This window comes from Paraburkholderia sp. BR10872 (assembly GCF_040965835.1).
GTDB lineage: Bacteria > Pseudomonadota > Gammaproteobacteria > Burkholderiales > Burkholderiaceae > Paraburkholderia > Paraburkholderia nodosa_A.
Window position 1 is genome coordinate 1 of sequence record NZ_JBFRCN010000025.1, and the last position, 112,104, is coordinate 112,104.

103 protein-coding genes and 2 tRNA genes are annotated in these 112,104 nt (G+C 65.0%); 64 read left to right on the forward strand and 41 right to left on the reverse strand.

Annotated features, from left to right (window positions below):
• Positions 1 to 616 precede the first annotated feature (616 nt).
• The 4 genes from AB4Y43_RS20055 to AB4Y43_RS20070 all read right to left on the reverse strand — a co-directional run bounded on the left by AB4Y43_RS20055 (position 617) and on the right by AB4Y43_RS20070 (position 4,348).
• The gene (locus AB4Y43_RS20055; RefSeq protein WP_368728598.1) at positions 617 to 2,431 is read right to left on the reverse strand and encodes a trypsin-like peptidase domain-containing protein; all 1,815 of its coding nucleotides are present in this window, start codon (positions 2,429 to 2,431) and stop codon (positions 617 to 619) included.
• Between the two features lie 316 nt (positions 2,432 to 2,747).
• Positions 2,748 to 3,080: a DUF4148 domain-containing protein gene (locus AB4Y43_RS20060; RefSeq protein ID WP_342947452.1), complete on the reverse strand. Its 333-nt coding sequence runs from the start codon at positions 3,078 to 3,080 to the stop codon at positions 2,748 to 2,750.
• 129 nt (positions 3,081 to 3,209) lie between these two features.
• Positions 3,210 to 3,779 (reverse strand): chromate transporter, encoded by a 570-nt coding sequence (locus tag AB4Y43_RS20065; protein ID WP_342947453.1) that lies wholly within the window; start codon positions 3,777 to 3,779, stop codon positions 3,210 to 3,212.
• Positions 3,776 to 4,348: a chromate transporter gene (locus AB4Y43_RS20070; RefSeq protein WP_368617277.1), complete on the reverse strand. Its 573-nt coding sequence runs from the start codon at positions 4,346 to 4,348 to the stop codon at positions 3,776 to 3,778. Before AB4Y43_RS20070 ends, AB4Y43_RS20065 begins: the two co-directional genes overlap by 4 nt.
• A 244-nt stretch (positions 4,349 to 4,592) precedes the next feature.
• Here AB4Y43_RS20070 and AB4Y43_RS20075 point away from each other — a divergent pair, with 244 nt between their 5' ends.
• Positions 4,593 to 5,696 carry a PHB depolymerase family esterase gene (locus AB4Y43_RS20075; protein ID WP_368728599.1) on the forward strand — a complete coding sequence of 368 codons (1,104 nt, stop codon included), beginning with the start codon at positions 4,593 to 4,595 and terminating at the stop codon, positions 5,694 to 5,696.
• A gap of 7 nt (positions 5,697 to 5,703) precedes the next feature.
• On the opposite strand, the gene AB4Y43_RS20080 is transcribed toward AB4Y43_RS20075, so the two are convergent.
• Both AB4Y43_RS20080 and AB4Y43_RS20085 read right to left on the reverse strand, forming a co-directional pair.
• Complete coding sequence (locus AB4Y43_RS20080; protein WP_368728600.1) at positions 5,704 to 7,107, reverse strand: DHA2 family efflux MFS transporter permease subunit; 1,404 nt, start codon at positions 7,105 to 7,107, stop codon at positions 5,704 to 5,706.
• On the reverse strand, positions 7,104 to 7,532 hold the full coding sequence (locus tag AB4Y43_RS20085) for a MarR family winged helix-turn-helix transcriptional regulator (protein WP_368728601.1): 429 nt from the start codon (positions 7,530 to 7,532) through the stop codon (positions 7,104 to 7,106). The genes AB4Y43_RS20080 and AB4Y43_RS20085 overlap by 4 nt, the downstream gene beginning before the upstream one ends.
• A 188-nt stretch (positions 7,533 to 7,720) precedes the next feature.
• Between AB4Y43_RS20085 and AB4Y43_RS20090 the strand changes: the two genes are divergently transcribed.
• The 4 genes from AB4Y43_RS20090 (at position 7,721) to AB4Y43_RS20105 (ending at position 13,117) form a co-directional block, all read left to right on the forward strand.
• On the forward strand, positions 7,721 to 8,974 hold the full coding sequence (locus tag AB4Y43_RS20090; RefSeq protein WP_368728602.1) for a DUF1479 domain-containing protein: 1,254 nt from the start codon (positions 7,721 to 7,723) through the stop codon (positions 8,972 to 8,974).
• A gap of 102 nt (positions 8,975 to 9,076) precedes the next feature.
• A complete protein-coding gene (locus AB4Y43_RS20095; RefSeq protein WP_069269082.1) occupies positions 9,077 to 10,120 on the forward strand; it encodes a transporter in 1,044 nt (347 codons plus the stop codon).
• Between the two features lie 275 nt (positions 10,121 to 10,395).
• A complete protein-coding gene (locus AB4Y43_RS20100; RefSeq protein WP_368683533.1) occupies positions 10,396 to 12,006 on the forward strand; it encodes an EAL domain-containing protein in 1,611 nt (536 codons plus the stop codon).
• Positions 12,007 to 12,145: 139 nt separating this feature from the next.
• The gene (locus tag AB4Y43_RS20105; RefSeq protein ID WP_342947459.1) at positions 12,146 to 13,117 is read left to right on the forward strand and encodes a sulfonate ABC transporter substrate-binding protein; all 972 of its coding nucleotides are present in this window, start codon (positions 12,146 to 12,148) and stop codon (positions 13,115 to 13,117) included.
• A gap of 43 nt (positions 13,118 to 13,160) precedes the next feature.
• Here the strand turns inward: AB4Y43_RS20105 and AB4Y43_RS20110 are convergent, their stop codons facing one another.
• The 5 genes from AB4Y43_RS20110 to AB4Y43_RS20130 all read right to left on the reverse strand — a co-directional run bounded on the left by AB4Y43_RS20110 (position 13,161) and on the right by AB4Y43_RS20130 (position 19,543).
• The gene (locus AB4Y43_RS20110) at positions 13,161 to 14,105 is read right to left on the reverse strand and encodes an ABC transporter substrate-binding protein (RefSeq protein WP_069269054.1); all 945 of its coding nucleotides are present in this window, start codon (positions 14,103 to 14,105) and stop codon (positions 13,161 to 13,163) included.
• Between the two features lie 104 nt (positions 14,106 to 14,209).
• A complete protein-coding gene (locus tag AB4Y43_RS20115) occupies positions 14,210 to 15,253 on the reverse strand; it encodes a ribose ABC transporter permease (protein WP_368728603.1) in 1,044 nt (347 codons plus the stop codon).
• Positions 15,254 to 15,294: 41 nt separating this feature from the next.
• Positions 15,295 to 16,848, reverse strand: a complete 1,554-nt coding sequence (locus AB4Y43_RS20120) for a sugar ABC transporter ATP-binding protein (protein ID WP_368728604.1) — start codon at positions 16,846 to 16,848, stop codon at positions 15,295 to 15,297.
• Positions 16,835 to 18,094: an ROK family protein gene (locus AB4Y43_RS20125; protein ID WP_368728605.1), complete on the reverse strand. Its 1,260-nt coding sequence runs from the start codon at positions 18,092 to 18,094 to the stop codon at positions 16,835 to 16,837. Before AB4Y43_RS20125 ends, AB4Y43_RS20120 begins: the two co-directional genes overlap by 14 nt.
• Before the next feature lie 321 nt (positions 18,095 to 18,415).
• Positions 18,416 to 19,543 carry an MBL fold metallo-hydrolase gene (locus AB4Y43_RS20130; RefSeq protein WP_368617283.1) on the reverse strand — a complete coding sequence of 376 codons (1,128 nt, stop codon included), beginning with the start codon at positions 19,541 to 19,543 and terminating at the stop codon, positions 18,416 to 18,418.
• Positions 19,544 to 19,631: 88 nt separating this feature from the next.
• On the opposite strand from AB4Y43_RS20130, the gene AB4Y43_RS20135 reads away from it, so the two are divergent.
• The 6 genes from AB4Y43_RS20135 to AB4Y43_RS20160 all read left to right on the forward strand — a co-directional run bounded on the left by AB4Y43_RS20135 (position 19,632) and on the right by AB4Y43_RS20160 (position 24,208).
• On the forward strand, positions 19,632 to 20,249 hold the full coding sequence (locus AB4Y43_RS20135; RefSeq protein ID WP_368728606.1) for a TetR/AcrR family transcriptional regulator: 618 nt from the start codon (positions 19,632 to 19,634) through the stop codon (positions 20,247 to 20,249).
• A gap of 94 nt (positions 20,250 to 20,343) precedes the next feature.
• On the forward strand, positions 20,344 to 20,697 hold the full coding sequence (locus AB4Y43_RS20140; protein ID WP_368728607.1) for a YciI family protein: 354 nt from the start codon (positions 20,344 to 20,346) through the stop codon (positions 20,695 to 20,697).
• Between the two features lie 150 nt (positions 20,698 to 20,847).
• On the forward strand, positions 20,848 to 21,270 hold the full coding sequence (locus AB4Y43_RS20145) for a YciI family protein (RefSeq protein ID WP_069269061.1): 423 nt from the start codon (positions 20,848 to 20,850) through the stop codon (positions 21,268 to 21,270).
• A gap of 31 nt (positions 21,271 to 21,301) precedes the next feature.
• Positions 21,302 to 21,724, forward strand: coding sequence for a VOC family protein (locus AB4Y43_RS20150; protein WP_342947465.1), 423 nt, complete (start codon positions 21,302 to 21,304; stop codon positions 21,722 to 21,724).
• Complete coding sequence (locus AB4Y43_RS20155; protein WP_368728608.1) at positions 21,721 to 23,025, forward strand: RNA polymerase sigma factor; 1,305 nt, start codon at positions 21,721 to 21,723, stop codon at positions 23,023 to 23,025. Before AB4Y43_RS20150 ends, AB4Y43_RS20155 begins: the two co-directional genes overlap by 4 nt.
• A 112-nt stretch (positions 23,026 to 23,137) precedes the next feature.
• Complete coding sequence (locus AB4Y43_RS20160; protein WP_368728609.1) at positions 23,138 to 24,208, forward strand: hypothetical protein; 1,071 nt, start codon at positions 23,138 to 23,140, stop codon at positions 24,206 to 24,208.
• Positions 24,209 to 24,223: 15 nt separating this feature from the next.
• Here the strand turns inward: AB4Y43_RS20160 and solA are convergent, their stop codons facing one another.
• Both solA and AB4Y43_RS20170 read right to left on the reverse strand, forming a co-directional pair.
• Positions 24,224 to 25,381: an N-methyl-L-tryptophan oxidase gene (solA, locus tag AB4Y43_RS20165; RefSeq protein ID WP_368728610.1), complete on the reverse strand. Its 1,158-nt coding sequence runs from the start codon at positions 25,379 to 25,381 to the stop codon at positions 24,224 to 24,226.
• A 133-nt stretch (positions 25,382 to 25,514) separates the two neighbouring features.
• A complete protein-coding gene (locus AB4Y43_RS20170) occupies positions 25,515 to 26,540 on the reverse strand; it encodes a LacI family DNA-binding transcriptional regulator (protein WP_342947467.1) in 1,026 nt (341 codons plus the stop codon).
• 206 nt (positions 26,541 to 26,746) lie between these two features.
• Between AB4Y43_RS20170 and AB4Y43_RS20175 the strand changes: the two genes are divergently transcribed.
• From AB4Y43_RS20175 to AB4Y43_RS20195, 5 genes are all read left to right on the forward strand, one after another.
• Positions 26,747 to 27,883: an ABC transporter ATP-binding protein gene (locus AB4Y43_RS20175; protein WP_368617288.1), complete on the forward strand. Its 1,137-nt coding sequence runs from the start codon at positions 26,747 to 26,749 to the stop codon at positions 27,881 to 27,883.
• A 112-nt stretch (positions 27,884 to 27,995) separates the two neighbouring features.
• A complete protein-coding gene (locus AB4Y43_RS20180) occupies positions 27,996 to 29,261 on the forward strand; it encodes an ABC transporter substrate-binding protein (RefSeq protein ID WP_368728611.1) in 1,266 nt (421 codons plus the stop codon).
• A gap of 67 nt (positions 29,262 to 29,328) precedes the next feature.
• Positions 29,329 to 30,234 carry a carbohydrate ABC transporter permease gene (locus tag AB4Y43_RS20185; protein ID WP_368728612.1) on the forward strand — a complete coding sequence of 302 codons (906 nt, stop codon included), beginning with the start codon at positions 29,329 to 29,331 and terminating at the stop codon, positions 30,232 to 30,234.
• A 43-nt stretch (positions 30,235 to 30,277) separates the two neighbouring features.
• Positions 30,278 to 31,129 (forward strand): carbohydrate ABC transporter permease, encoded by an 852-nt coding sequence (locus AB4Y43_RS20190; protein WP_069269070.1) that lies wholly within the window; start codon positions 30,278 to 30,280, stop codon positions 31,127 to 31,129.
• Positions 31,130 to 31,206: 77 nt separating this feature from the next.
• Positions 31,207 to 33,174: a beta-galactosidase gene (locus AB4Y43_RS20195; protein ID WP_368728613.1), complete on the forward strand. Its 1,968-nt coding sequence runs from the start codon at positions 31,207 to 31,209 to the stop codon at positions 33,172 to 33,174.
• A 71-nt stretch (positions 33,175 to 33,245) separates the two neighbouring features.
• Here the strand turns inward: AB4Y43_RS20195 and AB4Y43_RS20200 are convergent, their stop codons facing one another.
• From AB4Y43_RS20200 to AB4Y43_RS20245, 10 genes are all read right to left on the reverse strand, one after another.
• A complete protein-coding gene (locus AB4Y43_RS20200) occupies positions 33,246 to 34,319 on the reverse strand; it encodes a porin (RefSeq protein ID WP_368728647.1) in 1,074 nt (357 codons plus the stop codon).
• A gap of 190 nt (positions 34,320 to 34,509) precedes the next feature.
• Positions 34,510 to 34,647: a hypothetical protein gene (locus AB4Y43_RS20205; RefSeq protein WP_176733017.1), complete on the reverse strand. Its 138-nt coding sequence runs from the start codon at positions 34,645 to 34,647 to the stop codon at positions 34,510 to 34,512.
• A gap of 166 nt (positions 34,648 to 34,813) precedes the next feature.
• Entirely contained in the window at positions 34,814 to 36,373 is a 1,560-nt protein-coding gene (locus AB4Y43_RS20210) for an SH3 domain-containing protein (protein WP_368728614.1), read from the reverse strand.
• A gap of 84 nt (positions 36,374 to 36,457) precedes the next feature.
• Positions 36,458 to 37,504 (reverse strand): ABC transporter substrate-binding protein, encoded by a 1,047-nt coding sequence (locus tag AB4Y43_RS20215; protein ID WP_342947471.1) that lies wholly within the window; start codon positions 37,502 to 37,504, stop codon positions 36,458 to 36,460.
• 12 nt (positions 37,505 to 37,516) lie between these two features.
• Positions 37,517 to 38,653 (reverse strand): NAD(P)/FAD-dependent oxidoreductase, encoded by a 1,137-nt coding sequence (locus AB4Y43_RS20220; RefSeq protein WP_368606598.1) that lies wholly within the window; start codon positions 38,651 to 38,653, stop codon positions 37,517 to 37,519.
• On the reverse strand, positions 38,646 to 40,082 hold the full coding sequence (locus AB4Y43_RS20225; RefSeq protein WP_368606597.1) for an FAD-dependent oxidoreductase: 1,437 nt from the start codon (positions 40,080 to 40,082) through the stop codon (positions 38,646 to 38,648). The genes AB4Y43_RS20220 and AB4Y43_RS20225 overlap by 8 nt, the downstream gene beginning before the upstream one ends.
• The gene (locus AB4Y43_RS20230) at positions 40,079 to 40,417 is read right to left on the reverse strand and encodes a (2Fe-2S)-binding protein (RefSeq protein WP_342947474.1); all 339 of its coding nucleotides are present in this window, start codon (positions 40,415 to 40,417) and stop codon (positions 40,079 to 40,081) included. Before AB4Y43_RS20230 ends, AB4Y43_RS20225 begins: the two co-directional genes overlap by 4 nt.
• Positions 40,418 to 40,464: 47 nt before the next feature.
• Positions 40,465 to 41,259 carry an ABC transporter permease gene (locus AB4Y43_RS20235; RefSeq protein WP_368606596.1) on the reverse strand — a complete coding sequence of 265 codons (795 nt, stop codon included), beginning with the start codon at positions 41,257 to 41,259 and terminating at the stop codon, positions 40,465 to 40,467.
• A gap of 19 nt (positions 41,260 to 41,278) precedes the next feature.
• On the reverse strand, positions 41,279 to 42,184 hold the full coding sequence (locus AB4Y43_RS20240; RefSeq protein ID WP_368606595.1) for an ABC transporter permease: 906 nt from the start codon (positions 42,182 to 42,184) through the stop codon (positions 41,279 to 41,281).
• Entirely contained in the window at positions 42,177 to 43,268 is a 1,092-nt protein-coding gene (locus AB4Y43_RS20245; RefSeq protein WP_368610428.1) for an ABC transporter ATP-binding protein, read from the reverse strand. The genes AB4Y43_RS20240 and AB4Y43_RS20245 overlap by 8 nt, the downstream gene beginning before the upstream one ends.
• 321 nt (positions 43,269 to 43,589) lie before the next feature.
• Here AB4Y43_RS20245 and AB4Y43_RS20250 point away from each other — a divergent pair, with 321 nt between their 5' ends.
• Together AB4Y43_RS20250 and AB4Y43_RS20255 are read left to right on the forward strand one after the other, a co-directional pair.
• Positions 43,590 to 44,453 (forward strand): IclR family transcriptional regulator, encoded by an 864-nt coding sequence (locus AB4Y43_RS20250; protein WP_069269080.1) that lies wholly within the window; start codon positions 43,590 to 43,592, stop codon positions 44,451 to 44,453.
• Between the two features lie 512 nt (positions 44,454 to 44,965).
• Positions 44,966 to 45,967, forward strand: a complete 1,002-nt coding sequence (locus tag AB4Y43_RS20255) for a GNAT family N-acetyltransferase (RefSeq protein ID WP_083245690.1) — start codon at positions 44,966 to 44,968, stop codon at positions 45,965 to 45,967.
• 36 nt (positions 45,968 to 46,003) lie between these two features.
• Here AB4Y43_RS20255 and AB4Y43_RS20260 read toward each other — a convergent pair whose 3' ends face one another.
• On the reverse strand, positions 46,004 to 47,194 hold the full coding sequence (locus AB4Y43_RS20260) for a glycosyltransferase family 4 protein (protein ID WP_069269081.1): 1,191 nt from the start codon (positions 47,192 to 47,194) through the stop codon (positions 46,004 to 46,006).
• A gap of 689 nt (positions 47,195 to 47,883) precedes the next feature.
• Between AB4Y43_RS20260 and hpnJ the strand changes: the two genes are divergently transcribed.
• From hpnJ to AB4Y43_RS20280, 4 genes are all read left to right on the forward strand, one after another.
• The gene (hpnJ, locus tag AB4Y43_RS20265; RefSeq protein ID WP_342945568.1) at positions 47,884 to 49,305 is read left to right on the forward strand and encodes a hopanoid biosynthesis associated radical SAM protein HpnJ; all 1,422 of its coding nucleotides are present in this window, start codon (positions 47,884 to 47,886) and stop codon (positions 49,303 to 49,305) included.
• 89 nt (positions 49,306 to 49,394) lie between these two features.
• Positions 49,395 to 50,570, forward strand: a complete 1,176-nt coding sequence (gene hpnI / locus AB4Y43_RS20270; RefSeq protein ID WP_368728648.1) for a bacteriohopanetetrol glucosamine biosynthesis glycosyltransferase HpnI — start codon at positions 49,395 to 49,397, stop codon at positions 50,568 to 50,570.
• 59 nt (positions 50,571 to 50,629) lie between these two features.
• Positions 50,630 to 51,640 (forward strand): lysylphosphatidylglycerol synthase domain-containing protein, encoded by a 1,011-nt coding sequence (locus AB4Y43_RS20275; RefSeq protein ID WP_069268857.1) that lies wholly within the window; start codon positions 50,630 to 50,632, stop codon positions 51,638 to 51,640.
• Positions 51,641 to 51,717: 77 nt separating this feature from the next.
• Entirely contained in the window at positions 51,718 to 52,605 is an 888-nt protein-coding gene (locus AB4Y43_RS20280) for a YopT-type cysteine protease domain-containing protein (RefSeq protein WP_368617297.1), read from the forward strand.
• A 30-nt stretch (positions 52,606 to 52,635) separates the two neighbouring features.
• On the opposite strand, the gene AB4Y43_RS20285 is transcribed toward AB4Y43_RS20280, so the two are convergent.
• Entirely contained in the window at positions 52,636 to 53,322 is a 687-nt protein-coding gene (locus tag AB4Y43_RS20285) for a hypothetical protein (RefSeq protein ID WP_069268859.1), read from the reverse strand.
• A 184-nt stretch (positions 53,323 to 53,506) separates the two neighbouring features.
• Between AB4Y43_RS20285 and AB4Y43_RS20290 the strand changes: the two genes are divergently transcribed.
• From AB4Y43_RS20290 to tagF, 15 genes are all read left to right on the forward strand, one after another.
• Complete coding sequence (locus AB4Y43_RS20290; protein WP_368728615.1) at positions 53,507 to 54,010, forward strand: DUF3455 domain-containing protein; 504 nt, start codon at positions 53,507 to 53,509, stop codon at positions 54,008 to 54,010.
• An 81-nt stretch (positions 54,011 to 54,091) separates the two neighbouring features.
• A complete protein-coding gene (gene tssA, locus AB4Y43_RS20295) occupies positions 54,092 to 55,135 on the forward strand; it encodes a type VI secretion system protein TssA (RefSeq protein ID WP_368728616.1) in 1,044 nt (347 codons plus the stop codon).
• Between the two features lie 43 nt (positions 55,136 to 55,178).
• Complete coding sequence (tssB, locus tag AB4Y43_RS20300; RefSeq protein WP_069268862.1) at positions 55,179 to 55,694, forward strand: type VI secretion system contractile sheath small subunit; 516 nt, start codon at positions 55,179 to 55,181, stop codon at positions 55,692 to 55,694.
• Positions 55,695 to 55,704: 10 nt separating this feature from the next.
• Positions 55,705 to 57,219 (forward strand): type VI secretion system contractile sheath large subunit, encoded by a 1,515-nt coding sequence (gene tssC, locus AB4Y43_RS20305; RefSeq protein WP_368728617.1) that lies wholly within the window; start codon positions 55,705 to 55,707, stop codon positions 57,217 to 57,219.
• 50 nt (positions 57,220 to 57,269) lie between these two features.
• Positions 57,270 to 57,761, forward strand: coding sequence for an Hcp family type VI secretion system effector (locus AB4Y43_RS20310; RefSeq protein WP_368606370.1), 492 nt, complete (start codon positions 57,270 to 57,272; stop codon positions 57,759 to 57,761).
• A gap of 7 nt (positions 57,762 to 57,768) precedes the next feature.
• Positions 57,769 to 58,278: a type VI secretion system baseplate subunit TssE gene (gene tssE / locus AB4Y43_RS20315; RefSeq protein WP_368728618.1), complete on the forward strand. Its 510-nt coding sequence runs from the start codon at positions 57,769 to 57,771 to the stop codon at positions 58,276 to 58,278.
• Positions 58,275 to 60,125, forward strand: coding sequence for a type VI secretion system baseplate subunit TssF (tssF, locus tag AB4Y43_RS20320; RefSeq protein WP_368728619.1), 1,851 nt, complete (start codon positions 58,275 to 58,277; stop codon positions 60,123 to 60,125). Before tssE ends, tssF begins: the two co-directional genes overlap by 4 nt.
• Entirely contained in the window at positions 60,110 to 61,126 is a 1,017-nt protein-coding gene (gene tssG / locus AB4Y43_RS20325) for a type VI secretion system baseplate subunit TssG (RefSeq protein WP_368728620.1), read from the forward strand. The genes tssF and tssG overlap by 16 nt, the downstream gene beginning before the upstream one ends.
• A gap of 4 nt (positions 61,127 to 61,130) precedes the next feature.
• Positions 61,131 to 63,734 (forward strand): type VI secretion system ATPase TssH, encoded by a 2,604-nt coding sequence (gene tssH / locus AB4Y43_RS20330; RefSeq protein WP_368728621.1) that lies wholly within the window; start codon positions 61,131 to 61,133, stop codon positions 63,732 to 63,734.
• On the forward strand, positions 63,721 to 65,706 hold the full coding sequence (locus tag AB4Y43_RS20335) for a type VI secretion system Vgr family protein (protein WP_368728622.1): 1,986 nt from the start codon (positions 63,721 to 63,723) through the stop codon (positions 65,704 to 65,706). The genes tssH and AB4Y43_RS20335 overlap by 14 nt, the downstream gene beginning before the upstream one ends.
• Positions 65,703 to 67,064: a type VI secretion system-associated FHA domain protein TagH gene (gene tagH, locus AB4Y43_RS20340; protein ID WP_368728623.1), complete on the forward strand. Its 1,362-nt coding sequence runs from the start codon at positions 65,703 to 65,705 to the stop codon at positions 67,062 to 67,064. The genes AB4Y43_RS20335 and tagH overlap by 4 nt, the downstream gene beginning before the upstream one ends.
• An 8-nt stretch (positions 67,065 to 67,072) precedes the next feature.
• On the forward strand, positions 67,073 to 68,407 hold the full coding sequence (tssK, locus tag AB4Y43_RS20345) for a type VI secretion system baseplate subunit TssK (protein WP_368728624.1): 1,335 nt from the start codon (positions 67,073 to 67,075) through the stop codon (positions 68,405 to 68,407).
• Positions 68,408 to 68,432: 25 nt separating this feature from the next.
• The gene (gene tssL / locus AB4Y43_RS20350; RefSeq protein WP_342947490.1) at positions 68,433 to 69,785 is read left to right on the forward strand and encodes a type VI secretion system protein TssL, long form; all 1,353 of its coding nucleotides are present in this window, start codon (positions 68,433 to 68,435) and stop codon (positions 69,783 to 69,785) included.
• Complete coding sequence (gene tssM, locus AB4Y43_RS20355) at positions 69,782 to 73,303, forward strand: type VI secretion system membrane subunit TssM (RefSeq protein ID WP_368728625.1); 3,522 nt, start codon at positions 69,782 to 69,784, stop codon at positions 73,301 to 73,303. The genes tssL and tssM overlap by 4 nt, the downstream gene beginning before the upstream one ends.
• Positions 73,300 to 73,860 carry a type VI secretion system-associated protein TagF gene (tagF, locus tag AB4Y43_RS20360; protein WP_368728626.1) on the forward strand — a complete coding sequence of 187 codons (561 nt, stop codon included), beginning with the start codon at positions 73,300 to 73,302 and terminating at the stop codon, positions 73,858 to 73,860. Before tssM ends, tagF begins: the two co-directional genes overlap by 4 nt.
• On the opposite strand, the gene AB4Y43_RS20365 is transcribed toward tagF, so the two are convergent.
• From AB4Y43_RS20365 to AB4Y43_RS20390, 6 genes are all read right to left on the reverse strand, one after another.
• Positions 73,857 to 75,194 carry a serine/threonine-protein kinase gene (locus AB4Y43_RS20365; RefSeq protein ID WP_368728627.1) on the reverse strand — a complete coding sequence of 446 codons (1,338 nt, stop codon included), beginning with the start codon at positions 75,192 to 75,194 and terminating at the stop codon, positions 73,857 to 73,859. The genes tagF and AB4Y43_RS20365 overlap by 4 nt on opposite strands.
• A 3-nt stretch (positions 75,195 to 75,197) precedes the next feature.
• Entirely contained in the window at positions 75,198 to 76,091 is an 894-nt protein-coding gene (locus tag AB4Y43_RS20370) for a DUF3365 domain-containing protein (RefSeq protein ID WP_368728628.1), read from the reverse strand.
• A 19-nt stretch (positions 76,092 to 76,110) separates the two neighbouring features.
• Positions 76,111 to 76,953 carry a hypothetical protein gene (locus tag AB4Y43_RS20375; protein WP_368728629.1) on the reverse strand — a complete coding sequence of 281 codons (843 nt, stop codon included), beginning with the start codon at positions 76,951 to 76,953 and terminating at the stop codon, positions 76,111 to 76,113.
• 72 nt (positions 76,954 to 77,025) lie between these two features.
• Positions 77,026 to 77,958, reverse strand: a complete 933-nt coding sequence (locus AB4Y43_RS20380; RefSeq protein ID WP_368728630.1) for an anti-sigma factor — start codon at positions 77,956 to 77,958, stop codon at positions 77,026 to 77,028.
• A complete protein-coding gene (locus tag AB4Y43_RS20385) occupies positions 77,955 to 78,500 on the reverse strand; it encodes an RNA polymerase sigma factor (RefSeq protein ID WP_069268879.1) in 546 nt (181 codons plus the stop codon). The genes AB4Y43_RS20380 and AB4Y43_RS20385 overlap by 4 nt, the downstream gene beginning before the upstream one ends.
• 193 nt (positions 78,501 to 78,693) lie before the next feature.
• Positions 78,694 to 79,767, reverse strand: coding sequence for a catalase family peroxidase (locus AB4Y43_RS20390; protein ID WP_368728631.1), 1,074 nt, complete (start codon positions 79,765 to 79,767; stop codon positions 78,694 to 78,696).
• 113 nt (positions 79,768 to 79,880) lie between these two features.
• Between AB4Y43_RS20390 and AB4Y43_RS20395 the strand changes: the two genes are divergently transcribed.
• Entirely contained in the window at positions 79,881 to 80,120 is a 240-nt protein-coding gene (locus AB4Y43_RS20395; protein ID WP_083245653.1) for an ATP-binding protein, read from the forward strand.
• 27 nt (positions 80,121 to 80,147) lie between these two features.
• On the opposite strand, the gene AB4Y43_RS20400 is transcribed toward AB4Y43_RS20395, so the two are convergent.
• Both AB4Y43_RS20400 and AB4Y43_RS20405 read right to left on the reverse strand, forming a co-directional pair.
• Positions 80,148 to 80,223 (reverse strand) — tRNA-Gly (locus AB4Y43_RS20400).
• 5 nt (positions 80,224 to 80,228) lie between these two features.
• Positions 80,229 to 80,304 (reverse strand) — tRNA-Asn (locus AB4Y43_RS20405).
• A 185-nt stretch (positions 80,305 to 80,489) separates the two neighbouring features.
• Here AB4Y43_RS20405 and AB4Y43_RS20410 point away from each other — a divergent pair.
• A complete protein-coding gene (locus AB4Y43_RS20410) occupies positions 80,490 to 81,179 on the forward strand; it encodes a pyridoxamine 5'-phosphate oxidase family protein (protein WP_368728632.1) in 690 nt (229 codons plus the stop codon).
• Positions 81,180 to 81,195: 16 nt separating this feature from the next.
• On the opposite strand, the gene AB4Y43_RS20415 is transcribed toward AB4Y43_RS20410, so the two are convergent.
• Positions 81,196 to 82,407, reverse strand: a complete 1,212-nt coding sequence (locus AB4Y43_RS20415) for a GNAT family N-acetyltransferase (RefSeq protein WP_368728633.1) — start codon at positions 82,405 to 82,407, stop codon at positions 81,196 to 81,198.
• A 375-nt stretch (positions 82,408 to 82,782) separates the two neighbouring features.
• Positions 82,783 to 83,442, reverse strand: a complete 660-nt coding sequence (locus AB4Y43_RS20420) for a hypothetical protein (RefSeq protein WP_368728634.1) — start codon at positions 83,440 to 83,442, stop codon at positions 82,783 to 82,785.
• 267 nt (positions 83,443 to 83,709) lie between these two features.
• On the opposite strand from AB4Y43_RS20420, the gene AB4Y43_RS20425 reads away from it, so the two are divergent.
• From AB4Y43_RS20425 to AB4Y43_RS20450, 6 genes are all read left to right on the forward strand, one after another.
• Positions 83,710 to 84,543 (forward strand): ABC transporter substrate-binding protein, encoded by an 834-nt coding sequence (locus AB4Y43_RS20425; RefSeq protein WP_342947502.1) that lies wholly within the window; start codon positions 83,710 to 83,712, stop codon positions 84,541 to 84,543.
• 16 nt (positions 84,544 to 84,559) lie between these two features.
• Positions 84,560 to 85,291 carry an amino acid ABC transporter permease gene (locus tag AB4Y43_RS20430; protein ID WP_368728635.1) on the forward strand — a complete coding sequence of 244 codons (732 nt, stop codon included), beginning with the start codon at positions 84,560 to 84,562 and terminating at the stop codon, positions 85,289 to 85,291.
• Positions 85,288 to 85,971 carry an amino acid ABC transporter permease gene (locus AB4Y43_RS20435; protein ID WP_368728636.1) on the forward strand — a complete coding sequence of 228 codons (684 nt, stop codon included), beginning with the start codon at positions 85,288 to 85,290 and terminating at the stop codon, positions 85,969 to 85,971. The genes AB4Y43_RS20430 and AB4Y43_RS20435 overlap by 4 nt, the downstream gene beginning before the upstream one ends.
• A 136-nt stretch (positions 85,972 to 86,107) precedes the next feature.
• Positions 86,108 to 87,403: an NAD(P)/FAD-dependent oxidoreductase gene (locus AB4Y43_RS20440; RefSeq protein ID WP_368728637.1), complete on the forward strand. Its 1,296-nt coding sequence runs from the start codon at positions 86,108 to 86,110 to the stop codon at positions 87,401 to 87,403.
• A gap of 13 nt (positions 87,404 to 87,416) precedes the next feature.
• Complete coding sequence (locus tag AB4Y43_RS20445) at positions 87,417 to 87,974, forward strand: helix-turn-helix domain-containing protein (protein WP_368728638.1); 558 nt, start codon at positions 87,417 to 87,419, stop codon at positions 87,972 to 87,974.
• Positions 87,975 to 88,578: 604 nt separating this feature from the next.
• On the forward strand, positions 88,579 to 88,857 hold the full coding sequence (locus AB4Y43_RS20450; protein ID WP_028207645.1) for an HU family DNA-binding protein: 279 nt from the start codon (positions 88,579 to 88,581) through the stop codon (positions 88,855 to 88,857).
• 229 nt (positions 88,858 to 89,086) lie between these two features.
• Here the strand turns inward: AB4Y43_RS20450 and AB4Y43_RS20455 are convergent, their stop codons facing one another.
• A complete protein-coding gene (locus AB4Y43_RS20455; protein ID WP_069268889.1) occupies positions 89,087 to 90,589 on the reverse strand; it encodes a GGDEF domain-containing protein in 1,503 nt (500 codons plus the stop codon).
• A gap of 150 nt (positions 90,590 to 90,739) precedes the next feature.
• The gene (locus AB4Y43_RS20460; RefSeq protein ID WP_368728639.1) at positions 90,740 to 91,117 is read right to left on the reverse strand and encodes a DUF427 domain-containing protein; all 378 of its coding nucleotides are present in this window, start codon (positions 91,115 to 91,117) and stop codon (positions 90,740 to 90,742) included.
• Between the two features lie 218 nt (positions 91,118 to 91,335).
• Between AB4Y43_RS20460 and ssuD the strand changes: the two genes are divergently transcribed.
• The 3 genes from ssuD (at position 91,336) to AB4Y43_RS20475 (ending at position 94,172) form a co-directional block, all read left to right on the forward strand.
• Positions 91,336 to 92,481 carry an FMNH2-dependent alkanesulfonate monooxygenase gene (gene ssuD, locus AB4Y43_RS20465; RefSeq protein ID WP_368728640.1) on the forward strand — a complete coding sequence of 382 codons (1,146 nt, stop codon included), beginning with the start codon at positions 91,336 to 91,338 and terminating at the stop codon, positions 92,479 to 92,481.
• Between the two features lie 117 nt (positions 92,482 to 92,598).
• A complete protein-coding gene (locus AB4Y43_RS20470; protein ID WP_368606392.1) occupies positions 92,599 to 92,844 on the forward strand; it encodes a helix-turn-helix domain-containing protein in 246 nt (81 codons plus the stop codon).
• Positions 92,845 to 92,846: 2 nt separating this feature from the next.
• Positions 92,847 to 94,172 carry a type II toxin-antitoxin system HipA family toxin gene (locus tag AB4Y43_RS20475; RefSeq protein ID WP_368728641.1) on the forward strand — a complete coding sequence of 442 codons (1,326 nt, stop codon included), beginning with the start codon at positions 92,847 to 92,849 and terminating at the stop codon, positions 94,170 to 94,172.
• Positions 94,173 to 94,229: 57 nt separating this feature from the next.
• Here AB4Y43_RS20475 and AB4Y43_RS20480 read toward each other — a convergent pair whose 3' ends face one another.
• Entirely contained in the window at positions 94,230 to 95,150 is a 921-nt protein-coding gene (locus tag AB4Y43_RS20480) for a LysR family transcriptional regulator (RefSeq protein ID WP_069268894.1), read from the reverse strand.
• Positions 95,151 to 95,346: 196 nt separating this feature from the next.
• Between AB4Y43_RS20480 and AB4Y43_RS20485 the strand changes: the two genes are divergently transcribed.
• From AB4Y43_RS20485 to AB4Y43_RS20540, 12 genes are all read left to right on the forward strand, one after another.
• Positions 95,347 to 96,483, forward strand: a complete 1,137-nt coding sequence (locus AB4Y43_RS20485) for a muconate/chloromuconate family cycloisomerase (RefSeq protein WP_368728642.1) — start codon at positions 95,347 to 95,349, stop codon at positions 96,481 to 96,483.
• Between the two features lie 28 nt (positions 96,484 to 96,511).
• Entirely contained in the window at positions 96,512 to 96,802 is a 291-nt protein-coding gene (gene catC, locus AB4Y43_RS20490; protein WP_069268896.1) for a muconolactone Delta-isomerase, read from the forward strand.
• 44 nt (positions 96,803 to 96,846) lie between these two features.
• A complete protein-coding gene (gene catA, locus AB4Y43_RS20495; RefSeq protein WP_069268897.1) occupies positions 96,847 to 97,782 on the forward strand; it encodes a catechol 1,2-dioxygenase in 936 nt (311 codons plus the stop codon).
• 115 nt (positions 97,783 to 97,897) lie between these two features.
• On the forward strand, positions 97,898 to 99,268 hold the full coding sequence (locus AB4Y43_RS20500) for a Rieske 2Fe-2S domain-containing protein (RefSeq protein WP_368728643.1): 1,371 nt from the start codon (positions 97,898 to 97,900) through the stop codon (positions 99,266 to 99,268).
• Positions 99,265 to 99,753 carry a benzoate 1,2-dioxygenase small subunit gene (gene benB, locus AB4Y43_RS20505; protein WP_069268899.1) on the forward strand — a complete coding sequence of 163 codons (489 nt, stop codon included), beginning with the start codon at positions 99,265 to 99,267 and terminating at the stop codon, positions 99,751 to 99,753. The genes AB4Y43_RS20500 and benB overlap by 4 nt, the downstream gene beginning before the upstream one ends.
• A gap of 52 nt (positions 99,754 to 99,805) precedes the next feature.
• Entirely contained in the window at positions 99,806 to 100,828 is a 1,023-nt protein-coding gene (benC, locus tag AB4Y43_RS20510; RefSeq protein ID WP_342947512.1) for a benzoate 1,2-dioxygenase electron transfer component BenC, read from the forward strand.
• On the forward strand, positions 100,825 to 101,601 hold the full coding sequence (gene benD / locus AB4Y43_RS20515; protein ID WP_342947513.1) for a benzoate diol dehydrogenase BenD: 777 nt from the start codon (positions 100,825 to 100,827) through the stop codon (positions 101,599 to 101,601). Before benC ends, benD begins: the two co-directional genes overlap by 4 nt.
• A gap of 84 nt (positions 101,602 to 101,685) precedes the next feature.
• Positions 101,686 to 102,420: an ABC transporter substrate-binding protein gene (locus tag AB4Y43_RS20520; protein ID WP_342947514.1), complete on the forward strand. Its 735-nt coding sequence runs from the start codon at positions 101,686 to 101,688 to the stop codon at positions 102,418 to 102,420.
• Positions 102,421 to 102,905: 485 nt separating this feature from the next.
• Positions 102,906 to 104,066, forward strand: coding sequence for a porin (locus AB4Y43_RS20525; RefSeq protein ID WP_069268903.1), 1,161 nt, complete (start codon positions 102,906 to 102,908; stop codon positions 104,064 to 104,066).
• A 208-nt stretch (positions 104,067 to 104,274) separates the two neighbouring features.
• On the forward strand, positions 104,275 to 104,703 hold the full coding sequence (locus tag AB4Y43_RS20530; protein WP_342947515.1) for a MarR family transcriptional regulator: 429 nt from the start codon (positions 104,275 to 104,277) through the stop codon (positions 104,701 to 104,703).
• Between the two features lie 56 nt (positions 104,704 to 104,759).
• On the forward strand, positions 104,760 to 104,888 hold the full coding sequence (locus AB4Y43_RS20535; protein WP_368728644.1) for a hypothetical protein: 129 nt from the start codon (positions 104,760 to 104,762) through the stop codon (positions 104,886 to 104,888).
• 32 nt (positions 104,889 to 104,920) lie between these two features.
• Positions 104,921 to 105,607 carry a trimeric intracellular cation channel family protein gene (locus tag AB4Y43_RS20540; protein ID WP_368685757.1) on the forward strand — a complete coding sequence of 229 codons (687 nt, stop codon included), beginning with the start codon at positions 104,921 to 104,923 and terminating at the stop codon, positions 105,605 to 105,607.
• An 11-nt stretch (positions 105,608 to 105,618) separates the two neighbouring features.
• On the opposite strand, the gene AB4Y43_RS20545 is transcribed toward AB4Y43_RS20540, so the two are convergent.
• On the reverse strand, positions 105,619 to 105,783 hold the full coding sequence (locus tag AB4Y43_RS20545; protein ID WP_368728645.1) for a hypothetical protein: 165 nt from the start codon (positions 105,781 to 105,783) through the stop codon (positions 105,619 to 105,621).
• Between the two features lie 164 nt (positions 105,784 to 105,947).
• Between AB4Y43_RS20545 and AB4Y43_RS20550 the strand changes: the two genes are divergently transcribed.
• From AB4Y43_RS20550 to AB4Y43_RS20565, 4 genes are all read left to right on the forward strand, one after another.
• Positions 105,948 to 107,051, forward strand: a complete 1,104-nt coding sequence (locus AB4Y43_RS20550) for a porin (protein ID WP_342947517.1) — start codon at positions 105,948 to 105,950, stop codon at positions 107,049 to 107,051.
• Between the two features lie 54 nt (positions 107,052 to 107,105).
• Positions 107,106 to 109,637 (forward strand): glucose/quinate/shikimate family membrane-bound PQQ-dependent dehydrogenase, encoded by a 2,532-nt coding sequence (locus AB4Y43_RS20555; protein ID WP_342947518.1) that lies wholly within the window; start codon positions 107,106 to 107,108, stop codon positions 109,635 to 109,637.
• 139 nt (positions 109,638 to 109,776) lie between these two features.
• Positions 109,777 to 110,814, forward strand: coding sequence for a porin (locus tag AB4Y43_RS20560; protein ID WP_342947519.1), 1,038 nt, complete (start codon positions 109,777 to 109,779; stop codon positions 110,812 to 110,814).
• Positions 110,815 to 110,836: 22 nt separating this feature from the next.
• Positions 110,837 to 110,977, forward strand: a complete 141-nt coding sequence (locus AB4Y43_RS20565; protein ID WP_368606403.1) for a hypothetical protein — start codon at positions 110,837 to 110,839, stop codon at positions 110,975 to 110,977.
• A gap of 432 nt (positions 110,978 to 111,409) precedes the next feature.
• Here the strand turns inward: AB4Y43_RS20565 and AB4Y43_RS20570 are convergent, their stop codons facing one another.
• Together AB4Y43_RS20570 and AB4Y43_RS20575 are read right to left on the reverse strand one after the other, a co-directional pair.
• A complete protein-coding gene (locus AB4Y43_RS20570; RefSeq protein ID WP_368728646.1) occupies positions 111,410 to 111,850 on the reverse strand; it encodes a hypothetical protein in 441 nt (146 codons plus the stop codon).
• A 155-nt stretch (positions 111,851 to 112,005) separates the two neighbouring features.
• Positions 112,006 to 112,104: IS3 family transposase (locus tag AB4Y43_RS20575; RefSeq protein WP_226200766.1), on the reverse strand; the 99-nt coding region annotated here is incomplete at its 5' end.

Here is a 112,104-nt window from a genome sequence, read left to right on the forward strand (position 1 = left end):
TTTCCTGCATCATCATTTCGGAACCATCAACCTGGACCATCCCGAATGAGCGGATCATGTGTTACCCATGTCCCCGCACACCTGTTACCCATGTTTCCGGTCCATACACCGCCGCAAAGAAAGTAGGCAAAGAAAGCCGCTCAAACCGCTAGCGCCTGCCACGGTTCACATCGCGCCGCTAACGGTGAATGGCTCCGGAGCGTCTGTCACTCCGCACCTTCAAAGTTGGTGACAAGGCAGTCATCCTTCCGGCGGCGCTCCGCGCGCCGAAGGGCATAACCTGAAACCATTGGTGCGCGTGCATCCTCGCCGAGGCTGACAGCGCCCCTGGTTTCCCATGCAGCCCCAACCGCTGCGCGCGTAGCGCGCAGCGGGATGAATGACTGCCTTGTCACTCACTTTGGTGGTGCGAGGTGACAGACGCTCCGGAGCCATTCACCGTTAGCGGCGCGATGTGAACTGTGGCAGGCATTAGCGGTTTGAGCCGCTTTCTTTTGCCTACTTTTCTTTGCGGCTGCAAAGAAAAGTAGGTGCCGCCCCGCACAGGGGCAACGCATGCACACCGACGCGAAAACAGGTAATCGCACAAGCGGCCAGGAACCGAGCGCAGCGCCAATCACCTGACCTTCACAGCCACAAAGCTCCTCGCATTATTCCGCTGAATCAACAGCGACATGCTCTTCGTCGCCTTCGCCTCGAGCGCGACAGCTTGCTCCTGCGATTCGACCAGCGTGTCATCGAGCGACAGCACGACATCTCCAGCCCGCACACCCGCGCTCGCAGCCGGCCCAGTGGAGGCTTCCACCATCAAACCAAGCGGCAACCCGGTCGAGCGCTTTTCCTCGGCGCTCAGCGCATGCGCGATCAGACCGAGTCGGTCGGCGGCATGGCGCGGAGCCGGTGTTGCGGTGGCGGCCTGCGCGTTCGGGTCCGCCATCACCGTTTTGACGGCTTTCACGTCAGACGGTGGGGCCTTGCTCACCGGATCGGCTACTGCGGGTGCGACCGGCGCGTCGGTCTTCTCCACCGCCTGTGCGGCATCGGTTGCTTGAGCTGCTGTCGCACCCGCAGTCCCAGCGGCCGCTCCTGTCGCCGCCGCATCCGCATCCGCCGCCTTCGCCTCGAACGCCGTGTTCGAGAAGCCGGCCACCGCGGGCTGGCGGTTGCGGATCACCTTCAGCGACGCCGGCGTGGCCGGCGGCACGGCAGCCAGCGCGGCGGCGAGCGTCGCGGCCCGGTCGACGGGTTTGGTGCCGACCTGCACGATCACGTCGCCGGTCCGGATGCCCGCTTTGCCGATGGGCGAGCCGGGATCGACGGCGTCGACGAGCGCGCCGCCCGCGTGCGGCAAGCCGAGCGCCGCCGCAAGCCCGGGACTCACGTCCTCGACCTGCATGCCGAAGGTGCGGATCGTGCCGCCGTTGCCCGCGTTTGCCGCGGTCGCCGCATTGGCGCTGGCGGCGGGCGCCGCCTTGCGCGCCTGCAACTGGGCGCGGAACTGGTTGGCGGCGTCGATTGGAATCGCAAAGGTCAGGCCCTGGTAGCGGCCGCCATCCGCGTAAATCTGCACGCCGATGCCGATCACCTCGCCCGCGCGATTGAAGATCGGGCCGCCGGAGTTGTCGGGGTTGACCGCCACATCGGTCTGCAGGAACGGGAACGCCTTGCCGTCGGGCAGCGTGCGCGAGGTCGCGCTGAGGATGCCCGTCGTCACGGTGTTCTGATAGCTGTCCGGCGACCCGATCGACAGCACCGGTTCGCCGGCGTGCACCTTCGCCGTATCGGCGAGCTTCACGAACGGCAGATCGTGGCCGTCGATCTGCAGCACGGCAACGTCGCTTTGCGGGTCGACGGCAACGACCTCCGCCTTGAACTCGCGCTTGTCCGTCAGCCGCACGGTCACCTGCTCGGCGCTGTCGACGATATGCGCCGTGGTCAGCACGACGCCATCGGGGCTGACGATGAAGCCGGAGCCCGCGCCCGTCATCACGCGCGGTCCGCTGGCCTCGGCGTCGGACGCCGGCTTCGGCGCGCGACTGAAGAACGCGAAGAAAGGATCGGCGTCGTCGATGGCTTCCTGCTCGGGCGGCGCGGACGGGTCGTCGGGGCTGCGCGCGATCACGTGCACGACGGCGGGGCCGTAGCGCTCGGCGAGCGAGAAGAAGTCGGGTGTGGCCACGGCCGCCGGCGCGGTGGCCTCGGCGCTAGCCTTCGGGGCGGCGGCTTTGTCGCCAGCCGCTTTGTCGCTAGCCGCCGTAGCGCTTGCCGCCTTGTCGTTAGCGGCCTTATTGGCGGCGGCTTTGTTGGCGGGCGGTTTGGTGGCGGCCGGAGGCGGCGTTGCCGCGTTCGCCTCGTAACAGAAAGCGCTGGCAAGCGCGAGGGCAAGCGCCGCCGCAGGGCGCGAAGTGCGGGCGAAAGACAGGCGGAGCACAGCACACCTCCCAGTGGTCATCGTGCTGGCGGGCGGCACGCGATCGCGGATAGCAAACGAGTGCCGACGACCATAGTGTAGTCACGCCACAAGGCAATTGGGGGGCAGGGTTTGTCCTGTAGCGCACGCAAATCGGCACTCAGGCGTAACGACGCATGCGCGGCGCATCGAAGATGACGCTTTGCTGACTTTGCGGCTGGTCAGGCTGCTCAGGAAAGGAAAGGGGCGACGCCGAACAGGTGCGCGAGATGCCCCGCTCGTTGCGAGCGGGGCGTTCGGCTCTGGGGGGCGGCGCGAGTGCGTATCGCGATCGCTTTCAGCTACCCGAATACAGGTTGCAGAAGCTCACCGGCCCGACACACGTCGTCGTGTGCGGTGCGCCGGCGTCGCTCGTGCCCTGCATGGGCGCGCCCATGCCGCCCGGTTCCTGCTGTTGATGCTGTGCCTTCGCACGCGCGACTTGCTGCGCGGAGATGGGGCTCACGTCTGGATACGAGCTATCGGTCACGAATTGCGAACCGTTGGCCTGCGCTTCGATCAACTGTTCGCGCACCTGGGCACGCGTGAGTCCTTGTGCGGACGCGGTGGATACAGCGCCGATGCAAGTCGTCACGACGAGCAAGGCGAAAATCGGGCGGCGGATGGTCATTTCGAACTCCTGATTAAATAGCATGGTTCGGCGACCGGCTGGAGCACGGTCGAATCAACGGAGACTGCAATGGGTATACCGCTGAAGGTCGATTGCTATTCCCGTGGAGTTGCAACGGCGGGATTTTTTTTACGTGAGCTGTACCTGGAGCCAATGCGGCAGGTCCGCGCCGATCAGGCTGACGCCAAAGAGCGCGAGTGCGCCGGCAAATAGAAGGACAAGCGGACTCACCCGTGTTCTGAGCAACACGCAAAGGGACATTACGGCGATGGCCTTCGCGGGCAGGCCGCCGTTGAGCGACTTGAGCAGCACCCAGCCCGCCGCGAGCATCATGCCGGCCGCGATGGGACGCAGGCCGCGCTCGAGCGCCAACTGCCACGCCGCGCCCTGATAGCGACCCCAGATATGCGTGATGCCGTAGATGAGGATCGCGGTTGGCAGCAGGAGCGCGGCGGTCGCCACGAGCGCGCCCCAGAAGCCGGCGACCTGCCAGCCGATCAACGTGACGAGCAGCGAGCCGGGACCCGGCGCCATGCGTGAAATCGCGAAGTCGGCGGCGAATTGCGAATGCGTCATCCACGGATGCACGTCCACGACCTGGCGCTGGATTTCGGCGACGATCGCCTGGCCGCCGCCGATCGTCACGAGCGAAAGTGGCGCGAAAATGGCGGCTAGCTGACCGAGCAGGCGTCCATTCATCGCGCACCCCGGCGGATCGCTGCGTATTCGTAGAGCACGCTCACGGTGCCGCCTGCCACGACCACCCATACCAGCGACAAACGCAGAATGCCGATCGCAAGAAAGGTCGCTGCCATGAGCAGCAGCGGGAGCCCCTGCCGCCTCACGCGCCGAGCGGTGACGACGCCCATCGACAGCGACAACCCCGTGGCCGCCGCGGCGGCGCCTGCGATCAGAATCTGCGTGAGCGGATGGAAGATGAGCGCGCCGACCACGCTGCCGATCACGACGATCAGACACGCGGGCGGCACGAGGATGCCCGTTACGGCCACGGCGGCGCCGCGCCAGCCGAGCAGCCGGTGCCCGATCCAGATCGCCATGTTTTTCACGTTGATGCCGGGCAGCGCCTGCGAGAGGGCGAGGCCGTTGAGAAAGTCCTCTTCGCTGATCCAGTCGCGATCGTGGACGAATTCGCGCAACAGCCAGCCGCTCAAGCCGCCGCCAAAGCTCGTCATGCCGATGCGGCTGAAGATCAGAAAGAGTCCGAACAGCGTGGGGCGCGGCGAGGCGTTTGGCGTGGAAGCAGTCACGGGGATGACGCAAAGCAGGTAATGCCGAACGGTTCGGCGGTCGTCTCGTGCGGTGGTGGCCGAAATTATAGCGCCGCGACACGTGTGACGCGGAGGGCGCGCGGTCACGCAAAATTCAGCGCGAGGTCAGGGCCGTTATGATGGTCGTACTCGCAGCGGCGCGATCGCTGTGATCGTTGTATTTGCGCTGTCCGCCGTGTGCCGCCTGGCGTGACGTGAACAAAACGCCCTGCCGCCATTGCTCATGCCCAGGAAAAAGACCAGCGTCTGGCTCAAAGGTCTCGAATTGCTCACCCGCATGAGCGCACCGCGACCGAAGAAAAGGGCCGCCGCACGCAAAACGGCGCCCGCCAAGGCCGCGCAGGTCGCGAGGCCGGCAGCCAAACCGGCGAGGCGCGCCGGGAAGGCGCATGTGGGGCGTGCGCAGCCGACGGGCACGGCCGGCAGGTGGATCCGCTCCTATCATTCCGCGCCGCCCAGGGCCGGGCATCTCGTCAATCATCTCGCGTATGCGCTCTATTTGCCCGCCGGTGCGGCCAGCGCCACGGGCCTGCCGCTCGTGGTCATGCTGCACGGCTGCAAGCAGACGGCGGAGTCGTTCGCCGCGGGCACGCGGGTTTGCCGGCTGGCGGATCGTGCGGGTTTCGGCGTGCTGCTTCCCGAGCAGGCGAAAACGGCGCACGCACAGCGATGCTGGCACTGGCACGGCGATCATGCGCAGTCGGAAGCGCCAGCGGTCGGCTCGCTCGTCGATGCCATCGCGCGCGAGCACGGATTCGATCACGAGCGCATCTACCTGGCGGGCATCTCGGCGGGAGCGGGTCTTGCGTCCGTGCTCGCGATGCGCCATCCGTGGCGGTTCGCGGCAGTGGGCCTGCATTCGGGCCCGGTTTTCGACGCGGCCAGTTCCACCATGAGCGCGATAAGCGTCATGCGCCACGGCAGCCGCGAAGACCCGGTGCATCTGGTCGATGCCGCTCTCGATGTCGCCGCCCATCCCGGTGTGCCGGCCTTCGTCGTGCAGGGCGAAATCGACGCGGTCGTGGCAAAGCGCAACGCCGTGCAACTCGGCATGCAGTTCGCGCGTGTCAACCGGCTGCTCGACACGCAGGGCGAATTACGCGTCGGCGAGATCCGGACCTATAGCCGCGACGCGGTGGCGTATACCGACTACGTCAAGTCGGGCAGGCTCGTCGTGCGTGTATGCGTGGTTCGCGGCCTCGGGCATGCATGGAGCGGCGGCGATCCGCGCGAAGCGTTTCATTCGGACCGAGGCCCCGACGCGATGGCGATGATGTGGCAGTTCTTCCGGCGGCAGCGCCGAAGTGCGGCAGATGAAATGGCGTAAGCGGGCGTCAGCCATCGTTTGCGCGACGTACTCGCGCCGGCAGCAGCATGGCCGCCGCGAAGCACAGGAGATGCAGCCCGCAGAGCGCCGCGAAGGCCGGCAGGAATTGCCGCGGTTCGGCGGCGGAAGAACTCGGCACGGCGAGAGAAACCGCGATGGAGATGAGCGTCGTGGCGACCGGGCCGCCAATTCTTTGCGCGATATTCAACGCGGTGTTCGCCACGGGAAGCCGCGCCTTCGGTATGCGGGCATACGCGGCGGAAATCGAAGGAATGCTAATGGTTCCCTGACCCGCGCCCGCGATAAAGAGACTCGCCAACGCGAGGCTCGTGGAAAACGCATGGCCGCTCATCCACAAGAACGCAAGCGTGGCGACGAGCGCCAGCAGCGCGCCGCCTGCCGCGAGCGCGCGGCAGCCCAGACGCTCGGTGAGAAAACCCATGCAGGCGAATGAGGCCATCATGCCTGCGCCCGTGGCCGCGAGCAGCCAGCCCGCATGCGCGGCGCTCAGGCCGCAGCCCGCTATGAGGTAGAGCGGAACGGCAAGCTGCCGTCCGTACATGATGCCGTTGGCGAAGAATTGCGTGATGGCGGGAACCGCGAACGTCCGGTTCGCAAAGAGGCGCACGTCGATCAGCGCTGTCGTTGGCCGGCGTAGCGAGTGCCACACGAATCCCGCGAGCAGCGCAGCACCGGCTAGCAGAAACCCCGCGCCTTCGGCGTGCATGGCGCTCTGGAATCCATAGACAAGCATGGCGAGACCAGGCGAGATCAACGCAAAGCCCGCGAAATCGAAGCGGCGCCTTTGCGGTCGAGCGGCGTCGGGCGCCAGCAAACGTGCGGCCAGTGTGACGCCGAGTATGCCGATCGGTACGTTGATCAAAAAGAGCCAGGGCCAGGCGGCCCGCGCGAGTACGGCGCCGGCGAGCACCGGGCCGAGGATCGGCCCGAGCAGGATGGGCAGCGTGGCGTAGCCCATCACGCGCTCCATGTTCTTGCCCGCGACGCGCCCGATCATCATCTGCGCCATGGGTGCGAGCAGCCCGGCCACGAGGCCCTGAACGATGCGCGCACCGATCAGTTCCCCCATGTTTTGCGCCGCGCCGCACAGTACCGAAGCGAGCGTGAAGGCCGTGAAGGCGAAGAGATAGAGCCGCTTCGCGCCGACGCGGTCCACCAGCCAGCCGTTGAGCGGAAGCATGAGCGCCATGGCCAGCAGGTAGCCGCTCATGATCCACTGCGTCGTGGCAACGGGCGAGTGGAGCGCATGGCCGATGGCCGAGAGGGAGACGTTTACGAGCGTCGAATCCATCTGCGCCATGAACGAGCCGATGGAGACGACGATGGCGACCTTCCAGACCGACGCGGGAATCCGGTTGCCGGCACCGCCGGGCTCACGCGTGCCGCTCATCGTTCGGCCAGCCTTCTCATGATGTCGCCCGCCTTGAAAAGCGTGGCGCGCTCGTCTTCGTCGAGGTCCGCGATGGCTTGCGAGAGCCACAGTTGTTTCGCGTCGCGGGTCTGCTTGCGCAGTTGCCTGCCCTTTTGCGTCAGATCGATGAGGAGCTGACGGCCATCGGTCGCGTGAGGCGTACGCGTGACGAGGGCCATCTCCTCGAGCGCCGCGACGGTGGCGCCCATCGACTGGGGCCGCATGCCTTCGGCGCGGGCGAGCGCGGCAATCGTGGCGGGACCGTCGTTGGCGAGCCGCGACATGACGACGGACTCGGTCATCGAGAGAGCGCCCGCATAAGACTCGTTGCGCGTGCGACGCACGAGCATGCCGATCGCCTGCATGAGGTCGATGACGGCGGGTTCAGGAGTTTTGGGAGACATGGCGATTCACACGCATTCGGCTGGGATGTGTCATCGAATCATGAAGATAAACAGGTAGACTTGCAAGTTTATCTGTTAAAAATTCGAGCACCTGAAGAGAGCGATGCCAATCGGCTAACGCCAGACGAGCGCCATTGAGGCGTATGCTTGCGATCAAACGACGGCATTCAACCCCGATGGAGACACGCATGGCGGCACTTCAAATCGACGATCTCCCGGCCGCGATCCGGCAGGCCAAGCGGATGTTGCGCGCGCAACTGCCGAACTATCGCGAAGTGTTCGAGGAGGTCGCGCAGGCCATAGGCGAAGAAGCGCGGCACATCGCCCGGCTGCGCGAGGCGGGCGAACCCGTGATCCCGGAGATCGCGTTCGCCGACATTCAGGCGCAGCGCGTGAGCCCGGAGGCGATCGCGCTCGTGAAGGCGCGCGGCGCCTGTGTGATCCGCCGCGTGTTCGAGCCCGAGCAGGCCGCTCGCTGGGACGCCGAAATTGCCGATTACGTGGCGCGCAACGACCTCGATGCCCGTGCCGCCGAACGCGCGGCCCAGCGCAATGCCCTCCCGCCGCAGGCGAGCCGCCCGTTGATCTATGGCCTCTACTGGTCGCGGCCGCAGGTGCAGGCGCGCGAGTCCGCCGAACTGACGGCCGCGCGCGTCTTCCTCAACCGCCTGTGGCGTCACGAGAGCGAAGGGCGCGTGCATTTCGATCCCGATGTCGTGCCAGTCTACGCCGACCGTCTGCGGCGCCGGCCGCCCGGAACGGCTGCGCCCGGCCTCGCCGCGCATTGTGACGGCGGTGCGGTCGAGCGCTGGGTCGACGAGAATTTCCGCCAGGTCTATCGCCATGTGTTCTCGGGCGACTGGCGGCGCTACGACCCGTTCGACGGCGCGTACCGCACGCACGCGAGCGAGATTCCCTCGCGCATCGCCTCTTCGATGTTCCGCACCTTCCAGGGCTGGACCGCGCTTACGCCGCAGGGCCCCGGCGACGGCACGCTGCAGATCGTGCCCATCGCCAACGCCATGGCGTACGTCCTCTTGCGCGCGCTGCAGGACGACGTGGCCGAGGACGACTTGTGCGGCGCCCAGCCGGGCCGTGGGCTGCCGATCAGCGCCGAGTGGCATGCGCCGCTGATCGACGCACTGATTTCGATTCCTCAGATGCAGCCCGGCGACACCGTGTTCTGGCACTGCGACGTGATTCACTCCGTGGAAGACGAGCACCGCGGCACCGGCTACAGCAATGTGATGTACATTCCGGCCACGCCGGGTTGCGCGAAGAACGATGCTTATTTGCAGCGCCAGTTGCCGAGCTTTCTCGAAGGCCGCAGCCCGCCCGACTTCCCCCCCGAGCATATCGAAGCCGATCTGGCGGATCGGGCGGGCGTGGCGGATCTCACGCCGCTCGGCCGCACCCAGCTCGGCTTGGCCGGCGTGGCTTAACATGGGCACATGACCCGCGCGTGTCGGCGCATCGATTCGCGCGCTTGCCTGTCAAAGCACGCGTGTGGCATGCTGTGCGCCGATCAACCGGCCATGACGACCATGGATTTCGCTTCGTCCGTCGCAACGTATGGCGCCGACCTGTCGGGCCTCATTTGCGGTTTTCGCTTCACGCCGGGCCAGCCTGGGCAGCCCGTCTCGTGCGACGACGTCCTTGAGGCGTTGCGGCACACGCACGAAAGCGGCGAGCCGCAGGCCGCGCGCGACGACACGTTTTACTGGCTGCACTTCAATCTCGCCCACGCCGCGGCGCAACCGTGGATGCGCGCGCATCTCGACCTGCCCGACGCATTCTTCGAGATGCTCGTGGAAGGCTCGCACTCCACGCGTATCGAACACGTGGACAACGGGCTGTTCGCCGTGGTCAACGACGTGATGTTCGATTTCGAACTCACGCCCTCGCAGATCGCGACGCTCTGGTCGTACACGCACGAGCGCATTCTCGTCACGGCGCGCCTGAAGCCGCTGCGCTCCATCGACCGTCTGCGCGGCTATGTGCGCAACGGCGAGACGTTCCGTTCGCCGGCCGAGCTGCTGATCCACCTGATGCGCGACCAGGCGGACCTCATGGTGGAGATCGTGCGCCGCACGAGTGTCGACGTCGATCGCGCCGAGGACCAGTTTCTCGCCTCGCGCCGCTCTGCGAGCCGCCATGAACTCGCGGCCATGCGGCGCATTCTGGTGCGCCTGCAACGCATGCTCGCGCCGGAGCCGGGCTCGATTTTCCGTCTGCTCGCGCGCCCGCCGCGCTGGCTCCAGACACCGGACATGCAGGACCTGCGCGAGGCGACCGAGGAGTTCTCGCTCGTGCTCGGCGACATGGCCGGACTCGTCGAGCGCATCAAGCTCTTGCAGGAAGAAATTGCCGCGCGTCTCGAAGAGCAGAACAACCGCACGCTTTTCACGCTCACGCTCGTCACCGTGCTCGCTCTGCCGATCAACATCGTCGCGGGTTTTTTCGGCATGAACGTGGGCGGCATTCCGCTCGCGGAAAACCGCCACGGCTTCTGGCTCATGGTGGTGCTCGTCGCGACCTTCACGGCGCTGCTGGGATGGTGGGTGTTCCGCCGGCGCGGCGACACCTGAGGCTTGCGGGGTCGCCGCCGATCTCGAAGGCGCCCAAAGCGTCGCGCGGCGCATTCAGGAGCGCGTGAGCGCCGAAGCTGCGCTCAAGCGCAGCGACTTCGCGCGCTAGCGCGCGCAAAAGGGCGGCCGCAACCGCATCGAATGCGCATGATGGGCGTTCACGTTAGCTGACGTTTGCGTGCGCGGGGCACCGCGCGCGCCCGCTGCTGGCGCGTTGGTGTATGTTGGCGTCATACCGTAGCCGCTCCCATGACGGCCCTGGTGCGGAGGACGCCTTGCCCGAAGTCTCGCCCAACCCCGGCGCGGTCCGCTCGCGAGTCTCGCGTTTGCTCGTGCTGCTGGTCGTGGCGCTGATTCCGATCCTGCTGTGCGTCGCGCTCGGGCGTTACGAGGCCGAACGCATTGCGCAGCGCGAGGCGAGCCTCGCTTCTGCGTTTATCGTCGGGCAGGTGGTGTCGATCGTCGAGACGGCGCAGAGTGCGGCGCGCACGTTCGCGCCGCGTGCGAACGAAGCGTGCGATACGCTCTCGCCGGATCTCACGCGCAAGGCTGCCGCCGTGCCCTATGTGCGCAAGCTCGACATCCTTTACGAAGGCCGCATCGACTGCTCGTCCGCGTACTCGCAACAGGCGGTCCCCGATGGCGGCTGGCTCAATGGCAGCGCGCAGGCCTCGCAGGACGAGTGGCTGCTGATCGTCGACGACACGCCGATGGTGCGCAACCGCCCCTCGCTGCTGGTGGGCGTCGCGGGCGAAGCGGGGCGCGCGGTCGTGGCCGTGGTGGACGTGCAGTATCTGCTGGACCTGCTGCATGGCGCGGCCCCGCTCACGGTGTTTCGCCAGGCCGAGTTGAGGGTGGGCGAGGGCGCCGTGCTGCGCGAAGCCATGGCGCTCGTGAACGTGCGTGGCGCACCGTTGCTGGTCGATGTGCAAAAGCGCATGTCGGGCGCCACAATCGATCTGAAGATCTATGGGCGGCCCGAGCGCATTCTGGAGAACTGGCGTGCCCTGCTGCTGCGCTACATGCCGTGGGCGGCTGCCTTCTCGGCGTGGCTCGTCTGGCTCGTGCGCCGCTTGCAGCAAAGCGGGCAGTCGCGCCGCGAACAACTGCTGCGAGCCATACGCGCAAACGAATTCCATGTCGAATATCAGCCGCTCTACGGCGTCGAAACGGGGCGCTGCGAGGGCGTGGAGGCCTTGCTGCGCTGGGTGCGGCCAGGCACGGGCGCGATCCGTCCGGACGAGTTCATTCAGGTAGCCGAAGAAGAGCACGTGATCGTGCCGCTCACGCAGCATCTGCTGAAGCTCATCGAGCGCGACGTCGCCACATGGGAGGTCGCGCCGGGCTTTCACCTCGGTGTCAACTTCGCGCCCGAGCATCTGTCGGGCGTACAGCTCGTGAGCGACGTGCAGGCGCTGCGCACGGCCGTGGCGCCGCACGGCGCGACGATCACGCTGGAGATCACCGAGCGTACGCTGGTGCGCAATACCGAGCAGGCGCGCAGCAATCTGGTGACCTTGCGGCGCGAGGGCGTGAGGGTCGCCATCGACGACTTCGGCATGGGATATTGCTCGCTCTCCTATCTCGAGAAATTTCCATTCGATATCCTGAAGATCGATCGCGGCTTCGTGCTCACCATCGATGCGCAAGGCAGCAAGGCGGCCGTGCTCGACGCCATTATCGATCTCGCGCATAGCCTTGGCGCGCGGCTCGTGGCCGAGGGGGTGGAAACGCAGGTGCAGCGCGACTATCTATGTGCGCGCGGCGTCACGTATATCCAGGGCTTTTTCTACGCGAGGCCCATGCCGTCGGAGGCGTTCGTGCGCTGGTATCGCGCGAACGGGGCGCATATGTCGCCCAATCCGCACATGACGGCCGGCACGTAGGGCGCCCGCGTATTCCTGCCGGCGTGATTTGCTTAGCGCGAAACATCGGTTCTGCGAACGCGTGCGGCCCGGTAGCATCAACGCTTCGAGGGCTGTGCCGTGTGGGTGCATGCCCCATGCCAACACGGAAGCGCTGAAGATGACTCGCCCCACGTCGCCCAGACCTTATACCCGCCGCCACTTCCTCGCCACGCTGGGCGCGACGCTCGCCGGCGCGGCGCTGCCCGCCACTGCGTTCGCGAAATATCAGCCCGACCAGTTCCGCATCGGCTACCAGAAGGCCGCGAGCACGCTCGTGCTGCTCAAGGCCAACGGCACGCTCGAAACGCGCCTCGCGCCGCTCGGCATCAAGGTATCGTGGACCGAATTCCCGGCCGGCCCGCAATTGCTCGAAGGCTTGAACGTGGGCGCGATCGACTTCGGATATGTGGGCGAGGCACCGCCGGTGTTTGCCCAGGCCGCGGGCGCGGACTTCGTCTACACGGCGTATGAGTTGCCCACGCCGCACGCGGAAGGTGTGGTGGTGGCGAAAAACTCGCCAATCCGTGACGTGGCGGGACTGAAGGGCAGGAAGATCGGCCTGAATCGCGGCTCGGACGTGCACTGGTTTCTCGTCGCGCTGCTGCAAAAGCAGGGTCTTTCCATCGGCGACGTGCAGCCTGTGTATCTGGCGCCCGCCGACGCGCGCGCGGCGCTGCAAAGCGGCGCCATCGATGCGTGGGCGATCTGGGACCCGTTCCTCGCTGCCGTCGAATCGCAGGACGGCGCACGCCTGCTTGCCGACGCCAGCGGCGTGGCGAGCCATCATCAGTTCTTCCTGAGCCAGCGCGAATTCGCGCAAAACCGCAAGGACGCGCTGGCGATCGCGCTGGACGAACTCGGCAAGACGGGGCAATGGGTGCGCGCCAACACGGCGGCAGCGGCCGCGAAACTCTCACCGATCCAGGGCCTCGATGCGGCGACGATCCAGACCGGCCTCACGCACTACGCGCATGAATATCGGCCCATCGACGCCGCCGTGATCGCGCAGCAGCAGAAGATCGCGGACACGTTCTACGACCTGAAAATCATTCCGCGCCGCGTGGTGACGAAGGACGCCGTGCTTGCTTGACTGCATGAGCACGGGCCATCCCGTGCTCATGCAACGCCAGGGCTTAGTGCTGCGACGACCAGCCCTTGTAGCTGCCCACGTTGTCGCGCGTGACGAGCTGCGGCGTCATTTCGATCATCGGGTTGGCGGGCTTCTTGCCGTTCATGATGTCGTAGCCCACCTGCACGGCCGTTTGCGCCATCTTCCACGGGTCCTGGCTCGCCGAGGCCTGCACCAGCGTATCGGTCTTGAGCGCCGTTTCGATATCGGGCGCGCCGTCCACCGACGTGATCACGATGTTGGTGCGATGCAGCTGCTTCGCGGCAAGGTCGCTGCCAATGGCCTGCGGGTCGTTGATGGCGAACACGCCGGCAATCTTCGGGAAGCGCGTGAGGTAGCCCTGCATCACGTTCATGCCGCCTTCACGCGAGCCCTTGGCGTCCTGGTCGTCGGAGAGGATCTTGATGCCGGGCGTCTTCGCGAGCACCTGCTTGCAGCCGTTCACGCGGTCGATCACGGCCGAGACCTGCGGCCCGTTCTGGATGATCACGTTGCCGGTGTTGTTGATCTTTTTCGCGAGGTATTCGCACGAGATCTCGCCGGCCTTCACGTTGTCGGTCTGCACGGTGGCGTCGGCGCCCGCGGCGGCCACGTCCACGGCCATCACCACGATACCGGCCGCCTGCGCCTTCTTCACCGCCGGCAAGATCGCCTTCGGATCGGTCGCGTTCAGGAGGATCATGTCCACGTGCGCCGAAATGAAGTTGTCGATCTGCGTGAACTGCTTGTTGAGGTCGTAGTCGGCGGAAACGGCCGTGACCTTGGCATTCGGATTGATCTGTTTGGCCTTCGCTTCCGCACCCTGCACGATCGTCACGAAGTACGGGTTGCCGAGCGAACCCACGGTAATGCCGATCGACTTGAGCTGCTTGTCGGCGGCATGCGCGCCTTGCAGTGCGAAACCGAACGTGAGGGCGGCAGCGGCGAGAACGACTTTTTTCTTGAACATGAGGTTGTCTCCTGAGGGGTCCTGTTTGGGTGCTTTCCGGGCGAGCGCAGCAGGACCGCCTGCGCTCGCGCCTGTTTCTGGCTGATGCTGTATCGAATGCTCGCTTAGGTACGGGCCGAGCCGCGCTGGCGGTAGCGGTCGAGCGCCACGGCGCCGACGATCACGAGACCCTTGATGATGTACTGCCAGATGTCCGAGACGCCGAGCAGCACGAGGCCATTGGTCAGGACGGCGATGATGAGCGCGCCGATCAGCGTGCCGATGATCGAGCCCACGCCGCCCACGAAGCTCGTGCCGCCCAGAATCACCGCGGCGATCGCGTCGAGTTCGTAGGACTGGCCCAGTTGCAGGCCGTTGGCTGCGTAGAGACGGGCCGCCGACATCACCGCGCCGAGACCCGCGAGCAGGCCCGACACGGCATAGACGAACATCTCGATGCCCCACACCTTGATGCCCGAGAGGCGCGCCGCTTCCGGGTTGCCGCCCACCGAGTAGATGCGCAGGCCGAGCACGGTACGGCGCAGCACGAACCACGAGCCGGCCACCACCACGAGCGCGATGATCACGAGCCAGGGCACGCCGAGCACCGTGCCGTTGCCGATGAAGGCGAACGACAACTGCGGGTTGAAGATCGTGGTGTCGTGACCCATGAGGCGCGCGATGCCGCGCACCGCCGTGAGCGAGCCGAGCGTGACGATGAACGGCGGCAGGCGCAGCAGCGCGATGAGCGCGCCGTTGATGAGGCCGAAGCCGAGGCCCACCGCGAGCGCCATGGGCACGCCGACCCAGCCCCAGCCCGCGAAGTTCGAGCCGATCATGGCGGCCATGGCGGCAGCGGCCAGTATCGAGCCCACCGAGAGGTCGATGCCGCCCGTGAGAATCACGAAGGTCATACCGGCGGCGAGCACGATGTTGATCGACGCCTGCTGCGTGACGATCGAAAGATTCTCCAGCGTGAAGAAGCCATCGGTGAGCAGACCGAAGCCGATGCACAGCAGCACCAGCACCGGCAGCATGCCGGCGGTGCGCACGAGCGACTTCATGCGCTGGCGATGACCGTCGACCGCGACGCTGCGTGCGGGTTGAGCGCCTTGCGCGGGCTGTGTGGGCGAGGCCGCGACACCGTGCCGGGGAAGAATGCTTTTCATGTCGTACTCCTGAGGGACGTTTCTTGCGTATGCGGTGAAGGTCAAGCGGCTTCGTCGAGCGGGTGCTGCGAGCCGGTGGCGAGTTCGATGATCGCTTCCTGGCTGATGGGTTTGCCGGAGTAGCCGCCAAGCTCGCCGGCGAACACGCCTTCGCGCATGACGAGCACGCGGTCGGCCACGCCGATGATCTCGGGCAGCTCGCTCGAAATCGCGATAATGCCCACGCCGGTCTTGGCGAGGTCGTTGATGATGCGGTAGATCTCGGATTTTGCGCCGATATCGACGCCGCGCGTGGGCTCGTCGAGAATCAGCACGCGCGGCTTCGTTTCCAGCAGGCGCGAAAGCAGCACCTTCTGCTGGTTGCCGCCCGAGAGCGCGCCCACGTTCACGCGCGCGTTCGGCACGCGAATGGAGAGCGAGCGGATGGCTTCCTTCGCGCGCTCGCCGCCGCGCGCGAGGTCGAGCACGCCCATGCGCGCGTCGCGCCCGGCCACGGCGACGTTGATGTTGTCGCGCACGCTCATGTCGAGAAAGAGGCCCTGATGCTTGCGGTCTTCGGTCAGGTAGACGAGGCCCGCGTTGATCGCGTCGCGCGGCGTGTGCACGTTGAGCGTCTTGCCGTCGATGGCGATCTGGCCGCGCAAGCGCGGTTCCGCGCCGAAGATGAGGCGCGCAAGCTCGGTGCGGCCCGCGCCCACGAGGCCAGCAATGCCGAGCACTTCGCCCGCGTGCAGGTCGAGGCTGCAGCCGCGCACGCGCTTGTCGTCGGCCACGTCGCGCACGGTGAGCACGACCTTGCCCGGATCGTACGGGGCGTGCGCCTTTTTGTAGAAGCCCGAAATATCGCGGCCCACCATCATGCTCACGAGGCTTTCCGCGTTGAGCGCATCGCGCATGAGCGTGCCCACGTAGCTGCCGTCGCGCAGCACGGAAACGCGGTCCGACAACTCGTACACCTCGGCCATGCGGTGGCTGATGTAGATGATCGCCAGTCCTTCGTCGCGCAGCTGGTTGATGAGCTTGAAAAGGCGTTCCGTTTCGCGCGAGGAAAGCGGCGTGGTGGGCTCGTCCATCACGATGATGCGCGCGTCGCTGTGGACTGCGCGTGCGATTTCCACCAGCTGCCGTTCGGCGATGGAAAGCGAGCCGACCAGCGTGGTGGGTCCGAAGCTCGCGCCGAGGCGCTTGAGCACGTCTTCGCAGCCGCGCTCCATGGCGCGCCGGTCGACCGTGCCGAAGCGGCGGCCGCCCTTGCGCAGTTCGCGGCCCGCATGAATGTTCTCGGCAACCGAGAGATTGGGCGCGAGGCTCAGCTCCTGATAGATCACGGCTACGCCCAGCGCGCGCGACGCATGCGGCCCGTCGATCACGACCGGCTTGCCTTCGATGAGGATCTCGCCGCCGGGGTCGGCCTGGTAGGCGCCCGAGAGGATCTTCATCAGCGTGGACTTGCCCGCGCCGTTCTCGCCCATCAGCGAATGGACCTCGCCGGGGTAGACGGTGAGGCGCACGTTGTCGAGTGCGCGCACGCCGGGGAAGGTCTTGGTGATGCCCCGCATTTCCAGCAGCGGCGGCGTGGACTCAGAGGGCGACATGGCTCTCCTCCTGCGCTTGAGCGTAAGTTTGTGCGCCGGCGCCCATGAGGATGCCCGCGCGCGGCGAAAAGTTGAAGAACATGGGGAGCGTGGCCGCGCCGAGCGCCCCCGCATCGGGACCGAAGGTGCCGCGCACCAGGGCGGGCGTGCCGCGCGCTTCCGGCGCGGTGGCCGCGACCGCGAGGCGCAGGCGCTGCATGAGCGTGTCGATGAGGCCCGCGTCCACGTCGGCGTCGAGCACCACGGCGGGCACGTCGAGCACGCAGAATGCCGAGCGCAGCGCGGGGGCGAGCGCATCGATGCAGTCGTCGAGCCACTCCTGCACGCCGGGGTGGCCGCGCGCGATGCACGCTTCCAGATCGGCGCGGCTGTCGATCGTCTCGCCGCAATACTGCAGATGGCGGCGCAGCGCGATGAGCGACGCGCGCGACAGCAGGATGTCCCACTGACCGGGCGGCTTGTGCGCCGAGGGCAGGCGGCTCGGCGGCACGGGCATCACCGCGAAATCGCCCGCGTTGCCGGTGAGGCCACGCACGCAGTCGCCGTCGATGGCGATGCCGCCGCCGATCGCCGGGCCGAGAAACAGGTAGAGGAAGTCGTCGCGCTGGCGCCCGCAGCCGTAGAAGATCTCGGCGATGGCAGCCGCGTTGCCGTCGTTTTCGCTGAACACGGGCAGCGCCGTGGCGCGCGCGAGTTCGCCCGCGAAATCGACATCGTTCCACACGCGGAAGGTGTCCGCCGGCAGGCCCAGTTCGCGCAGCCAGCTGCCGAGGTTGTACGGCTGCGCCACGCCGATGCCGGCGAGGCGGCTGCGTTCCTCTGTCGTGAGGAGGCCCAATAGCTCGGCGATGTCGCGTTGCACGATCTCCTGCGCGACCGAGGGTTGCGGCAGCAGCATGTCGCGCGAGCGGCGCTCGATCATGTGGCCCGCGAAATCCACGAGCACGGTTTCGATGTTGGTCCGGTCGAGCCGCACGCCGATGGCGAACGCGCCGCGCGGCGAAAGGCGCAGCAGCGAGGCGGGCTGGCCGCGTTGGCCGTCGCGGCGGCCGCTCACCTCGATCAGGCCATTGGCCGTGAGCGAGGTGATGATGGTGCCCACCGCGGTGCTCGTGAGATTCGCGAGACGCGCGAGGTCGGCCTTCGACGCCTCGCCCGCGCGACGCAGCGCCTGCAGCAGCAGGCGTTCGTTGAAGCGGCGGACGTTGGCGGAATTGCTGCCCTGACCGACATGCGGACTTCTCACGTGTCTCCTCCTGTCGATCCGGAGTGGGCGCTTTGGCGCTCGCTCCGGTCCTATGCAAAGCAGGTCGGCCTGGAACTGCGTCGCCGACTAAATAAATCAAGTTGATTTATTTAATGCCAGAAATCGCGGGCTGTCAGCCTGGGGAAATCCCGTGAAGGGGTGAAGGGGCGGGATGAAGAGGCTCCGTACGATGCGGGCCCCGATGCAAAAGCTTAGGAGACTTTTGCCGCGAAGGGGAAGAAGCGGGGAACGAGCAGCCGGTGTGCCCGCGCGCGTTCGTATGGCGCGCGGGGTATATAGAGGGAGATGTGAGGATGGGAGTTAGGACTGCGCTTCGCGCGCATCGCGGCAAGCGAACCACCGGCGCGCCGTGCGCGGCGGCTCCGCGCTTTCCGCCACCTCACGCCACCAGCGCTCCCCACGATGCGGCTCGGCCAGATCGAGCCGCTCGCCCATGCGCGGTGTGGAGAGCGTCACGCCGCGCGCCAGCGCGAGGCCGGTCACGCGCTCGAACGGGTCCTGCCAGCGATGCATCGCGAGATCGAACGTGCCGTTGTGAATCGGCACGAGCCACTCGCCGCGCAAATCCACGTGTGCCTGCACCGTTTCCTCCGGCTGCATGTGGACGTAGGGCCATTGCGGGTCGTACGCGCCGGTTTCGATGAAGGTCGCGTCGAAGGGGCCAAGCCGCTCGCCGATCGTGCGAAAGCCGTCGAAGTAGCCGGTGTCGCCGCTGAAGAACACGCGCAGGTCGGCGTCCGCGATCACCCACGAAGCCCACAGCGTGCTGTTGCCGTCGAACAGGCTGCGCCCCGAGAAATGCTGCGCAGGCGTGGCGGTGAACTCGACGCCCTCGACATTTGCGCCTTGCCACCAGTCGAACTGACGCACCTTCGCACCGTCGATGCCCCATTCGATCAAGCGGTCGCCCACGCCGAGCGGCGTGAGAAATACGCCCGTCGTGGCGGCGAGCGCGAGCACGGTTTCGCGGTCGAGGTGGTCGTAGTGGTCGTGCGAGAGGATCACGCCGCGCAGCGGCGGCAGATCGGCAAGCGCGATGGGCGGCGCATGAAAGCGCTTGGGCCCGAGGTTCTGGAACGGCGAGGCGCGCTCGGCGAATACCGGGTCGGTGAGCCAGAAGTGGCCGCGCAGCTTGAAGAGCAGCGTGGAATGGCCGAGCCGGTAGACGCTGCGGTCGGGCGCGGCCTCGAGCTCCTCGCGCGTGAGCGCCTGAACGGGCAGCGCGCCGGCGGGCATGGTGCCGCCCGGCTTGTGGAAGATCATGTTCCACATGATCTTCAGCGTCTTGCCGAGGCCCTCGGCCGGACGCGGACGCACGTTGCGAAAGCGCTCGCCATCGTGTTGCGGCGAGGTGGACGAGAGCTCGCGGCCGCGTTGTGCGGCGCTCAGGCCCAAGGTACGGCTCAGCGATGCGAAAGGCGAGGTCATGTCGGCGGCTGCCTTTGGAAACAGGAAGTAGACTGCACAGTGTAGTTCATTCTGGCGAAAAGTAAACTGTCTGGTGTAAGATTTGGGAATGGATTGCATCCCCGCCACCCCTCAACGCCTGACCGACCGCAAGCGCGCCGCCATCGTCGCGGCGGCCATCGACGAATTTCTGGCCTCCGGCTTCGACGCCACGAGCATGGACCGTATTGCGGCGCGCGCGAACGTCTCGAAGCGCACGGTCTACAACCATTTCCCGAGCAAGGAGGCGCTGTTCGCGTCGATCCTGTGCCAGCTCTGGGACGCGAGCGCGACCGCCGATGCGCCGGCCTACCGCGCCGGCGAGCAGCTGCGCACGCAGCTCGTCGAGCTACTGATGCGCAAGCTGCGGCTCCTGAGCGACGAAGCGTTCTTCAAGCTCGCGCGCGTGGCGATCGCGGCGGGCATCCATTCGCCCGAGCGCGCACGCGACATGGTGGCTCGCATCGGCGAGCGCGAAGAGGACCTCACGGTCTGGGTGCGCGCGGCCGCCGCCGATGGCCGCCTGAAAACGACCGATCCCGCATTCGCCTCGCAGCAACTGCACGGCATCGTGAAGGCATTCGCGTTCTGGCCGCAGGTCGCAATGGGCCAGCCTCCGCTCGACGACGCGCAGCAGCGCCAGGTCGCCGAGTCGTCCGCCGATCTCTTCCTCGCGCGCTACGCGTGAGCGCCTCAAAGCGCGCCCGGTCGCGACGCGCATCGCTCCTTCTGGAATAGACTCTTGCCTTTCAGGATCGCAGGCTGACTGAGAGGACACCTTCATGCCATTCATGCTGCTCATCGCCGAGCCGCGCGGCCAGCGCGAGACGCGCGCGCCATCCGAAGGCGAGGCGCTCTACGCGCGCATGGTCGCGTTCGCCGACGAACTCGGCGCCGAGGGCAAGCTGATCGACGCGCACGCGCTCACCTCCGACACCGGCGGCGCACGCGTGCAGGTGCGCGAAGGCCGCGCGAGCATCATCGATGGCCCGTTCGCCGAGGCGAAGGAGATGATCGGCGGCTTTTTCCTTGTCGATTGCGCAACGCGCGACGAGGCACTGGCCATCGCGCAGCGCTGTCCCGCGGCGCAATGGGCGAGCGTCGAAGTGCGCGAAACTGGTCCGTGTTTCCGCTGAAGGGGTGCCTCTCCAGGTAGTTTCCCCAGGCACGCAAAAGATTTCGCTGTCCGTTGTCGATTTCCGTGCGCCCCGCGCGTCGTGTTCATGAGCGCCCCCAAGGGTGCCGCTTGCCTCGAACGACCCGAACGTCACACTCAGGAGTAGACAATGCGATTCATGATCATGGTGCGCGCCAATGCGCTGACCGAAGCGGGCGAGCCGCCCGACGACGTCGAAGTATTCGCCGAAATGGCCCGCTATCACGAGGAACTGGCGAAGGCCGGCGTGCTGCTCGACGCCTCGGGCCTGCAGCCCAGCTCGCGCGGCTTCCGCGTGCACTACACGAACGGCAAGCCCACGATCCTCGACGGCCCGTTCGCCGAAACGAAGGAGTTGATCGCCGGCTATACGCTCATCCAGGTCCGCTCGCGCGACGAAGCGCTCGAATGGGCGCGCCGGTTCCCTTCGCCATTCGGCAAGCACACCGAGGGCGAGGTCGAAGTGCGGCAGCTCTATGAACTCGACGAACTTCCGCAGTGCGAGGGCGTCGAGAGTTTTCGCCAGCTGCAGGAACAACGTAAGGCATCCTGAGCATTTGCTCGATCACCGTGAGGCTCCAAACATGCATAAGCACATCTTCGTCAATCTGGGCGTGCGCGACCTCAAGCGCTCGATGGACTTCTTCGGCCAGCTCGGCTTCAAGTTCGACCCGAAATTCACCAACGACCAGGCCGCCTGCATGGTGCTGGGCGAGAACATGTACGCCATGCTGCTCACCCTCGATTTCATGCGCGGCTTCACCGACAAGGCGCTCGTGGACGCCCGCGAAAGCACCGAGGTGCTGACCTGCCTCTCGTGCGTGTCGCGCGAGGAAGTGGACGGACTCGTCGAAAAGGCGCTCGCGGCGGGCGGCACCTCGAAGCGCCCGCCGATGGAGTGCGGCACCGACATGTACGGCCGCAGCTTCGAAGACCCCGATGGCCACATCTGGGAACTGATGTACATGTCGCCCGCCGCGATCGAAAAGGGCGCGCACGGCTCGTGACGCAGGCGCGCGACCCTCACGACCCACTCACGGCGACGCGCCGCACGGTCGAGGCCGTGTGGCGCATCGAGTCGGCGAAGGTGATCGCCCACGCCGCGCGCATCGTGCGCGACGTGGGCGTGGCCGAGGAGATCGCGCAGGACGCGTTCGTCGCCGCGCTGGAAAGCTGGCCTGTGAGCGGCATTCCCGAGAACCCCGGAGCGTGGCTCATGACCGCCGCGAAACATCGCGCCCTCGACCGGCTGCGTCGCGCGGCCTCACATGCGCGCGCGCACGAGGCGATGGGCGCGGACCTCGAAGCGCTCGAAGCGCACTTCGCGCCCGACTTCGTGGAGGCGCTCGACGCCGCGCGCGAGGACGAGATCGGCGACGACTTGCTGCGGCTCGTGTTCGTGGCGTGTCATCCGGTGTTGCCGAAGGAGGGACGCGCCGCGCTCACGCTGCGTCTGCTCGGCGGCCTCACTACGGCTGAGATCGCGCGCGCGTTCCTCGTGCCGGAGGCAACCGTCGCGCAGCGCATCGTGCGGGCCAAGCGCACGCTCGCGGCGGCGAAAGTTCCGTTCGAAGTGCCGCGCCTCGCCGACCTCGCGCCGCGGCTTGCTTCGGTATTCGAAGTGATTTATCTGATCTTCAACGAAGGCTATACGGCCACGGCGGGCCCGGACTGGACGCGCCCTGCGCTGTGCGAAGAAGCCCTGCGGCTAGGCCGCATGCTGGCGGAACTCGTTCCGCTCGAGGGCGAGGCTCACGGCCTCGTTGCCTTGATGGAACTGCAGGCTTCACGCTTGCCCGCGCGCGTGGACCGGGCAGGGCGCGCCGTGCTGCTCGCCGACCAGGACCGCAGCCGCTGGGACGCGCTATTGATCCGGCGCGGGCTTGCCGCGATCGCGCGCGGTGCGGCCTGCGCGGGTGCGCCTGGGCCATACGCGCTGCAGGCGGCGCTCGCGGCTTGCCATGCGCGCGCGCCGAGCGCGGCGCAGACCGACTGGGCGCAGATCGTCTCGATCTACGACGCGCTGCTCGAACTCGACGCCTCGCCCGTCGTGCGTCTGAATCGCGCCGTGGCGGTGGGTATGGCGCGAGGGCCGCAAGCGGCGCTCGATCTCGTCGATGCGCTGTGTGCGGAACCCTCGCTGCGTCACTATCCGTGGCTGCCGGCCGCACGCGGCGATCTGCTCGAAAAGCTGGCGCGCCATGCCGAAGCGCGAGCGGAATTCGAGCGCGCGGCCGCGCTCACGCAGAACGCGCGCGACCGCGAAGTGCTGCTGGCGCGGGCGCAATCGAGCGCGCCACGGACCTGAGGGTGTCATTTCCGGAAGGGTCACGCTTGCGCTTCTGAAATATCGGGGCACAACGCTTGCTACCTGTGCGCGCGGACCCACTCTCTTTGCGCGGCCGGCGCGCAGGCTTCCGATGATTTCAAAAGCGACGATTCTGGCGGTTTCGTGTTCGGCCTTGCTGGGCACGGCGTGTGTGCATCTCGGCCCAACGCGCTTGCGCGCCGACCAGGTCGATTACGCAAGAGCACTCGGCGATGCAAATAAACGCGGAATACTCGCGGCCGTGATCGGTTTGCGTTATGGCGACGCGCCCGCCTTTCTCACGGTGAGTTCGATCATCGCCGCGTATCAATTCGATTCGACGGCGGGCGTCACGGGCAATATCGGCTCAGGCGCGCAGCCGGACTATGCGCTTGCGACCGGTAATATCTCCTGGTCGAATCGCCCGACTTTCACGTTCACGCCAACTACGGGCGAAGCGTTCGCTTCGGCGTACATCCGGCCGCTCGCGCCGGAACTCATGATGCCGCTCGCCGAAGGCGGCATGCCGGTCGATCTGCTGCTGCGTATCGGCGCGCAATCGATCGGCGGGCTGCAGAACGGCAGCGCGCTAGGCGGGGAGGGCAGCGCGGGCTCGGCGGGTTTCTTCCAGTTGCTCCAGGCGCTGCGGCGCCTGCAACTGGCGGGCGAGCTGAACGTGGAGTCGCGCAGCGAGAACGGCAAGAACACGGTGTTCCTCGCACTCGGCGCGATGAACAGCGCGCAGTCGCCGCAAGTTTCGGCGGACCTGGCGCGCGTGCGTGAACTGCTCCATCTTGCGGCGGACACGCGCACGTACGAGATCGTCTATGGACCCTCCGCGCAGGGCGGCAATCGCATTCCCATGGTGACGCGCTCGGTACTCGGCATCCTCACGAATATCGGCGCGCAGGTGCAGGTACCGGACGCCCAGGTGCAGAGCGGCGCGACGAAACCGACCGTCGGGCTGATTGGGGGCGAAACGCGGCCGATCATCATCGTGCACCAGGGGCCGAAGGCGCCCGCGGACGCTTATGTCGCGATCGACTACGACGGCACGGCTTATTGGGTCGAGCGCGCCGACTTCGACTCGAAATATGCGTTCACGGTCCTGCAAAACCTCATGGCGCTTGCGGAAGCCGAGACGAGCAGCAAGGCGCCGGTCGTGACGATTCCCGCAAACTAGGCGTGAGCTGGCTCGCTACGCGAAGCGCTTGCGCGCGAACATCGCAAGGTCGATGCGGCTTTCGCCTTGCATGATGCGCTCCGCTAGCGCCTCGCCGATCGCGCTGGCGAACTTGAAACCATGCCCGGAAAAGCCGGTCGCGATGTGCACGTTCGGGCAGGTGGGCACGCGGTCGATGATGAAATGTTCGTCCGGCGTCATGTCGTATTCGCAGGCGCGGCCCACGCGCAGCTTGCCCGCGCCCGGTAAGTAGCGTTCCAGGAAGGCTTGCAGATCGCCGAGATCGCTCGGCTCGGCGCCGAATGGCGCGAGCGGCGCGTCCGCCGCGATGGGCTCGCCGGTGTCGTGGCGGCCCAGCTTCAGGCCGCTGCCGTCGAGATCGGGAAACCCGTAATAGCCGCCCACTTCCGAGGCGACGACAAAGCCCGGGAAGCGCTCCGGCGCAAAGAGGCCTGGCTCGCCTTCGAACCACGCGAAACTCTTGCGCACGCGCGTGACCGGAATCTCGAGGCCCAGCGGCGCGAGCAGATCGCGAGTCGATTTGCCGGCGCACACGATCAGGTCGCGCGCGGTGAACTTTTCGTTCCTGTCGGTCCAGACGTTGACACTCTCGCGCCCATGACACTCGATGCGCGTGACGCGCGTATTCGTGCCCAGTGTTGCGCCGAGCGCGGTCGCGAGCTGCCGGTAAGTGCTGATCGCGCGCTCGCAATAGAGCACGCCCGCGCCGGGTTCGAAGTTCGCGATCTGCTCTGGGCGCAGTCGCCACGCGGGCCAGCGTTTGCCGGCCGTGGCGGCATCGAGCGTTTCCAACGGGATGCCGTGGCTGGCGGCGCTCGCCTGCACCTCACGCATGAACGCTTCGTCGGGCGAGCCGATGTTGACGACGCCCGTGCGCACGAAAAGGGCAGTCTGCGTTTGCTGCTCGAGGTCTTCCCAAAGCTGCTGGGCGCGCAAGGCGAGCGGCACGTAGGCGGCGCCTTCGCCATAGGCGTGGCGAATGAGGCGCGTCGCTCCGTGATGCGCACCCTGATCGTGCGGTGGATCGCCGGCGTCGAGCAGCAGCACCTTGTTGCCGAGGCGGCTCAGATAATAGCCGGCCGCCATGCCCATCGAACCTGCACCGACGATCAGCGTGTCGAAATGTCGATGACTTGCGTTTGTGTCCTGCATGTAGTGCCCCGTGCGCGCCGCGGCGCGCGAACGTGTGTGCGCCTGGCTCCGCTGAACCGGACGGGCGCGCCGTAAAGGGCATTCATTGTCGGCGCTTCGCCCGCACCTGTCGAGCGAGGTCTGACACGCAGGGTCAGGCCCGGGCGCGCCGTTTGCGCGGCCCCGTGGACATGCGCGTGACGAGCTCGGGCGGCGGCCCGAGCACCATGGGCGGCTGCTGGTCCGGTTCGTCGATCAGCCGGATCAGGCTGCGGATCGACAGCTCGGCCACGGCCTCGGTCTGGATCGCGACGGTGGTGAGCGCGGGGCGCATCTGATGGGCGAGCTGAATGTCCGTGATGCCGATCACGGACACATCGTCGGGCACGGCGCGGCCCATGCTGACCAGCGCCTGAATCGCACCGATCGCGAGCAGGTCGTTGGTCGCGAAGATCGCGCTCACGCGCGGGTGCTGCGCGAGCAATTGCTGGCAGGCCGCGTAGCCGGAGTCGATCGAGTCGCGCACCTGCATCTGCGCCACGTTCGCCGGATTCACGCCGCCTTCGCGCAAGGCCGTTCGGAATCCTTCCGAACGGGCATCCTGCAGGCCGCCGCAGCCGTCGCCGATCAGCATGGCAATATTTCGGTGTCCCAACTCAAGTAGATGGTGAGCCGCGAGCGCGCCCGCGCGCGCGAAGTCCACGGCCACGCACGGCAACACGGGCGGATTCTCGGGGTGCTCCCACATCGCCAGCAGAATGGGGCCGTTGTGCATGGCCGAGATGCACAGTTCGTTCATGGCGATGTCGGTGTTCATCACGAGCACGCCATCCGCGAAGGTGCCCGCGATCTGGTTCAGGTAGGCGCGGCCGATTTGCGCGTCGTCGTCGGTGTTGCAGACCATCAGGAAGTGGCCCGCCTTGCGCGCGGCGCGTTCCGCCGCGAGCACGAACTCGGGGTAGAACGGGTTGGAGATGTTCGAGAGCATGAGCGCGAGCGTGGACGAGCGCCCCTGCGCGAGCGCGCGCGCATTGAGGTTGGGCCGGTAGCCCAGTTCGGCGATGGCCTGCAGCACGCGCTCGGCCGTCTCGGGACGAACCTTCTCGCGATTGCGCAGCACGTTCGAAACGGTAGCCGCCGTGACGCGTGCGCGCCGCGCGACTTCTGACAAGGTGACCATGTCGGACCTTTCCCACATTCAGGGAAGATGATTCAGATGTTGCAATGCTGCGGCGGGGTTTGCTACTTTTCTCCCACAACATCAACGGAGACAACGAATGCGCGATTGTGCCGGATTCGAATTTAAGCGGTTAAATGCCCGCTGCGCAAGGGCTGTGGGAAGTTTTCTGCATAAAAATTTAAGCGCTTAAATTTCGAGGCGAGAACATGGCGACGATACAGCTCTCGGGCGTCGGCAAGCGCTACGGCGATCATCCGCCGGTGGTGCGGCATGTCGATCTCGACATCGGGCATCACGAGTTTTGCGTGTTCCTCGGGCCTTCCGGATGCGGCAAGTCCACGCTGCTGCGCATGATCGCGGGCCTCGAGGAATTGAGCGAAGGCGAACTGCGCATCGGGTCGCGCGTGGTGACGGACGTGCCCGCCGCCGAACGCGGCGTGGCGATGGTGTTCCAGAGCTACGCGCTCTTTCCGCACATGACGGTGTTCGACAACATCGCGTTCGGCCTGAAGATCGCCAAGGTGCCGAAAGCCGAGATCGAGCGGCGCGTGCGCGACGCCGCGCGCAGCCTGCAACTGGAGGCGCTGCTCGACCGGCATCCCAAGGCGCTATCGGGCGGACAGCGCCAGCGCGTCGCCATCGGCCGCGCCATCGTGCGCGAGCCGGGCGTGTTCCTGTTCGACGAGCCGCTCTCCAATCTCGACGCCGCGTTGCGCAGCCATACGCGCATCGAGATCGCGCGCCTGCACCAGCGCTTCACGGATGCGAGCGTCGTGTATGTCACGCACGACCAGGTCGAGGCGATGACGCTCGCCGACCGCATCGTGCTGCTGCACGCGGGCGCCGACATGGAGCGCCACGGCAGCGTGGCGCAAAGCGGCGCGCCGCTCGATCTCTATCACCACCCGAAGTCGCGCTTCGTGGCCGGGTTCATCGGCTCGCCGCGCATGAACTTCATCGACGCGAGTGTCGACTCGGTGGATGAAGAGGGCGTGCGCGTCACGCTCGAAGGCGGGCAGACGCTGCTCGCCTGCGTGGACGGACGCGCATTGAAGCGCGGTCAGCCGGTCACGCTGGGCGTGCGGCCCGAACATCTGCGGCTGACTGGCGACGATCAATCGATTGCGTGCTCAACGGTGCTCGCCGAGCGCCTGGGCGAACATAGCTATCTGCATGCGGATCATGCGGCCGGCACACTGGTCGCCAAAGCGCCGGGCGATTCGCTCATCGGTGTGGGCGAACGCATCCGCGTGCATGTGCCGCCGCAGGCGTGCCATCTGTTCGACGCCGAAGGCACAGCGTTGCGCCGGCTCGCGGCAGCGCATGCGCCGGCGCTGGCCTGATTTCGTTATACCCCGCCGGTAGAGCGGGTCACCAGGTCTGGCGGCGCGGGTGCCGTCAGTCGACAAAGGCAGTCCAACAGCATGTTGGATGGATCGACACAGGAGACAACAGATGTTTTCCAATCGCTTGAAAGCGTTCGGTTCGCTGGCCCGCGGCTCGGCCGCCGTTGCGATCGTGGCGGCGACGGCGTTCACGAGCATGGCCGCCGACGCCGGGACGCTGACCGTCAACGTCTCGGCGCGCGCCAACCAGCGCTCGACATGGCAAGATGCCTTCGATCAGTTCAAGAAAGCCAATCCCGACGTCGACCTCAAGGTATCCTATATAACCGAGGAAGCCTACAAGGTGCAGATGGGCGGCTGGCTCGCGACCGATCCGCCCGATGTGGTGTCGTGGCACGACGGCGAGCGCATGGCCTATTACGCCGAGCGCGGCCTGCTGGAAGACCTCTCCGCGGACTGGGCCAAAAACGGCTGGAACGACCAGTACGCATCGGTGAAGAGTGCGTCCACATGGAACGGCAAGCAGTATGCCGCGCCGCTGGGATATGACGCCTATGGCTTCTTCTACCGCAAGGACCTGTTCGCCAAGGCCGGGATCACATCCGAGCCGAAGACCTTCGACGAATTGCTGGAAAGCTGCAAGAAGCTCAACGCCATCGGCGTGCAGCCCATTGCCGTGGCCGCGCGCGACAGCTGGACGCTCGCCGCGTGGTTCGACTATCTGGACCTGCGCATCAACGGCAACGAGTTCCACCAGAAGCTGATGGCTGGTCAGATTCCCTATACCGACCCGCGCGTGAAGAAGGTCTACACGACGTGGAAGACGCTGATGGACAACCATTGCTTCATGGAAAACGCGCTTTCCTACGACGTGGATTCGATCGCGCCGGTGCTCGTGAACGGCAAGGCGGCGATGATGCTGATGGGCACGTTCTTCTCGGCGAGCTTCCCGGAGAACATGAAACAGAACGTGGGCTTCTTCCGCTTCCCGGTCATCGACGCCAACGTGCCGACGGCCGAAGACGGTCCCGTGAATGTGCTGCTCATTCCGGCGAAGGCCAAGAACAAGGCCGATGCGCGCCGTCTGCTCGCCTTCATGGAAACGCCCGCGATCAACGCCGAACTCGCGCACGGCTGGGGCCAGTTGCCTTCGAACAACAAGGCAGCCGAGCCTGACGATCCCATCTCCAAGGTGGGCTTCCAGACGCTCGCGAGCACGCGCGGCGGCATTGCGCAGTTCTACGACCGCGACATGCAGAAGGAAATGGCCGACGAAGGCATGAAGGCCATGCAGCAGTTCTACAGCGACCCGTCGCAGCTCGATACGCTGCTCGCGCGCCTCGAAACGACGCGCCAGCGCATCTACCACAAGTAAAGCCGCGGTGCGGCCGGCGCATTGCGCCGCCGGCCGTACCTTCTTCGATCACCGGCGAGACTTCACCATGTCCGATACCTTGGCGCGCCCCATTGGGGCGGCGCGGCCGCGTCGCGTCTCTACTGTGCGGCGGCAACAGAATCGCGCCGCGCTGTTTTTCCTGCTGCCGGGCTGCGCGCTCTTTGCGCTGTGCGTGGTCTACCCGATCTTCAGCAGCATCACGCTCAGCTTCTATAACTGGGACGGGATGACCGCGAAAACGTTTGTCGGGCTCGCGAACTACGTCGAACTGTTCCAGACCGACACGTTCTATACCGCGCTCAAGAACAATCTGCTGTGGCTTGTGTTCTTCCTGCTCGCGCCGCCGCTCGGTCTCGTGTTCGCGCTCTATCTGAACCAGCACGTGCGCGGCATGCGCGCGGTGAAGTCGCTGTTCTTCGCGCCGTTCGTGCTCTCGGGCGTGGTGGTCGGTCTCGTGTTCTCGTGGTTCTACGATCCGACCTTCGGTCTGCTCAAGATGATCGTCGGCCATGGCATACCCGTATTGGGCGACCCGAAGCTCGTGACGTTCGGCATTATCTTCGCCGCACTCTGGCCGCAAACACCGTTCTGCATGATCCTGTATCTCACGGGCCTCACAGGCATCAACCCCGAGATCGTGGAAGCCGCGCGCATGGAAGGCGCGCAGGGCTGGCGGCTCTTCTGGCACGTGGTGCTCCCGCAGCTGCGCCCTGCCACGTTCATGGCCATCGTGCTCACGGTGATTGGCGCGCTGCGCAGCTTCGACCTGATCGCCGTGATGAGCGGCGGCGGCCCGTTCGACAGCTCCACGGTGCTCGCGTACTTCATGTACGACCAGGCGATCAAATACTACCGCGAAGGCTATTCGGCGGCGATTGCCGTCGTGCTTTTCGCCATCATGCTCGTTTATATCGTGTTCCATTTGCGCCGCATGCTGCGCGAAGAACGCTGAGTTACCCGTCGATTTTTCGTCGCTGTTCACGGAGTCGCTGCCCATGTATCCGCTTCCCGTCGATCGCTGGAAACCCGCGAATCGCGCGCTCTACAAGATCTCGTTGCCCATTGCGCTCGTCATCTGGCTGCTGCCCATGCTCGCCGTGCTCATTACCTCGATCCGGTCTACCGAGGAACTGCAGCAGGGCGACTACTGGGGCTGGCCGAAGCACTTCGCGCTGCTGGAAAACTACGGGGCGGCGCTCACGCAAACACCGATGCTCCATTACTTCGCGAACAGCGTGCTGATCACGGTGCCTTCGGTGATCGGTGCCATTACGCTGGCTTCGATGGCGGGCTTCGCGCTATCCACGTATCGCTTTCGCGGCAACACGGCGGTATTGTTCGCCTTCGTCGCCGGGAACTTCGTGCCGATCCAGATCCTCATGATCCCGGTGCGCGACATGGCGCTGCGCGTAGGGCTCTACAACACCGTGTGGGCGCTCATCATCTTTCACGTGTCGTTTCAGACCGGATTCTGCACGCTGTTCCTGCGCAATTTCATCAAGCAACTGCCGTTCGAACTGATCGAGGCCGCGCGCGTGGAAGGCGCGAGCGAATGGGCCATTTACTGGCGCATCGTCATGCCGCTCGTGCGGCCGGCGCTCGCCGCGCTCGGCATTCTCGTCTTCACGTTCGTCTGGAACGACTACTTCTGGGCGCTGTGTCTCACCCAGGGCGACGACGCCGCGCCGATCACGGTGGGCGTAGCCGCGCTCAAGGGGCAGTGGACCACGGCGTGGAACCTCGTGGCGGCGGGCTCGGTGCTTGCGGCGCTGCCTTCGGTGCTGATGTTCTTCGCCATGCAGAAACACTTTGTCGCGGGGCTTACCTTCGGCGCGAGCAAGGGCTGAGAGAGCCCGGCCGCAGCCGAAGGCCCTTTTTTATTTCATTCGTATTCTCGACGTTATTCCGAGGCGGATTGTCACTCATGCAAATCGGTGTCTGCTACTACCCCGAACAATGGCCGCAAACGATGTGGGCCGACGACGCGCGCCGCATGGCCGAACTCGGCATTACCCACGTGCGCATTGGCGAATTCGCCTGGAGCCGCATGGAGCCGCGCGCCGGCGTGTATGAGTGGGCCTGGCTCGACGATGCGATCGAAACGCTCGCGGCTCGTGGCCTGAAGATCGTGCTCGGCACGCCCACGGCCTCGCCGCCGAAGTGGCTCGTCGCCGCGACGCCCGAGATGCTTCCCGTGCGTGCCGACGGCACGCCCTGGAACTACGGCTCGCGCCGCCACTACGACATTGCGAGCGAGGCTTATCGCGCCCATTGCGTGCGCATTACGGAGGCGATGGCGCAGCGCTACGGCGCGCATCCGGCCGTGGTCGCATGGCAGACCGACAACGAGCTGGGCTGCCACGACACCGTGCCGAGCTGGTCGAGTGCCGCGCAGCGCCGCTTCCAGACGTGGCTCGCGAAGCGCTACGACACGATCGAGGCGCTCAACGAGGCATGGGGCAACGTGTTCTGGAGCATGGAGTACCCGTCGTTCGAAGCGGTGGGGTTGCCCGTGCGCACGCCGACCGACGCCAACCCGGCGCATCATCTGGATTTTCGCCGCTACATGTCGGATGAAGTCGCGAGCTTTCATCGCGAGCAGGCAGACGTGCTGCGCCGCCACGCGCCGAACGCCGACGTATTGCACAACTTCATGGGTTTTTTCACGACCTTCGATCACTACCAGTTCGCGGCGGACAAGGCCATCGACGTGGCGACGTGGGACAGCTATCCGATCGCGCGCACCGAAGTGATCGGGTTGCCGGAAGCGCAGAAGGCTCGCTACGCGCGCACCGCGCACCCAGACGTCTCGTCGTTCGACCACGACCGCTACCGCACAATAGGCGGCGGGCGCTTCTGGGTGATGGAGCAGCAGGCGGGGCCGGTGAACTGGGCGCCGTGGAATCCGGTGCCCGCGCCGGGCATGGTGCGCCTGTGGGCCTATGAAGCGTTCGCGCACGGCGCCGAACTCGTTTCGTACTTCCGCTGGCGGCAATCCCCGTATGCGCAGGAGCAGATGCATTCGGGCCTCAATCTGCCGAATAACGAGCTGTCTCCCGGCGGCCGCGAGGTGGAGCAGGCCGCGCGGGAGATCGCGGCGAGCGACGTGTTGCGTACACTCGCACCGGCGGGGCGTGCCCAGGTGGCGCTCGTATTCGACTACGAAACGCAGTGGATGTTCGAGATCCAGCGCCACGGCGCGAGCTTCGACTATCAGACGCTCGCGTTCGACTACTACAGCGCGCTGCGCGAACTGGGCCTCGATGTCGAAATCGTCTCGCGGCACGCGGATCTTTCGGCGTACCGGCTCGTGGTGGTGCCGTCGCTGGCCGTGATCGACGACGCCTTCGTCGATCAGATCGAGCGCAGCGTCGGCCTGTGGGTGTTCGGGCCGCGCAGCGGCTCGAAGACCGCGCACTTCGCCATACCCGGCGACCTGCCGCCCGGCGTGTTGCAGCGCGTGCTGCCGTTGCAGGTGCTCGAGGCCGAATCGCTGCGGCCCACGCTCGCGCCCGCGGTCACGCTAGCCGGCGTGCAGGGCGAGGCATTGCATTGGCGCGATCACGTGCGCGCCAACGGCGCCACGCGCGTTCAGGCGCAATTCGAAGACGGCTGGCCTGCGCTGCTCTCGCATGGCCGCGTGCGTTACGCCGCTGCGTGGTTTTCGCGCGAGCTGCATCTCGCCATGCTCGACGAAGCCGCGCGCGGCGCGGGCCTCGCCACGCAGCGCTTGCCCGAAGGCTTGCGCGTGAGCCGACGCGGCGGATTGTGCTTCGCCTTCAACTTTGGCGAGCAACGTGTTCAGGCGCCGGCCCCCGACGGGGCCCAGTTCGTGCTGGGCGCGCGCGAGCTTGCGCGAGGCGACGTGTGCGCGTGGCGCGAAACCCGCTGAGCCGCAGCTAACCCGAGAGAGTGTTCCGCGTCGCGTCGCATCACGCGCGCGCCGCGGAACACTCGCGCGCATCAGAACAGATGCCGGATGCCGATGCTCGCGCCCACGGTCGACCCGGAGACTTCAAAGAGCGCGTTGTTGATCGACAAGCCCGTGTCCATACGACCGTGGTTGTTCACGTAGCCCACCTGGCCATAGAGCGTCGTGCGTTTGGAGAGGAAGAACTGCACGCCGCTCGAAGCGAGGAGCGAGTGGTTGCTGCCGTCGTTGCCGTCGCGCGTGTACCAGACACCGGCATCGACGTCGAGGTAGGGCGTGATCATATAGCTGAGCCCGCCGGAGTAGACGCTGTTGTCGAACGACTGCGCAACCTTGTAAAGCGCGTACGAAGCGGAGATCGTGAGCGAGTTCGGGAAGCGATAGCTCGCGCCGATCGTGCGGCCCACGAACTCGATGGTGCTCGGCACTGGCGTAGTGGCCGCGCTGCCTCCGCCATTGCCGCTATACAGCGCGCCTGTGATCGTGAAGCCCGCGATGTGATAGCGCAGGCTCGCCGAATACTGGCGTCCCGCCTGGAAGTTGCCCGCCGCGCCGCCCATGGCGAACATGCCCATCGCCTGAATGCCGGCGATTTCCGGGGACGTATACGTAATCGCGTTGCTGTTGAAGAGCCCGGTCACGTAGACGTTGTTCACGTAGCTCACGAGACCGCTGCCGAAATACGACATGCCGCGCGGGTCCGTCTGGTAGAGCGAGAGGAAGAACGGTGAGTACTGCAAACCAGCCTTGACCGTACCATAGGGACTTTCCATGCCGATCCACGCCTGACGCCCGAAGAAGTTGCCGTTGGAATTGCCGAACTGGCCGTTCGCGATGCTGATGCCGCTCTCGAGCGCGAATACCGCACGCATCCCGCCGCCCAGGTCCTCGGCGCCGCGCATGCCGAAGTTCGAGCCGGATATGCCGCTGTCCGTAAACGAGAACTGATGACCGGCGTTCTGGCCCGTCCGCGTGTTCAGCGTATGGCTCGTGTAGAGGATCGACCCGTCGACGATGCCATACAGTGTGACGCTGCTCTGCGCGCTTGCGACACCCGCTGTGCCCATCAAACCGGCCGCCGCGAGGCAGCGGACCAGCCATTTCATGCCGAGGTTGTCGCGTTGTAACATTTCGTCATCCTTAGTGTTATTTATGGATTGAGATTGATGTGACAGGTGCTGCGCACGCTTCAGGCCATGCTCCAGGCAAAGCCGCGGATAAAGCTTCAGGCAAAAGGGGGCCGGGGTTCCTCGCGGAACCCCATGAATCGGAATGCTGGGAGTGCTGCTCGGCGTACTACGCGGAGTACTTCGCGTAGTCCTGCGGTCTGGCGCGGCGGCCGGGGTCCTCTCGCGTGCGCAGGAACAGCGTGGGCGAGCGCGTGGTCATCGTGGGCTTGCGGCTAGGCATGGGCCGGATTGAATGCGCGTTCACCGATCGCTTCTCCCCTGACGAGAGGTGTGCAACGTTGACGGAATGCTACGTTCGATGGGGGCTATTTTTGTACGACCGTGCGGAATCTGTCACCCTGGGAGAAACGATCACATTTGCGCATCAATTTGTTGCACCCGGCGCATGAATCGACACACGGGCGCCTGCCTCACCCCGCCGGATTCTCCTCATCCTGCGGCGGCGCGCTGCCCGCGGGCGCACCCAGGATGCTGACCTGGAAAACCGGCGTGCCTGCAAGCGACTCGAGGTTGGGGTCTTCGGGGTAGGCGAGCAGCAAAGGGAAGATGACAGAGCCGCCAATCACGGCGCGGCGGCTGTTCTCGGCGGGGCGCAGGCCCCAGACGTCCTGATAGACGAGCGGCACCGTCTTGCCGTCGCGCTCCGTGTTGCCAAGGTAGAGCATCACGTGACCGCCTATATAGATGAGCGTGCGCATGGGCGCGCCGTGCTGCACGAGCCAGTCGAGGCGTTGCGCGGGCGTGGAAGCCGAAAGATCGGTCATCGCCCCCGCGTTCATTTGCGTGGACGAATGGCGGGGCAGCCACACGCCGAACGCAGCGAAAATGCTCTGCAATTCGGCCGAGCAGTCGTTGTCGAAGTTCGTATTGCCCCAGCCGTAGGGGCGGCCGATCAGCGCCTTCATCAACTGTGCGAGATGGCGCGGCGTCGCCGCGAGCGGCGCGGGCACGATGGCGTTCGAATCGAGCACTGCCGTGCGGATCGCCGCGCGGCCGTCTACATCGCGGGCGGGCACGAGCACTTCGCCCGGCTTCGCGCCGGAAGCGGGGCGCAGTGGCAGCAGCGTGCCGGCGGGGGCATCGAAGCGGAACACGCCGCCATCGTCGCGCAGCGCGGCGGAGGCCACGACCACGACGCCCAGCGACTGGTGCGCCGCCGCGCGCCACGTCGAAACGAAGGCTTCATCGACGCTCGCCACGCCGTCGCTGCGCACCCAGCCCTGAACGTCCGGCGTCTGCACGTAGCGCCAGGCGCCGTCTGCGCTCGTGCCGAGCACGTAGAGCGGCGTGCCCGGCCGCACGGCGCTCACCTGCAGGTTGTCGAAGGGATAGCCTTCGCCTGCTATGCGATGTGAATAGAACGACGGGTCGACGGTGGGCAGCTCGCGCACGTACAGTGCCGTCGTGGCGATGGCGCGACGCGTGGCATCGAAGCCGCTGGACTGTTCGAACTGGCTGACGTTGGCGTTGCGCTCGATGGCGTCGATCCACGCCTTCGTGTGCGGCCGGAAATTCATGCCGTAGCCAATGCGGCGCGCCTCCTTGCCGGTGTTGTCGAAGTATGCGAGGCGGCGCGTCTGCAGCGCGGCAATGTCGCTGCCGCCGTCGCGATACACACGCTGCTCGACAAACGCGCGATTCCACGGCGAGGGATCGTTCGGCCCTGCACCGAAATAGCGCGCGACGAGCGCATCGAATTGCGCGCGCTGGACGTCGGGCGAAAGGAAGGGCTTGTCGTAACCGGCGCTGGCCGGATCGATCCAGTGATCGACGTTCTGGTCGTAGTGCTCGATCGGGAAGAGCGTGACCGTATCGGGCGGGAGCGCCTGCCCGGCATGACTCTGCGAGGCCGGGCCGGTCGCGCATCCCGGCAGCACGCACGCGGCGGCTAGCGTCAGGGCGAGGAGGCGGACGCGCGGAGCCCGGGCAAAAGCGGAAAGGCGAAACGAAGAATCGAGGGCGGAGCGCATGGGCGAGCGGGCGGTTCGACAACCCGTGGATGATACAGGACGCGCCGCGCCCGCTGCCCTCGCTATTGCGCGAAAATCAAACGATCACTGCTCGATCTGCCGGTTCCAGCGCGAATCCCACTGCGCGCGGTGCTCGTTGATCACGTCCCAGTCGACCACCGTCACCTTCTTCACGAGCTGGTCGAGATTGCCCAGGCTCTTTTGCATGTCGGGCGGCATGGTCGCGTTCTGGTTGGTCGGAATCTGCTTGCCGGCGGACGCCGCCTTGCTCTGCGCGGGCGCAGACAGCAGGAACTGCGCGAGCTTTTGCGCGAGCTGCGGGTCGGGATTGTTCTTCACCACGCACAGGTCCACGAGCAGCAGCACGGCGCCTTCCTTCGGGTTGGCGTAGGCCACGGGCAGGCCCTTGTCCTTCAGGTCGCCCACTGCGGTGGGCGTGAGCGGGAAAATGCCGGCCTCGCCGGTCTGGATCATCTCCGAGAGCTTGGCCGAATTCGGAATATATTCGACGACGTTCGGACCCACCGTGCTCGCCCACTTCGTGAAGCCCGGCTCGACATTGCTCTCGCTGCCGCCCATCAGGCGGTTGATGGCGAGAAAGCCGTGCAGCCCGAACGTGCTGCTCGAAGCCGACTGGAACACCACCTTGCCCTTGTATTTCGGATTGGCGAAATCGAGCCACGAAGTGGGCGGCGCCCAGCCTTTATCGGCGAACACCTTCGTGTTGTAGCCAATGCCCGTCATGCCGAGCTGCACGCCCGCGCCCACGTCGCCTTTCATGCGCGCGAACGGGTACAGCTCCTTGAGCACCGGCGAATCGTCGAGTTTCTCGCATACGCCCATGCTCACCGCGCGCGCCATTACGCCGTCGTCGAGAAAGGCGACATGCATCTGCGGGCTGTTGCGGTTGGCGAGGAGCTTCGCGAGCACGTCGGAGGAGGTGCCCGGCACGACCACCACCTTCACGTTGTTGGCCTTTTCGAAGTCGGGCAGGACCTGGCTCGTGTAGGCCTTCTCCATCGGGCCGCCGTTCATGCCGATGTAGATCGTCTTCGTTTGCGACCAGGCGCCTTGCGAGATGCCCAAGGCAACGAGTGCGGCCAGCGGAGCCAGGGTGCGTGTGAGTTTCATCGTGGGGACTCCTTATTTGATTGGGAGAGCGGCATGAACGGAAGACTGCGTGAAGCGGCCGATCGCGAACGCCTCGATGGGCGTGCTCGTCGTGCCTTCTGTGACGAGTTCGGCGAGGACTTCGCCCACGCCCGGCGCCAGCAGGAAGCCGCCGCCGGAAAAGCCGAAAGCGTGCACGAGGCGCGGCGTGGTGTTGCTGAAACCGATGATCGGGTTGCTGTCCGGTGTTTCACCTTCCACGCCGCTCCACGTGCGGATGAGCAGCGCGTCGCGCAGGCCGGGCAGCAGCGCGCAGGCGTCGCGCATGACGGCGCGCGTGGTGGCGGTGGAAGGCTGTGCGTACTCGCCGTCGCCGTGCCCGCGTCCGCCGCCGATCACGCAGTTGCCGCGCTCGACCTGGCGCGCGTAGACGCCGCCGCCGTAGACGCCCAGGTTGTGCTGGATAAAGCGCGGCAGCGGCTCCGTCACCCACATGTTCGGGTAGATCGGCTTCATCGGCACGGTTTCGCCGAACGCGCCCGCCACCGTATTGGCCCAGGCGCCCGACGAGTTGATCAGCCAGTCCGCGCTGATGCGCTCGTGGCCCGCGCGCATCTGGAAACGCCGGCCGTCGAAGCTCAGGTCGGCGAGCGCGGTTTGCTCCTGCACGTGCGCGCCCGCGCGCCGCGCCGCCACCGCGAAGCCGGGCGAGACGAGACGCGGATTCGCGTGGCCGTCGCTCGCGCAAAGTGCCCCGCCAATGGCGGTTTTGCCGAGCCACGGGTAGCGGCGCCGAAACGCTTCGCCGCTCATGACGACCGACTCCACGCCGAAATCGCGCGCCATGTCGGACCATGCGTGGAGCGCGTCGAGATCGCTGTCGCGGCGCGCGAGGCGCAAGTGCCCCGACACGACGAATTCGCCGTCGCTGCCGATCAGTTCGGGCAAGCGGCTCCATACGCGCCGGGCGCGCACCGCAAGCGGCAGTTGCTCGGCGCTGCGTCCGTGGGTGCGCACGCCGCCGTAGTTCACGCCGCTCGCCTGCGCGCCGCAAAAGCGCCGCTCGAACAAGCCGACGCTTACCCCCTTGCGCGCGAGCGCGAGCGCCGCCGATGCGCCGACGAGCCCGCCACCCGCAATCACAACCTGGAAGTGGCGCGTGTCACTCATCGTGGGCTTCCTCTTCGATGACTTGCACGCCGTCGTCGAACAGCATCGGTGAAATGGGAATCGGCTTGATCGGCGCCTGGCTGCGTAAGCGGCCCACCTCGTGCAGCGGCTTGCCGGTCTCCACGCTCAGTAGCGCCATGGCGGATTCACCGCACATGCGCCCCTGGCAGCGCCCCATGCCGATACGCGTGAGCGCCTTCAGGCGGTTGACTTCGCTGGCGAAACCGTCGCGGATACAACTACGGAGCGTGCCGGCATCGACTTCCTCGCAGCGGCAGATGGTCAGGTCGTCGGGCCAGTTGGCGGCGCAGTTGGCCGGCGGGGCAAATGCCTGCTCGATGCCAACGCGAAAGCGCGCGATCCGTTCGAGACGCTTCTCGATCGTTGCCACATCAGGCAAAGCAGCATCGTGCTGTGGCGCTTCGATGCCGATATCTTCGAGCATCGCGAGTGCGGCGCGGCTGCCCGCGAGTTCGGCGGCATCGGCGCCTGCGATACCGACGCCGTCGCCGGCCAGATAGACGCCCGGCACAGAGCTGCGGCCCGCCGCATCGCGTTCGGGCAGCCAGCAGCGGTTGAGGTCGTCGAAGGCGAAGCGGCAGCCCGCGAGATCGGCGAGCTGGGTTTCGGGCCGCAAGCCATGGCCGAGGCCGATCGCATCGCAGGCGATGGCGTGCTCCTTGCCGTCGGCCGCGCGCCAGCGGACGTATTGCACCGCCACGTCGCCTTCGATGGCTTCGAGCGCGACGCCATGCTCCATGCGCACGCCATGCGCCTTGAGCCACGCGACGTAATAAACGCCCCTGGCGAAGGTGCCCGGCTGGTTGAGCAGCTTCGGCGCGGCGGCGGCCTGGCGCCCAAACGGGCTCGTGTCGAGCACGGCGGCTACTTGCGCGCCCGCTTTCGCATACTGATACGCGACGAGGTAGAGCAGCGGCCCGGTGCCGGCGAACACGGTGCGCTGGCCGATTGCGCAGCCCTGCGCCTTCAGCGCGACCTGGGCGCCGCCGAGTGTATAGGCGCCTGGCAACGTCCAGCCGGGCAGCGGCACGATGCGGTCGGTGGCGCCGCTCGCGATGATCAGATGCGACCACGGCACGCTCGATTCGCGGCCCGCGCGCAGGGTGTCGAGCCGGCCCGGCTCGCACGACCAGGCCAGCGTGTCGGGCCGATAGTCGATTTTCGGGAGCAGGTCGGCCATGGTGCGATGTACCGCATCGGCTTTCTTCGCCTCGAAGCCGTAGAGCGCGGTTTTCGTGCGCGAAAAGCCTGCACCGTCAGCGGGCTGGCGATAAATCTGGCCGCCCCAGCGCGCGTTTTCGTCGATGACGGTGGGGCGCAGTCCCGCGGCCACGAGCGTTTGCGCGGCGCGAATGCCGGCCGGTCCTGCGCCGACGATGACGATGCGCTCGGGCCCGGTCGCGCTCATCGCGCACCTCCGCCATAAATTTTGGTATCCGAACCAGTGCGCGTCACCACACGCATGCCTTCGCGCAACGGCGTGGAGCAGGCGCGCAGGCGCGTGCCGTCTTCGCAGCGCACCCAGCAGTCCTGGCAAGCGCCGATCAGGCAGAAGCCCGCGCGCGGTTCCGTGCTGAACTCGCTGCGGCGCACGTGCCGCTGATGCGTGAGGATCGCGGTGAGCAGCGTATCCCCCGCGAGCGCCTTGACTTCGACGCCGTCTAAAACGAAGGAAACGCTCGCGCGCGCGGTTTCGGCAACGCGGACGAACTGGGCAAGGGGAAGCGGCGTGGCGGTGCTCATGGAAGGTCGGTGGCGCGGCAGCAGGAATCGAAAGAGGCGGGCGGCGTTCAGTGCTGCCCGATCAGAATGCGGTTGAGCCCGTATACGCGGTCGAGCAGGAACATCGCACCCGCCGTGATGAAAATGACGAGCGCGGAAACGGAGGCCATCATCGGGTCGATCGACTCGGTTGCGTACATATACATGCGCACGGGCAGCGTGACGGTTTGCGGCGAGGTCACGAAGATCGACATCGTCAGTTCATCGAAGCTGTTGATGAACGCGAGCAGCCAGCCGCCCGTGATGCCGGGCACGATCATCGGCAGCGTGATGCGGCGGAAGGTGGTCCACGCGTTCGCACCGAGCGACGCGGCTGCATGCTCGATGCTGCGGTCGAGGCCGCTCACCGAGGCGAGCACGAGCCGCATGACGAACGGCGTGATGATGATCATATGCGCGAGGATCAGCCACGCGAACGAGCCGGTCGCGCCGATCAGCGCGAAAAAGCGCAGCAGCGCGATGCCCAGCACGAGCCCCGGAATCACGAGCGGCGAAAGCAGCAGCGCGTTGAGAAAGCCGCGGCCCGGAAAGCGCGCACGGCCAATGGCGAGTCCCGCGGGCATCGCGATGACGAGCGAGAGCGTGGCCGAGGCGAACGCGAGCTTGAGGCTGTTGAAGAACGCGGTGATGAAGTCGGGGTAGTCGAGGATCGCGCGGAACCAGCGCAGCGACAGGCCGTGCGTGGGGAGCGTCAAGGTTTCGTCGGGCGTGAATGCCACGAGAATGACGATGACGAGCGGCGCCAGCACGAACAGAATGACGAAGCTATGGAACGTAAGGGCGAGCGGTCCGTTTTTGCGCATGATGTTGTGTCCTGGGGCCTTAGCCCATGCTGCGCGCGTAGCGCCGTTCGAGCACGCGGTAGTAGGTGAGCATCACCACGAGATTGGCGACGAGCAGCAGCACGGCGATGGTCGCGCCGAGCGGCCAGTTCATCGAGCTGAGGAACTGGTCGTACACGGCGGTGGCCGCCACCTTGAGGCGCCGGCCGCCCAGCAGACCAGGAATCGCGAAGGCGCTCGCCGACAGGCCGAACACCATGAGGCTGCCCGAGAGAATGCCCGGCATGAGTTGCGGCAGCACGATGCGGCGCAGGGTGGTGAAAGGCGACGCCATCAGCGACAGCGCCGCGTTCCCGGTTTGCGGATCGAGCCTTTGCAGCGCGGTCCACACCGGAATCACCATGAACGGCAGCATCACGTGCACGAGCGCAATGACGATCGCGAAGGTCGTGTATTCGAGCTTGAAGGGGCCCGCGCCGAACAGAGCGAAGAACTGGTTCACGAGACCGTTCATGTTGAGCAGCATGCTCCAGCCGAACGCGCGCACCACCACGGAAACCAGCAGCGGCGCGAGGATCACGAGCAGGAAGAGCGAGCGCCACGGGTCGCGCATGCGCGAGAGGATGTACGCCTCCGGCGTGCCGATCACGACGCACAGCAGCGTGGTGAGCGCGGCAATGCCGAAGGTGCGCAGGAAGATCGTGTGAAAGTACGACGAGCCCAGCACTTCTACGTAGTTCTGCAGATCGAATGCGGCGATGGGGCCGCTCATCGGATCGAAGCGGTAGAACGTGAGCGCGAAGGTCATCGCGAGCGGCACGAGCACGAGCGCGGAGAACAGCAGCAGCGCGGGCGCGCTCATGAGCCAGAGCGGCACGTAAGCCTGCCAGCCCGCGCGCACCGTGGCGTGCGGGGCTGGCTGCGAAGCGCGGAGCGTGCTAGACACGGGCGGCCTCCCGATGGATGAAGCGGATCGCGTCGCTATGCCAGTCGATGCCCACCTGGTCGCCTTCGGCAAGCGGCTCGTTGCCCTCGTTCTGGCAGCACACGAGCATTTCGCCCGCGCGGCTGTCGAGCCGGTAGAGCCACTGGCTGCCGAGGAAGAAGCGGCTCGTCACGCGCCCGGCGAGCCGGCCCGAACCGCTCGCGCAGAGCTTGAGCTTTTCGGGGCGGATGCACAGCGTGATCGCGTCGCCGACACCCACCGCGCGGCCGCGTTCGGGGAGTTGCGCCGTCGAGCCCGTTTCGGCGAGATCGTGGCCGAGATCCACGCGGATCGTATCGCCTTCGCGCGCGACGATGCGGCCCGCGAGCATGTTGGCCTTGCCGATGAACTGCGAGACGAAGTCGTTTTCGGGCCGCTCGTACGCGCGATAAGGCGTGTCGACCTGGGTGATGCGGCCGCTTTCCATCACGACCACGCGGTCGCTGATCGACAGTGCTTCCGACTGATCGTGCGTGACCATCAGCGTGGTCGTGCCGATCTTGCGCTGAATGGCGCGCAGTTCGAACTGCATGTCTTCGCGCAGTTTGGCGTCGAGATTGGACATCGGCTCGTCGAGCAGCAGCACGGGCGGCGCGATCACAATGGCGCGCGCAATTGCCACGCGCTGGCGCTGGCCGCCCGAAAGCTCGCGCGGAAAACGCTGCGCGTAGGCGTCGAGGCGCACGAGCGCGAGCGCCTCGCGAGTGCGGTCCCGACGCTCGGCTTTATCCACACCGCGCATTTCGAGGCCGAAGCTCACGTTCTGCTCCACGCTCATGTGCGGAAAGAGCGCATAGCTCTGGAATACGATGCCGAGGCCGCGCCTGTTCGGCGGCATCTGCGTGATATCACGCCCGTCGAGCGTGATGCGCCCGCGTGTGGTTTCCACGAAGCCGGCGATCATCTGCAGCGTCGTGGTCTTTCCGCAGCCCGAGGGGCCGAGCAGTGAGACGAACTCGCCTCTTTCCACCGACAAATTGACGCCCGCGACCGCCTGCAGGTCGCCGAACGATTTCGATACATCGGTCAGGGTGAGGAACGACATGGTGTGGCCTTCCAGTGCTTGGGTTGCGCCGGCACCCGCTGGGCGAATCAAGGTGCAGGGCGTTGAACCGACTGTAGCTAGCCAAATTTTTAGTCGTCAATTTAAAATTCCATCGAGCGATAGGAATCTGACTTATATTCCGTTTGATGGAATGTGGATGCGGCTTGCTGGCCTATCGTTTCGTCCGGTGAACTTCGGGAAATCCCTGAACAGGCCCGGATGCAAGCACGATGACGTTTGGTGGTCCAATCTGTTGGGCCGCGCGCCAATTCAGCCAGCTTTTGGCGGATATTCCGCTCTATGGAATCAACCGAGATCGTTATGACGTCAGGGGAAGAGAAAAGTGGAACGCCGGCCGACGACGCACGCGGCGCGGGCGTGTTGCAGCGCGCATTTGCGGTGATCCGCGCGCTGGGGGCAAGTCAGGCGGAAGGCAGTCGCGTGACCGCGCTCGCCAAGGCCGTGGGCCTGACCCAGGCTACTGTGCATCGACTGTTGCAGGGGCTGATCGCCGAAGGCGTGGTCGAGCAGGACGAAGGCACGAGGCGCTATCGGCTGAGCGTGGATTTTTTTGCGCTCGCGGCGCAGGCGGGTAATCCCAGCGGAATGCGCACGCTATGCCGGCCTGCATTGCTGCGCCTGTGCGCAAGCCTTGGCGACACCATTTTCCTGCTCGTGAAGAGTAGCTTCGACGCGGTGTGCCTCGACATGTGCGAAGGCCCGTTTCCGATCCGCTCGTTCACGGGCGATATCGGCGGGCGCGTAGCGCTGGGCGTGGGCCAGGGCAGTCTCGCCATTCTCGCGTTCCAGCCCGAGGCCGAGCGGGAAGAAATCATTCGGTTCAACGTGCCGCGCTTGCGCAGTTACGGCGTGCTGGACGAGGTGTATTTGCGCACGGAGATCGAGCGCGTGCGCAAGCTCGGCTACGCGGGGCGCAACACCGGCGTGCTCGAGGGCATGGCGGGCGTGGCTGTGCCGATTCTGGACCAGAACGGCTGTGCCGTGGGCGCATTGAGCGTGGGCACGCTGGCTGCTCGTCTCACGGAAGACCGGTTGCCGACGATCGTAGAACTGCTCAAGCGGCAGGCCGAAATCATCGGGCCGCAAACGAACCCGTTCGATGTGGCGGTGCGCCGCCCCATGCACGGGCTCACGCGAGCGATGTCGACGCAACCATTGGCTTGAGCGATGACGGCGGGTATTGATCTAGTCGAACGGATCTAGTCGAACGCATTCCTAACTAAATTACCTGATCGCGAATCGTTCTCGTTGAGCAATCGGTGTGCAAACGTTTACCAGGTTCGTGCATTGCTGCATTGCGAAATCGAACATTATGATCGGACGAAAATTGACCAGGGGGATAACCTATCCGCATGCGTCTTGGTTTTGGCGTAAATAGGCAGGTGGCTATTCGTAGACTGAAGGCGACGTACGAAATGGCAGTTCGCCGCCATGGAGCGTCGCAATCCATGGCGGCGCGAGCAGGTGACGCCGGAACGAAAACAGGAGCGCCCGAAGCGTGGTCTCGCATGTCTTGCAGGACCCGGAAGGGACAAAACCACCCGCCACGTGAACTGTCACATTGAGTACATGCCGTTGCCACGTCGACGAGAAGTCATTGAGGAGCGTGGGTGCTGGGGGAGGTGGAGCGCATGTGTGATCCCGCGGCGCTTGCAGTCAGAATATACCGGTGATCGATGACGACCATAAACGACCGGACGTTGCCCGTTTTCGAGGCACCGGCTGCTACTGTTACGCCGGTGCCGGTACGCGCGGCGCCTTCGATCTTTCATGAGCGCTGGTGGCTCGACATCGCCACGCAAGGCGACTGGAAGCTTGCGGTGGTGAAGCAGGACGACGAGGTCATTGGCGAGATGCCGTACGCGATGCAACGCACGCGACTGTGGCGTGTCTCGCACCTGCCGCCGCTCACGCGAACGCTCGGGCCGGTCATCAAGTCCGTGACGGGCAGCGAGGCTCGCCAACTGCATCATGAACTCGACGTCACCGGCCAGCTGATCGAGCAATTGCCCGACTGCGACAGCTTTTTTCAGGTGCTCGACCCGCGCATCGACGACGCCCTCGCGTTCGCGCTGCATGGCTTTACGGTGACGGCGCGCTACACGTTTCGCATCGACCGGAACACGTCGGCCGACGAAGCATGGAAGCGTCTGAACAGCAAGACACGCAACGTGATCCGCAGCGCCTCCCGTGAATTGACCGTCGTGCCGGATATCGAGCCCGCCGAGTTCATCGCGTTCTACGACGCGAATCTCGCGGCGCGTTCGCGTACCAACGCTTATGGGGATGCGGTCATGCGCGACCTCGTCAACGCGTTCGTCGAGCGCAAGGCCGGGATGCTGCTCGGCGCCTATGGGCAAGGCGGGAAGCTCGTGGCGGCGGTCGGCCTCGTCTGGGACCATCAGGCAATGTATTACCTGTTGTCATCGCGCGCGCAGGACGCGCATAGCGGCTCGATCAGCCTGCTGCTGTGGAGCGGCATTGGCCGCGCGCTGGAGCGCAGGCTCACGTTCGACTTCGACGGCTTTTCGAGCCCGTCGACATTCAACTTCCTCAACGGATTCGGCGCGACGCTCACGCAGCGGCTGGGCGTCGAGCGCCACGGCACGGTGTATTTGCTGATGCGTACGCTTAAACGGAAAATTGCGCCCGGGCGCGTGTTCGCCCCCAATCTATAGACGGCGGGGGCGTCGTGTGGCGAGCGATATCGCACGCTACACGAGTTCGTGCCGCGCGGGATCGCTTGCGCGACGGGTCGTGACCTCGGCAAGTTCCAGCGCGCTCGAGGCGAAGAGCAACGGGGTCCAGCGCCGGATCGTGCTTTGCGCGCCGGCAGCGAAACGTTCGCGCAGCGCGGGCTCGCCGCCCAGCTCGCCGATACGCTGCGCTAGTGTCGAGACGTCGCGCGGTTCGACCACGAAACCGTTCACGCCGTCGATCACCACTTCGCCAGCTACGCCGCATGTGCGCGTGACGATGGCAGGGCACCCGGCCGCGAACGCTTCGTTCACGCACAGGCCCCATTGATCGAATTCGCTCGCGAGGACGACGAATTCCGCGAGCGCGTAGAGATTCGGCATTTCCTGGTTGGCGAGTGAGTTGAGTATCGTCACATGAGACGTCAGGCCGAGCGAATCGATGCGCGCGCGCAGCTGCGCTTCGAGCGGACCCTGACCCACCAGAACGAGGCCGATATTTTCGTTGTACACCCCGGATTTGCGGTAGGCGTCGATCAGCACGTCGACGTTCTTGCGCGCGACGAAGCGGCTTACGCACAGCACATAGCGCTGCGGCAGGCCGAAGCGCGATCGCACGGCCTCGGGGTTGACGCTCGCGGCCTGCGCGAGATCCGAAAAATAGTCGACGTCGATCACATCGAAACCAATGCGGGAACGCTCCTTCGGTATGCCAAGCGATTGCGCGTAACGGCGATGCTTCTCGCCCGCGACGAGCGCCCCGTCGAAGCGGCTCACGATAAAGCGCTTGAGCCGCTCCTTGGTGCGCTGGCGCAGTCCGTCGTCGGCCTTCGAATCCGACATGTAGATGAGCTTGAAGCGGCGCGTGAGATGTCTGAGGAAACAGAGCACCGCCGAATAGCCGGTGTTGTAGCCGAGCGTGATGACCACGTCGGGCTCGAAGTTGCGCACCTTCGCAATCAGGCGCGCGGTGTCGCGCGCGCCGAGACCGTCGCTGTCGGCGCCGTTCTCGACCAGCGTTTCCGCCATGCGCGGGCGGTTCGCGAAGAATGCCGCGCGGCGTTCCTGAGGAAAGCCGTAGACGCCCGAGCGCGCAAAGACCTCGAGCAGCGCCACCTGGTGGCCGCGACTGGAGGCCGCGCTGACGAGTGCCTCGTAGCGAGGGACGTGATAGTCGCCCAGGTTGCCGATGACGAAGAGGATACGCATGGACAATGACGGCTCGCGGTGGCGCTTGGTTGAGCAGGCAGCGCACCACGGGTGCCTGGTCTGCATGAAATCCCGGACAGTCGTCCAGACCTGCCGGGCAGCGTTGGCTGCGCCAAACCGCTCGCATAATCGCGGCGGGGACCCGCAGTCGCGCCGTTTGCTGCATCGTAACCCGATTGTGTGAGGCGTTTTTACGTGATGTCGGTGATCAGCGAAAACTTGTCCGATATGGCGGAGGCGATGCAAAGCAGATGAAACCTTGCGGGTCAATCCTTCCGAGGAATACGCAAGGCGCTTGCACGAAATGGCACATGACTTGCGTTGGTCGGGCCGATTGGAGCGATTTCCGGCTGCCAGAGGCCGGGTTTGCGCATCGCTTGTAATCGATTGTCATCACAACCGACATCAATCGGTGCGGGGCGATGAAAACTGTCATATCAATGCGTCACACTGGAGGTTTGGCATGTTTCAATACGTTGGAAGAAGGGAAAGCGCTTAAGGTCAGCATCAGATTTTCGGCTTAATATCCTAGGGTTGACCCGTGGCGCTTAGTCCTTCATTTCGATAACAAACATGCGAACCGGAATGGCAATCGAAGGTTTTGCGTAATGCATTTCGAGGGAATTGCGCGGCGCTGGATCGAAGATGGCCAACCGGGTTTCACCATACTGCGCGGACAATCAAGGAATATGAAAACGCTGTTTCTGCAGGCCCCGTCGTATGACGGCTTCGACGGTGGCGCGGGCTCGCGCTACCAGGCAAAGCGCGAGATCCGCTCGTTCTGGTATCCCACCTGGCTCGCGCAGCCCGCGGCCCTCGTGCCCGACAGCCGCGTGCTCGACGCGCCGGCCGACGGCCTGGGTGTCGAAGAAACGCTGAAGATTGCAGCCGCATACGACCTCGTCATCATCCACACGAGCACGCCGTCGTTCCCGACCGACGCGCTCTTCTGCGAAGACCTCAAGAAGCGCAAGCCGTCGATCGTCATCGGTCTGGTGGGCGCGAAGGTGCAGGTCGATCCGCACAATTCGCTCACGGCGAGCGAGGCGATCGATTTCGTCTGCCGCGAGGAATTCGACTTCACCTGCAAGGAAATCGCCGAAGGCATGCCGCTGGCCGAGGTCAAGGGCATTTCGTGGCGCGCGAAGGACGGCTCGATCGAGCACAACCCGGGGCGTCCGGTGCTGGAAGACATGGACTCGCTGCCGTTCGTCGCGCCGATCTACAAGCGCGACCTGAAGATCGAGAATTACTTCATCGGCTACCTGAACTACCCGTACGTGTCGATCTACACGGGCCGGGGCTGCAAGTCGCGCTGCACGTTCTGCCTGTGGCCGCAGACCGTGAGCGGCCACGTCTACCGCACACGTTCGGTCGAGAACGTGCTCGAGGAAGCGAAGTGGATCCGCGAGAACATGCCGGAAGTCAAGGAGCTCATGTTCGACGACGACACCTTCACCGACGACCTGCCGCGCGCCGAAGCGATCGCCATCGGTCTGGGCAAGCTCGGCATGACGTGGTCGTGCAACGCGAAGGCGAACGTGCCGTACAAGACGCTCAAGATCATGAAGGAAAACGGCCTGCGTCTGTTGCTCGTGGGCTTCGAATCGGGCGATGACCAGATTCTCGTGAACATCAAGAAGGGCGTGCGCACGGACTTCGCGCGCCGCTTCAGCGCCGACTGCAAGACGCTCGGCATCAAGGTGCACGGCACCTTCATTCTGGGGCTGCCGGGCGAGACGCAGGACACGATCAAGAAGACGATCGAGTACGCGAAGGAAATCAATCCGCATACGATTCAGGTGTCGCTGGCGGCGCCCTATCCGGGCACGACGCTGTACAAGCAGGCCGTGGAAAACGGCTGGATGGAAGAGAACAAGACCATCAACCTGGTGAGCAAGGAAGGCGTGCAACTGGCGGCGATCGGCTATTCACATCTGTCGCGCGACGAGATCTATCACCACCTCGAACAGTTCTATCGCCAGTTCTATTTCCGGCCGTCGAAGATCTGGGAGATCGTGCGCGAGATGCTCACGAGCTGGGACATGATGAAGCGGCGTCTGCGCGAAGGCGTGGAGTTCTTCCGCTTCCTGCGCGCACACGAGGCATGATGGACCGCGCGCATGCGACGGGGCGAACCGGCGCCATCGTTGCGATGGCCGTGACGGTGCTTGCGGTCGCTTCTGCTGCAATCGAAGTCATGCGTGCCGAATTGCCCGGCTTTTCGCACCTGCTCTTCCAATCGCTCGCGGTCCTAAGCGGTCTTTGCGCCGTGGTCGGCATTATCTATACCTGCACGGCGAGCGCGCTGGTCGGTCGTTTCTTCGCGCGCGAGGTGGCGACGCCGCAGCACTTCCCGGCCATCACGCTCGCCAAGCCGCTGCACGGCGACGAATGGCACCTCGAGGAGCACCTTGCCAGCTTTTTCGAGCAGGACTATCCTGGAGAAGTCCAGTATCTGTTCGGTGTTCACGACGCGCGTGACGAAGCGCTCAATGCGATCGAGCGGCTACGCACACGTTATCCCGATGCACACATCACGGTCGTCGCCGATTCGCGCCTATACGGTCCCAACCGCAAAATCGCGAATCTCGTGAACATGCTCGAACAGGCTGAGCACGACGTGCTGTGCTTCGCCGATAGCGACGTGCTCGTCGACAAGAACTATCTGCGCCAGGTGGTCGGGGCACTGCAGCAACCCGGCGTCGGCCTCGTGAGCGCGGTTTATCGGGGCCTGTGCGCGCCCGGATTCTGGCCGCGCGTCGCGTCGGCCTTGACCAACTATCATTTCTTGCCCGGCGTCGTCACGGGGCTCGCCATCGGGCGCGCGCGGCCGTGCTTTGGCCAGTCCATCGCCATGACGCGTGAAATGCTCGACCGCATTGGCGGTCTGGCGCAATTCGCGCATCACCTCGCCGAAGACCATGCGATCGGTGAAGCCGTGCGCCGCGCCGGTGCGGAAGTGTCCATTCCGCCCATTCTGGTGCGGCACGCGTGTGTGGAGAATACGTTCGCCAAGCTCTTTGCGCACGAATTGCGCTGGAGCCGCACTGTTCGCGCGGCGGACCGCTCGGGGCATCTGGGCGCCGTGCTGATGCATCCGTTCGCGCTCGCCATGCTTGCCGTGGCCTTGTCCGGCGGCGCGGCGCCCGCGTGGATATTGGCCGCCATGGCGCTGTGCGCGCGCGCGTGGCTGATCTGGCGGACCGATCGCGCGACCGGCGACAAGTCCAGCGGACTGTTATGCTTACCCCTTTGGGAAATGGTCCAGTTCGCGATCTATGTCGCGAGCTTTTGTTCGTCTGGCGTCGTTTGGCGCGGCACGCGCTTTCGCGTCGACAGGAATGGCATGCTTTCGCCAGTCCACGAGACCTGAGCGTCACAGTAGATGGGGGGCACAATGAGACGGGAGCATCCACTAGAGAGCACCCGCAGATGAAGCACATGGGACGTATCGCCGCCCTGGTCGGTCTTGCGATTGCCGTGTGGCTCGTATGGCGCGAGCATCCCGCAGCGGTGCTGCAACTGTTGCGCGGGGCGGGCATGGGCCTCGTGCTGGCGGCGGCCGTGCATATCATGCCGATGTGCGCGAATGCATGGGACTGGCGCAGCCTGATTCGCGCGGCGCAGCGGCCGTCGTTCGCGACGATGCTCAAACTCGTGTGGATCCGCGAATCGATCAACGGCTTGCTGCCGGTGGCGCGCGTGGGCGGGGAACTCGTCTCGTTCCGGCTGCTTGGCCGTGCGGGCGTACGGCCGGCCACGGCGGTGGCGAGCCTCATCGCCGACATGCAACTCACGCTGATCAGCCAGGTGCTCTTTGCGTTGCTCGCAGCCGGCTACCTGCTCGAACATTCCTCTTCCGACACCGCGCGGATCGTGGGGCGGCTCGCATGGGGCCTCGCGGGCTTCATCCCGCTGCTGGTGCTGTTCGCACTCGTGCAGCACGCTCGGCCGTTCGAGCGCGCGGCACGCACGCTCAACCGCGTGACGAGCGGCAAGGTCGTCGATCTCGTGGGCAAGTCCGCGCGCGTCGATTTATCCCTCAAGCTGATCTGGCGGCAGACCGGCGTGATCGTGCGCTACGTGCTCGTCTGGCAGACGCTGCAATGCCTCGGTTACGCGCTCGAAATCTGGATCGCGTTGCGCGTGCTCGGCACCGACGCGACCTTCGTGCAGGCGTTCGTGATCGAGGCCCTGATCCAGATGCTGAGCAGCATCGCGTTTCTGGTGCCCGCCGGCCTTGGTGTGCAGGAGGGCGGCTTCGTCGTGATTGGCGGACTGCTGGGGTTCGATGCGCCGACATGCCTTGCGCTCGCGGGCGCAAGACGCGTGCGCGATCTGATGTTCTATTTGCCAGGCCTGCTTGCCTGGCAGGCGGCCGAGTATGGCTGGCCGTCACGGCGCCGCACAGAAGGTACCGCCACGCGCGCCCGCACGGAATAATCCCGGAAGTGACCTGTTATTGAAGACAGGTCGCTTCACATTGCTCTATTGTCGGCAATCGCCCGAAAGGACTCGACATGGCAAGGGATTTCAGCGCGCTGAACAAGCACGCTCACCGCGAATACAAATTCGTTCAGGCCGATTCATATCGTCAGGTCAGGCAGACCTACGGGACAGATATGGATGGCGGGGCGTGCATGGGCGTCGTGTTGAATTGGGTCAAGGAGAAGTTGTCGACCTCGAACGGGCTGCTTCGTCCTGATGGTCCCCTGCGCAATTCGGCCGTCAAGCATTTTTCAAATCCACTCAATCCCCTTTCGCGCATTCGCAACGGCATCTCCCCGCCCACGGATTCCACGCTGGGGAAACTCATCGGCAAGGAACCCGGGCAACCACGCGGCAGAAAGAGCGCGGCGCGCAACGAAGCGACCATGCTGGAGGGCGCGAAGAATCAGGAAACTTACAACCGCTACAAGACCACTGACCGGTTGGTCGCTGAACTCGAGCTCGATCCGGGCGGATATACGCCAGAAGAAAAAACGCGCAAGGTAAAGCATGTCGCGCAGAATGTTGGCACAAGCCGCCCCCAGGAGAGTTTCGTAGCCGAGCGCTTGGACGACGCCACGATTGCCGGAGCCGCGGAGCAGTTGCCCAAGGGCAATGCAATCGTGCTCGATTTGAAGCAAGAGGCCGGTGGTCCCGGGCACGCCGTTGCGTTTTACAAGAGCCGGGGAGGCACGCTCTATTTTTTCGACCCGAACGCCGGCGTGTACGAGATATCTCGTCCGTACGAGAAACACCTTCTGGGATTCGTGCAGGCGTGGCTCGATGTCTACACGAAGGACAAAGACGATAAGGGCGTGCCCACTCCGAAAAACTGGAAGACGAAAGATGAACACCGCTGGTATTCAGTTTTTACCCGCACCACCCCCAAGAAAGCCGGCACTGCTCCCACGGAAGGCTAACGCCTGAAAGAACGCGGAGCCCGAAGGGCATTAACCGTGACTCGTGCGCAACTGAAAGCGCCAACGCTCGAGATTCGAGAGTTCATCCACGGTCTTCTTCTCGATGTCGCCGCGAATCAGGTGATGAATCGTGAGCCGACCCTGCTTTGTCTCCAGGATCTGTACTAGCCGTGCGCGCTCCCGCTGCCCCTTGAAGCCCAGATCGAAATAGATGACGCGGCGACGCGTATCCCCGGTGACGAGGCTCAAGCCACCCCCGCCGCCCGACCCGCCAAGGACGCCCATTTGGGGAACATCCCGTATGTGGAGATTCCAGCTGAAGCCATTGCGCGCGATCCACTTCTTTGCATCCTCCTCGCGCTTCATGGCCATGAGCGCAGCGGGCGGATGATTGGTCACATCGGTCGCGATCGTATAGCGCGACTTGTGCCAATTCCTGAAGGTATTCGACTCCCGATTGTGCGCATACATGTTTCTCTCGACTTTGCCTTCGAACTCCCATTGCTGCGTCACGGTGTCGAACCTGAACCATTCGATGCACTCGTTCCACTCCAGTTGGGGGCATTCGATGTCATCGGCCATGAGCTTGCCGAGCATGGGCGCCTTGACCTCAGCGCGAAACGTCAGGTCGAATTGATGACCGGCGGTGGCAGTGGAAGAGCGTCCGCCAATGGGTTTGATCCGCTCGACGGGCACAGCAAGATTGGAAATCGTCATGCGGGCTTTCATGGCTCACCTTTGTGCAATTCGGGATGCAGCCATAACAGCTGAACGTTTCCAGATATTCCCTCCCATGCACGGCGACAGGCTGCAAAAAACAAATGGAATAGTTCTCCTCGCCGGGCTGTTGTGGAAGAGCGGATCGAACTGGATCGACCCGCTGGGCTAAAGGAGCTTCTCCATGAATCACCTCTCACGCGGGAAGCATATTGCGATTGGGGCTGGGCTGATTTCGATGATGAGTGGGGCTTCCGCGCAAGCCGAATCGATCGATGTGCCGAGCGTACAGCCGTTCCTGAAAACGACCGCAGCGGGGGTGCAGATCTACGCCTGCGAGTACGGTGCGGATCACACGCTCGACTGGGTGTTCCGGCAGCCGCGCGCCACGCTCTACGACGCACACGGCGCCGAGGTGATCGAGCATTCGGCCGGCCCGTCGTGGCAGGCGCACGATGGCAGCCGCATCGAGGGAAAAGTCGTCGCGCAGGAACCCAGCGGGACGCCCGGCAGCGTGCCGCAACTGCTGCTCGAGGCGCACTCCGCCGGATCACCGGGCATGCTCGCAACCGTGCGCTACGTGCAGCGGGTCAGGACGGTGGGCGGTGTGAAGCCGGCCGCGCCGTGCACAGTCGAGCACGAGACGGGTAGCTCGCCCTATATCGCGACTTACATCTTTTATAAGTAAAAAGACAGATCATAGAACGGTCTCTCTGGAAAGAGACACCGCAATTAATTCGGAATGCGAATTTAAGACAGTCAAAGCGCCATGATCATCGAATTCATCACGCATCAGGACTGGACCGAGTGGCTCGAACCTCTCACGCAAGCGCAGCCGTGCGGCCCGGACCTCGAATATGACGCGCAATTTCGCGAACTCGAGGAAGCGGTCAGCGGACGTCCCGAAGCCGAGTACGGAGACACGCTCGTGGCCGCCGTTGCGCCCGACTGGGAAGCCGCCGATGCGCTTGGCACCGCATTGATGGCCCGCACGCGAGACCTTCGCGTGGTGATGCATCTGGCGCGAGCGCGCTGGGTTCGCGAGGGCATTACCGGTCTCGCGGACGGCCTCGTCTTGACCGCCGCGCTGCTGGAGCGCCATTGGGAGCACGTGCACCCGCAACTCGACGCCAGCGACGGCGACGACGCGACGGCCCGCATCAACGCGCTTGCCGCGTGGACGGCGGCCGGCGGCGTGCTCGCCGGTCTCATGGATAGCCCGCTGCTGCAAGGCCGGTCTCCGGTCACGCTGCGCGAGTGGTCGTATGCGAATGGCGAAGCCGTCGCGCCAGAAGGGCACACGATGATGAGCCTCACGGCAATCGAAGCGTCGATCGCCGTGTCGCCCGATGCCGCGCGCAGCGCGAAGAGGGCGTTCGATGCCGCGTACGCCAGCGTCCGCGCAATCGAAGCGACGCTTGCCGAACGCGTAGGCGCTACCCAATCGCTCGATTTTGCTTCGTTGAAGGCGTTGCTGGAGCGCGCATCGTCGCTGCTCGCGACGGGCGTGCACCCGGGCGAGGCGCAAATGCATCAAGCGGACGACCCCGGTGTCGCGTCGCCAGCAGCCGCCATCGGCAACGCATCCTCCAGCACGATCGGCAGCCGCGCCGACGTGGCCGCCACGCTGCAGCGGATCTGCGCCTGGTACGCGCAACACGAACCTGCGAGCCCGGTGCCGTTGCTGCTCGAAAGGGCGCGCGGCCTCGTCGAGAAGTCCTTTGTCGATCTTTTGAAGGACCTCGCGCCGGAAGGACTCGCGCAACTTACCCAGGTGGTCGGTACCGCCGCCGTCGAAATACCGGCGGAATGATCTAAGCCGCACTGCAACGCAGTTCAACCAGGAGAACGGTCAAATGGCCAAGGAGAGCAGTCAGAAGTTCATTGCGCGCAATCGGGCGCCGCGCGTGCAGATCGAGTACGACGTGGAAGTGTACGGCTCGGAAAGGAAGGTCAACTTGCCTTTCGTGATGGGCGTGCTGTCCGATCTCTCGGGGCAGCCGCAGGAAGCGCTGCCGCCCGTTGCGGAACGCAAGTTTCTGGAGATCGACATCGACAACTTCGACGAACGGCTGCGCTCCATGAAGCCGCGTGTGGCGATGCAGGTCGACAACACGTTGACCGGCGAGGGCAAGATCGGCGTGGACATGACTTTCGCGAGCATGGACGACTTCGAGCCCGCCGCGATCGCGCGCAACGTCGAGCCGCTCGCGAGGCTGCTCGAAACGCGCAGCCAGTTGCAGAACCTGCTGACCTATATGGATGGCAAGACCGACGCGGAAAAGCTCGTCGCCCGCTTGCTCGAAGACCCTGCGCTGATGAATGCGCTTGCCGCCGCGCCGAACCCCCAGGGCGAGCCCGACTCCGAATAAAGGACCCAAGATGGCAGACACCCAACTCGATCCATCCGCGTTCGCGCAGCCGGAAAGGCAGGAAGCCGACGCGGCGAGCCCATCCGGCGAGTTTCAACAGCTCTTGCAGAAGGCGTTCCGCCCGCGCACGGAGAAAGCGCGCGAAGCGGTGGAAAGCGCCGTGCGCACGCTCGCGGAGCAGGCGCTGCTCGACACGCACCGCGTGTCCGACGATGCGCTCGCGACCATCGAAGCGTTGATCGCGCGCATCGACGAAAAGCTGAGCGCCCAGATCAACGTCATCCTGCATGCGGAGCCGTTCCAGCAGCTCGAAAGCGCGTGGCGCGGGCTGCACTATCTCGTCACCAACACCGAGAGCGACGAGAGCCTCAAACTGCGCGTGATGAACATTTCGAAGACCGACCTGCACCGCTCGCTGCGCAAGTACAAGGGCGTGGCGTGGGACCAGAGCCCGCTCTTCAAGCGGCTTTACGAGGAAGAGTACGGCCAGTTCGGCGGTGAGCCGTACGGCGCATTGGTGGCCGACTACTACTTCGACAACAGCGGCCCCGACGTCGATTTCCTCACGCAGATGGGCAAGATTTCCGCTGCCGCGCACGCGCCGTTCATCGCGGGCGCGGACCCCGCCGTCATGCTGATGGACTCGTGGCAGGAGCTGGCGAATCCGCGCGATCTCACGAAGATCTTCCAGACGCCCGAGCACGCCGCATGGCGCTCGCTGCGCGATTCCGAAGACTCGCGCTATATCGGCCTCGCCATGCCGCGCTTTCTCGCGCGCACGCCCTATGGTGCGAAAACGAGCCGCGTGGAGGAGTTCGATTTCGAGGAAGACACCGCGGGCGCGGACGCGTCGAAATACGCGTGGGCCAATGCGGCCTACGCGATGGCCGTGAACATCAATCGCTCGTTCAAGACGTGGGGATGGTGCTCGCGCATTCGCGGCATCGAGTCGGGCGGGGTGGTGGAGGATCTGCCGGTCCACGCATTTCCTACCGACGACGGCGGCGTCGACATGAAGTGCCCGACGGAAATCGCCATCAGCGACCGCCGCGAAGCCGAACTGGCGAAGAACGGTTTCATGCCGCTCGTCCACAAGAAGAATTCGGATATTGCGGCATTCATCGGCGCGCAGTCGCTCAACAAGCCGATCGAATACGAAGACCCGGACGCCACGGCGAACGCCAACCTCGCCGCGCGCCTGCCTTATCTGTTCGCCTGCAGCCGTTTCGCGCACTACCTCAAGTGCATTGCGCGCGACAAGCTCGGCAGCTTCAAGGAGAAGGACGACATGCAGCGCTGGTTGCAGGACTGGATTCTTCAGTACGTGGACGGCGACTCGGCCAACTCGTCGGAAGAGACCAAGTCGCGCCGGCCGCTCGCGGCGGCGGAAGTCGTGGTCGAGGAAGTGGAGGGCAATCCGGGCTACTACACGTCGAAGTTCTACCTGCGTCCGCATTATCAGCTCGAAGGCCTGACCGTCTCGTTGCGGCTCGTTTCCCGGCTGCCGTCGACCAAAGCGGCCTGAGCCGCGGCGGTTTTTCAAACTTGTACGAACCTGATCAATAAGGAATCCAAATGGCAGTCGATATTTTTCTGAAACTTGGCACGGTCACGGGCGAGTCGCTGGATCAGACTCACAAGGACGAAATCGACGTGCTCTCGTGGAGCTGGAGCATGGATCAGTCCGGCACGATGCATCTCGGCACGGGCGGTGGCGGCGGCAAGGTCGACGTGCACGATCTTTCGATCACCAAGTACACGGATCACGCAACGCCGGCCATCATGACCGCGTGCGTAACGGGCAAGCACTTCCCCACCGGAAGACTCACCGTGCGCAAGGCGGGCGGCAACAAACCGTTGGAGTACTACACGATCGACCTCGACAAAGTGCTCGTCACGAACTACGCGACAGGCGGATCGGACGGCGAAGACCGCTTCACCGAAACGGTGACGCTCAACTTCGAGAAATTCCACGTGACCTACCAGCAGCAGGATCCGACCACCGGCTCGGCGCTCGGCGGCGTGGTCGAGTGCAAGTGGAACATTCCGGCCAGCGCAACGGCGTAAGTGGATCATGCGCACGAGAAACGCGGAGCGCGTGCAGCCGTCGCTGCTGGAGCGGCTGACTGACCACGCGCCCGAAGCGACAAGCGAAGTCCGCGAGCATCGGGCCAGTTCGGCGCGCGCGCAGCGCTTGAGCGTCATGCGCGATATCGGCTGGCTCCTCAATGCGCGGGGCATCGCGTCGGCGCAGGAGATCGCGCGCTATCCGTGCGTGGCCGACTCGGTGCTCAACTTCGGCTTCGCGGAGCTGACGGGCAAGAGCGCGTCGGACGTGGAACTGAGTCGGATCGAACGGCTGATTGCCGAGGCGATCGGCGCATTCGAGCCGCGCATCGTGCGCGGCACCCTGCGCGTGCGCGCCATTCAGTCCGGTGGGGTGGATATCGCACACAACGCGCTGGCGTTCATCGTCGAAGGCGATCTCCATGCGCACCCTGTACCCGAGCGGCTTTATTTGCGCACTGAACTCGATCTGGAAGCCGGCAAGGCAAACGTGTACGAAGAGGTGACGCCCAGATGAACCCCGACTTCCTTCAGTACTACAGCCGCGAATTGCAGCACGTTCGCGAGATGGGTGGCGAGTTCGCCAAGGCGTTTCCGAAGATCGCGGGGCGGCTGGGCCTCGAAGGTTTCGACTGCGCCGATCCGTATGTGGAGCGTTTGCTCGAAGGGTTCGGCTTTCTGGCCGCGCGCGTGCAGATGAAAATCGATGCAGAGTTTCCGCGCTTCACGCAGCATCTCGCCGAACTGGTGTATCCGCACTATCTCGCGCCGACGCCCGCGATGACGGTCGTGCAACTGCAGCCCGACAAGACTCACCCCGCACTGGCGGACGGCGTTGCCGTGCCACGCGGTACGGCCCTGCAGGGTCGGTTCGACGGCGAACGTGCGACGCGCTGCGAGTTCCGCACGGCGCACGCGCTGACTTTGTCTCCGCTCGAACTGGTGGAGGCGCGGCTTTTCACTCACACCGGCGCGCTGCCCGGCGTCGCCGCCGTGCCGCGCGGCGTGAAGGCAGGCTTGCGCCTCAAGTTGCGCGCGCTCGGCGAGCGCACCATCGGCGATCTGACGATCGATCATCTGCCCATCTACCTGCGCGGCAGCGACGGCGCGGCGGCGAAACTTTATGAACTGCTGGTCGGCTCGACGCTTGGCATCGCGACATCCGGTGGCGTGCTGTCGCCTTCGTCGCTGCGCCCGCTCGGCTTCTCCGACGAAGAAGCCCTGCTGCCCGTGAGCGATCAATCGTTTCCCGGCTATCGGCTGCTGCAGGAGTATTTCGCATTTTCCCAGCGCTTCATGTTCATCGGCATCGATGGATTGCGCTCGCATTTCGCTCGTTGCGAAAGCGACGAAATCGAGCTTGTGGTACTGCTTTCGAAGGGCGATACCACACTCGAACAACGGGTCGACCACGAAAACTTCGCGCTGCATTGCACGCCCGCCATCAATCTCTTTGCGCGCCGCGCCGATCGCATCGCGGTGACGGGTGAGCAGTTCGAACATCATGTGGTGGCGGACCGCACGCGTCCGCGCGACTTCGAGGTCTATCGCGTGCAAAGCGTGACGGGCCATCGCTCGGGCGGCGGTGCGCCGATCGAATTTCAGCCGTTCTACCGAATGCGCGATCTGGGCGCAGGCGAACCCGACACGGCGTTTTATCAGGTGCGGCGCGAGAAACGTCTGCCATCCGCCCGCGAGCAGGAGCGCGGCACGCGTTCGTCGTATTCGGGCAGCGAAACCTGGATCGCCCTGGTGGATACGCACGAAGCGCCGTATCCCGGCGATCTGCATCAACTCGGCGTGAGCGTGCTGTGCACCAACCGCGACCTCACGCTGACGATGCCGCTCGGGCGGGGCGAAACCGACTTCACTCTGGAGCTGGAAGCGCCGGTTTCCGCAGTGCGCTGTGTCGCCGGGCCGAGCCGCCCGTTGCCATCCTATGCGCAAGGGGCAGTGGCGTGGCGTCTCTTGAGTCACCTGTCGCTCAACTATGCGTCGCTCGTGGACGACGCGGACGGGAGCGGCGCGCGCGCCATGCGTGACTTGCTCGCGCTCTACGCGCCCGAGGGCGACGGCGCGGCCGCTCGGCAGATCGAAGGTCTGCGCTCCATCGGCTCGCGCGCAGTCACGCGCCGCTTGCCGTCGCGCGGGCCGATCGTGTTCGGCCGCGGCCTCGCGCTCGATGTGCTGCTCGACGAGAGCGGTTTCGAAGGTGCGAGCGCGTTTCTGTTCGGTGCGGTGCTCGCGCGCTTTTTCGAGCAATACGTGTCGATGAATTCGTTTACCGAAACCTGCGTGTCCTCGACCACTCGCGGTGAAATCATGCGCTGGGCGCCGGGGAGCGGGCAATGCCGGACGCTGTGATGCTATTCGAGCGCTTCTCTGCCGATGCGAACCGCTTCGACTTCTTTCAGGCCGTGCGGCTGGTGGAATGTGCGCATAGCGGGTTGCCGCGCGTGGGCGCTTCGCTGCGCCCGCGTGACGACGCGGTGCGATTCGGTCAGGAACCCGAATTGATCTTCTTTCCGACTGCGTTACGCCATTTCGCCAGCAAGCAGGACGCCGCGCCGAAGCTCGTCGTGAACTTCTTCGGTCTGCTCGGCCCGAATGGCCCGATGCCCACGCATCTGACCGAATACGTGCGTCATCGCGCGCGTAACGCGGGCGATCCGACTTTCGCGCGCTTTCTCGACGTGTTTCATCACCGCATGGCCTCGCTGTTCTATCGCGCGTGGGCCACGGCGCAGCCGGTGGTCAGTCTCGATCGCGACGACAACGATCGATTCTCCGCATACGTGGGCACCGTGTTCGGGCTCAACGAAGCGGCGCTGCGCAACCGCGACAGCGTCCCCGATTTCGCCAAGCTGCATTTCGCGGGGCTGCTCGCGGGGCCCACGCGCCACGCAGCGGGTTTGCGGATCGTGCTGTCGCGCTTTTTTGGCTTGCCAGTGGAAGTCGTGCAGAACGTGGGGCACTGGATGAAGCTGCCCGCAGCTGCGCTGACACACCTCGGCGCGCGCGATGAAAACGCCCTCATGGGTGTCGGCACGATGCTTGGGGGCCGCGGGTTCGATCGGCAGCACAAGTTCCGCGTCGTGCTCGGACCGCTTTCGCTGAGCGATTACGAGCGCTTCCTGCCGGGCGGTACGAGCCTCGCGCGGCTCGCCGACTGGGTGCGTCTATACCTGCGCGACCCATTCGAATGGGACGCGAACCTGCAATTGCGGCGCGCAGAGGTGCCGCGTCTCGCATTGGGGCGCAAGCAGCGCCTCGGCTACACGACGTGGCTGCACGCGCGCGCCGCCACGGCCGACGCGACGCAACTCGAGCTTCGTCCGTTGATCCCATCTCATGCAAAGGACTAGTGCAATGGCAGACATCAGCCGCGCCGTCATGTTCGGCAAACTCGATACGCTCAGCTTCGGCGCGATGGAGAGTGCGACCACGTTCTGCCGATTGCGCGGCAATGCGTATGTCGAGCTTGCGCACTGGCTGCATCAGATGCTGCAGTTGCCCGATTCGGATCTGCACCGCGTCATCCGGCACGCCCACATCGAACCCGCGGCGCTCGCGCGCGATCTGACCGATGCGCTCGACCGACTGCCGCGCGGGGCGGCCTCGGTCAGCGATATTTCATCGCAGCTGGAAGAGGCCGTGGAGCGCGGCTGGGTCTATGCTTCGCTGCTCTTCGACGCGCAGAAGGTGCGCAGCGCGCATGTGCTCGTCGGCGTGTTGCAGACGCCCGTGCTGCGCAACGCATTGCGCGGTATTTCGCGCGAGTTCGATCGCGTGAAGCTGGATGACCTCGTTGCCAACTTCGCCGATGTGCTCGACGGTTCGCCGGAAGCATCGACGCAGGCGCCTGTCGTGACGCAGGAGCCCGACACGCCGCATCGCACCGACGACGCCTTGCAGCGCTTCACCGTCGATCTCACGGTCCAGGCGCGTGAAGGCCGGCTCGATCCCGTGGTGGGCCGCGATGCGGAGATTCGCCAGGTCGTCGACATCCTCATGCGGCGCAGGCAGAACAATCCGATCCTCACCGGCGAGGCGGGGGTCGGCAAGACGGCCGTGGTCGAAGGCCTCGCACTGCGCATCGCGGCGGGCGACGTGCCGCCCGCGCTGCGCGACGTGAGCCTGCGGGCGCTCGACGTCGCACTGCTGCAGGCCGGAGCGGGCGTGAAAGGCGAATTCGAAGCGCGGTTGCGTCAGGTGCTGGAAGCCGTGCAAGCGGCGTTCCATCCCATCATCCTCTTCATCGACGAGGCGCACACGCTGATCGGCGCGGGCGGCGCGGCGGGCACCGGCGACGCGGCGAATCTGCTCAAGCCCGCGCTTGCACGCGGGAGTGTGCGCACCATCGCAGCAACGACGTGGTCGGAGTACCGCAGGCACATCGAGAAAGATCCGGCGCTCACGCGGCGCTTTCAGGTCGTGCAGATCCACGAGCCCGAGGAGGCTCGTGCTGTGACGATGATGCGGGGACTCGCTGCCGCGCTGGAAACGCATCACGGCGTGCAGGTGCTCGACGAGGCGATCGAGGCGGCGGTGAAGCTCTCGCATCGCTATCTGCCCGCACGGCAGTTGCCGGACAAGTCGGTGAGCCTGCTCGATACCGCGTGCGCACGCGTTGCGGTGAGCCAGCACGCCACGCCGCCGGCCGTTGACGACGCGCAACGGCGCATCGAAGCGCTCAACACGGAGCTGGAGGTGATCGGGCGCGAGGGGGCGATCGGCGTCGATACGGCGGCACGTCGCGAAGCCGCGGCGGCGGCATTGCAAACCGAGACCGCGCGCCTTGCCGATCTGCACGCGCGCTGGAAGGTGGAGCGCGAGATGGTCGAAGACATCCTCGCGCGCCGCCAGGCGCTGCGGGAAGGCGCCCCGGACGCCGATCTTGCCGCGTTGCGCGAACGCCAGGCGCAACTCGCCGAGCATCAGGGCGACGCGCCGCTCGTGCTGCCGGGCGTGGACCGTCATGCCGTGGCCGCGGTCGTGCAGGACTGGACCGGCGTGCCCGTGCTCAACATGCTCAAGAACGAGATCGGCAATGTATTGCGGCTGAACGAGGTGCTCGACCGCCGCATCATCGGCCAGCAGCATGCCACGCAAATGATCGCGCGGCGCGTGCAGACTTCGCGCGCGGGCCTCGACGATCCGAATAAGCCGGTTGGCGTGTTTCTGCTCGCGGGCACCTCGGGCGTGGGCAAGACCGAGACGGCGCTCGCGCTTGCCGAGGCACTCTATGGCGGCGAGCAAAACCTCATTGCCATCAACATGAGCGAGTATCAGGAAGCGCACACGGTGTCGCTGCTCAAGGGCGCGCCGCCGGGCTACGTGGGCTTCGGCGAAGGCGGCGTGCTGACCGAAGCGGTGCGCCGGCGGCCGCACAGCGTCGTGCTGCTCGACGAAGTGGAGAAGGCGCATCCCGACGTGCACGAGCTGTTTTTCCAGGTCTTCGACAAAGGCCGCATGGACGACAGCGAAGGCCGTTCCATCGATTTCCGCAATACGCTCATTCTGCTCACGACCAATGCGGGCACCGAATGCATTGCGCAGTTGTGCCGCGATCCACGAACGAGCCCACCGATGGAGGTGATTGAACGCGAGCTCCACACGCAATTGCTGGAGACTTTCCCGGCCGCGTTGCTCGGACGCATGGTGACCATTCCGTATTACCCGCTCTCCAATGAGATGCTGAGCGCCATCATCCGGCTGCAACTCGGCCGCGTGGCCGAACGTGTGACGCTCACGCACGGCGTGCCGTTCACCTATGACGAGACCGTGGTGACGCAGATCGCACAGCGTTGCACGCGCATGGAAAGCGGCGGCCGCATGATCGACGCGATCCTCACCAACAGCGTGCTGCCGCGCATCAGCACGGCGTTCCTTTCGCGCGTGATGGACGGAAAGACGCTTGCGCGTGTGCATGTGAGCGTCGAGGACGAGGAGTTCAGCTATGCCTTCGACTAGTCGCCATGTGCATATGACCTGTGCGGCGCTCGGCGACGTCGCGGTGTTTCTGCGCATGTCGGCGAGCGAGGCGCTGGGACGTCTGAGCCGCTTCGAGATCGCATTCCTGAGCATGCACAACGATATCGACCCGGGCGCGGTGATCGGGCAGAACCTTTCTGTGACGCTCGATTATCCAGCGGGCGGGTCGCGCGAGTTCAACGGCATTGTCACGACGCTGCGTCTGCTCGCACCCGGCGACACCACGAAAAATCGCATGGCGCGCTATGAGGCGGTCGTGCATCCGCGCCTGTGGTTGCTCACGCGCGCCTCGCACCGGCGCTTCTTTCATCAGCGCACGGCACCGCAAATCGTTGCGCAAGTGCTGGAGTCGTACGACATCGACTTTCGCAACGCATGTACGGCGAGCTACCCGGCGCTCGACCATTGCGTGCAATACCGCGAAACGGATTTCGACTTCGTGAGCCGCCTCATGGAGCGCGAAGGCATGCATTACTTCTTCGAGCACGCAGGCGGCAAGCATACGCTCGTGCTGGCCGATTCCGGCGCGGAGCATCGGCCCATCGCGCACTATGAGTCGGTGCCGTTTCAGGGCTGGGACACGCCGGAACCCGATGAAGAATGCGTCTACCGCTGGCATGCGGGCGCGACGCTCGAAACGGGGCGCTACGAAGTCAACGACTACGACTTCGAAAAGGCCTCGGTGAGCAACAGCGAAGGACTCGTTTCGCGCGCGACACGCAGCGCACCCTACGATCCGCCGCGGTATTTGATGCAGGAGCATCTGAGCGGGCATCTGAAAGCGGGCGACGGCGAGCGCCTCGCGCGCATCAACGTGGAGATCCATCAAACGCAGAACGACGCGATGGAAGGGCGCGCCACCTCACGCGGCATCGCAGCGGGCGGCTTGTTCCGGCTGCGCGATCATCCGGGTGGCGCGCAGAACCGTCAGTATCTCGTGATCGAGAATCAGGCCGAAATCGTATCGGATGCCTATGTATCCACGAGCGATCCCACACAGCCGATGTTCGACTGTCATTTCAGGGCGATTCGCAGCGACAACACGTTCCGTTCGCCGCGCATCACGCCCGTTCCTCACACTGCGGGCCCGCAGACGGCGGTCGTGATCGGCCCGCCGGGCGAAGAGATTCTCACAGACAAATACGGGCGCGTGAAAGTGCAGTTCCATTGGGAGCAGCTTTCGCAGGCAGGCGGCGCGGATCGGCTCGATCGCTGCTGGGTGCGCGTGGCGCAGGGCTGGGCGAACCGGCGCTGGGGGGCGATGTGCCTGCCGCGCATCGGCCAGGAGGTGCTGGTGGATTTCATCGAAGGCGATCCCGACCGGCCAGTGATCGTCGGCGCGGTCTACAACTCGACCAACATGCCGCCGTACGACCTGCCCGCGCAAAGCGCGGTGTCCACGCTCAAGAGTCAGTCGACGAAGGGCGGCAACGGCTACAACGAAGTCCGCCTCGACGACCGCAAGGGCGGCGAACAAATGTTCTTTCACGCCGAGCGCGATCACGAAACGTGGGTCAAGCACGACGCGCTGATGAACGTCACCGGCGAACGGCATCTGTGCATCGGCGGCGAGGAGTTTCGCGAGACGCGCGGCGCACGTAACGATTCGGTACTGGGCAGCAGCACGTCGCGCGTGGTTGGCCCCGTCTCGGCCGCCAGCATGACGACACACGAGCAGTTCGTGGGCGAGGCGTACTCGCTCGACGCGGGCGCAGCCGTGCACATCAAGGCGGGCGCGGCGGTGGAAATCGAGGCGAGCGCAACCATCGCGCTGCGTGCGGGAGCGTCGTACATCCTCATCGGTCCGGAAACGATCGAGATGTCGAGCTTCCCGATTCCGCTCGGCCCGGGCGTGCCGCCGGTGTCGCTTTCCGTGGCCCCCGCGCCGCCAACGCCGCCCCGCGACGCCGACGACGGCACGAGCAAGATTCGCAATCAGGAGGCTCCGTGAGATTGACGTTGACTGTTGAGGGCGGCGAAGCCGGTGAGCACGCCGCGCCACGCACGATGGAGATCGACGATCGCGCAACGATTGGCCGCGCGCCGGAGAGCACGCTGGTGCTGAGCGACGCGCAGCGCGGTATTTCGCGCATGCAGGCGAGCATCGAGCGCCGTGACGGCATCTATGTGCTAATCGATGCCGGAAGCAATCCGACACTGCTGAATGGCGAGGCGCTGAACGGCGCGCACGAGGCCGTGTTGTCCGATGGCGACCAGATCCGGATTGGCGCTTATACGCTTGCGGTTTCCATCGAAAAGGACGAGGAAAGCCGGGCGCCATTCGATCAAACGCTGATGACGCAAGCCACGCCGCCTGCGCGGCTACCCGCAGCGAGCCTGCCGGGCACGCCGGAGTTCGAGGCGCCGCCGAGCGCGCCGCTCATCCCCGACGACTGGGACGCGCCCCGCGCTTGCGCTGCGCCGCAGCCTGTGCGCGACGAAACGCCGTTCACGCCCGACCCGCTCGCCGCGACGCCATTACTGCGCGAACCGGGCCATTTCGGCGGCGAAGCGAATCAGGCGCTAATGGACGTGCTGGGCTCCGCCGACCCGTTACGCGACGCCCCCGCGCCGGCGGAGCGCGAACCGGCCGCGCCGTTACGCAGTTTCGAGCACGTCTCGCCAGAAAAAGCCGTGACTGCCATACCGGCGCACCGGTTGGACGCGGCGCGCGCGGCGGCACCGGAGACCCGCCCCGCAGCCCCTCGCGCGGACGATTCGGCAGTGCTGGACGCACTGCTGGAGGGTCTCGGCATCGCGTCCGCCGATGTCGCCCACCTCAGCGCGCCGGACGTCGCGCGCCTCGCCGGCGCGCTGTTGCGCGAAGCCACGCAGGGCACGATGAGCGTGCTGCGCTCGCGCGCGATGGCGCGCCGCGAGGCCCGCATGGCGATGACGATGATCGAGGCGCGCGACAACAACCCGCTCAAGTTCTTTCCCGACGCAGACCGCGCCTTGACGCAAATGCTCGGCGCGCGCGGTCGCGGCTACCTCGCGCCGGACGAAGCCTTGCGCGCCGCGTACCGCGATATCCAGGCGCACGAACTCGCACTCGTCGCCGGCATGCGCGCCGCGTTCGACGACGCCATGGCGCGCCTCGACCCAGACGCGATCGAGGGCTCGCTCGACGCGCCCTCCGGCCTCGAGGCGCTCGTCGGCAATCGCCGGGCGCGCCTGTGGCTGCGCTTCGTGAAGACGTGGGAGCACGTGTCGCGCGACGCGGGCGACGATTTCCAGCAGCGCTTCGGCGAACCGTTCGGCCGGGCCTATCAGGCGCAGCTCGACGCGTTGCAATTTCCCAAGGATTGAGTCACAGCATGTACTGGAACAACAAAGTCATCTGGTCGGAGGGCATGTTCCTTCAGCCGCAGCATCTCCAGCAGCACGACCGGCACGTCGAGGCGCTGCTCGCGGGCAGCGTGAACGGCCTGCGCGCCTATGGCTGGGGCTTTACGACGCTGGAGATCGACGAGGCGCTGCTCAAGCTCGGCAAGCTGGCGTTGCGCGCGGCGGCAGGCGTGCTGCCCGACGGCACGCCGTTCAACCTGCCCGCAGACGACGATCTGCCCGAGCCGCTCGACATCCCGGAAAACGCCGCGAACGTGACCGTCATGCTCGCGCTGCCGGTTCGCCGCGCCGGCGCGCCCGAATCGGGCGGCGACGGGCACGCCGACGATCTCGCGCGTTACGGCGCGGGGGACTTCGAAGTGCACGACAGCAACGACGCCGACGCGCCCAGCACGTTGCTGCAGATCGGCAAGCTGCGCCTGCGCCTCGCGCTCGCGCCCGAGGTTGCCAACGCGCATGCATGCGCGGGCGTGGCGCACGTGATCGAGCGCCGCAGCGACGGCCGCGTCGTGCTCGACGACGACTATTGCGCGCCGTGCCTCGACTATCGCGTGGCGGGGCGCCTCGCGCGCTTCTCGACCGAGCTGGGCGGCCTGCTTCAGCAGCGCGGCGAAGCGCTCGCCGGACGTCTCGCCCAGCCCGACAGCGCGGGTATGGCCGAAATCGCCGATTTCCTGCTGCTGCAGATCGTCAATCGGGCGCAGCCGCTCGTCACTCACTTCAATGCCATGGATGGTTTGCATCCCGAAGCGTTCTATCAGTCGTGCATCGCACTGGCGGGCGAGCTTGCTACGTTCAGCCAGACTGGGCGGCGGCCACCGACGTTCGCAGCATACCGGCACGACCGGCTGAAGGAGACCTTCGAACCCGTGATCGATGCGCTGCGGCTGGCGCTGTCGCGCGTCGCCGATCCACAGGTCGTGGCGATTGCGCTCGAAGAACGCAAGTATGGATTGCGGGTGGCGCGCGTTGCGGACCGCACGCTCTTTGCCGGCGCGACCTTCGTGCTCGCGGTGCGGGCGCAGGTGCCGGCCGGCACGCTGATTTCCGCGTTCACAAGCCAGGTGAAGATCGGCAGCATGGAAAAGATCCGCGATCTCGTGAACCTGCAGCTGCCTGGCATCGCGTTGCGCGCGCTGGCGGTCGCGCCGCGCCAGTTGCCGTTCCACGCGGGCTACAGCTATTTCGAACTCGACGACCACGACGAAGCGTGGGCAACGCTTGCCGCTTCGGCGGGCATGGCGCTGCACGTGGCGGGCGAGTTTCCCGGGCTCACGATGGAACTCTGGGCCATCCGTCATTGAAGTCATGCGTGGAGGACCTCTTTCCATGACCGATAGCACAAACGCGCCGCTCGACGACGCGGACTATCTCGACGCGGCGCGCACGATCCGCATGCCGATGCCGGGGCGCAAGCGCGAACGCACAGGCGGCGCCCAAGCGCAGGCCACGCCGCAGCCCAAGCCGCAAGCCGCCGAGCCGGCACTCACGCCGCTCGATGCCTCGGCCGCCGGGCGCAACCCGCTGCTGCGGGCGGCCAATGCGCTGCTGGAACTCGCGCTCCCGCTGCGCCGCCTGCCGAGCCATCCGGATCTCGACGCGCTGCGCGCGCAACTGATCCAGATGGTGCGCCGCTTCGAGGCCGACGGCCGAGCGTTCGGCGTGCCCGACACGCAGCTCGGCCCGGCGCGCTATTGCCTGTGCACCTTCATCGACGAGGCTATTGCGGCGACGCCATGGGGCGCAGGGGTCTGGGGCCGCAGGAGCCTGCTCGTGACGTTTCACAACGAGGCCTCCGGCGGCGAGCGGCTTTTCGTCATGTTGCAGCGGCTCGCGCAAACCCCCGCTGCCGATATTGACCTGCTCGAACTGATCTATGTGATGCTCGCGCTTGGCTTCGACGGGCGCTACCGGCTCATGGAAGGCGGCAAGCGGCAGCTCGACGAGATTCGCGAACGCCTTGAACAGATGATCCGCGCGCAACGCGGCCCGGTCGAGCGCGCGCTGTCGCCGCACTGGCAACCCGCGGAGCACGCGCGCGAACGCACGCTGGGTTTCGTGCCGCTGTGGGTCGCGCTGGCGCTGGCGGCCCTCGTGTTGATGGCGACGAGCCTCGTGCTCGGGCTGCGCATCAACGCGTTCTCCGACCCGGTGTTCGAGGCGATGCGCGGCATTCGCGTGGCGCCTGCGCCCGTACTCGCGGCAAAGATGCAGGCCGCGCCGAAATTCGGCTCGGCGCTCGATGGCTTTCTCGCGCCGGAGATCGCGCAAGGGTTGGTCACGGTGGGCGAATCGGGGGACCGCACAACCGTGACCATCAACAACAGCGCCGAAGGCACGCAAATCTTCGCATCCGGGAGTGCCGAACTCGACCCGCATTTTGTGCCGCTCGTGCAGCGCATCGGCGAGGCGCTGGCGGACAAGCCGGGCAATGTCGTCGTGATCGGGCACACGGACGATCAGCGCATCGTGTCGGCGCGCTTTCCCTCGAACGTCGCACTCTCGCAGGCGCGCGCGGAGACGGTGCGCGCGATTCTCGCCGCGCATCTCGCGGACCCTGCGCGCGTGAGCGCCGAAGGCCGCGGCGATACCGAGCCGGTCGCATCGAACGATACCGCGACGGGCCGCGCGCGCAACCGCCGCGTGACGATCGCCATTCTTGCCCCGGGAGCCGCGCCATGAAGTGGATCCAGGGGTTCAAAAGGCCCGCTGTCGTCACGTTTGCGGGTGTACTCGCGCTTTGTGCGCTGGTCTGGTTCGAAGGGCCGCTCGTGGCGTTCAACGGCACAGCGCCGTTCGAGAGCAGCGCCAGGCGCTGGAGCGTGATTGCGCTCATCCTCGCGTGCTGGGCGCTATATTGGGGCGTCCGGTTTGCAAAAACACGCATCGCCAGTTCGACGTTCGTGCAGAGCCTCGTTGCCGATGCGCTCGACCCCGCGAAACACGCACCGGACCCCGCGCGCAAGGCCGCCGACGCCGACGTCGCGGCATTGCGCACGCGCTTCGAAGCGGCGCTGAAGACACTGCGCGAGTCGCGCGCACCAGCAGGCGGTGCGCGCGGCATACGGCGCATGTTCGCGTGGCTCGCACCCCGCCGCGAATCGCTCTACGACTTGCCGTGGTATCTCTTCGTCGGCGCGCCGGGCGCGGGCAAGACGACCGCACTCGCGCATTCGGGGCTGCGCTTCCCGCTCGCGGACCGGCTCGGCGCGCAGGCGGTGGGCGGCGTGGGCGGCACACGCAACTGCGACTGGTGGTTCACGGACCACGCCGTGCTGCTCGACACTGCCGGCCGCTTCACCACGCAGGACAGCCACGAGCAGGCCGATCGCGGCGCATGGCTCGGCTTTCTCGGGCTGCTGCGCAAGTACCGGCCGCGCCGTCCGCTCGACGGCGTGATGGCCGTGGTTTCGGCCGCCGATCTGCTGCAACAGTCGGACGCCGAGCGCACCACCTATGCCGCCGCAATCCGCGAGCGCCTTTCCGAACTGAACCAGCAACTCGGTGTGCATCTGCCGGTGTATGTCGTCGTGACGAAAACCGACATGCTTGCAGGCTTCTCCGAGTATTTCGACGACTTCGGGCGCGACGAGCGCGAGCAGGTGTGGGGTATGACGTTTCCGCTCGCATCGGAGGAGGCGGGCGAAGGCAGTGCGCCGCTCGCGCGGTTCTCCGAAGAGTTCGGCTTGCTGCACGCGCAACTGCAAGGCCGCGTGCTGCAACGCATGCAGCAGGAAACCGACCCGCGGCGGCGCGCGCTGATCTATGCCTTCCCGCAGCAGTTCGCGGGCATCGAGCGCGCGTTGCGGCGGTTTCTCGAAGAGGCATTCGGCGAGTCTCGTTTCGCACGCGCGCCGTCGCTGCGCGGCGTGTACTTCACGAGCGGCACGCAGAGCGGACGTCCACTCGACCGCATGATGAGCGCGATGGCCGCATCGCTCGGCTTGAGCCGCGAGGTCGTGATGGCGGACGCCTCGAGCGGCCGCGCGTATTTCGTCAAGCGGCTGCTGCGCGACGTGATCTTCGCCGAACAGGGCATCGCGGGGAGCGACCCGCGCGCGGTGCGGCGGCGCACGCGCTTTCAGCAGGCCGCAATCGCAGGCATCGCCGTGTTGCTGGCGGCTGGACTGATCGTCCTGATCGCGAGCGATCGCGCAAATCGCCGCTTCGTCGATGAAAGCCGTCAGCAGATCGCGGCGCTCGCCGAGCTTGCGAAGAAAACCAGTGCGGGCGACAGTCCGCTTGCGGTCCTGCCGCTGCTCGACGCCGCGCGCGATTTGCCCGGCGGCGAAGCGGAGCGTGCTTCGCGTGACACGCCGTGGTGGGCGGGCCTGGGTCTCGATCAGCGCCAGAAGCTCGGCCTGGAAGCGCAGCGCCTGTATCAGCGCCTGCTGCGGCAGACCTTGCTGCCGATCGTCGTGCAACGCATGGAGGACGAGCTTCGCCGCGGCAACACGGAAGACCCGGCCACGCTCTATGAAGCCCTGCGTGCGTACCTGATGCTGGGCGACCCGACGCATTTCGACCCGGACGCGCTGCAGGTCTGGGCGCTGCGTACCTGGCGAACGGGTTCGATGAAAGACGCGAGCGACGCGCAGCGCGCGGACATCGAGCAGCATTTGCAGGCGCTGTTCCGGCGTGGCGAGTTCGATTCGAACTTGCCGCTCGATCAGAACCTCATCGCGCAGGCGCGCGCCGTGCTCAATCGCGTGCCGCTCGCGCAGCGCCTGAACGGCCGTATCGATCAGCAACTCGCGCAGCTGCGCCTGCCGGATTTCACCGTGGCGAAAGCGGCGGGGCCGAGCGGGCAGATCGTGTTCGTGAGACGGAGCGGCGCGCCGCTCACGCAAGGCATAGAGGGCGCCTATACGCGTGCGGGCTTCGACGCGTTCGTGCGCGTGCGCGAAGAGGCGCTCGCCAATCTGTCGAAGGACGACTGGGTGCTCGGCGCGGGCCAGACGCATACGGATGCGCAAAGCACGGAGGCATTGCGCGCGGCGCTCACGCGGCTCTACAGCGAGGAGGCGATCCGCCAGTGGGACGCGTTGCTCGCCGATATCGCCGTCGTGCCGTTCAGCGCGCCGGATCAGGGCGCGCGCGTCGCGAACCTGCTCGGCTCGGCGACTTCGCCGTTGCGCGCGCTGATTCAGGCCGTCGCGCGTGAAACGACCTTCACGCCGCCGGCTGCCGCGCCCGGCAAGCTCGACGCGCTCGAAAAGCGCATCGGCGCGGGAGCGGAGCAGCCTGCCGCGCCGACACCCGTCGATACGCATTTTCAGGCGCTGCACGATCTAGCCGGCGCGGCGCTGGACGAATACATCAACGCGCTCAAGGACGCCGCAGCGACCCTGCAGGCGGAAGACACGGCGCGCAGGCAGTCGCTGCCGCCGCCCGCCACGGGCCCGCTCGACCGCCTGAAGCTGCTCTCGCAGAACGCGCCCGCGCCGCTCGCGGCGGTGCTGCAAGGCGTAGCGGGCGACGCCGATACCGTGCAGATCCAGGGCCAGCGCGCGCAATTGCAAACGCTTTGGGCCACGACCGTCGCGCCCGCGTGCAAGCAGGCGCTCGACGGCCGTTACCCGCTCGTGAGGACTTCGACGCGCGACGCCGCGCCCGACGACTTCGCGCGCGTGCTGGCGCCCGGCGGCTTGATCGACGCGTTCTTCCAGAAGAATCTGCAGAATCGGGTGGATACGTCCGGCGCGGTGTGGAAGTGGCGGCCCGAAGCGAAAGCCCTCGGCATGTCCGACGACGTGCCGGTGGCGTTCCAGCGTGCGGCGACGTTGCGGGATGCTTTGTTTCGCGACGGCGGCCGCGACGTGTCCGTGCATTTCTCGGCGAAGGTGGTTTCGCTCGATCCTTCGCTGAAGCGCTTCGTGCTCGATATCGACGGCACCCAACTGAGCGCGACGAGCGATGCGCCCAACGCCACCGCCGCCTTCCAGTGGCCGAGCGGGAAGGGCACGGGGCAGGCGCATGTCGAACTCGATCCCGCGACGACGACGCCGCCTCGCGCGGACGGACCCTGGGCGCTGTTCCATCTGCTCGACACCGCGCGTATCGAGCAGGCCGGACAGGCCGATCATTTCAATGCGACGTTCGACGACGGCAAGGTCAAGCTCGCGCTCGTTGCCGGCAGCGTGGAGAATCCGTTGCGCGCGGGCATGCTCACTGGCTTTCGTTGCCCGGCCTCGCTATGAACGCAGCATCTCGAATCGACGCCGGTTTTTACGGCAAGGTCCGCACGCATGGCGATTTCGTCGGACGCGGCCTTTCCGCGGCTTTCGTCGGCCGTTGGGACGCGTGGTTGCAACGCGGTCTGCTGGCCGCGCGCGAACGCCATGCCGGAGGCTGGCTCGAGCGCTATCTGGAGATGCCCGTGTGGCGCTTTTCGGCTCCGCCCTCCGTGATCGACGACTGCGCGTGCACCGGCGTCCTCATGCCAGGCATCGACGCCGTGGGGCGCTATTTTCCATTCGTGATCGCGCGGCAAATCGAAGGCGCAGCGCGTGCCGTCGATTCGCGCTGGCACGTCGAGGCATGTGCGCTTGCCCTCTCGACGCTGGCGCCTTCGTTTTCGCTCACGGCGTTCGAGTCGAAACTTGCTACGCTGCACGAGCAGCCAGTCGCACTGGCATCGTGCGAGGGCGCCAGCATGTGGTGGACTCAGGAAGACAGTGCGATGCATCGGCGCGAGGGTGCGCTCGATCCGAGCTTGTTCCTGGACCTGCTCGAAGCGTACGACATCGCACGCTAGTCGCTGTCCACATCCCATTCGCGGCGCAGCGTTTCGCGGTGCGGCTCCGGCACCGCGTCGAGCAGTTGCGTGTGGAAAGTGCGCAGATCGGTGGCGCGATCGGCGGCGCGGCGCGCCACGATACGGGCGATGGGGCCCAGCAGCGTCGAGAGGCGCGAGGCGGCTTCGTTCACGCTTTCGGCGCTGACTGTCTGCGGGCCGATCGTACGCGGTGCGCCCCCGCCTACCGGAATCAATAGCGAATCGAAGTCGCGTCGCGCATCGTCGTTGGGCAAGTGGGCGCTCAGGCGTTCGCGCAGCGTATCGATGTTCGTCGCCCCTACGCACGCTCGCCGTACCAGCAACGACGCCACGGGCCCGACATGGCTCGCCAGGCGCTTCTCCAGATGCGCGACGAGTTCGGGGTCGAGCTGGGTCTGCGTTGGCGGCGTGGGGAGTGGCGCGTCGATGGCCGCCTGCACAAGCACGGTTCGTTCGGCATCCTCATGGACATCGGCAGCGAGTGCCGCGAGCAGCGTATCGCGCCAATCGCGCGCGCTGGCGTGGCGCATCCGGGGGCGCTTTTCCATGCCCTTCATCACCAGGGCGTCTATATACGCAGGCAGGCCGGGCACGAGCGCCGAAGGGGGAGGCGGCATCTCGTTGAGAATCTTGCGCATCACAGCGCCCGCCGTTCCCGTGAACGGGCACACGCCGGTGAGCATTTCGTAGAGCACGACTGCCGCGCTAAAGAGATCGGAGCGTGCGTCGACAGCGTCGCCGGTGAACTGCTCCGGCGACATATAGCTCGGCGTGCCGAGCAGCGTGCCGGTTTGCGTGAGCTTGGACGTGTCGAGCTGCGCGATGCCGAAGTCCGCGACCTTGCATTCGCCGCGTGGCGAGATCAGCAGATTGGCGGGCTTGACGTCGCGGTGAACGATGCCTGCGCCGTGCGCGTAGTCGAGTGCGTCGAGCAACTGCGCGAACCAGCGCAGGGCGGCCAGCGGATTCATCTGCGTGCCCGCGCGCGCGTGCTGCGCGAGATGCGCAGCGAGGGTTTCGCCGCGCACATATTCCATCGTGATGAAGGCGGTGTCGCCCGTTTCGCCATAGTCGTACACCGCAACGATGTGCGGATGGGCGAGACGTCCCGCGGCGCGCGCTTCGTTCAGAAAGCGCGCGGTGAGTTCGTGATCCGCTTCGCCGCCCGCAGGCCGCTGAATAGTCTTGAGCGCCACCTTGCGCTCGATGCGCGGGTCGAACGCCAGATACACCACGCCCATTGCGCCGCGCCCGAGTACGCGCTCGATCACATAGCGGTCGAAGGTCGCGGGGATGTCGGCGGAGTGGGACATCGCTTACGTCTGCTCTTCGTCGAGAATGCGGAACGCTTCGATGAGGCTGGTCTGCATGCGTCCGAAGGACACCGCAAGCGAGGCGATTTCGTCCGATCCGCCCGTTGGCAGCGCGGTCGCGTCGAGCTTGCCGAGGCTCATTTCGTCGGCGGCGCGTGACAGCGCACGAATGGGACGCGTGATCAGCACGTGCATCATCACGTTCATGACGATCAGCACGACCGCAAACACGGCGGTGAGCGAAAGCATGAACGTGCGCCAGACGGCCCGCCCGCGCGCAATGGGCTGCGCCATCGGCACGGACACGAACTCCGCGCCGATCACCTCGTTCATGGTCCAGCCGAAGCCGTTCGAGGTGCCGTACTTCTCGATCATCGTCGCGGGCGCGGCGTTCGGCGTGCTATGGCACTGCATGCAGGCAGTGTCGGTAATGCTGCTGGGCCGCGCGAGGAAGAACGAACGGCCGCCTGGCGCGTCGCGCTGGCCGGTCAGTTCCTTGAGTTCCGGATGATCGTGCAGATGCCGGATGACGTCGGTCTCCCAGTCGGTCGGGCGGTCGCGCGGATTGGTCGGGTTGAGCATCGTGGCGTTGTACGAGAAGTTCGGGAAGTCCTTTCCCAGCAGCTTGAGCATCTCGATGGCCGAAAACGCGGGGATCGATTCGGGCACGAAGCTGTACTTGATTTGCGTGGCGAGCAACGGCGTGACGTGCGCCGCGGTGTAGCTCTGCATCGACGATGCGGCGCTCGCGAGGATGTTGGCGTCGTGCGCGGTTTCTTCGAGCGCCTGCCTTTGCAGCAGTCGGTCGGAGACCACGCCGATGACCACCAGCGCGATCGCGTAGATGATCAGGAATACCAGGTTGAATTTGACGCTGAGCGAGAGTCCGGGCTTCATGGCAGTGAAGGATCGAGCCTTAGGGATAGCGCACGTTGTGAACGCCCGGGCCCGGGCGCGCTGGCGGATAGAGCAGGGCGCGCCAGTCGGGCAGGGTATTCAGATGCGCTTGAACATCGTGGCGAAATGCACGATCGGTCAGACGCGAGCGAAAGCGTGCGGGAAAGCTCTTGCGCGCGGGCAGCTTGCTGTCCAGCCACGGCGCGACGTCGTCGTAAGTCGCGGCGTGCGAGGGCGGCGCAATGTGTGCGGGCCTGGCGACGGCGAGCGGCTGCAAGGCGTCGCGAAACGCGACTGGCATGCTCGTGACGAAAATGTCGGTGGGGCGCGCCGATATTTGCACACGGCCCGTGCTGTCGATGCTCGCGAAACGGCCGTTTGGTAGCGACGTGGGCGGCTTAGCCGCTAAGGTCTGCGTGCCGGTTTCGCTGAATACGCTGACCGTTTCCGTGTTATCGGGCGCTGCGATGATCGCCGCCGCGCTCGCTCCAATATCGAGCGATCCGGCTTCCGTGTCCACGCGCACCTGGGCACAAGGCGCGCTTGCGCACGCGGCAGCCGCGATCTTCAGCCAGCCGCTGAGCAAGGCGACATGTCCGTCGGCCATGAGCATCGCGCGAGTTCGCGGACCGAGCGCGACGAGCGTGCCGTGCTCGTCCTGCAGATGCGCAACGCCATCACGCGATTCGAGTAGATCGCCGTCGCGCAAGGTGTCGCCCGCCGCTGCCGAAGTCACGCTCGCGCCGCGCACGACGCCGATGGGTGCATCGCTGCTCGCGAGCCGCCAGGCGGCGTGCGCAGGCGATGCAAGCGCCGCCGCGATGACGATGCCCGCTGCCCAGAGGTGCAATCGATGAATCATGCCGAGCCATTGATCGAGGGTTCCTCAACACAACAGCCCGGCGGCGAAATTATTCCGCGCCGGCCTTGGCGCTTATCCGTTATGCGGCGGTACGGCTTCCTGCGCCTGGCTGAATAGCGCGGCCGTATCGAGGTTGGAGATGCGCTTGCCGAGCGCGGCGAGATCGACATCGCCCGGCTGGCCTATGAGCGCGTAAGTCAGCTCGTTCTGCCGCCATGTGGTGACGCCCATCGAATCGACGGTGCGCGAGGCGACCGCTTCGTCCGGGCGCGCGTCCTTCATCACGCACAACGCGATGGGCGGCCCGCTGCGCGGCAGATAAACGATCTGCACGAGCGGCTTGTCGTGAAAGCGCAGGCGCTGCACCGACTTGAAGGTGAGCCCTGCGCTGCTCAGGTCGGGCACGCGCAGCGCGAGACGGTCGTCGCGGCGGATGTCGTCGACGACCCTGGCGGCGAGCGCCGGATCGTCCTGCCGGTAGGCGACGGTCTCCCGCGTATAGAGCTTCTGGTAGCCGACCGCCGCCTTCACCCACGGCGACAGGTCCGATGCGCTCGCGAGTTGCGAGGCGCCGGAGCCCTGGCCCGCAGGCCCGAACAGCGCATCGAAGCGCACGAACTGGCCGGCCAGGAACGCGCCCGCCGCGCAGGCCGCCGCGAGCCAGACCGGCACGCGGCGCAGGCGCGATCTCACGGGCGCGGGGGGGTGTTGTTCCGCGGCTGGTATCGCCGCGTCGTTTGCGCTCGAAGACGGTTGCGCGGGTTGCCCGGTTTGTGCGGTTTGTGCGCGCACCCTATCCTCGATGGCAATGCGCAGCGATTCGGGCACGGGCGGCAGCGTTTGCTGAGCGAAGGCGCCGGCGAAATCGACCTGCGAGGTGCGCAGCAGCGTAACCTTCTTGCGCGCCTCGGCGGACTCGCGCAACTGCGCTTCGATCGCGGCGCGCTCGTCCGGCGACAGGCGGCCGTCCACATAGGCGAGTAACTGTGCGTCGTCGGCAATCATGCGAGTGAGTCCTTCTGCTGCGGGGCGGGCGGCGCCTTGGGCGCTGCACCGCTGAACATGGCGCCGACCGATTGCCGCGCTCGCGAGAGCCGGCTCATCACGGTGCCGATGGGTACCTTGAGCACGTCGGCGGCCTGCTGGTACGTCATGCCTTCGACCGCGACGAGCAGCATCACCACACGCTGGGCTTCGGGCAGGCGCTCGACTGCCTCGATAATCTGGCTGTGCATGAGTTGCGTTTCGGGGCCATTATCGACGGGATCGGGGAGATTTTCGAGGAAATCGTCGTCCCATTCGAAGCTCGCGCGCTTGCGCACGCTGCGGGCTCGAAGTTCGTTGATCCATGTGGAATGCATGATGGAGTACATCCAGCTCAGGGGAGCCGTGTCGGGTCGAAGCTGATGAGCGCGTTCGAGCCCGCGCAGGCAGGCGCGTTGCACGAGGTCTTCGGCGTCGTGCTGGTCCCCGGACAGGCGCAGCGCAAACGCCCACAGCCGCGGAATCATGGCGGGTAGCATGCCCGGTAAGTCTGTACCGCTCATCGAAGGGTTTTCTCCACGATCCCCGTTCAATCCGGACTGGCGTGCGCTGCGGTCGTGTGCGACCGTCTGGTCAAGGGCGCGCGGCTCGGGCCATTTTGGTGAACTAGAAACGAAACACCTGGCCGTTGGACTTTATTCCATGCTTTCGTTTGGGTTGCGTTTGGGTTGCGTTTGGGTTGCGTTTGCGCCGCCTTCAGCGGGCTTTCACGCGGGCGTGCGCTTCTTCGCTCGTGCGGCGGTCGAACGACACCGCGTAAGCGGCCGCGCGCGCGGCGAGCAGCGGGTCGTCCGAGGGCGCAATGCCCAACGGCAGCACCGTTGGGTCGAAATTGATGTCGCGGCAGGGGCCGTCGATCTGCGACTGTGCATGCTCGATGACGATGGTACCCGCATCGACGCGGTGCTGCTCGCGTTCGGCGGGCCAGGTCCGGGTGGCATCGTCCACCGGGTCGCCCGCGCCCGCGGGCGTCAGCATGAGATGCCAGCGCACGGGAGCCGACTTCAATTGCACTTTCAGGTCGTGCGCGAGAAAGTCGGGGTCTCTCGCATTCGAGTTCCGGGTGTCCAGCGCCGCGTAAGGCGTATCGGGCACGACACTCCAGCGCACGAATCGCATGTTGCCGCTTGCGTCAGTGAAGCGAAACGCATCGATGCTGTAATAGCTCGCGTTATAGAACGCGGAGGACGGCGCATGCGCGGCGAGCCAGTCGCGCAGTGCGTGAGTTTCGGGGTGGCTCGCAAAGAACGCGTCGAGTCTCGCGGGGTCGGGACGGCCTGTGAGCGTGTCGTGCTCCATTGCCTCTTGCAGTTCGTAAACCGCTTGCGGCGTGCGCACCGCGAATACGGGCGCGGAATTCATGCCGGTGCGCCATTGCTCGCCGTCGCGCATCGCGAAGCGCAGCGCAAAGCTGCGCACGGTCGTGTCCGCGTCGTCTTCAGCAGGATTGCCGCCGGGCGCGGAGAAGCGGCCAATCAACGGCGTGCGTCCGCGCTCGAATACGCTCGCGCGAGAAAGCGCCGTGCCGTTGCCGTTGCTGTCGAAATAGCCGCTCACGCAGATGCCTTTCGCATGATTGCGGCGAAATCCGGGATGCTTGCCGGCTGTGCGTTCGAAGACGTCGATGAGCCGGTCAGGCGTGAGCGCGGCCTGAGCGCCGGGCCAGTGTATCCAGCCCGCGGTCCATGCGAACGCCGCGGCAAATGCCGCTAGCGTGAACGCAATGAATGCGTACCGGACAAGAAGTTGCGAAAGCGAAAGACGGGACATAAATCAGCGCAGGGGCCTCATACAGCCGCTGATGCATCGAAAGGCCCTCTATGAATCTCGTGCGTTGCCGTCGTGCGGCGAGGCCGTTATGGTAATCCGCTTGCGGCTATTCAGTGTGCACTGAACGACGAAGGTATTCCTATGTATCGGGTGCCACGAAGGTCGCGCACCATCTGTTCGACTCGCTCGCGACTACCAAAGACGCGGGCATGGGGATGGGACTGTCGATCTGCAAGTCGATTGTCGAGGCGCACGGCGGGCAGATCGAAGCGACTTCGCTGGAGGGGAAAGGGGCGTGCTTCCGGTTTTCGCTGCCTCGAGGCAGGGGCACGCGCGCTTGGACGCGGTGCTGATCGCAGGCGGATGGCCTGACTGGATGCTGGAGCGGGAGACGAGTCTCGAACTCGCGACCTCAACCTTGGCAAGGTTGCGCTCTACCAACTGAGCTACTCCCGCATGTCTGGCTCCCCGACCTGGGCTCGAACCAGGGACCTACGGATTAACAGTCCGGCGCTCTACCGACTGAGCTATCGGGGAATCAAGGAGGCCGGATTGTACAGGAGATTTTTTGATCCTGCAGCTTTTTACTGACAAATCTCGATGAGGTGTCTTGGGGAAGATTCGTGGCTCCACCGCACAAGGCAAGTCTGGATCTACCCATGGGGCCACGGCTTGTCTATCGTAGGCGGCATCTCAACCCGAACCATCGAGGAAGCCAAACGATGTCCCTTGCCGATGCCGTCAACGACCCTGCCGCCGACAGCGCAGCACCTTCGCAACGCACACGTGTGCGCCGGATCGCGCGGCGCGCGCACTATGATGCGGCGACGCTGCATGCGATTCTTGACGAAGCCTACGTCTGCCACGTCGCCTTCAGCGACGAGCACGGCGTGCATTGCATTCCCACCGCATGCTGGCGCGAAGGCGATCATCTCTATATTCACGGTTCGAACGGTAGCCGCATGCTGCGCCTGGCGGCCGAGGGCGCCGAGGTTTGCGTGACCGTCACGCATCTCGATGGACTCGTGCTCGCGCGCTCGGCGTTCAACCATTCGATGAACTATCGTTCCGCCGTGATTTACGGTGTGTTCGAGGTGGTGACGGAAGAGCACAAGGCTGCCGTGCTCGATGCCTTCATGGAGCACATCGCGCCGGGCCGCAGGCATGAAGTGCGAGCGGGCAATCGCAAGGAACTGGCAGCGACCACGGTCATGCGCATTGCGCTCGCGGAGTCCGTGACGAAGATCCGCACGGGCGGCCCGAAGGACGACGAGGATGACATGGATCGGCCGGTCTGGGCAGGTGTGCTGCCGTTGACGCTCGCACCGTTGCCGCCCGTAGCCGATACCGCAACGCCGGAGCGCGAGGCTCCGGCTTACGTCAAGGCCTGGTCGAACCGGCAGGACGGCTGACCACGGATTGCGGCGTTCAGCGCGCCGACGTGAGGGCGCGCAGCTTCGCGCGCAGCGGGTCGATGGCAAATTCGCGCGCTCTGCGCAATACGCGCCGAGCCTGCTCCGCGGCAAGAGGAAACTCAATGAGCCTGCCACGCCATGTGAGTACGACGAAATGCGATTCGTACCAGCTCTTATGATTCGACCAACGCTCCTTGTAGCTCGAGAAGTATGGGCGGAAGTCGAAATCACGGCCGTTCGCGAGCGCCCATCGCGCCATGCTGTCGACCAGCAGGTTGCCGACGGAGCGGGCGGCATAGGCCTCGTCATACGTCGTGATGAAATACTCCAGCCTGCGCGGCCCGGTCAGATTGACGGATGCCGCAATGGGAATGCCGTCCAGTTTGACGAACGAGACCAGTGGAGTCGTAACGAGATCGGTCCGCCCGGCGAGTTCGATGAAGAAGTCGCGCACGTCGTCGTTCATCAGATAAGGCGCGTCGAGGCCGCGAGATAGCACCCAGTTGCGCTTCGTCGCAAAGAGCCATGTGAGGACCGTTCGGGCGTCTTCGACGTCCTTGCACCAGCCATATTCCACCGCGCCGTCCTCCGAAAGCCGCCTTGCGAGACGTCGCAATGGGCGACGCAGCGAGTCGGGCCTCGTCGCGATGAAGGCGTCGAAGGTGGGGAATCGGGACAGCTCCATGGAGTACCCGGACAGCAGGCGCCAGCGTTCCGGAAGCGCGCGTAAGACCCACGACAGAGGCGCACGCGAGAGCGCCTCGTGAAGGGGGCCGTTGCATTCGACGAAGCGTATCTCCAGCACGTCGGCGTCGACGCTGCGCAACGCATCGACGGCGGCGTCATAGAAACGCTCGTCGCCTCGATCGGACACGAGCGGGCCGCCATATTCCTCGTTGCTTCCGCAGCCGAGTGCGCGCGCGATCCGGCATGCGCCTTCGCGCACAATGCACAACGGCCAGAGCGCGACGAGCGCGGCGCCGTCGTAGACGAGCGCGACATTGACCGCCGCGCCGCGCGCAAATGCCTTGGCGGCTGCAAGTTCGCAATAGGTAAACTCGAGTGTCGCCGGACACGTCGTGCAGACGGCCTCCCAGGAAGAGCGCAGTTTCAGGAAGTCCGCGTGGGTGTTGCATACGCGGATCTCGTGGCGAAGACTACCCGTGTTCGCGCGGGCGGTGACGTCGGGAAGGAAAGCAGTCTCGGTCGGTGAGTTTCGCATCATGTTGTCCCGGTAGTCCGATTCAGTGGAGCGCCAATCTCACATTTTCCTTATCGCTATGGACTCCGAACGAGAGATACGTATGATCATCGGAGGCATATCCATATGATCCATCGAAATAACTCGCGCAGCGCGGGAAAGTATTCCGATTGCTTGAAATTGGCGGCGGACGACTAATGCGTGGTGCAATCGCGGTAAGAGGAATGTGGAAGTGCGGTAAAACGCACCGCACCATCGCATGAATTCGCCTGGCCTTCGGCATGAGTTGCCGCTCGATTAGTCGGTTGAATGATCAACCAGGTGGAGATCCGACCGACGACGAACGCGGGCGACTACCGAGCCCGCAAGATTTGATTGTGGGTAGTCGCTCGGTCCCGGTCAGGCGATGGCGGACCAGAGCATGCTGGCGATTGCGACGAGGTAGAAGACAGCCGTGATGATTGCCGCCACGCGTAGCGGCCGGCCGACTGCCGAACTGCCGGTGATAATGACGAGGCTTATCCCGATGCCGATCAGGGCGAGCACGAAGAGTCGCGGCAGCAGGCTCCAGCCATCCAGCCCAACCTTGAAGATCGACCAGCCGAGGGCGGCAACGAACATGCCGAAATACCACCACAGTCCCGCCGAGCGGTTCCATAGCATGAGGATGCCAGCGCCGATCAGTGCAACGCCGGCGACGAAGTAATAAGGCGCGTGGCCCATCCAGGGTATCCACCCGCCCAGCACTGCGAAAGCCGCGCCGACGAGGATGATCCATTCTGCGGTCTCGGCAGGAGACGTCCAGCGGCGGTAAGACATAAAAGTCCCCCAAATCCAGACAAACCGGGCTTTGCAGCGAGCCTTGCTGAGGACCGAAACTGACTCATCGACCCGCCGATGAAAAAGCTCAATGCAAAGTCCCACGTTGATGCTAAGCAGCCGATGTACCCAGGTCAAGGGTGATAACCCCATTAAGTTGTAAGAACCTGAGAACCTATTCGCATTCAATTTTCGCGCGCGAAATAAATGCATGTCGGCGGCATTGGCGATAGTCGACATTACCGCATCGAATGGATTTTCCCGGCAAGAGTTGCAGTGCGAGGCCGCATGCAAGGAAGCATGCGTCAACATTACTTGCGGCAGGTGGTGCGGGTATGGCCATCGGCTCGCTGTATCTCGGCGCTTATAGCGAGGCATAAGCGACCGTTGCAGGGTGCCGTTGGCCATATCGCCGGCAGCGCTTTCGATCTGAAAAAAACTTGGTTCGTTCGCACCCGTCATGCGGATAGGCTGCGTACCTCAACGAGAAAAGAAGGAAAACCGATAATGAAAAGCAGCATCTGGGGCGCGGTGCCAGGCGCACTGTTGACGGCACTTCTGGTCGTGGCATCGACTTCCGCGCATGCGGATCGTCTGGACGACATCAAGCGGGCGGGCGTGTTGCGCGTCGCGGCATTCGACAGCAATCCGCCGTTCGGTTTCGTCGATCCGAAAGACAATCAGATCGTTGGGCTCGACGTGGACTATGCGCGCGCCGTCGCCAAAAACCTGGGTGTGAAGCTCGAAGTTCAGCCCACCAATCCCGCCAATCGCATTGCGTTTCTGAAGTCGGGAAAGGTCGATCTGGTATTCGCCAACTTTACGATTACCGACGATCGCAGGAAGGAAGTCGATTTCAGCACGCCATACTTCGCTTCGGGCACCCAGTTCATTGCGAAGAAGGGCGTGCTGAAGTCTTCGGAACAGCTCAATAGTCTGCGTATCGGCGCGGATAAAGGCACGACCAACGAACAGCAGGTGCGGGCGAAATTCCCGGGTGCAACCATCGTCGCGTACGATGACACACCTTTCGCTTTTGCCGCACTGCGTACGGGCAACGTGCAAGCCATCACGCAGGACGGCCCCAAGCTCGTCGCGCTGCTGGCACGCGCGCCGGACAAGGCGGGCTATGAGATTTCCCCGTTCACGATCTCGAACGACTACGAAGGCGTTGGCGTACCCAAAGGCGAGACGCGTCTGCTCGATGCGGTGAACAACACGCTGACTCACCTGGAGAGCGACGGCGAGGCCGCGCAGATTTACGACAAGTGGTTCGGCCCGAAGAGTGCGGCGCCGCTGCCCCGTCTCTTCAAGATCGGCGACCCGCAAAAGAACAGCTGAGCGCGGCGCCTGATTCATGCATAACTGGCTTGACCCGAAGTATCTCGCGTGGCTCGAACAAGGTTTCTTCGTCACGCTGATGCTCTCTGCCTGCACGGCGTCGTGCGCGACGCCGCTGGGCTTTCTGCTCGCGGTTGCGCGCACGGCCCGCACTCGCGCGGTTGCGCGCGCGGCGGCGCTCTACGTGTTCGTCTTCCGCAATTCTCCTCTGCTCGTTCAATTGCTGTTCTGGTATTTCGGTGTCGCGGCCGTGCTGCCGTCCGGCTGGATGAGCTGGCTTAACACGCCGCACCTGGCGACGTTTGGGCCGCTTACGCTGCGCTGGCCGAGTTTCGAACTGTTCGCCGGCTGGGTTGGATTGACGTGCTACACCACGGCGTTCATCGGCGAAGAGTTTCTGGCCGGCATGCGCGGCGTGAACCGCGCACAGTGGCAGGCGGCTGCGGCGCTTGGCATGCGCCGCTACGCGATCCTGCGCTACGTGATCCTGCCACAGGCGTTGCGCATTGCCACGCCGCCGCTCGCTGGCCAATACATGAACGTGATCAAAAATTCGTCGCTGACGATGGCGATAGGGGTGGGCGAGCTGTCATACATGTCGCGGCAGGTCGATACCGAAAGCTTCAGGACCTTTCAGGCATTCGGCACAGCGACCGTATTCTATGTGCTCGCCATCGCAGTTATCGAAGTCGCGCTGGTGCTCTGGCAGCGTGCCGGCCTGCACGGTTTGCAGCGAGGCCGTGCGTGAACGAGTTCGCGTGGTTACCGGCTTTGCGCTATTTGATGATCGGCGCGTTTCCGGCGGGACCGCTGGGAGGCGTTGCGCTGACGATCGCGCTCTCGGTGGTGTCGGCTCTGCTCGCAGCGCTGACCGGATTCGCGCTCGGCGTTGCGCTCGCCATGACGCGCGGCGTCGTCCGTCTCGTGCTGACCGCCGTGCTCGCATTCTTTCGCGCGATACCCGTGTTGATGCTGATCTTCTGGACCTTCTTCCTGATGCCGATCCTGCTGCACGTCGACGTTCCTGGTCTTGCGACGGTCGTGTGCGCGCTCGCGCTGATCGGCGGCGCGTATCTGTCGCATTCGGTTTATGCGGGCATCACGTCGATCGGCGCGGGGCAGCGGCAGGCAGCGCTTTCGCTTGGCTTGACGCGCTGGCAGGCATTGCGCGAAGTCATCCTGCCGCAAGCCGTGCGGGTGATGATGCCGTCGTTCGTCAATCAGTGGGTGTCGTTGATCAAGGATACGTCGCTCGCCTATATCGTCGGCGTGCCCGAATTCACCTTCCTCGCCAATCAGCTCAATAACCGTCTGCTGGTGTACCCGGCGCAAATCTTCCTGTTCGTCGGGTTCGTGTATCTGCTGCTGTGCGGTGCGTTGCAATGGGGCGCCAATGCGTTCCTCGCGCGCCGTGAGCCGGGCTTTTAACGATGAGCACAAATGTTGGATCTCGGGTAAGCCGGTTCCGGGGAACGTCGCCACCGGGAATACGCCGATTTGCGTGTGTGAAATTTTCGTGTTAGTTTTTCATGAAATTTAACATGAAAAATTTCACAGACGTGCCATGTTCGCCGAATCGACCCGTCATATTGAAAGCTATTACGCACGTCGCTTCGCCCAGAGCGGCGCGTTGCCCGAGCGCCCCGCACTGGCGGGCGATTACCACGCCGACGTGCTGGTCGTAGGGGCAGGCTTCAGCGGCTTGCACACGGCGTTGCGGCTTGCGCTGGCCGGGCGCCGCGTGGCGGTCGTCGAGGCGAGCCGCGTGGCTTGGGCCGCCTCTGGCCGCAATGGCGGGCAAGCGCTGCTCGGCTGGTCGTGCGATATGCCGCCGTTCGAGCAGGCGCTGGGTCTGGCGGGGGCGCGCGAGCTGTGGGACAGCATGCGCTGGGCCGCCGCCGAAGTGCGCGAATTGCCCGGGCGGCACGGCTTCGACATCGACTACCGGCCAGGCAGCCTGTGGGCGGCGGTGCGGCGCTCGCGTGTCGCCATGCTCGAAGCCGCGCGCGACGAGGCCGCGCACAAGTGGGGCTACGAACGCCTGCGACTCATTGGCGAGCCGGAGATGTCGGAGTGGATCGGCAGTCGCCGTTATCGCGCGGCGCTCTACGATCCCGAGGCGGGGCATCTCGATCCGCTCAAGCTGGCGCTCGGCCTCGCCGACGCCATAGAGCGCGCGGGCGGCGCCATCTTCGAGCAAAGCCGGGTGCTCGCGTATCGCGAAACGCCGGGCGGCTACGTGGCGAGCACGCGGGAAGGCACGGTGCGCGCCGGCACGCTGGTGCTCGCCTGCAACGCCTACATCGACCGGCTCGATAGCGATCTGGCAAGCCGCGTGCTGCCTGTGGGCACCTGGCAGATCGCCACGCGCAGGCTCGACCCTGCGCTTGGCCGCTCGCTTTTGCCGCGCAACAGTTGCGTGATCGACAATCAGTTCGTGCCTGACTACTTTCGCCTGAGCCCGGACGATCGCCTGCTCTTTGGCGGCGCATGCACGTATCTTGGCGGCATCCCGAAGGACATCGGCACCGCGATCCGCCCGAGTCTCGAGCGCGCGTTTCCGCAGCTGCGCGGCATCGAATTCGAGTACGCGTGGGGCGGCCATATCGACATCAGCATCCGCCGCACGCCCGACGTCGGTCGCGAACGCGATCGCTACTGGCTGCAGGGCTTTTCCGGGCACGGCATTCTGCCTACGCTCGCGGCGGCGCGCGCCGTTGCCGACGCCATCCTCGGCGAACCGCACTTGCTCTCGCTCTATGAGCGCATTCATAATCCGCGCTTTCCGGGCGGCGAGCGCTTCGCCGCGCCGCTCGAGGCGCTCGGCAAGCTGTGGTATCGCCTGCGCGACGTCGTGTGACAGAGAGAACCGCATGGACCAGCAGGACGAAATCGAAGGCCTCGCGATCCTCATTCGCGATCTGCGCAAGCACAAGAAGGTGACGCTCGCCGAACTCGCACAAAAGATCGGCCGCTCGGTGGGCTTTCTTTCGCAGGTCGAGCGGGGGCTTTCGCGGCCCACGGTGGCGGATCTCACGTCGATCGGCGAGGCGCTGCAGACGCCCACCACGTACTTCTATAGCGTGAGCATGCCGCGCGAGCTGCCGTGGGTCACACGGCCAGGCGAGCGGCGCACGCTCTACTATGGCGGCGGCATCACGGACGTGCTCGTTTCGCCCAGCATGTCGTCGGGTTTTTCGATGCTGGAGAGCCGGCTCGATCCCGGCGCGACGAGCGGCGAGCGCCCCGTGGACGACAGCGACGAGCAGGGCGGCTTCGTGCTCGAAGGCGAGCTGACGATCTGGGTAGAGGACAGCGAAGAACCCGTGACGCTGCGGGCCAACGACAGCTTCCAGTTGCCGGCGCGTTGCCGCTTTCGCTACGCCAATCTCGCCGATGTGCCCGCGCGCGTACTTTGGGTTTTCACCTGAGCCCGGCTGTCGCGATCGAAGGCGACGAGTCTACAGGTAATCAGCATCACTGATCAATAAAGCCATGGATAGCGAGATTTCCTTTGGTGCAGACGCCACCAAAGTCGAAAGGCGTTCACGCTGCCTTACGTTGCGCGACTGAAAGACAGGATGCGATTCGGGCCGCCGCGATCCGCATTCTGGAGGACGGCTGATGCATTCGCCCGGGTCGACCCAGTCCGCCTGGCTCGCCAGACGCCGCCCGAGCGATGCTTCCAGAGGGTGACAGCAGGCTGGCGGCTCATTTTTTTCTGGCTCGGTCACAACCTGAAATATTCCCGTTTTTCGCTATGCGTCAGCGGCCATCTGCACGAACCATTCCTGTATAAACCCGTTTTAAACCGCCGCAATGTCGTTTTTGCGCATTTTTGCCAATTTTTAACGTGTTTTTGTCTACACACTGACGCCGTGTTGTGCTATTGATTCGGCTTTCGCCGTCATGCGCGTGGGAGGCAAAACACGTGCCGGGCGGGCGATCGGCGCGTTTCCATATGCAACGCGATTTGCCTGTTTTGCCCGCGTGAGGTAGGGTATGCAGGTTTTCTCAACTCAACACAGGTAGCAGATGAACAAACAGGAACTCATTGACGCAGTCGCCGCTAGCACGGGCGAGACCAAGGCAGCGACGGGCGCAGCTATCGACGCGATCCTTGACGTCGTCACGCGTGCGGTCACCTCGGGTGACTCCGTGCAACTCGTCGGCTTCGGCTCGTTCTCGACTGGCCAGCGTGCCGCCCGCGTGGGCCGCAACCCTGCCACGGGCGCGGAGATCCAGATTGCCGCGGCCAAGACGGTGAAGTTCACCGCTGGCAAGGCATTCAAGGACGCCGTCAACGCGTCGTGATGCCAGGTCGCCGTCATGGCGGACGCGCGTGGCTGGCTCGCTTGCTGGCGCGCGGCGCAGCATCACGCCAGCACGGTAGCCCGCACTCAGGCCGGTGGCGTCGCGCCGCTAGCCTGAGTGTGTGAAACGAGGGCGCAAGGCCTTCGGCAAGCCGGCATGCTCACATGCCGGCCGCTTTTTCTTCCCCGCTTTTCTTACGGTATCCGAAGCTTTTTGCGCGCCTCGGGCTTCAGGCATCACGCGCCGCGTCGGTTTCCAGCGACGTGCGGCTCGTTTCGTTGCGGCGGCGCTTGGCCTCGTACATCGCCGCGTCTGCTTCACGCAGCATCGCTTCCACGCTTTCGCCTTCCTCGCAGCTGGCAAAGCCCATTGAAAAGCTCAGCTTCGGTCCGCCGTAGAACTGGTTGTTCAACTCCACCAGTTTGTTGATGCTGTCCACCACGGTTTCCGCATCGCGCAGATCGGCGCCAGGCATCAGTACGGCGAATTCGTCGCCGCCAATGCGCGCAGCCTGCCAGGGCTTCTGGATCGCTTTCGCGAGCACTTCACCGGCGCGGCGCAGCAACGCGTCGCCGGCGGCGTGGCCGAGCTGGTCGTTCACCGTCTTCAGATTGTCCATATCGACGACGATCGCGCTCACCGGGAACGGCCCCTTGCGATGCAGTCGGTTGAGTTCGTCCACATAGAACGAGCGGTTCTTGAGCTTCGTGAGCACGTCGTGCTTGCCGAGGAATTCGAGGTAGGCCTCGGCTTTCTTGCGCGCCGTGATGTCGGTGAGCGCGAGCAGCACGAGGTCCCACTGCGCTTCGTGGCCTGGGAACACGGAAAACTGCAGGTGTACGTTGACCTCGCTGCCGTCGAGCGCGTAGTTCACCACCTCTCGCTGCTGAAAGAGGCGGCCTTCCCAGAGATCGAGCAGCTGCTCGCGAAAGTGCGGGCGCATTTCGTCGCGGAACACCTCGGGCAGGCGCGCGAGCAGCGTGGCTTTGTCCGGTGCGCGAAACATGCCCAGCGTGTAGTGATTCACGTCGAGCACCTGGATTTCGCTCATGCAGCGCTCGACAAATTCGGGGTGCACGTCGGTAAAGGTACGAAAGTCGACGATGCCCTGCTCACGGACCTCGTTGAGCAGCTCGCGAATGGCAGAGAAGTTTTCGACCCACAGCGATACCGGCGAGTGTTCGAAAACGCCGAGCGCGTATTGCTCGCTCACCGTCGCCCGATGGCGCGCTTCTTCGAGCGCCGAGACATCTTCGATCGCCACGAGCACGCGGCTCCAGTCGGCTTCGTGGCCCGGCAGAATCACGCCGCGCAACAGGATGTCCATGCGCCGGCCGCGCAGCGTGTAGTTCACGCTCTTGCTCTCGAACGTGCTGTGCCCGGCCCACATCTGCTCGAGCTCTCCGACGTGTGCCTGGAACATGTCGTCGCGCAGCACCTGCGGAAGATGCGCGGCAAGTTCTTCATAGTCGCGCGCACCGTAAAGATCGAGCGTATGGCGGTTGACCTTGAGCACGCGAATGCAGGCCGAGCATTCGGCCACGCGGCGCGGATCGTCTTCGAGGAACTGGCGCAGGCTGGTCACGCCTTGTGCGCGCCAGCTGTCGAACAGCGCTCGCAGCTGGCTATAGTCTTCGAGCCACAGCGAAGTGGGCGTTACGTCGAAGAAGTCGAGCAGATCGACGCCCATGTTGGCAAAACTGGCCGCGGTGGCCGGGGTGCCTTGTTGCATGTCGGTTGGATGTAAGGGAACGGGGGTGCGGCGCGCTGCGCCGCACGAATTACCGAATCCTGGCACACCTTGGAGCCCGAGTGGGCATCGACGATGCAGATGTCGCGTCGCCTGGCGATACGTTACGCATCGAAAGGCGGCGCAGGGCGCTCAGTCGGACGTTTCGATCGAATCGACACGATCCGGGTAGAACGCAAGATGGTCCTTGATTGCCGACACTGCTTCATGCGGCGTTTCATAAGTCCATATTGCGTTTACGGCTCGCTCGCCGCCTGGCGTGATCGAATAGTACGAAGCCTCGCCCTTGTACGGGCACCAGGTCTTGTGTTCCGTACGTGAGAGCAGCGACATGTCGGCGTCCTCGCGCGGTATGTAGAACACGGCCGGATAGCTCGCCTCGCTCAGCGTGAGCGCGCGGCGCGTGTCGGCGATCACGCGGCCGCCTGCTGTCACCACCACGTGTGTGCGCGCCGGTTCGACCGTGATCGGATGATCGGGGCCGGGAATTTTGACGGTCCGTGTGTCCATGGCTGGGTTCCTCGCGAAAGGGGTTGGAAATGCGGACGTTTAGCCGAATACATCATATGCAATTGCAGATTAACTGGTAGGGGAAAACGCTGCAGGCTGTTTCAATGAGGGCGCGACACAGTTCGACGCACGGGCGGCGATAGTCACGCGATTGCGCCGCGCGCCATCGTGCTTCCAGTCTTCACCCGCGCCTTCATTTACCCGCAGCAGGATCACTGATGAGCCTCGATATCTTCTGGTTCTTGCCGACTTCCGGCGACACCCGCTACCTCGGCAAATCCGATTTCGGCCGCGCGCCGACCAACGCGTATATGCGCCAGATCGCCGTGACCGCCGAAGAGCTCGGCTACGACGGCCTCCTCATTCCCACCGGCAGCAGCTGCCTCGACCCGTGGGTGACGGCGGCGAGCCTCGCGCCCGTCACGCAGCGCATCAAGCTGCTCGTCGCGCTGCGCACGTCGCTCGGCGGTCCCACCGCTTCGGCGCGCCAGGCGGCCACGCTCGACCAGGCGTTGAACGGCCGTTTGCTGCTCAACGTCGTGCCGGGCGGCGACGCCACCGAACTCGCGGCCGACGGCGTGTTCCTCGCGCACGACGAGCGCTATGAAGCCGCCGACGAATTCCTGACGATCTGGCGCGACCTGCTGCGCGGCGAGACGGTGAACTTCGAGGGCAAGCATTTGCGCGTGCAGGGCGCGCAGAACTTTCACGCACCGGTCCAGACGCCGCATCCGCCGTTGTATTTCGGCGGCTCCTCGCCGGCGGCGCACGAACTGGCGGCAAAGCACGTGGACGCCTATCTCACGTGGGGCGAGCCGCCCGAGGCCGTCGCGCAGAAGTTCGCCGATATCCGCGCCCGGGCGGCACGCCATGGACGCACGCTCAAGCTCGGCGTGCGCCTGCACGTGATCGTGCGCGAGACCAACGACGAAGCGTGGGCCGCTGCTGAGCGCCTCATCAGCAAGCTCGACGACGACGATATCCGCCGCGCCCAGGAAAACTACGCGAGCATGGATTCGGTGGGCCAGCGCCGCATGGCCGAGCTGCACGGCGGCAGCCGGGACAAGCTCGAGATCAGCCCGAACCTGTGGGCCGGCGTGGGCCTCGTGCGCGGCGGTGCGGGCACGGCGCTCGTGGGCGATCCGCAAACCGTGGCGGCGCGCCTCAAGGAATACGTGGATGCCGGCGCGGACAGTTTCGTGCTCTCCGGCTATCCTCACCTCGAAGAGGCGATTCGCTTCGCCGAACTGGTGTTCCCGCTGCTACCGGGCAAGAAACCGGTGACGCTGCGCGACCAGGCTCTGACGGGCGGCGCGTTCGACGTGCGTGCGCATGAGCGGGCGCAGGAGGCCGCTCGCGCGTGAGGAGCCTTGCCGGACGATTATTCGTGGGAGCGATATGTCCGTTTTATTCGTGTGAATGATATTGGCGAAATATTCCCCACAGGCATATAATCGGTTTATGCCTCACAGGAATATGCCATGAAGATCATCGTCCAGACGCCAGGCGGGCTTGGCGAGATTTTGCAATCGGCCCGCAAGGCGCGCGGCATGACCCAGGCGCAGGCCGCGGCGCATCTCGGCATCGGCCAGCCGCGTCTTTCCGCGCTCGAAACCACGGGTGCCGCCAGCCTCTCGCTCGAGCAGATGCTCGCGCTTTTCGCGCTCTACGGGCTGGAATTCTGCGTGCAATCGCGCGAGGCGGCGGCCGGCGCGCCGGAGTGGTGAGCATGGGCCGCAAATCGCATTCGCGCGCGCTATCGATCTGGGCCAACGGCGAGCGTGTGGGCACGTGGGTCATGACGTCCGCCGGCGACACCGAGCTGCGTTATGACGACGCCTGGAAGCGCTCGGCCGTGGGCCGGCCGCTTTCGCTCTCGCTGCCGTTCGGCATCGGCGACGTGCCGTTGCGCGGCGAGCGCGTGCAGCACTATTTCGACAATCTCCTACCCGACAGCGAGCCCATCCGCCGCCGCATCGCCACGCGCTTTCGCACCGATACGCTCGAGGCCTTCGACCTGCTCAAGGCCATCGGGCGCGATTGCGTGGGCGCGGTGCAACTGCTGGGCGAGGACGAAACGCCGGGGCGCGTCGACCGCGTCGAAGGCACCGCGCTGAGCGATGCCGTCATCGAGCGCCTGCTGCTCGAAACGGCCGGCGCGCTGCCCGGTGGCGCGCACGAGACTGACGATCTGCGCATTTCGCTAGCGGGCGCGCAGGAGAAGACCGCGCTCCTGCGCCACCGCGGCAAATGGCTGCTGCCGCGCGGCGCCACGCCCACCACGCATATTCTCAAGCTGCCACTCGGGCTGATCGGCCATCGCAAGGTGGACTTCAATACCTCGGTCGAAAACGAATGGCTTTGCCTGGCATTGCTGAGGGCCTATGGGTTGCCTGCTTCGCAAGCTCAGATACTCCGCTTTGGCGCGCAGAAGGTGCTCAGCGTGGAGCGCTTCGATCGTACGCGCTCGCGCGCCGGTGGCTTGCTGCGCCTGCCGCAGGAGGACTTCTGCCAGGCGCTCGGCGTGCCGCCGCATCGCAAGTACGAAGCGCATGGCGGCCCCGGCGTGCGTGAAATTGCGGGTCTCCTGCGCCAGTCGCTGCAGGCACGGGAAGACCTCGAAACGTTTCTCACTGCGCAAATCGTCTTCTGGATGCTCGCGGCGCCGGATGGCCACGCGAAGAATTTCAGCATCCGCCTGCTGCCGGCAGGGCGCTTTCAGCTCGCGCCGCTCTATGACGTCATGTCGATCTGGCCCGTCGAGGGCGACGGCGGCAATCAATGGTCGTGGCACAAGGCGTCGCTCGCCATGGCGGTGTGGGGCAAGGCGCGCCACTATCGCATGCGCGACGTGAAGCGCACGCATTTCGACGCCACCGCGCGGCTGTGCCACTACGGGCCGGATGCGGGCCCGCTGGTCGAGCGCGTGCTGGCGCGTACGCCCGCTGCGATAGAGGAAGTCGCGGCGGCACTACCCGAAGGCTTTCCCGAGCGGGTAGCCGAGCGACTCTTCGACGGCTTGCGTTTTTCGGCGGAGCGACTGGCTGCGCAGTGACGGTGTGCGCCGCCGTACCCGAATTCCTGAACGAACAGGCCTAGACGGCACATCGCTTCACGACTTTTGCTTCTTCGAAGGCAGCCACGTTTGAGGCTCGGCGTACATTTCCTTGACCAGTTGCTTCACGAGATCGACGTAGACTGAATTGTCGTTCACGCGGTGATTCAGGATGATTGGCGAGGTCGCGTGGTCGCTGTCGATCAGCCGGTAGTGCACGTCCTGCCGCAACTGCCGCGCTGATGCGGGGATCACACATACGCCGAACTCGGCCGCGACGAGCCCCAGCGCCGTCTGGATTTCCCGCACTTCCAGCACTTCACCCGGTTGCACGCCGTCGCCGTGCAACACGTTCAATACCTGATCGGCAAAGCTGGGGCGCGGCTCCTTGGGATAAACAATCAGTTTCTGCCCGGCCAGTTGCTCGATGGGGATGGGTGTGGATTCCTGCGCCATCTCGCTGCCGATCGGCACCACCACCGCCAGCGGCTCTTCGCGCAGGACGATGCCGGCCACGTTGGGGTCGCTGTGGCGCACGCGTCCGAAGCCGATGTCGATACGGCCTTCCTTCAACGCCTCGATCTGTTGCACCGACATCAGTTCGACCATCTGGATGTCGAGTTCCGGCGCATTCTGGCGCAGCTTGCGCATCAACGGCGGCAGTCCCGAATACAGAACGGAGGCGACGAAGCCGATCGACAGCACGGTGCGGTGATGCAGTCCCACGTGTTTGGCGGTCGCCTGCAGTTGTTCGACGCGCCCAAGAATCTGCATGGCCTGCTCGTAGACGAGACGTCCCGCATCGGTCGTGCGCACCGGTCGCGTATTGCGAATCAGAAGGGGCACGCCGATCTCTTGTTCGAGCAACTGAATCTGCCGGCTCAGCGGCGGTTGAGCGATGCAAAGCTGTTCCGCGGCGCGCGTGAAATTGCGCTCGCGCACGACGGCAACGAAGTAACGAAGCTGGCGGAGATCCATGGTTCCTTCCCAAATGAAGCCATCAAATTATCAATACTCTGAAAATATGATGCGCCGCAATATTGGCCTGTTTATGGGCGATTGCGGGTCTTCCATATTATAAAGGTATGGAATTGGACGCAAATAGTATTGGATCAGGCTCAGGCGCGGCGTGTATAAATCCACCATTACCTTCTTCACTCACGCAGCCTTCGAGATGACTTCCGCCACGATCGAACGTATCGAAACCCGCCTCGTCGATCTGCCGACGATTCGCCCTCACAAGCTGTCCGTCGCCACGATGCACGGGCAAACCCTGATGCTGGTGAAGGTGTATTGCAGCGATGGCGTAACCGGCATCGGTGAAGGTACGACGATTGCCGGCATGGCCTACGGCCCCGAAAGTCCGGAAGCGATGAAGCTCGCGATCGACGCCTACCTCGCCCCGGCGATGATCGGCCAGGACGCCACGCGTATCCAGGCTCTCATGGCGCACGTGGGCAAGCTCGTGAAGGTCAATCACTTCGCCAAGTGCGCGCTGGAAACCGCGCTGCTCGATGCGCAGGGCAAGCGCCTTGGCGTGCCGGTGAGCGAACTGCTGGGCGGCCGCCGCCGCGAACGCTTGCCGGTGGCATGGACGCTCGCTTCGGGCGATACCGCCAAAGACATCGCCGAAGCCGAAGCGATGCTCGAAGTGCGCCGTCACAAGATCTTCAAGCTGAAGATCGGCGCGAAAGACCTCAAGACCGACATCAAGCACGTGGCCGACATCAAGAAGACGGTGGGCGATCGTGCCGCTGTGCGCGTGGACGTCAACATGGCCTGGAGCGAGACGCAGGCGGCCTGGGCGATTCCGGCGCTGGCGGACGCCGGCTGCGAACTGGTCGAGCAGCCGGTGGCTTCGCCCGCGGCGCTGGCGCGCCTCATGCGCCGCTTCCCGGTGGCATTGATGGCCGACGAAATCCTGCAGGGACCGGAAAGCGCGTTCGAGATCGCGAAGAACGAGGGCGCCGATGTGTTCGCCATCAAGATCGAACAGAGCGGCGGGCTGTTCGCGGCGCAGCGCGTGGCCACGATTGCGGACGCCGCGGGTATCGAGCTGTACGGCGGCACGATGCTCGAAGGCGCGTTCAGCACGGTGGCGTCGGCGCACCTGTTCGCAAGCTTCGCCAACCTGCAGTGGGGCACCGAACTGTTCGGCCCCTTGCTGATCACCGAAGAAATTCTGACGACCCCGCTGGACTACAGCAACTTCGAGCTGACCGTGCCGAACGGCCCGGGACTGGGCATCGAACTGGATGAAGCGAAGGTCAAGCGCTTCACCCGCGAAGGCCTGATGAAAGTCACGAAGTAATCCGGACACCTGACAAACGGACAAGACGATGCTATTCCACGTACGCATGGATGTGAACATCCCGGCCGACATGCCGGCCAATGTCGCCAACGAAATCAAGGCGCGCGAAAAAGAGTACTCACAGGAACTGCAGCGCAGCGGCAAGTGGCGCCATATCTGGCGACTGGTGGGCGAGTACGCGAACTACAGCATCTTCGACGTAGAGAGTAATGCAGAGCTGCACGACATTCTCACCGCCTTGCCGCTTTTCCCGTACATGAAGATAACGGTCACGCCGTTGTGTCGCCACCCGTCCTCCGTCAGGGCCAACGACGCTTGAGCTGATTCCCCCTCAATACCAGCAAGCACCAGGAGACAAACACCATGAGCGCAAAAGTATTCGACACGAAGGAAGTGCAGGACCTGCTGAAGGCCGCTGCGAATCTCAACGGCAGCAGCGGCAACGCGCGTTTCCAGCAGGTCGTTTATCGGCTGCTGGGCGACCTGTTCAAGGCCATCGACGATCTCGACATCACGCCCGATGAAGTCTGGGCCGGCGTGAACTATCTGAACAAGCTCGGCCAGGACGGCGAAGCGGCGCTGCTCGCCGCCGGACTCGGCCTCGAGAAGTACCTCGACATCCGCATGGACGCCGCAGACAAGGCGGTGGGTCTCGAAGGCGGCACGCCGCGCACGATCGAAGGGCCGCTGTATGTGGCAGGCGCGCCGGTGCGCGAGAGCGTTTCGCGCATCGACCTGAACGCCGACGCCGATGCCGGCCCGCTCGTCATTCACGGCACGGTCACCGGCCTCGACGGCAAGCCGCTCGCCGGCGCCCTGGTCGAATGCTGGCACGCCAATTCGAAGGGCTTCTACTCGCACTTCGACCCGACCGGCGCACAGGACGACTTCAACCTGCGCGGCGCGGTGAAGACCGGCGCGGACGGCAAGTACGAATTCCGCACGCTGATGCCGGTGGGTTACGGTTGCCCGCCGCAGGGTTCGACCCAGCGTCTGCTGGACGGCCTCGGCCGCCACGGCAACCGCCCGGCGCACGTTCACTTCTTCGTGACGGCGGATAACAGCCGCAAGCTCACCACGCAATTCAATATCGAAGGCGACCCGCTCATTTGGGACGACTTCGCCTACGCGACGCGTGAAGAGCTGATTCCGCATGTGGCCGAAAAGACCGGTGGCACCGCGCTCGGCCTGAAAGCCGACACTTACAAGGACATCGAGTTCAACTTCACGCTCACGCCGCTGGTCCAGGGCAAGGACAACCAGCTCGTCCATCGCCTGCGCGCCGCAGCGACGGCGTAATCGCCCCAGCATGGCTGGCGGCACGTTGCCGCCGCCACTCCTTTCTTCGCGATCATCTTTCGACACCGATGCAGGAACTCCGTACTGCGTGTGGAGTATGCATAGGCGAGCTAATATGTCAGCCATCATCGACAAAGCCAGTGACCTGGATCATCTGCTGTCCACCGCCGTGCAGGACGACAAGCAAAACGGTGTGTTCCGTTGCCGCCGCGACATCTTCACCAATGCCGACCTGTTTGAACTGGAGATGAAATACATCTTCGAGAAGAACTGGGTGTACCTCGCGCACGAAAGCCAGATTCCCGAAAACAACGACTACTACACCACGTGGCTCGGTCGTCAGCCGGTAGTCATCACGCGCGACAAGACCGGCACGCTCAACGCCGTGATCAACGCCTGCGCGCACAAAGGCGCCATGCTGTGCCGGCGCAAGCACGGCAACAAGGGCAGCTTCACCTGTCCGTTCCACGGCTGGACGTTCTCCAACACCGGCAAGCTGCTCAAGGTGAAGGATGAAAAGACCACGGAATACCCCGTGCAATTCAACAAGCAGGGCTCGCATGACCTGAAGAAGGTCGCGCGCTTCGAGAACTACCGGGGCTTTCTGTTCGGCAGCCTCAACGCCGACGTGCAGCCGCTGGAAGACTACCTCGGCGAAGCGAAGATCATCATCGACCAGATCGTCGACCAGTCGCCGAACGGCCTCGAAGTGCTGCGCGGCAACTCCTCGTATGTCTACGACGGCAACTGGAAGATGCAGATGGAGAACGGCTGCGACGGCTACCACGTCAGCACCGTGCACTGGAATTACGCCGCGACCATGGGCCGCCGCAAGGAAGACGGCACCCAGGCGGTGGACGCCAATAGCTGGAGCAAGTCGGTGGCGGGTGTTTACGGCTTCGACCACGGCCACATCCTCTTGTGGACGAACACGATGAACCCCGAAGTGCGGCCGGTCTACAAGCATCGCGACGAAATCAGGGCGCGCGTGGGGGAAGTGCAGGCCGATTTCATCGTCAACCAGACGAGAAACCTGTGCCTCTACCCGAACGTGTTCCTGATGGACCAGTTCAGCACGCAGATTCGCGTGGTGCGCCCGATCAGCGTGGACAAGACCGAAGTGAACATTTTCTGCTTCGGGCCGAAGGGCGAGAACGCGGAAGATCGTGCGACGCGCATTCGCCAGTACGAGGACTTCTTCAACGTCACGGGCATGGGCACCGCCGACGACCTCGAAGAGTTCCGCGCCTGCCAGGCGGGCTACGCCGGCACCACGGCGATGTGGAACGATCTCTCGCGCGGCGCACCGCTGTGGGTCGAAGGCGCGGACGACAACGCGAAGAAGATGGGCCTCAAGCCGGTCATTTCCGGCGAACGCAGCGAAGACGAAGGGTTGTTCGTGGTTCAGCACGAGTACTGGGTGCACGCCATGCGCGACGCCCTTGAGCAGGAACTGAACCACGCACAAGCGGGAGCGCAGGCATGAGCAACGATTACCAGACAATCTGCGCCGCGCTGTACCGTGAAGCGCGCCTGCTCGACGATCGCCAGTGGGAAGAATGGCTCGCCTGCTACGCAGAAGACGTCACTTACTGGATGCCCGCGTGGGACGACGATGACCAGCTCACCGACGACCACGAATCGCAGATCTCGCTGATGTACTACCCGGATCGCGGGGGGCTCGAAGACCGTGTATTCCGCATCAAGACCGAACGCAGCGGCGCTTCGATGCCGGAGCCGCGCACGAGCCACAACGTCACGAACGTGGAAGTGCTGGCGGACCGCGGCGACGAAGTGGAAGTGCGCTACAACTTCCACACGCTCAATCATCGCTACCGGGCCACGGACCATTTTTTCGGCACGATGTTCGTCACGTTGCGTAGGGCCGGCGACGGCTTCCTGATCGCCTACAAAAAGATCGTGCTGAAGAACGACTACATCCGGCAGGTGCTCGACGTTTATCACGTGTGAGATCACGTTTGACATCGAGCCTCAGATTCAACATGGGATAGAAGGAGACACCATGTCCAGCTACAAGATTGCACTCAATTTCGAAGACGGCGTCACGCGTTTCATTGACTGCAAGGCGGGCGAAAAAGTGCTCGATGCGGCCTTTCGCGCGCGCATCAACCTGCCGATGGATTGTTCGGACGGCGTGTGCGGCACCTGCAAGTGCCGCGCGGAAAGCGGCAGCTACGACCTCGGCGAAGACTATATCGAAGACGCGCTGACCGAAGACGAAAAGGACAGCGGTCTCGTGCTCACCTGCCAGATGGTGCCGGAAAGCGATTGTGTGATCGCCATTCCCGCGTCTTCCACGGTCTGCAAGACAGGGCAGAGCAAGTTCGCGGCCACGGTGGCGAAGGTCGAACAGCACAACGACGCCGCGGTCGTGCTAGAACTGGATGTCGACGCAGCGGGGCCCGTGTTCCTGCCGGGCCAGTACGTCAACATCGACGTGCCGGGCAGCGGCCAGCATCGTTCGTATTCCTTCTCTTCCGCACCGGGCGAATCGAAAATCAGCTTCCTGATCAAGAAGATTCCGGGCGGCGTGATGAGCACGTGGCTCGAAGCCGCACAAGCGGGCACGAAGCTCGAATTGACGGGGCCGCTCGGCAGCTTCTATCTGCGCGACGTGCAGCGGCCGCTGCTGTTCCTCGCGGGCGGCACGGGTCTCGCGCCGTTCCTCTCGATGCTGGAGGTGCTCGCGCGCACCAACGCGCAGCAGAAGGTGCACCTGATTTACGGCGTCACGCGCGACCTCGACCTCGTGCTCGTTGAAGCCATCGAAGCCTACGCGGCGAAGCTGCCGAACTTCAGCTTCGCTACCGTGATTGCCGATGCGGAATCGAATCACCCGCGCAAGGGCTGGGTCACGCAGCATATTCCCGCGGACGCCCTGAACGACGGCGACGTCGACGTGTATCTGTGCGGCCCGCCGCCGATGGTGGACGCCGTACGCAAGTATTTCGACGACGAAGGCGTGAAGCCCAACAGCTTCCACTACGAGAAGTTCACTCCCAACGTAGTCCCGAAGGCGGCATGATCATGCAACGATTCGCAGGCAAAGTCGTCGTCGTCACCGGGGCGGCGCAGGGAATTGGCCGCGGCGTAGCGCTGCGTGCGGCGGCCGAAGGCGGCCAGGTGGTGTTCGTCGATCGGGCGGATTTCGTGGCCGAAGTCGCGGCCGAGGCGCAGGGCGAGCAAACAGCGGGATTCGTCGCCGACCTCGAGACGTATGAAGGCGCGAAAGCGGCAATGGATTTCGCCGCGCAGAAGTTTGGCGGCATCGACATTCTGATCAACGGCGTGGGCGGCGCCATCCGCATGCGTCCGTTCGCGGAATTCGAGCCTGCGCAGATCGATGCGGAAATCCGCCGCTCGCTCATGCCCACGCTATATACGTGCCACGCCGTGCTGCCGCATTTGCTCGAGCGCGGGCGCGGAACCATCGTCAACGTGTCGTCGAACGCCACGCGCGGTATTCGCCGCGTGCCGTATTCGGCCGCGAAGGGCGGCGTGAATGCGATGACGCAGTCGCTGGCGATGGAATACGCGGAGCACAATATCCGCGTGGTCGCCACGGCGCCGGGCGGCACCGAAGCGCCGCCGCGCCGCATTCCGCGCAATGCCGCGGGCGACAGCAAGCAGGAAAAGGCCTGGATGGGCGAGGCGGTGCGCCAGGTCACCGATTCGACCTTCTTCAAGCGCTATGGCAGTCTCGACGAACAGGTCGCGCCGATCCTCTTTCTCGCTTCGGACGAGGCGAGCTATATCACCGGTTCGATCTTGCCGGTCGCCGGTGGGGACACGGGCTGAGCGATGAACGCGTGGTGATGGTGGGCGCGCACAGGCGGGCGGGGTGATATGCTCGAAAGACCCCGATTTCGCCCCGCGTTCCCCATGTCCATCGATCCCGCTGTCGTCAAAGCCTTCGCGCCCACGGGCACGTTGCGCGCCTCCATCAATCTCGGCAATCCGATACTCGCGAATCGCGATGCGGCGTCGGGCGAACCGTTCGGCGTTTCCGTCGATCTCGCGCGCGCTTTCGCGCAGCATCTGGGTGTGCCGCTCGAACTTGTCGTATTCGACGCCGCGGGCAAGTCCGTCGAAGCCGTGAGCGACGAACGCGCGGACTTTGGCTTCTTTGCCGTCGATCCCAAGCGAGGCGAAACGATCGCGTTCACCGCGCCTTATGTATTGATCGAAGGCTTCTATCTGGTTCGCAACGATTCGCCGGTGCGCACCAATGCCGAAGTCGATCAACCGCATAACCGCGTGGCCGTGGGCAAGGGCAGTGCCTACGATCTTTTTCTCACGCGTGAACTGAAGCAGGCGCAAATCGTGCGCGCACCGACTTCGCCCACCGTCGTGCAGACCTTCCTCGAACAAGGGCTCGAAGTGGCCGCAGGGGTGAAGCAGCAACTCGAAGCCGATGCCGCGAAAGCCGGCGGCTTGCGTCTGCTCGACGAACGCTTCATGGTGATTCGCCAGGCCATGGGCGTCGCGAAGCGCCGCGGTCCGCAGGCCGCCGAAGCGCTTGGTGCGTTTGTCGAAACGATGAAGGCATCGGGATTCGTCGCGCAGGCATTGGAGCGTCACGCCATAGCGGGCGCATCGGTTGCGCCGGCTGCTTGAACGAATCAAGCCAAAAGAGAGTGCGCATTAAAAGAATAATCAACGCGCTCCACAGAGCCGATTAGCTCAGGGATTCTCGATGAAGATAATCGGCCTTTCTCGCCTGGCTTAATGCATCGCTTCGAAAGCATTATGTAATTGCCTCGACGATATTCACGCCCCGCACATTCCTCGACGTGCGTCGAGCCTTGCCGGGTGTGGTTGTGCCATCGACGCCACGTCACTCGAATTTCGACACCATTTTTATTTTCGGCACCCTATGATGCGGGTGTTCGATTCGCACCGCACTCACCGTACGATTTCCATTTTTTCCATTGCTATATCAACACTGGTCAATTGCGTAACTCGCAATAATCATCGGTGGATTGCTTTTCGATTTTGAATTCGCACCGAAATGGAATGCACGCATATGAGATTGCACGTCGATGGTGCCGGCCGCCTGAATTCGATGCATTGACCCACCGCCCAATCCGGAGCTTAAAAACATGAAAAAATCGCTACTCGCCGCGGCACTTCTGAGCGCCTTTGCTATTTCGGCGCACGCGCAAAGCAGCGTGACCCTCTACGGCCTGATCGACACCGGTCTCGTCTACACGAACAACCAGTTCGGCCATAGCAACTGGCAGCTCAACAGCAGCTCCACGCAGAATACGGTGTTCGGCCTCAAGGGTTCGGAAGATCTGGGCGGCGGTCTGCACGCAATCTTCAAGCTCGAACAAGGCTTCCTGCTCAACAACGGTGCGCAGGCGTTCTCGGGCCTCGGCTTCGGCTCGCAAGCGTGGGTGGGCCTGCAAAGCGATCCGTACGGCACGCTGACGTTCGGCCGCCAGTTCGACGTGATGAACGACCTCGTCGGCCCGCTCACGGCAGAATTCAACACGTGGGGCGGCAGCCTCGCGGCTCACCCGTTCGAGAACGACAACCTCGCCGCGAACTCGGTGGTCATCAACAACTCCGTCAAGTACGCGAGCCCGACCTGGTACGGCGTGACGTTCGAGACGATGTACTCGTTCAGCAACAAGGCCGGCGACTTCGCGAACAACCGCTCGTACGGTTTCGCCGTTTCGTATAGCCAGGGCCCGCTGAACCTCGCGGCCGGCTACCTGCAGTTCAACAATGCGGGCAACAGCAGCGGCGCGGTCACCTCCAGCGACACGAGCGCGAACTTCCTGGCAGAACGTCAGCGCGTCTGGTCGCTCGGCGGTAACTACACGTACGGTCCCGCTACGGTGGGTCTGGTCTGGAGCCATTCGCAGATCGACAACGCCTCAGGCGTCTACTCGTTCGGCACGGGCACCTATCTTGGCTCGAACGACGACTCGGCCGGCTCGCTCGCCGGTTCGCTGCGCCTCGACAACTTCGAAGCGAACGTGAAATACGCGCTCACGCCGGCATGGAGCGTTTCGGGTGCGTACACGTACACGCACGGCGCCTACAACGGCACGAACCCGGGCTGGAACACGGCGATGCTGCAAACGGACTACGCCGTCAGCAAGCGCACCGACTTCTACCTCGAAGGCGTATACCAGAACGTGCACGGCGCACCGCAAGGCTCGGTGCTTTCGCACGCCATGATCAACACGCTTTCGCCTTCGTCGACCGATACGCAGGTTGCCGTGACGGTGGGCATGCGTCACGCGTTCTAAGTCGATTCGGCGATGACGTCCGCGGGGCATCTGTCCCCGCCGGACGTTTCCCCCTGCGCGGCGGGCTTCCTCTCGAACGAGGGCCCGCCGCGTTGTCACATCCGCATCCCCGCATCCGCTCGATCGTGTTTCCCCGATCCAGATAGTTGAAGTTTTCAACTATTTGACTATACTGGCGTCCAGCTAGCGTACGGATGGGAGCAGGCATTTGTATTCCGATTTCCTCACCTTCAGGCTCGATCAAACGAGCGCGCTGCTGATGGATCGCGCCAACGCGGTCTACCGCGAGCGCTGGGATCTCGACGTGCGTGCCATGCGCGTGCTGCGCATCATCCGCGCCGAGCCGGGCATCACGCCCAAGGCCGTTTCGCAGCGAGCGCTCATCGAAAAAACGCTGCTTTCCAAAACGCTCGGCGAACTCGAATCGCGTGGCCTGATTGGCCGCGGCACGCATGCGCAAGACCGGCGCAGCGTCGTGCTGCGCGTCACGCCCGAGGGCGCGAAAGTGGCGAATGCCTCGGAAAAGGCCGGCTCGAAGCTCGAAGCCGAACTCGCGGCCGTCCTCACCGAACACGAGCGCAAGACGCTCGACCAGTTGCTCGCCAAGCTTGCGCAGAGCCTGATCGACGGTGTTTGAGATCGCGGCGCACACGCCGCACATTGCACAATGAAATACGCATGAAGGAGTCGTCCATGCCCAATCTGGTCGAAACCGTGGCGCCCGCCATTGGCGCGCTGCTCGACCCCACCTTGCGCACCGGCCTCGAAGCGATGCTGTGCGCGCCCGCCGCCTGGCTCGGCCGCGAAAGCGAGGCGGCGTGAGCGTGGCACTCGGGGCGCACGTGGGCGCGCATATCAACGCTCACACGGCCTATACGGTACTCGACCTGATCGGCACATTCGCCTTCGCGATCTCTGGCGCCGTTGCCGCGCGGCAGCGGCGGCTGGATCTGTTCGGCATCGTCGTCGTGAGCTTCATGGTGGCGTGCGGCGGCGGCATCATCCGCGATCTGTGCATCGGCGCGGTGCCGCCAGCGGGGCTCGCGAACTGGGCCTACCTCGCCGTCACGCTGCTGGCTACGGGGCTGACCATTGCCGCGTATCCGCAGGTGCGGCGGCTGCGTCATCCCGTGCTGTTGTTCGATGCGATCGGTCTTGGGCTCTTTGCGGTGGCAGGCGCGCAGAAGGCGCTTGCATACAGCCAGAGCGCGGAGCCGGCCATCCTCCTCGGCATCGTGAGCGCGGTGGGCGGCGGCGTGATGCGCGACGTGCTGCTCTCGCGCGTGCCTGCCATTCTCGAGCGCGAGATCTATGCGTCGGCGGCGCTGCTAGGGGCCGCCGTGCAGGTGGGGCTCACGTATGCGGGCTGGTCGACGTTCTGGACGCCCTGGGTGGCCGTGATTTCGTGCGTGGCGCTGCGACTGGCGGCGCTCTACTTCGGCTGGCGTTTGCCGGTTTTTCACGCTGCGCGCTCGGCTCAGCCGCAACCTGCCCAGCGTGGCGACGCCGCGAAGGCCGATTCGCGGCACGACGCGCGCTAGCGCCAATCACCTTACGCCACGGGTTCGAACGCGATTTCGCCCGTTCGCATCGCGCCGATCTTCGGGCCGAAGCTGCGGATGTTCGAGAGCGTCGCGTTGTGGTGCGCATGGTGCGGCGCGGCACGCGAAATGCTCTGCGCCACCACCGCCGTCGCGCGCATGCAACTGTGCGTCATTCGCCGTCCAGCCAGAATGCGGCTTTCTTCACCACGCGCTATGCTTTTTGGTGCGCGATGTGGCCGGCATGAGCCCGGCCACGCCGGCTTGTCTGCACGTTCAACCACGTTATCCGCCCCGGCATGGACCGGATCAAGCAAGAAGACTCCACGAGGGAGCCAACGTGAAAGCGACTCTGGGCGTAGTCGTGCTGCTCGCCGCCAGTTCGGCCGCGAGCGCACAATCGAGCGTCACGATGTATGGCCGCGTGGATGGCGGCATCGAATACCTCAATCACATCGCGAACGGCAACGGCGGCAGTTCGAGCCGCTGGAGCGCCGAAGGCGGCGACTGGGGCACCAGCATGTTCGGCCTCAAGGGCACTGAGGACCTGGGCGGCGGCAGCGCCGCGATCTTCAACCTCGAAACCGCCGTGCAGATCATGAACGGCACCACGGGCGGCGGCCGGCTCTGGTCGCGCCGCGCCTATGTGGGTTTGAAGAACGACACATGGGGGCAACTGCAAGCCGGCCGTAATCTCTTCATCGACAGCGACGGCGTGTGGGCATTCGATCCGTTCGTGCAGCAGGCAGTGTCGTCGGCCTCGCTCGTGCGCGGGCGCAACTGGCAGCAAACGAGCAACAACGTCGAGTATCACAGCCCGGTATGGAACGGCCTCGACGTGCAGGGCCAGTATTCGTTCGGCAACCAGCCAGGCAACTTCAACGCCGGCGCCGAAGGCGAGTTCGGCCGCTCGGACGGCATCATGCTCTCGTATCACTCGCCGCTCTTCGACCTGCGCGGCATCTACGACGAACTACGCGATTCGAGCGGGCGCTTTTCCAACATCTTCACGGCCTCGCGCGAATACTTCGTGGGCGGCAACCTGCGCGTGCAGAAGTTCAAGATCCAGGCGGCGTACACGCATTACTCCGCACCCGATTCGCCGCCCGGCATTTCCGATACGGCCGACCACTACTGGCTGGGCGCGACCTGGCAGGCCACCCCGAAGTGGGCGGTGACCGCCGCGGGTTTCTATATTCATGTAGGCGAGGGCGGCGGCGACGCCTCGCACGACCCCGCGAGCCACGCCATGCTCTACGCGCTGGGCGCGACGTACAACCTCAGTGCGCGCACGTTCCTGTATGGCACGGTCGCGTATGTGGACAACAGCAAGAACGGCACGTTCTCGGTGTTCGCGACGCCGCGCGACTCGAGCACGCCGACCAGCCCCATGGCTGGCCAATCGCAGACGGGCGCCTACGTGGGGATGATGCACGTGTTCTGACGCCACGCTTTTTCCGCCATCGCAGACGACATTCTTCGAGGAAGGGTTGAGATCATGGCCAGACTATCGAAACCGCTGGGCTTCATCGGCGTCATCTCCGTGCTGTTCACCTTGCTCACGGCGGTGTATCTGCTGGCTGGCGGCGTGTGGCTCATGTCGCTCGGCGGCTCGCCTTACTACGTCGTGACGGGCGTGCTGCTGCTCGTCTTCGCGTGGCTGCTGTGGCGCGCGAGCCCCTCGGCGTTCGTGCTCTATGCGATCGTGCTGATCGGGACGGCGATCTGGGGCCTCTGGGAGTCGGGGCCGGACTTCTGGGCGCTCGTGCCGCGCTCGGGCGTGCTGGTGGTGTTCGGCATCTGGCTGCTCGTGCTCATGAGCTGGCATCTGGAGCGCCCGCGCCAGTTCGGCGTGCTTGCGCTCGTGGTCGGGCTGCTCGTATGGGGCGGCGTGCTCGTGTATGCGCATTTCAACGACCCGCAGCAGATCAACGGCTCGCTCGCGGCGGTGAGGGCCACGCCGGCGCCGAACGTCGACGGCATCGAGCCGTCCGAATGGCCCGCTTATGGACGCGACCAGCAAGGCACGCGCTATTCCCCGCTGCAGCAGATCACGCCCGAGAACGTGCATAACCTCCAGGTGGCATGGACCTTCCGCACCGGCGACATGAAAGGCCCCAACGATCCGGTCGAGATCACCAACGAAGTCACGCCGATCAAGATCGGCGATCTGCTTTACCTGTGCTCGCCGCACCAGATCCTGTTCGCGCTCGACGCCCAAACCGGCGAGCTCAAATGGAAGTTCGATCCGAAGCTTCAGGCCGATCCCTCGTTCCAGCACGTGACCTGCCGGGGCGTGTCGTTCGTGGACCTTTCGGCGGCGTCCGTGAACGCCGCGGCGGCGGACCTGGGAGCGACGGCGACAACGCCCGCGGCCGCATCGGACGCCGCGGCGGCTTCCGGAACCGAAGCGGGTGGGCCAGCCAGTGATCCCGCGTCGGCAACGCAAGCCGCCGCGCCCGCGAGCGCACCCGCGGCCGCAGCAACGTCTGCCGCCGCGAACGGCACCTGCATGCGACGCATCCTGCTGCCCGTGAACGACGGCCACCTGTATGCACTCGATGCGCTGACGGGCGAGCGCTGCGCGGGCTTCGGCAACAACGGCGACCTCGACCTGCAGCACGCCATGCCGGTCACGACGCCGGGCATGTACGAGCCCACCTCGCCGCCGATCGTCACGAACAAGGTGATCGTCGTGGCAGGCGCCGTGGAAGACAACTTCTCGACGCGCGAGCCCTCCGGCGTGATCCGCGGCTTCGACGTGCGCACGGGCGAATTGCTGTGGGCGTTCGATCCGGGCGCGGCGGACCCGAACAAGATTCCGGGCCCCGGCGAGCACTACGTGTGGAATTCGCCGAACTCGTGGGCGCCGGCCGCCTACGATGCCAAGCTCGACATCGTTTATCTGCCGATGGGCGTGAAGACGCCGGACATCTGGGGCGGCGACCGCACGCCCGACCTCGAGCGCTACGCAACGGGCCTGCTCGCGCTGCACGCGTCGACCGGCAAGCTCGCCTGGTTCTACCAGACGGTGCACCACGACCTGTGGGACATGGATCAGCCCTCGCAGCCCACGCTCGCCGACATCACCGACAAGGACGGCAAGACCGTGCCGGTGGTGTACGCGCCTGCGAAGACGGGCAACCTGTTCGTACTCGACCGCCGCACGGGGGCACTCGTGGTGCCTGCGCCCGAAATGCCGGTGCCGCAGGGCGCGGCGCCCGGCGACCACGTCTCGGCCACGCAGCCGTTCTCGGCGCTCACGTTCCGGCCGTCGAAGAATCTTACCGACGCCGACATGTGGGGCGCCACGATGTACGACCAGCTCATCTGCCGCGTGATGTTCCACCAGCTGCGCTATGAAGGCACGTTCACGCCGCCTTCGCTGCAAGGCTCGCTGATCTTCCCGGGCAACCTCGGCATGTTCGAATGGGGCGGCCTCGCCATCGACACCGACCGGCAGATCGCCGTGGCGAACCCCATCGCGCTGCCGTTCGTCTCGCGGCTCATCCCACGCGGGCCGGGCAATCCGCTCGAGCCGCAGCCGGGCGCGAAGGGCAGCGGCACGGAGGCGGGCATCCAGCCGCAATACGGCGTGCCTTACGGCGTGACGCTCAATCCGTTCATGTCGCCGATCGGTTTGCCTTGCAAGCAGCCGGCGTGGGGTTATATCTCCGTCGTCGACCTGAAGACCAACCAGATCGTCTGGAAAAAGCGCATCGGCACGACGCGCGACAGCTCGCCGATTCCCGTGGCCTTCCGCACGGGCATGCCGATGCTGGGCGGTCCGATGGTGACGGCGGGCGGCGTGATCTTCATCGGCGCGACGGCGGACAACTACCTGCGCGCCTTCGACGTGAACAACGGCAACCGGCTCTGGCAAGCGCGGCTGCCGGCGGGCGGCCAGGCCACGCCGATGACGTACGCGGTGAACGGCCGCCAGTTCGTCGTGATCGCGGCAGGCGGGCACGGCTCGTTCGGCACGAAGCTCGGCGACTACGTGATTGCCTACGCGCTGCCGAAGCAATAAGCAACGCGCGGCCGCCCGGCTGCACCGGGTGGCCGCGGCTTGCGGTTTTTCCACGCGGCGGCAGGTCACAAGCACGACGCCTGCCGCCCCTCATGCAGCATGCGACGCACCGCTCGTGCGCTTCACCCGCTTTTCCCACATGAGTCGAACATTGCGCGCAGCGCGCGCCTGGGCGGTGTTGTCTGCGGCAACCTTCGCCACGTTGCACACGATAAGCGCACACGCGCAAAGCTCGGTCACGCTGTACGGGGCGCTCGACACGAGCATCGAAGTGACGAATCCGGGCGCGGGCTGGGTCGCGCGCATGGACTCGGGCGCGTATCGCGGCTCGCGCTTCGGGCTGCGCGGCGTGGAGGATATCGGCGGCGGCATCAAGATATTGTTCGAGCTGGAAAACGGCTTCGGCTCCAACGACGGCACCTTTGCCGTAGCCAACACGATCTTCAACCGCCAGGCGTGGATAGGACTCGGCACGCAGTGGGGCACGGTGCGCGTGGGGCGGCAATACTCGCCGATCTATATTCCGTTCAAGGGACAGCTCGACGCGTTCGGCGCGGGCACCATCGCTTCGGGCCTCAACAATCTGTCGAAGATCACGCCTTATGAAAGCAACGCGATCACGTATCTGTCTCCCGACATCTACGGTTTCTCGACCACGCTGATGGCCTCGCTGCGCGATCCGTCCACGGGCAGCAACGGGCTGGCCGGCAACATCGAAACCGTCGAGTGGCGGCACGGACCGTTTCGCATCTCCTGGGCGCATCAACAGCAAAACGGCGATGGCGCGCTGCGAGCCAATCTGGGCGGCGTGTCGTATGTGCTCGGGCCGGTGACCGGGTTTCTCGCGTACTTCAATGGCGATGGCGGCACGCCGCGCAACCACAACAACGGCGTTTCGGTCTCGGCGCGCTATGCGGTGACCTCGCGGTTTCGCGCTTCACTGGGTTACGCGTGGGTGCACGACCTCTCGGGCGCCGACAACGACGCCGACCAGTTCAGCGCCGCATGCGAGTACGACCTTTCGAAGCGCGTGCTGCTCTACGCGAGCGCAGGGTGGCTGCGCAATCGCAATCAGGCGACCTTCACGCTGCGCGGCGTGAACGTCACCGGCCTTCCGCCGTCCTGGCCGGGTGCGCCTGTGCGCGGCGTGCAGTTCGGCATGATCGACCGCTTTTAAAGCGTACGGCTTGCGCCGGGCATTGCACGATAAAGTGGCGCTAGCGGACTTCCCAGGCGCGCTGATCGTGGCCTCGCACGACGCCGATTTCATCGCCGCGCTCGCGCCGACGCATACGATGCAATGGAGCCGCGAGGGATGGCGTTACGATCCCGTCATCTGATCCATCCATCGGATAACGAATCGTGCGACCTGATACATAGTCTTACTTACCGATTTCACTGCCGATCTCCCTGGAATCGGCAGGCGGTTTCACATGCGTCCATGCCGACGGATGTGACTGTACGTCGGAAGCACTCCATTCAATTGGGCGAAATGCGGGGACTTGCCCGGCCAAATTGCTCCGTTGCCTTTGCCGATTCGCCCCTGTCGTGATGGCCGCGAAAATACGGTAAAACTTGCTTTTCTGACGTTTCCTCAGACTACGCTGCGAGCGCAACGGTCGCGGCAATAACGCCGGGAATTTCGTGGATCTCGCGCTTCGGCGAGTGCGTTGGTCCGAGGCGATCATCTGCAATCCAAAGAAAAGGCCTCGCTCGCTACGCTGGCGCATTCGGGCTGTCTGGCGGTGTTTGCAACGCGGAGATCGCGACGCCTAGTCGAAGGCCGTGCAGAGGCGCTCGATCGGTACCGCGATCAGTATGCAGATCGAAAAAGCGAGACCAAAAGTGAAGGCCACGGAAGCCGTCGCTCCGCACCAGGCGATGAAGCGGTTGGCGTCGCGTTTTTCGTGCGCGACGTAGGCAATCTTGCGCCAGGCGCGGCCGGCGGCGTAGGTAATGGCGAGTGCAAGCACGAGCGCACAAACCGAGGCGATGCCGAGGATCCACTGCGTGCCGTGCCAGCCTGGCATCGGATCCTGCGAGACGACGTCGGCGCAGGCCGTGGAAACGAGCGTGACGCCGAGCGCCAGATGCAGCAGCCAGATGAGCGGCACCGCGCACAGACCGAGCCAGGCGGCGACGCGCTGTGCGCGCGTTGGCTCTGGGTGGGAGCCGGCGCCGGGTGGTTGCCCGGATGTGGGGGCGGGCGTCATGGGTTCCTCCAGCGAGGCGGCATGAGTTCGCGGCGCAGGAGATGTGCCCGGTGGACGTTATTCGATTTTACATAACATAAATTATCGAAACTTTTTGATGTACGGGCTAAGTTGTAGTGTCCGCTTTGGGGGTGCGGCGGAATTCTTGGACGGGTTTATGTCGTCAGCCCGAGGCTCTCCCGGTATTCAATCGGACTGAGTGCGCCAAGCGAGATCTTGATCCGTTTCTCGTTGTACCAGCGAATGTACGAGTC

Coding starts and splice junctions, on each gene's coding strand:
- AB4Y43_RS20060 (WP_342947452.1), bottom strand. CDS start 3,080: ATGACCATCCGCCGCCCGATTTTCGCCTTGCTCGTCGTGACGACTTGC.
- AB4Y43_RS20065 (WP_342947453.1), bottom strand. CDS start 3,779: ATGAATGGACGCCTGCTCGGTCAGCTAGCCGCCATTTTCGCGCCACTT.
- AB4Y43_RS20075 (WP_368728599.1), top strand. CDS start 4,593: ATGCCCAGGAAAAAGACCAGCGTCTGGCTCAAAGGTCTCGAATTGCTC.
- AB4Y43_RS20080 (WP_368728600.1), bottom strand. CDS start 7,107: ATGAGCGGCACGCGTGAGCCCGGCGGTGCCGGCAACCGGATTCCCGCG.
- AB4Y43_RS20085 (WP_368728601.1), bottom strand. CDS start 7,532: ATGTCTCCCAAAACTCCTGAACCCGCCGTCATCGACCTCATGCAGGCG.
- AB4Y43_RS20090 (WP_368728602.1), top strand. CDS start 7,721: ATGGCGGCACTTCAAATCGACGATCTCCCGGCCGCGATCCGGCAGGCC.
- AB4Y43_RS20095 (WP_069269082.1), top strand. CDS start 9,077: ATGGATTTCGCTTCGTCCGTCGCAACGTATGGCGCCGACCTGTCGGGC.
- AB4Y43_RS20105 (WP_342947459.1), top strand. CDS start 12,146: ATGACTCGCCCCACGTCGCCCAGACCTTATACCCGCCGCCACTTCCTC.
- AB4Y43_RS20110 (WP_069269054.1), bottom strand. CDS start 14,105: ATGTTCAAGAAAAAAGTCGTTCTCGCCGCTGCCGCCCTCACGTTCGGT.
- AB4Y43_RS20115 (WP_368728603.1), bottom strand. CDS start 15,253: ATGAAAAGCATTCTTCCCCGGCACGGTGTCGCGGCCTCGCCCACACAG.
- AB4Y43_RS20120 (WP_368728604.1), bottom strand. CDS start 16,848: ATGTCGCCCTCTGAGTCCACGCCGCCGCTGCTGGAAATGCGGGGCATC.
- AB4Y43_RS20130 (WP_368617283.1), bottom strand. CDS start 19,543: ATGACCTCGCCTTTCGCATCGCTGAGCCGTACCTTGGGCCTGAGCGCC.
- AB4Y43_RS20135 (WP_368728606.1), top strand. CDS start 19,632: ATGGATTGCATCCCCGCCACCCCTCAACGCCTGACCGACCGCAAGCGC.
- AB4Y43_RS20140 (WP_368728607.1), top strand. CDS start 20,344: ATGCCATTCATGCTGCTCATCGCCGAGCCGCGCGGCCAGCGCGAGACG.
- AB4Y43_RS20145 (WP_069269061.1), top strand. CDS start 20,848: ATGCGATTCATGATCATGGTGCGCGCCAATGCGCTGACCGAAGCGGGC.
- AB4Y43_RS20150 (WP_342947465.1), top strand. CDS start 21,302: ATGCATAAGCACATCTTCGTCAATCTGGGCGTGCGCGACCTCAAGCGC.
- AB4Y43_RS20160 (WP_368728609.1), top strand. CDS start 23,138: ATGATTTCAAAAGCGACGATTCTGGCGGTTTCGTGTTCGGCCTTGCTG.
- solA (WP_368728610.1), bottom strand. CDS start 25,381: ATGCAGGACACAAACGCAAGTCATCGACATTTCGACACGCTGATCGTC.
- AB4Y43_RS20170 (WP_342947467.1), bottom strand. CDS start 26,540: ATGGTCACCTTGTCAGAAGTCGCGCGGCGCGCACGCGTCACGGCGGCT.
- AB4Y43_RS20175 (WP_368617288.1), top strand. CDS start 26,747: ATGGCGACGATACAGCTCTCGGGCGTCGGCAAGCGCTACGGCGATCAT.
- AB4Y43_RS20180 (WP_368728611.1), top strand. CDS start 27,996: ATGTTTTCCAATCGCTTGAAAGCGTTCGGTTCGCTGGCCCGCGGCTCG.
- AB4Y43_RS20185 (WP_368728612.1), top strand. CDS start 29,329: ATGTCCGATACCTTGGCGCGCCCCATTGGGGCGGCGCGGCCGCGTCGC.
- AB4Y43_RS20190 (WP_069269070.1), top strand. CDS start 30,278: ATGTATCCGCTTCCCGTCGATCGCTGGAAACCCGCGAATCGCGCGCTC.
- AB4Y43_RS20195 (WP_368728613.1), top strand. CDS start 31,207: ATGCAAATCGGTGTCTGCTACTACCCCGAACAATGGCCGCAAACGATG.
- AB4Y43_RS20200 (WP_368728647.1), bottom strand. CDS start 34,319: ATGAAATGGCTGGTCCGCTGCCTCGCGGCGGCCGGTTTGATGGGCACA.
- AB4Y43_RS20210 (WP_368728614.1), bottom strand. CDS start 36,373: ATGCGCTCCGCCCTCGATTCTTCGTTTCGCCTTTCCGCTTTTGCCCGG.
- AB4Y43_RS20215 (WP_342947471.1), bottom strand. CDS start 37,504: ATGAAACTCACACGCACCCTGGCTCCGCTGGCCGCACTCGTTGCCTTG.
- AB4Y43_RS20220 (WP_368606598.1), bottom strand. CDS start 38,653: ATGAGTGACACGCGCCACTTCCAGGTTGTGATTGCGGGTGGCGGGCTC.
- AB4Y43_RS20225 (WP_368606597.1), bottom strand. CDS start 40,082: ATGAGCGCGACCGGGCCCGAGCGCATCGTCATCGTCGGCGCAGGACCG.
- AB4Y43_RS20230 (WP_342947474.1), bottom strand. CDS start 40,417: ATGAGCACCGCCACGCCGCTTCCCCTTGCCCAGTTCGTCCGCGTTGCC.
- AB4Y43_RS20235 (WP_368606596.1), bottom strand. CDS start 41,259: ATGCGCAAAAACGGACCGCTCGCCCTTACGTTCCATAGCTTCGTCATT.
- AB4Y43_RS20245 (WP_368610428.1), bottom strand. CDS start 43,268: ATGTCGTTCCTCACCCTGACCGATGTATCGAAATCGTTCGGCGACCTG.
- AB4Y43_RS20250 (WP_069269080.1), top strand. CDS start 43,590: ATGACGTCAGGGGAAGAGAAAAGTGGAACGCCGGCCGACGACGCACGC.
- AB4Y43_RS20255 (WP_083245690.1), top strand. CDS start 44,966: ATGACGACCATAAACGACCGGACGTTGCCCGTTTTCGAGGCACCGGCT.
- AB4Y43_RS20260 (WP_069269081.1), bottom strand. CDS start 47,194: ATGCGTATCCTCTTCGTCATCGGCAACCTGGGCGACTATCACGTCCCT.
- hpnJ (WP_342945568.1), top strand. CDS start 47,884: ATGAAAACGCTGTTTCTGCAGGCCCCGTCGTATGACGGCTTCGACGGT.
- hpnI (WP_368728648.1), top strand. CDS start 49,395: ATGCGTGCCGAATTGCCCGGCTTTTCGCACCTGCTCTTCCAATCGCTC.
- AB4Y43_RS20275 (WP_069268857.1), top strand. CDS start 50,630: ATGAAGCACATGGGACGTATCGCCGCCCTGGTCGGTCTTGCGATTGCC.
- AB4Y43_RS20280 (WP_368617297.1), top strand. CDS start 51,718: ATGGCAAGGGATTTCAGCGCGCTGAACAAGCACGCTCACCGCGAATAC.
- AB4Y43_RS20285 (WP_069268859.1), bottom strand. CDS start 53,322: ATGACGATTTCCAATCTTGCTGTGCCCGTCGAGCGGATCAAACCCATT.
- AB4Y43_RS20290 (WP_368728615.1), top strand. CDS start 53,507: ATGAATCACCTCTCACGCGGGAAGCATATTGCGATTGGGGCTGGGCTG.
- tssA (WP_368728616.1), top strand. CDS start 54,092: ATGATCATCGAATTCATCACGCATCAGGACTGGACCGAGTGGCTCGAA.
- tssB (WP_069268862.1), top strand. CDS start 55,179: ATGGCCAAGGAGAGCAGTCAGAAGTTCATTGCGCGCAATCGGGCGCCG.
- tssC (WP_368728617.1), top strand. CDS start 55,705: ATGGCAGACACCCAACTCGATCCATCCGCGTTCGCGCAGCCGGAAAGG.
- AB4Y43_RS20310 (WP_368606370.1), top strand. CDS start 57,270: ATGGCAGTCGATATTTTTCTGAAACTTGGCACGGTCACGGGCGAGTCG.
- tssE (WP_368728618.1), top strand. CDS start 57,769: ATGCGCACGAGAAACGCGGAGCGCGTGCAGCCGTCGCTGCTGGAGCGG.
- tssF (WP_368728619.1), top strand. CDS start 58,275: ATGAACCCCGACTTCCTTCAGTACTACAGCCGCGAATTGCAGCACGTT.
- tssG (WP_368728620.1), top strand. CDS start 60,110: ATGCCGGACGCTGTGATGCTATTCGAGCGCTTCTCTGCCGATGCGAAC.
- tssH (WP_368728621.1), top strand. CDS start 61,131: ATGGCAGACATCAGCCGCGCCGTCATGTTCGGCAAACTCGATACGCTC.
- AB4Y43_RS20335 (WP_368728622.1), top strand. CDS start 63,721: ATGCCTTCGACTAGTCGCCATGTGCATATGACCTGTGCGGCGCTCGGC.
- tssK (WP_368728624.1), top strand. CDS start 67,073: ATGTACTGGAACAACAAAGTCATCTGGTCGGAGGGCATGTTCCTTCAG.
- tssL (WP_342947490.1), top strand. CDS start 68,433: ATGACCGATAGCACAAACGCGCCGCTCGACGACGCGGACTATCTCGAC.
- tssM (WP_368728625.1), top strand. CDS start 69,782: ATGAAGTGGATCCAGGGGTTCAAAAGGCCCGCTGTCGTCACGTTTGCG.
- tagF (WP_368728626.1), top strand. CDS start 73,300: ATGAACGCAGCATCTCGAATCGACGCCGGTTTTTACGGCAAGGTCCGC.
- AB4Y43_RS20365 (WP_368728627.1), bottom strand. CDS start 75,194: ATGTCCCACTCCGCCGACATCCCCGCGACCTTCGACCGCTATGTGATC.
- AB4Y43_RS20370 (WP_368728628.1), bottom strand. CDS start 76,091: ATGAAGCCCGGACTCTCGCTCAGCGTCAAATTCAACCTGGTATTCCTG.
- AB4Y43_RS20375 (WP_368728629.1), bottom strand. CDS start 76,953: ATGATTCATCGATTGCACCTCTGGGCAGCGGGCATCGTCATCGCGGCG.
- AB4Y43_RS20380 (WP_368728630.1), bottom strand. CDS start 77,958: ATGATTGCCGACGACGCACAGTTACTCGCCTATGTGGACGGCCGCCTG.
- AB4Y43_RS20385 (WP_069268879.1), bottom strand. CDS start 78,500: ATGAGCGGTACAGACTTACCGGGCATGCTACCCGCCATGATTCCGCGG.
- AB4Y43_RS20390 (WP_368728631.1), bottom strand. CDS start 79,767: ATGTCCCGTCTTTCGCTTTCGCAACTTCTTGTCCGGTACGCATTCATT.
- AB4Y43_RS20410 (WP_368728632.1), top strand. CDS start 80,490: ATGTCCCTTGCCGATGCCGTCAACGACCCTGCCGCCGACAGCGCAGCA.
- AB4Y43_RS20415 (WP_368728633.1), bottom strand. CDS start 82,407: ATGATGCGAAACTCACCGACCGAGACTGCTTTCCTTCCCGACGTCACC.
- AB4Y43_RS20420 (WP_368728634.1), bottom strand. CDS start 83,442: ATGTCGACTATCGCCAATGCCGCCGACATGCATTTATTTCGCGCGCGA.
- AB4Y43_RS20425 (WP_342947502.1), top strand. CDS start 83,710: ATGAAAAGCAGCATCTGGGGCGCGGTGCCAGGCGCACTGTTGACGGCA.
- AB4Y43_RS20430 (WP_368728635.1), top strand. CDS start 84,560: ATGCATAACTGGCTTGACCCGAAGTATCTCGCGTGGCTCGAACAAGGT.
- AB4Y43_RS20440 (WP_368728637.1), top strand. CDS start 86,108: ATGTTCGCCGAATCGACCCGTCATATTGAAAGCTATTACGCACGTCGC.
- AB4Y43_RS20445 (WP_368728638.1), top strand. CDS start 87,417: ATGGACCAGCAGGACGAAATCGAAGGCCTCGCGATCCTCATTCGCGAT.
- AB4Y43_RS20450 (WP_028207645.1), top strand. CDS start 88,579: ATGAACAAACAGGAACTCATTGACGCAGTCGCCGCTAGCACGGGCGAG.
- AB4Y43_RS20455 (WP_069268889.1), bottom strand. CDS start 90,589: ATGCAACAAGGCACCCCGGCCACCGCGGCCAGTTTTGCCAACATGGGC.
- AB4Y43_RS20460 (WP_368728639.1), bottom strand. CDS start 91,117: ATGGACACACGGACCGTCAAAATTCCCGGCCCCGATCATCCGATCACG.
- ssuD (WP_368728640.1), top strand. CDS start 91,336: ATGAGCCTCGATATCTTCTGGTTCTTGCCGACTTCCGGCGACACCCGC.
- AB4Y43_RS20470 (WP_368606392.1), top strand. CDS start 92,599: ATGAAGATCATCGTCCAGACGCCAGGCGGGCTTGGCGAGATTTTGCAA.
- AB4Y43_RS20475 (WP_368728641.1), top strand. CDS start 92,847: ATGGGCCGCAAATCGCATTCGCGCGCGCTATCGATCTGGGCCAACGGC.
- AB4Y43_RS20480 (WP_069268894.1), bottom strand. CDS start 95,150: ATGGATCTCCGCCAGCTTCGTTACTTCGTTGCCGTCGTGCGCGAGCGC.
- AB4Y43_RS20485 (WP_368728642.1), top strand. CDS start 95,347: ATGACTTCCGCCACGATCGAACGTATCGAAACCCGCCTCGTCGATCTG.
- catC (WP_069268896.1), top strand. CDS start 96,512: ATGCTATTCCACGTACGCATGGATGTGAACATCCCGGCCGACATGCCG.
- catA (WP_069268897.1), top strand. CDS start 96,847: ATGAGCGCAAAAGTATTCGACACGAAGGAAGTGCAGGACCTGCTGAAG.
- AB4Y43_RS20500 (WP_368728643.1), top strand. CDS start 97,898: ATGTCAGCCATCATCGACAAAGCCAGTGACCTGGATCATCTGCTGTCC.
- benB (WP_069268899.1), top strand. CDS start 99,265: ATGAGCAACGATTACCAGACAATCTGCGCCGCGCTGTACCGTGAAGCG.
- benC (WP_342947512.1), top strand. CDS start 99,806: ATGTCCAGCTACAAGATTGCACTCAATTTCGAAGACGGCGTCACGCGT.
- benD (WP_342947513.1), top strand. CDS start 100,825: ATGATCATGCAACGATTCGCAGGCAAAGTCGTCGTCGTCACCGGGGCG.
- AB4Y43_RS20520 (WP_342947514.1), top strand. CDS start 101,686: ATGTCCATCGATCCCGCTGTCGTCAAAGCCTTCGCGCCCACGGGCACG.
- AB4Y43_RS20525 (WP_069268903.1), top strand. CDS start 102,906: ATGAAAAAATCGCTACTCGCCGCGGCACTTCTGAGCGCCTTTGCTATT.
- AB4Y43_RS20535 (WP_368728644.1), top strand. CDS start 104,760: ATGCCCAATCTGGTCGAAACCGTGGCGCCCGCCATTGGCGCGCTGCTC.
- AB4Y43_RS20545 (WP_368728645.1), bottom strand. CDS start 105,783: ATGACGCACAGTTGCATGCGCGCGACGGCGGTGGTGGCGCAGAGCATT.
- AB4Y43_RS20555 (WP_342947518.1), top strand. CDS start 107,106: ATGGCCAGACTATCGAAACCGCTGGGCTTCATCGGCGTCATCTCCGTG.
- AB4Y43_RS20560 (WP_342947519.1), top strand. CDS start 109,777: ATGAGTCGAACATTGCGCGCAGCGCGCGCCTGGGCGGTGTTGTCTGCG.
- AB4Y43_RS20570 (WP_368728646.1), bottom strand. CDS start 111,850: ATGACGCCCGCCCCCACATCCGGGCAACCACCCGGCGCCGGCTCCCAC.